This window comes from Gilliamella sp. wkB195 (assembly GCF_001690445.1).
Lineage (GTDB): Bacteria > Pseudomonadota > Gammaproteobacteria > Enterobacterales > Orbaceae > Gilliamella > Gilliamella apicola_E.
The window spans coordinates 1-88897 of the sequence record NZ_LZGP01000031.1; the positions used below are offsets into that span (position 1 = coordinate 1).

Consider the following 88897-nt stretch of genomic DNA (forward strand, 5'->3'; position numbering starts at 1 on the left):
GCTGTAGCATTAGCTAATAGCTCAGCGCCAAGTTTTGTTAGAATTGTATAGTATGTTTGACTCATGATTATATTCTCATTGTATCGATAAAATGAATGGACGCACCAAATTGTCGGCGTGATTTCGTTGTGACTGTCTCGCTAACATACGGATATATGCTGATTGTATTACCGTCGTAATTACATGCGCCAATTGTTGTATTGACGCTCGTTGCTAAATGCAGTGATAGCCCGGACAAATGTCGGGATACCGGTTTGACATCCTCGATTATTCGGACTAGCTCATTATAGGATTCGTCAGTGATCCCCTTGTCTAATACTCCAATTTCTATTGAGAATGTACCTGGGGTTTTATCATTTTGCCACCACTCAATTAGATCAATTAAATACCCAAATGAACTAACTGCTCGGCGGATGGCCTCTTTGGTCCCTTTGTGTTGGTGGATTTCGAACGCCTCCGCGACAACCTTACGTTTAATTTGTTCGTTCCAATTTTCATCCCAATAATCAACACTGTATTGCCACGCCAAATACGGTAGTAGCTCATAGGGGCATGTTTGAGGATTCCACAATGAGCGTAATAGAATTGGGAAATCGCAAACCATGGCTTGAGATAACCTTTTTTCTAGCTTTGTTGATGAGGGTGGTAGCAAGGTTTTATTTGTCATATCCAGCAACCTCAACCTGATGATCAGAGCAATAACTTGCCTGCTCGCGATTAATTAACACATCTTTGCTGGGTTCTATTAGTTCGACACGTTGAACACCCGGAACATGTAACGCGGATATGATTGCGCTGCGGCTGATGCGTCGCCCTATACGGTGCTTTTCTGATATATATTCCTGCAAATTATTGAGTGCCGCTTTTTTAATGGGTTCCGATTCGGGACCGGAGTATAAAAACAGTTTAGCGTTTATCTTATATTCGATTAATTCAACTGATTTTACTGTTACACGATCAGCGACAGGGCGTCGATAGTCGTCATTAACCACTTTTTCAACAATTTTAATTAGTTCGTCTGATGCCGCGCCGTTATTGTCGCGCGACAATATTGCCAGTGTTACACATGCTGGGGAAGGACTTTCGGCTGCAGCATCTAATACTCGACCGTCAGCGCTGCGAGCATAAAATTCATAAGCTGCTCGCGGTCCAGCGACGGATAACCCTTCAAATGCTGCCTGAATGCGCAATCTAAAGTCAGCATCAGATTCCTTGATCTCTTTTATTGCTGGCGTGACGCTGTCATCTGCATGTTGAATAATTAAACGGTATACGTGGAAGTTAGCGCCTAAATTATCTAAATCGCTGCCATTCGCGTGAGCAATCATTAGCGCATGAGACGCCTCATTAATACGTTGTCGAATAATTAATTCATAATAGGTGCTTTCTTGTAATAATTTAACGATCGGCTCACTCTCGTATTGTAATGTTTTTGCGACTTCTTCTTGCTCGTCAACAGCATAAAGGGATATAAATTTTTGTTTACGCTTTTCTAGCAACGCTTCAAAGTCTAGCGACTCGATAATATCCGGCGCTGGTAGTTTTGATAAATCAGTTAACGTGGCCATGTTGCGATCTCTATGTCACTAGTAAAAGTTTGGTTGGGTTTATCTGTGCGTGAGCCGGTAATTTGCATTGTCAATCTTTCTTTGTTGCTATTGAGTTCAACTGCATCGAGCTTAATTCGTGGCTCCCATTGATTCAGTGCCATAACTGTAGCTGAAATAACGCGCAGCCTTGTGGCGTCAGTATTTGGATTATCTAATAATAGAAACAAAAATGACCCGTAGTCCCGGCGTTCAACTCGTGATCCAATTGGCGTTGTTAAAATATCTTTGACTGACTGATTGATGTGATCCATATCAGTGATTGAGCGGCCGTTTTGGCAATTCATTCCAATATAACTCATTGTTGAGGTCCTCCAGTTAAATCGCCACCTGCTTTGACTCCATTATGTTTGTGTTTATCAAGAACAACTCCATTAGATGACAATTCGCCTTGTTTATGAATTACGTTTCCTGTTAATACACCAGTATTACCGCTAGCACTGCCACCTGTTGCGCTAAATGATTTAAATGTTACATGCTCGCTACATTCAACAAGCGGGGTGTCAAGGTGGATTTTTGTGCCGGCTTTAGCAGTGATTTGGTTGCTTGCCTCAATAACAGCGGTTTTAATACCCTTTATGATTAAACAGCTATTTTTGGGTTCGTATTCAAATGTCGCACCGTCCGGGAATTCGACAAAGTAACCATCTCCAGAGGCTGAAGGTGCAGGGTTGTCATTGCAATAAAGACTTGGTAAAACGCAACCAAGCTCAATATTGCCGTTGGGACTTAATATAAAGACCTGCTCACCAATAGAAGGGCGCCACCAGGTTCGGCTTTTACCTGCGCGGTGAGTAAACCACGGCAACCAATCAGTAATCAAATCACCAGTACGAACTTTTACCCGATCGCCTTTTGTTTGACAAACAACGCCTTGGCGGATCAGGTTCTCAATTTTTCGTAATATATCGACTAGGTCGGCAGGGTGATAATTTTGCATGGCATTATCATCAAGATTAAACGACAAACAATAAAGCGCGCCGAGTTGTAAATTGCGCTTTTACAATTTGCGGGCGAGGTAAGTAATTGTGATTTGTTCAATCATTTTACAATCCTTTTGATTGATACCCAACAGCTTGCGAGATGGATAATTAACAGTCCAACTATTGTTTTTATTTACTCTGCCTCGCAGTCCGTAATGATGAATTCGAGCGATACGGGATACTGAGTTGATAAATTTAACTGTTGCGCTATTGCTATTTGCTGATGTTCGTAAAAATTTTGTTGTTCGAAGTTTTGTGAACATTTTACGTTTGATTTTTCCCGCTTTTTTGCGAAATTTTTGCGGTTTCCTCGGTTCAAAATTTGTTCCGTCGGGTTGCTGTTGAGCAACAATCCTTTTACGCTGGTTTTCGCGTAGTTTTGTCGCTATTTCGCGAGCTAACTTTGCTCGATTAACATTATTTAATTGAGTGAGTATACCGTTAGCATAATCATGTAATTTGTTTAGTTCGTCGGCCATATTTCATTAACCCATTCTGGACGCATATCGATCGGCGGTTCGTCGTTAACGTGCTTGTATTCAAGCCCATTATCACCTTTCTTAACAATTACACGCTCGGTTAATTTTAATTCTATGCTGATATCTGCGGTCTTATTATTTAACGCTTCAACCTCAAATTTAATAGCCCCGTTTCTGAGTTCTGGATTTGCCATAAATTCTTGCTGGTTAATATACATCCAACTAATGATAGGAACCATTAAATAGTCAATGGGCTGATCGTAATCTGTAATAATTAAATTAACATTATATTCATACTCATAACTCAACGAGGTTGCCGCAGTGGCGGTTACGTTCCCATCATCGACAAAAACATGGAGCTTATCGGGGTTGGTTTTAATAAACAGATTATTATTTTCGAGTATCTTGCGTAACTGTTTTATCTTTTCCATGTTGCTCCTGTTGACATTGGTAAATCATTTCGACCTGAACCGCACATTGATGCCATGCTGTTAAGATGGCTTGATTATCGTCAATTAATGAGCGATTTTGCATTAAATTATTCATGGGAAGATAACAAGGCGTTACGGCTGGACATCCAGTTTTTATAATCTTCACTTCCTTTGATTTCTGGCCGCGTGTACAACCGTTTAATAACATCAGGCAAATCAGTATCAGACCACATGAGTAATTGTTGATTTTCATTGATAAGTTGCTCCAACTGTTGTTGATATTGACGATTTAACGCGTCAACCGCTTGTAGTTGATTTTTTTGTTCTATCAGTTTTTGTTCATTTGCGTGATATTGATCGCCAAGTTCGAGTAATTCATTGTTTTTATAATCAATGATTTCGATCAGCTCTTGCTTATCGTCTTCCAGCTGCCTATATTTAATGCGCAATTGTTGATTGTGTGAGTAACTAAACGAAAAACAGATAGCCATAAATAATAACAGCAACCACGGCAACAACTTATTTTGTAGTAGTTGCATAACTTTCGTAGGCCTCCTTTAGCTTAGTGTCGTAACTATTTTTCTTATATGCTGGGCCGTTATATAGTTTTGCAAAAACTTGGAAGTCCTTATCTTTCATTGCTTGTAATAATTTGCAATTGGTTTTATGAGAAATAAATCGATAAAAAGCATCTAGCTGCATTTCTTCGCTTTCTGTCATGTATTGCTCAAACTGCTGGGCAGATTCGTAACCTAGTAATTGCCAGTGAAATCCCATGATTTGGAATAATCCCCAGCTTGTGCTTTCAATTGCTGACTGTGGATCAATTTGTTTTGCCATATTTAAGCGGTAATTCTCGCGGGCGCCCCCTAAATAACCGCCAGCAACTTGATTAATTAAGTCTGGGTAGGTTTTAGCGAGATGCTCTACATTAAAACCATTTTTTTTAAGTTGGCGGTAAAAGATATGCCGCTCAAAGAGGATCACTGGCAAGCCATTTTTAAATCCCGATGACCTGGCTTCAATTTTTGTTACTGCCTGTAGCATTGCCAGATCAATGCCTAGTTTATCGGCTACATTTTGCAATTGTTCTTTCGTAATCATTATTTATTTAATCCTTTATCGTGTCGATATTTATTTGGTGAGCGGCAAAGTGTGCCGATATTCCCTTTGCTATTTATAAAACAGAGCAACAGCGTTAGATTCATGACAACTTGCGCACAATAAGCTCGGCTTAGCAACCCGAAGAAAGAAAACATAAACACCGCTGCACTTGACGTAATCATGAGCCAAGCCAGCCAACTATATTTAGCTTTGTATTGATAATGCTTACGATCAAAAGTGAATAACCTAACGGCGATTAATAAACATAGAACTGCGTTAAGGGTTGTAATCATGATTTCCCCCCCTTGAATTTGTCAAATAAATCAGATGGATCGTCAAACTTTTTAATCAACCACAGCAACAACTTGACACTAACAGCCGACGCTATTAATGCTCCTAACCCCAACGGCATTTTTTGTTGTATGTTGACTGGAAAAAGCGGCATTAATAAGAACAGGGTCATTTCGGCCAATAACATTCCCATAGCAAATGATATAAAAAATAGAATAATACGTCGAAGCACTGAAATGCATTCCTCGCTAATTACTAACAATATTGAACCGCAAAGCGCCCCGAGAATAATGCCGTTTTCAATATTGGGATAAATCACAGATATTGAAAACGCACTAATAACTGCTGTGAATGTTGTTGTAGTTGGTTCTGTCATTAAATTAGCCCCATTAGTCCCATAAATTAACTTGTTTTTTTTGTGGCTCAGGTACTGATTCTGGTACATTGACCAGCGTTCCCATTGGTAGCATTGCCGGCAATTCGCACAGCATCGGATTGTCTTGATAAATAATTTCTACAACCCCTTTTGTTTTGCCAAAAACTCGATACGCTAATGCGTCCACGGTTTCATTTTGCATTGCATAAACAATCATTAAATCAATTCCATTGTTGATCGTGATTTGCCCAATATGTCACGAATTGCATAACGTGCATTACGGTATAGGTTGCCAGCGCTTTCGATGTTTGATTCAATGTCACCTTTAGCTTTTGCGGTTGCATCAAAATTAATATATTGTTCATTCAATAATGCATTTGCCCACGAATAAACTGCGTGTTTGTATAAAATTAAATATTTTGATTCACCATTAACAAGCTCGTCATTTAAATCGTTAATTGTTGCAATACCTGCCAACTGTTTTGCTAGTCGCCAGCTATATAAATCGTCATTTACCGCAATAATTGCACTGGTAATTGCGGTTTTTAGTCTTTCGGTTGTGACTGTGCCATCTAATCGTTGAGTTTTTCGAACATCATTAACATTAATTGCTGGGAAAAACGAAATATTACTGATTTCGAGATTCTCAGTTTCGTTAGCGATTGCGATAGCTGTAAAGTCGTTCATAATTTACCTTTGTTGATCGGCGGTGGACAAAGGCGCTAACATGTAACATACATTTATTGCCTTTGTGCCGCCGAGGTGTGAGGGTTCACCCGGTTAAGAATCGGTCTTATTTAAGGCCTTTTCTAATTCTTTAATGGCTGTTTTTACGCCTGAAGATTCGTCAAGTTCAAGCGCTCGTTTTAAGTAGCCTAATGCTTGTTCTGGATGAGTTTCTTTTAACGCATAGCCAATAGCTTTATTTAATTTTGCTCTAACCTGATCAAACATATCTTTATCAACCATTAATTCAGCGAATTTAAGCAAAATATCAGTGTTAATTGTTTGCTTATTGCTAATTTGTGCAAGCGTTGTATTAGCTAATTCTTCAGCAATTAATGTGGCGGTTTGGCGTTGATATTCATCTGGTGTAACCCAATTGTGCTTTAATGCATGTTTAGCAAGCGGGTAGGCAAGTTCAAATTGTTTAGTGTCAATCATCCATACCATTAAATGCATGAAAACATCATCTTGCTGAGCATTTTCAGACTCAAGCACGCCGTTAATCCAATCCATATATTCGGGAATAAGTTGCTTTTTAAGGTCAATTTTTGCTTCCGTCGATTGGAATTTTTTTAAACGAATACGATCGTTATTTAGCTTGGCTAACATCATTTCGTAAGCATTGGTTGCTCGCGGGTTGTCTGTATTACGCTCCTTTTGAGCGTAATGTTTCTGCAAAAACTTTTGTGCTGGTGATATCATCTATCTTCCCCTTTATCTAATTTCAATATTCTCAACTAAACAGCCGGCATCATAACGTTCTACAACAAAGGCTTCATTGGCAGATTGGAAGTCTTCAATGCGATCGCGTTTAGGGTTGTCAATGATTTGACGACGAGCTGTTTCATTTTGAATATAGATGGCTAAATTACTAAAGGATGTAATTAGCATAGCTCCTTTAGGGAAGTGGGGCACTCGGTATGCTGGTAATTCACCAATTGATTTTTTAGCGAGTAAGATTTGACCCGCTACTTTTTCGGTGTTTTTATCTGCCTCGTTAGCAATTGGGAAGTACTTATCATGAAGCAACCCGCGACCACAAATAACAACAAGATCGGTATCTTCTGAATAAACCGGATCGATTAAGTTTTCAACGACATCATAGACTAATGCGTCAAGGTTTTTATAGTCACCGCCGTTGCTGGCAACAATAATTTTACCTGGCACTACTGTACCTTCGTTCATTACTCTTTCAGGTGCGTCTTCTCGGTAATGTTGTAACCAACCTTTATTTACATCTTGTAGTAAAGGGTATGTGGCTTTATTGGAAGTTGGTGCGCGATGGGTACCATTGAATCCAATCATAATGCGGTCTAATGCTTTTTGTTTAATTAGAGCGTCACGCAAAAGAGTTTGAAAGTTCTTTTTGTGACGCCATGCATCCAATTTCGCATAACGAATTGATGTATCGTAGTTGGTTTGTTCACAACGGTAACGGAATTGGTTTAGATCTAAGATATCTACAGCTTCACGTTCCTGTGCTGTGGTATCGGTTGTGCTAGCTGTTGTACCTGTTACACCAATGCCAACTTTTTCACCTTCTTGAGCGTCAACAAATTCAATGTTGATTTTACTTAAGAATTCAGATGATTGTTGGGTGCGTTTTTCTAATGTTTGGTTAACCTCTGGATTGACTGCAAAACTTTCACTGGCATCATCAATGCCATTAAGTTGTGCGATGCGGTGTTTAAATCCATTAAATAGCTTTCGGGTTTCATTTCTCATTATGGGTTTCCTAATTCGGTTAATCTAATTTGTTTGTTATCGTTAGTTTTAATCGTCTGCTTTTAACAGTCGGTTTCAATATCTACGGAGCCACCCGCCGAGGTTGGACGCTCTGGCGATTCAGGAAGCTCACTCAATAGATCAATAAGTCCAGTATTTTGTTTTTTAACTTTGGAAAGTTCGTTGGTTAATTCAACAATTTTGGTGTCAAGATTAGCAAATCGTTCAGATGTCGCTGCTGCGAACTGTTCAATAATCTCACCAAGTTGAACAAACTTAGTTGAGTCCTTTTCTGATTTACTTTTAAATAATCCCGTTAGACGGTCTAACATGGCGCTAAATGTGGCATCACTTTGTGGTTCCACACATTCAAAAGCGATTGCTGTTTCTTCGGCAACGGTGAAAAGGTTGTTAGGTGATTGTTTGCGGCTAGCTAACGGGTTAACGCTTGCTTTTGCACTAAATTCTAAAAATTCGGTACCGAGACTTGCAGGATCATCAGTAACAGCTAATCCAACAAGATAGGCCTCTCCAGTGTCTGCAAACTCTGGGTTTACTTCAATTGAGGAGTAAACTTTTTGCCTCAATTTGTTTAGCTGAATAAGATCATCTGTTGGTTCAATTTGCGCAAATAGTGCCAATTTGCCAGCTAATGGGCCGGTTTTAATTTCCTCTGATTTCAATGCTAGAACGTCACCATAACGCTTAAATTGACTATCAGGTGAATAACCCTTGATATGCTCAAGGTTAACACGAGCGCCGTAAACCTCTGGGCTATAATTTTTAACCATTTGCTCAATCCACGGACGTTGGATCTTGCGCCCGTCTGTTGTTGCACCTTCAACTGCAACCCTGAACCATTTTGACTTATATTTTTTTTTACCTTCGCTCATTTATTAAATCCTATAGTAGTAGATGATTTTTCTATCTATGTTGGATTGACATACAAATGAGAGCAAATTGCGCGCGTTGTAAATTTTGATTTCACAACTTGCGCAGAGATAAAAAAAACAAAATGGCGGGTAAATTGACGTTACTAAAGGGGGACCAATGGAAAACGTCAATCTAATAGACTATTTAATTAGCAATAACACCGATCCAAGAAAAGCGGCTAGATCACTATATTGGGCGGGGTATCGCATTGCCCGCATTTCTGAATTATTAAATGAAAAAGTAAACACAATTCACAGTTGGAAAAGACGCGATAAGTGGGATGATTCATCAGTATTAGAGAGAGTTAACGGTGTATTAGAAGCTCAACTTATACACCTGGTTATTAAACCAAATAAAGAGGGTCGAGACTTTAAGGAAATTGACTTACTAAGTCGTCAGTTAGAGCGCACGGCCAGAATTGAAAAATACCAAAACGGTGGTAACGAAACCGATCTAAATCCCAATATTGCCAACCGCAATGCCAGACCGAAGCAGAAACCAAAAACAAATTTATTAACCGATGAACAAATAGAAAAGTTGAATGACCTTTTTAACGACGGATTATATGAACATCAACGAATATGGTACCGCGCAGGACTAACAAACCGTATACGCAATATCAACAAATCCCGGCAGATTGGCGCTACCATGTATTTTTCGCATGAAGGCGCAATTGATGCGATTAATACTGGGCGCGATCAAATATATCTATCAGCATCGAAAGCGCAAGCATTCCAATCCCGGCAATATATTGTAGATTTTTTCCATGGTGTAGATATTGATCTAAAAGGTGAGGTGATTCATTTTCCGCATAATGACGCGCGTATACGATTTTTAGGCACTAACTCAAAAACAGCACAAAGTTATCATGGAAACGTTTATCTTGATGAATATTTTTGGATCAGTCGATTTTCAGAATTTAGAAAAGTCGCCTCAGCAATGGCAAGTCAAAAACGTTGGCGACAAACCTATTTATCAACGCCATCAAGTATCACACATGAAGCGTACAAGTTTTGGACGGGACAACTATTCAATAAAGGGCGCCGCAAAGAAGATCGAATCAACGTTGACATATCTCACAATGCATTAAAAAACGGCGCAATCTGTGCCGATGGACAATGGCGACAAATTGTTACTATTGAAGATGCCGAGCGTTTAGGATTTGATTTATTTGATATAAATCAACTTAAAATGGAATATAGCCCGGATGAATTCGCCAACTTGTTTTTATGTCAATTTATTGATGATTCCGCTTCAGTATTTCCACTTTCGAGCTTGCAACCTTGTATGGTTGATTCGTGGGATATATGGACAGATTACAAACCTTTTGCGCTGAGACCCCTTGGCGATCGCCCCGTATGGATTGGTTATGATCCGTCACATACTGGAGATAGTGCGGGGTGTGTAGTGGTTGCGCCGCCACTGGTTGAGGGTGGTAAATTCCGAGTAATTGAAAAGCACCAGTGGGCTGGGATGGACTTTGCGGCTCAAGCTGAAGCGATTCGCAAAATGACAGAACGCTATAACGTTACCTATATTGGTATAGATGCCACCGGGCTAGGTGAGGGCGTTTATCAGTTAGTTAGGCAATTTTTCCCAGCGGCGGTGGCATTCAAATATTCAATTGAAATTAAACAAAGATTAATTTTAAAAATGCAGGATGTGCTCAGGCGTCAGCGTTTAGAGTTTGATGCCGGGTGGACTGATCTGGCTCAATCATTCATGGCTATCAGAAAAACATTAACAGCCAGCCAACGATTTGTTACATATGTCGCCGACCGCAATGATGAAATCTCACACGCAGATATAGCGTGGGCGACTATGCACGCAATTTATAACGAACCGCTAGAAAGTTTAGGCGGTGCTAACAGTAATAGTGGTTTTATGGGAGTATTTTAATAATGACCGATTTAAAAAAAAATGATGACAATATAGCGTGTTTTAGTTTTGGAGAAAGTGAACCTCTTTCCAGCGCTAAAGATCTGCTGAGCTATTTACAATGTATTGAGTGTGGTAAGTGGTATGAACCCCATATTAATTTTAATACACTAGCGAATACATTTGGGGCATCATCTTCATATCATAGTAGCCCAATATTTGTAAAAAGAAATATATTAACAAGCACCTTTATACCTCATAAATATTTGACACGTTTTAATTTCGAAAGAATAGTTCATGATTTCCTTATTTTTGGCAATTGCTATCTTGAAAAACGATCTAATATGTTAAAACAAGCGACTGGGCTATTACCAACGTTAGCGAAATATACTCGGCGTGGGGTTGATACTGATAGATATTATTATATAAATTCTAGCAAATACGCGAACATCGAAAATCTATACGAAGAACACGAATTTAAAAAGAATTCCATCTTTCACCTGTTATTACCAAATGAAAACCAAGAAATCTACGGATCCCCGGAATATTTATCCGCAATCAATTCCATATGGCTGGATAATTCGGCCACGGTGTTTCGTCAACGTTATTATAAAAATGGTTCACATGCCGGGTTTATTTTGTATTTATCTAACCCATCACATAATGAAAAAGATATCGAAGAATTAAAAAAGGCGCTGCAAAACAGTAGAGGGCCAGGCAACTTTCGCAATTTATTAATGTATGCGCCGAACGGTAAACCAGACGGATTAAAGCTAATTCCTGTCGGAGAAGTTGCAGCCAAAGATAATTTTGCAGATATCAAATCAGTTAGCCAAGATGATATTTTGACAGCTCATAGAGTGCCGCCGTCATTGATGGGTATCACGCCAAAAAATACCGGTGGATTTGGTGACCCTGAAAAAGCGTCCAAGGTATTTGCTCGTAACGAGATAAAACCTCTCCAAGATCGATTTTTACAACTGAATGACTGGATGGGCGAAGAAATTATAAGATTTAATCCATACAAGCTCGAAGAATAAAAAAACACAACGCACAAGCCCGAAAGGGCTTTTATTTTTTAGGAATGACACTAAATCCTTTCTATAAAGCCCATAGCGACGCTATTAAAAAAATAATACCATTCTATAGCATTTATCTTGTTAACCGCTCTACTTATTTAATATTGAATATAATTGCCTATTTTATTGATGGGTGAGCGTATTATAGGTGAAATATCGCTATTGAGACCCCACCTCACCCGCGCACTAAAAGTGTGGCAAATTGTGCAAAGTTGCAAATGTTATAGAAAAAGCCCGGATATAAGGGCTTTGAGCTAGAATGTTCCTTTTTAGATCTTGCATTTTCGTGCAGTATTGGCGTGCAATGAAAAATTATGAATTTTTAAAAGAAACACTGTAAATATTATATAGTATTTTGGCTAACGCTTTACAAAGGCAATAATATTCAACAGCCTCTTTCATTGTAGCTAAAGGACTGTTTTTATCATGTGTTAACTCATTTCTGCGATCAATAAGTGTTTTAATTTTTACAATGTGATTTATGGAAAGATGACTCTCCCAAACTTTGAGCTTTTTTTTATTATAGGGACCATTGAAAGACACTAGAAATTGTTTATATAATTCAAATAATTCAATTATAGCTAATTTAGCAATTACAGGTTCAACCCTAGAATTGCGTTTATTTTTTTGTGGTGATAAAGGAACTTTATATCCTCCGTTCTCTTCTTGTTTTGGAGAGTCACCTAAAACTAAATAGCCAGCCATGGCAAATTCTTTACTAATTCTTAAGCAATATGGATGTTCGTGATTAATTTGTTCTATATTTGCTCCAGCAGAAAGATAAGGTCCTTCTTCAGTCCATGCAGCATTATCATTGCCTAAATTTTCCCAATTTAACATCTTTTCTGCTGAACGAGCATTATCATAGACAAAACAAGCCTCTAGAATAGCTTCACCTAAATCTTGAATAAGTTGTTCAATCATTGTTCGACTCTCTAAATAATAAAATAAAAATCATTTAACTGGTTCCAAAAATAGTGATGGAAATTCAATATTTTTTGCATTAATTTTGAGTTTTTTAGCTATATGATTAATTATCTTTTTCTCGTCAGGTAATCCGTCTTTATCAAGAAACTTTTTGGAACTTGAATAAAAATCTGCATTAGAATAATATTCTTTTGCAATTTTCAATTGCTCATCACTCAATTGTTGATCAGTTGATTTAATTTCCCATATTTTATCATCACATTGTGTACCTGAATTACCACAGCCATCACTATAATAATTGGCTCTTGCAAAGTAAAAACCCGTCCCCTTAGCCTCAGAAAATGGCATTAAAAATACTGACACAACTTTAGCGCCAGTCTTTGACGAAAAATCTGTAGCGGCTAACTTTGCTGTATCAACTCGCTGTTGTAGGTTTGCTGCATCTGGCGCAACAACAAAAATCTGGGCGCGTGGTCTGTTAGCAAATGATGTGTCTTTCTCTGAAATAATTTCATATGGTTTTGCTTCGTTTGCAAAACAAAAAGGAATAAAAAAGATCGATAAACTTAAAAGCAACTTTCTCATACACACTCCTGTAACGTTATCTTAATAGATTAATTAAACTGTAATTAATCAATTATAGAGCGGTGAGAAATTTATACAAGGCTATCTATTGATAACCCTGTATGTAAATTTTATTCCGATTTTTCAATTACTGCATGTAATAAATCCGCTATACAGCAAATCATAACCACAAAATCGGTAGGGGTTGAATGGGCATTTATGCAAGCTCTGGCAATCGCTTCGGCTTGTTCGATTTTAGCGTAAGTGTTTAGATGAATGATAATGTTTTCTGATGTGTCGACTGGTGTAATTTTGTTGCGGTTTTTCATAGTATTTACCTTTGTATAAAAAATTAAGTAAACACCCCCAACAAGGTCAATTATTGGTGGTGAACTGAACAAGGTTGACCTTACCGCCTACAAAGAAAACGGCGCTCTTTCGAGCCCTTACCCAGCCCACCGTAGAATGGATATGACTAAGCACGCATAAAAATACCGCTTAGAGCGGTTATGCTCTTTGTAAGTTTCAAGAGGTCAATCTTGACGTTAGATTTTGCTAACGTATTTTTAATATATATCGATTTTAGTTTTATTGTCAACATGTGCATTTAGTCCTAAATTAACGCCTAGAAATTTTAATTATTTCAATAGCTCGTTCGACATCTTCAATTTTTATATTTTGTTCATCCATTAGTTTTGAAATCTGCATTGCGAGACTTAATAAATAATTACGCGGTTTTGGTCTAACTCTGACTGGTGGATTCATTTTTTATCCTCAATTATTAAAAATTAAACTCTACATCCATAGGTATTCCTACCCATTTTTTACGTAAATCTATTATGACCAATTTATCTTTGACCCATTTTATTAGCAATTTGTCATTAAATTTCAGATCACGCCCGGCTAAAAGATGATTTAACTGGTAGGAATTGTAATTTATTTGATGTTTTTTTAGTTCATTAATGATTATTTTACGTTGATCGTACTCTGGTGATTTTTTGACCTCCGTACAGTTATTGACAGAACTCCGAGGGGCGCAGTCGCGCCTATTTTTAGGGACGATCGCCCATTTTATTAAACGGGTACATATAAAAGATGCTACGCCGACGATCGGGGAAAATACCCCTTTGACCTTTTTAACATCCTCCTCAAACTGGTTTTGTGTTTCTTCATAAGAAACTCTAACGCGCAAATCTTTACGCCGCACCGTGACGCCACCTTGCAATTGTGTGTATGCCGCCCAATCACCGGCATCGGCTGCAGCTAATACAGGATCGATTTCCTTACTTTCAACTTTTTGACTACCAAGTCGGCGCAGTTCGCGCCACACCGTCACGGGGGCGCCGCCGATTTGTTGAAATTGACGAATACCCCAGCGACTAGCCCAAGCTGTCACATTTTTGGCCATATCTTTTAAGTTTTGTCCTGTTTCGTCGTCGATCTCATCGTCGAGCTGATAACCGTCAATATTTTTCGAAATGTATTTAGCAATGTACCCGGTGGCACTTCCTTTTTCTTTTTCGATATCCTCGAATTTTATGCGATTGTCGCGAGCGCCGGGTTCGTCCCAATCTTCTGCTAATGCATACTTGTACATAATGTCATGAACTTGATCTTTATCTTCCGGACGCATAAATACCAAAATATGCCAGTGAGGCGTGCCGTCGTGGTGAGGTTCTGCAACGCGAAACCCAAAAATTTTTATACCCTCCCGATTTAATTTTGCCCGGATTTTTGCCCAAACGTTGCATAAATAGCGTTGAGTGTCACGTGGTGTGCCGGCATTCCAATTTTTAATAAAACCACCTTTGGCATGTACTGCGTGATATTTTGAAGGGGCGGTTAATGTGATAAATGCACCAGTATAGCCGAACTCGTCGGCTATATCTTCAAAACCTCGCATCCTGATCATGAGTTCGCAACGACGAATTGCTGGGTTAGCGTTTGATTTATCAACTTGAAAAACTAAATCGAATTGTTCGCCGGTGTCGGTATTTTCTATGCATTGGTTTTTCAGCCATTCGCGGTTTTTTCTTTTCTGTTCTTTCCATTCGCCAACGCAAGTGCGACTTGCGTACGGGCTGGCCGATTTTTGCACTTGTCCCGCTGCAATGGCTAAATGTTCACGCTGAAAAGCCCACAGCCTTTTTAATTTGTTTTGCCACCATTTATCGGCCGATAATTTAGCTAAGGCGATAACAATTTGCTGTGCCGTGATCTCGTCTTTTTTATAATCGGCAAAATAGGGCGCGGTAATTCTCAATGGCTTTAACTGCTCTAACGCAAACCTGTAGATAGTTAACTCATGGTCGTTATTACTCAACTTAAATTCGTCGGTTTCTAAAAATTTGATAATTAGATTTTGCATATACCCGGCGATTTTTGCGCCTAGTTCATCGACGTCGATTTTGTCGTAAGTTGGCAGTGTTGCCAGTTGTTTATAGAATGTTTGCGCTATAAGACTTTTGCCTGCATTTTCAATGGTGTATTGCTGCTGTACTTCGGTGCAACGAGTTAAACCACAGGTGCGTAAAAAAGTGTTGGCTGCTTTTGAGCCGTTTTCTTGATAGAGCGCTGCATATTTACGAGCAAAATAACTACCGATGAATTGCGGGGCGTCACTAAAAAAAGGGTGGAAGTAGTCGTATTCGTGCGGTATCTGCTCCCATAGCGGGCGTTCAATGATAGTTAGATCTTTGGGTGGTTTAGGTCCGATGTTTGAATATTGAGATTTTGGTTGAATTGGTTTTGTTGGTAGAAATTTACCTACGGTATCGTAAAAATCACGCATACCAGAAAGCAGGGCAGATCTGGCCCTGTTTGTTATTGGTGGTAGTGTTTGCGTGATTGATGTCATGTTATTTGCTTAATCCTATTATTTAACTGTTACTACCACGCCATTTTTTATTACAGCACGCAAACCAATACATTTAACCGGTATAGTTCCATCGCCAAGTTTCGTATAAAGCGGTAAAACTTCATCAATGATTTGTTGATTAATTTCGCTTAGATTAATCTTAAACATTCGCTCTAATACTCTGATAGTTGCGTGTTCGCTGACTATTAATTTATTATTGTTAGAAAGTTCATTTATTTTGGTTTGTATGTCTGTAATTTCGCTTTTTATTTTGTTATAACGCTGTTGGCAGTCTGATAATTCACTTCTAATTACATTTTGTTTTGCATGTAATTTTTTTAGCTGAGATTGATACCTTTTTAATGTGTTCCCATTCATGATTGCCTATCCCCTGTTATTGGCGGTAATGTTTGTGTGATTGGTGTCATGTTATTTACCTAAATCCAACTGACACGAAAACACTTCGCATGATTCAGAACATGACCCGGAATCGTAGCCTTTATTCCCCCTAATTGTTGCTAATATTTCTTCACGAGAATGGTTTTGATACATAGCCATGATTGCTATTAGCGAGTTATTTCCGCGGTACATGATTTTGTTTTCCTGTTGCCTACGTTCTACAACTCGGACATTGGGGTCATTGATTAGATTAATAAAATCCTCAGCCATTTTTGGTTCATCACGAGTAGCAAGCGCAATTTTGTTAATCCCTTTTTTGATGCAGAAAACACAGTTACCGAGATGTTCTGGTAGGTCTAAATCAAATGACTGATTCTTCCACCAGTTAATAACATCCGACTTATCAAAATCGGATATATCAGCTAGATAACTATAACCGTCCTTTGGCTTTAATCGCTTTGGTTCATCAGCACGTATGCCGAGCCATGTTTGATAATTACCTTTGCCGTAGTTATCTTTACAGTACCGCTCGAAAGGTTCAAGTTTCATTGAACGAGTGCAAAAAGCCCCGTGAACGTACGGCGTACCGTATTTGTAGCAAATATCTCGAAACGGTTGTAAGTCTTGCTTAAGTTCATCTAATGTTATTTCGCGATAAGAATTGGCTTGCCCTAGCTCTGGATTCACAACTACTCGCAAACACGTTAGTTTTATACCCCAGTATTTGACTATATTTTTAACAAATTCATAAGTTTTTGGGTGTTCTGCGCCTGTGTCCATAAAAATGAAATCAGTGTCTGGATACAGATTTTTCATTAGATTAACTAGATAGGCAGACGAACGACCGCCACTAAAACTAACTACGTGTTTCATGGGGTGTATTCCTGTGTGATTTTAGCGCTCGTAAAATGTGAGATATAACATCAACTGTCCAACCGTTCCCCAACATTTTATAACGCTGAGTATTGCTAACGCCGCCGGTATAATTGTCTGGTAATGTCTGGAGGCGTTCGCACTCAATGGGTGTCAATTTTCGGATATACCCGTCGATCAAAACGCCATGCCGATCCTGTGCCGTGAGGGTATAAAATTTCTCGCCAGTGCTAAATCGCTGACCGTTTTGTCTTTTTTCGACTCTATCAGGGGTTATACAACCAAATAGGTATTGTCCTGTTTTTGCTGCACCGCCACCTGCATCACCACATAAAGTAACGGATTTACCGTGTATGCTGTAGACCCTATTTGACTGACTGTCTGCACGGAAAAAACCTATTTTCCCTGCAATTGTTTCTTTATCCAAAATCTGCAATGATTTATCAAACGGCACTATAAATGGGTTTATACAATAAACTAGCTGCCCCTGGTTTTTATAAAAATACTCTCTATCAGTAGTTTTACCAATGCTTGACGTTATGCAATTGCTTTTATCTTTATCAACCGCCAATAATAAATGGTTATTGTGTTCAAAAGAGTTACTTGTTAAGGTTGGGCTTTTGTCCGTATGAATCCCCCCACGATTTTTACCTCGAGGATTTTGTTTTATCCCTACAACCGCATTCAACGGGATTGCTATTTTGCTTCCTTCACCTTTATTTGTTGTTAGTGTTGGGCTTTTATCGTTAGTAATGGGTGTAACATTACCATTCATTCCGCAGCCGCTGGGATTACAATTAAAGCTGGGCAATCTGTCATGATTTGTTATATCAATGGTTTCATGTATAACGTCTTTTAACAAAATTTTTTTATCTGCGGGTTGTTCTATATCCCAATTACACCAATATAATCGTTTACGGTTTTGCGCTGATACCAACGCACTATTTATCATGACCGGATCAACGCCTACAATTGACGTTATTACATGTTCGTAATCTTTTTTCATTCTGACGTTTTCAAGCAAAAATTTAACGCTATGATTGAGTGACTGAACATGCGCTAATATTTCAGCAAATCTAAAAAATAGCGCCGATCGTTTATCGTCAAATGCTAATTGTTTACCTGCAAAACTAAAACCTTGGCACGGTGACCCGGCTAATATCAAATCAATACTGGACCAATCGATATCCCAACTTTCCCAGTTGTTTATATCTCCAAGCCGGATAATGTCGGGGTAGTTTTTTTGGCTAACTTGGATTGCATATTTGTCAATTTCGCTAGCGTAATATTTTGTTACATTGATATTTGCACGTTCGAGTGCAACACGACCGCAACTCATGCCATCGAATAGTGATAGTACGTTCATGTCACCCCCTTTAAATCATATTCGGCGTTAATACGGCAATAATTTCGCGCGCCGGGCTGCGATTTCCGTTGGCTGCAACTGAGCGCGGGGCGTCGATTTCGTAAATTTCAAAATCATCAAAAATGCTTTTTACTGTTGTGTTATTAGCGTTTGAAACGATCGCGGTTGCGCCTCGCTTAACGGCATGAACAAGCAAATCATGCAATAACTTTGTGACCGGGTAATTAAACTTATGCGGAGTGTAGCCAGTAAAAATATCGTTTTTAGAGCCTGAAATGTACGGCGGATCGCAATAAATAACGTCATCGGCTCCAGCCATTTCGACTGCTGCTCTATAATCCGCAGCCATTAATGTAACTGGAACTGAGATCAACTTATTGCTAAATGCGATTAGTTCTGCCTTGGGAAAGTAAATCTTTTTATATTTGCCGCAGGGAACATTAAATTCACCTTTTTGGTTATAACGACAAACCCCATTGAAGCAGTGGCGGTTTAAATAGATAAACTCAGCGGCGCGTTTTAATGTGAATGGTTGTGTTATGTTACAATTAAATCGGCAACGAATTTCATAAAAATCAATATCGCTATCAAATAATAATTGGGCTGTATTTAATAATCCCGCTAAATCATCACGTAGCCATTGATAAACATTAATTAAATCACGGTTTTTATCAGCTAACACATAACCATTATAATTAGTGTTAATAAATACATTGCCCGCGCCCAAAAACGGTTCAATTAGCCGCCCGCCTGCCGGCAGGTGGGGCAATAGCTGGGGAATAATCCGAGATTTCCCCCCGACCCATTTTAAAAATGATTTTTGGATTTTTTCTTTTTTTTCTACACACATATAAATATTTCACTCTATTGCTGGTTACAAAAACGCCGTCTGAATTGTTCCAAGGCCTGCTCAGTTAGACAGAATTGCTCATCTCGATTGAGCGTTTGAACTAAATCAAATCCAATAACCACGCGTCCAGTGATTGAACTCGGATAATCATACGACACCTCAGCGACCATTGCGGCGTCGCCGTGGGCTAATATAAAACTGTTTTTTTCTCGTATTTCATGCAGAACGGAATCATTAACAATAACTGCCGAAACACAACCGCGACTAATTAGCTCAAATTGAGACTCCGAAACAGTCACGATTTTGTACGAGCTATTTTTAAATTGGCTAAACATTGAGTTATCTCCAAAAAATTTATATGTGAGGGCTGTATGATTCAGCCCCACATTAAAGATAAGAAAGGCTGGCGGTTGCCTCGTTTGATTAATAGATGAATTTATTTTGTTTGTTCCTCTTGGAGTTCAAATTCAATGATAACTTTGCGGTCGTCAACGTCGGAAACACATAAATTAACAATAGAACAAATGATCACCGCGTCACCACAGGAAATGGCAAAAGTTTGGGTGCCGTTCAGTGCTTTTAAATACCCCGCGTCAACAGATATTGATCTGACCTCATGATCGGCAATTAACTCAAACTGCAACGCCGGCACATCTATTGCTTTTAATGAATTACCTTTAAAATTATTAAACATGTTTTTATCCTCTTTTTTGTTGCGACATAAATTAAATAATTGAGGTTGAGCGCCAAATGGGCTTAGCGTTGGCCATATCTCGTAGACTTCGTCGTTCATATGATTACTACCTCCTGTGTTCCTGTAATTGCTGGCAGTCAACACATCGCTGGCAGCCTTTTATTAATTTTCGGCGTTTTTCGGGAATTGGCTCGTCACACTCACAGCAATAATGAGCCGATTCACCGGTGTAACCGTTTTTTTTGTTCAGAGCGACAGAGGTCGCCATGTCAATTTGCGCTTGAGCGAGGTCTGCTAGATCCGCCATTAGACATCCCCTCGATGTTGGGAACGAATCACCTCCGCTTCTTGCTCTAACAGTTCGGCTGATTCGGTTGGCGTTAGGTAATTTGTGCGTATGTGAGCAGCTAAACGCTCTAATTTTGCAGTGAATACGTCACATAAACCCTGTTTGGTTTCATTTTTTGCTTGATTTATTGCGTGCAATAATGCATCGCCTTTTAATGTTGTCATTTCCATTTATGCCACCTGTTTAACTTCTTTTTTAAAATCCTGTTGTTCACATAATGCGAATGCATCAATGATTGATTGCAACCGGCGCAAGCCTTTTTTTAGATCGTCGATTTCTTTATCTGTCAGATCGTCATAGCGCATTTCAAATGTATGTAAAAACTGACTATCTACGTTGTAAATTGTTGTAGTGCGCTGTTTAATGCCCGATGCCTCTAATAGCAATCGTTTTTGCCCCGGCATCAAATTATTAAACGCTGATCTGGCTAGACTCCGTTTACCGCTTAAAATTTGGTGAAACTCTCGCAAAAGACTGCGATGATTAGCTACTTGCTGGTTTTCCATGATTTTCACCATTTATTAACTTAACCGCTTTGCCGTTGGGCTTTTCGATCCACCCTTCAGGGTTATGGTTATTAATTTGAATAAAAATAAAAGCCTGCTTGTTAGCGGCTTTAGGGCTTAAGTAGATTGCTTTGCTCATTGCTCCGCCTCCTCGATGTTGACAACTAAATTACCTTTGTAACCAGCTGCACCTTCCAATGTGAGTGCGACCATGTTAATTAAAGGGGTTTCACGACTGGACGAACCTGCGTTACTACGTTTTTTTCGGATTGGGAATTCTCCATTTTGGATTTTGTATTTAACGGTTGCTAAAGGCATTTTTGCCAAATCAGCAAATTGTTGAGCCGTGACAAATGGTGCTGGGATAGCTATTGCAATTTGTATTGTCATGGTGCATCATTCCTCATTTAATGTTTATTAGTAGTTATTAAATTATTTTAATAACGTTTTGCGTTTTTTAAATAGTAATTCACAACGTATTGCGTTGTCAATAAGAAAATAACAACTAAATACGTTTTTTTATTTTGTGAGAAAGATAATGATTAAGTTTGATAATTGTAAAAACGTGATACAGCGAATACTTGCAGCCTATAAACTAAAAACTGTTAAATCATTAGCAGATAAGTGGAACATAACAGCCAGTGTTATTGGGAGCAGAGTCCAGAGACAGACTTTCCCCGCTGATTATGTAGTCAAATGCATGTTGGATACAGGTGCAGATCTAAACTGGCTTTGTACTGGAGAGGGCGAGTCAGGTATTGACGGAATCAATACAGAAAAAAAATCAATTGACGTTTCGATCGAGGCGTTAGAAAAATTGGAACGTATTGCAGCGTTAAAAAGCAGCGGTGCTATTACTGATGATGAATATGTGTTGTTAAAAAATAGTATTTTTAATAAATAATAGAAACAGCAGAGACTTAATTAATGAGTGTTCGCAAACAAAGCAACGGAAAATGGCTGTTTGAAAAATATTTAGAGGGCGGTAGGCGTATTCGTAAAACGTTCGCTACCAAGGGCGAGGCGGTGGCGTATGAAAGCTATATTGAGGAACAAGCAGCCACCAAACCTTGGATTGCTGAAAAGCAAGATAGGCGCAGGCTTAAAGATCTGATCGAGCTGTGGCATAATGCGCACGGCAAAACACTCAGCGACGGCGAAAATGTATATACGACGTTACTATTTATTGCTGACAGTATAAATAATCCAATAGCTGCAAATTTTACCGCCAAAGACTTTACAGAATACAGATCTAAACGGCTCAGCGGTGAAATTTATAGAACCGAGCGGGTTCAAGTTGTTTCAAAAAGAACGCTAAACTTAGAGTTAACCTATGTTAATGGAATGTTTAACGAACTGATCAGATTTGGGGAATGGACGTTAAAAAACCCAGTTGAGCGCATCCGACAATTTAGAATTGACGAGCAGGAAATGGCGTATCTAACATCCGATCAAATCAAAAAATTGTTAGCGTCAGCAAAAAAAAGCAAAGCTAAAGACTTGTTAATCATTATAAAATTATGTTTGGCAACTGGTGCCCGCTGGAGTGAAGCCGAATCATTACAAGATAAACAAGTAAAGAACCAGTCAATTACATATTTAAAAACAAAGGGCAAAAAGAATCGAACAATACCGATTGATAAAGCATTGTTTGATGAAATCGACATAAAAAAAGGATTTTTGTTCACTCCCTGTTATTCTGCTTTTCGCTCAGCAATTAAGCGCGCAGAAATAGAATTGCCTAAGGGCCAACTATCGCACGTCTTGCGTCACACGTTTGCCAGCCATTTTATGATGAACGGGGGTAATATTTTAGTATTACAAAAAATACTCGGGCACACAGATATAAAAATGACAATGCGCTATGCGCATTTTGCCCCCGAGCATTTTGAAGACGCAATCAAATTAAACCCCTTCAATAATATTTAAATGGCGGTAAAATGGCGGTCGAGTTAATTAATATAGCGTTTTATTAGTGTTTATTAGTTTTATAACTCATTGATAAATTTATAACTTATTGTTTTTTATGGTGTGTGCAGGGAACTCTTAATCAATTGGTCGCGGGTTCGATCCCCTCACAACCCACCATTCACCAGATTCATCCAATACTATTATCCCACATCTTGGAAAATAATTATTGATTTATTAAGGCGTTACATATACTATTTCTCTTCTATGAAGTTGAATCATAGATTTGTTATGATTCTTAATAGCACGTTATAATTATTTAAGTATAGAAATTCCAAATGTTTTCACTAACTACAGGCCAAGTAATTCTAATTCTGTTAATAGTTGCACCGTTTTATTTTTGGTATATCTATTTACCAATTCTTCTCATAGGTATTCTTTTGCTTTGTTTCAATAGAAAGAAGCGAGAAAATGAGACAAATAGGTTTTATTATAAAGTTGGTAAATTTTTAATTGGATTTATCATTGTTAGCTTAATTATTTCATTATTAAGCATTTTGTATTTACTTAATAGCTGAATATTTTTTGAGATGATGCTGATAAGATAAGAGTATTGAATGCTAATTGAAGTGCGGTATTTAATCGAACTTGAACAATTTTTTCAATGTTTGAGATTGAATCGACTACCGAAATCTTTTAATAGGGTATTTTTTATTTTATCAAAAATAGTGAGCAATTGTCGTGCTGATTAACATATTTAATCGTTTAGCGTAATTTATAAAAAGTTCTGAATCAAATGTATAAATCAATGAAAATTGATAATGACTTTAAGGGACTCATCACTCGAAAAGTAATATACTAAAAAGTAATCCGTTTTCTTTTAACTTTTTACTTTATTATTGAGGAGTGGTATATTACATCAAGGTGTTGAGTGGATAATAAACGTTATATGTTTAATAAGTATTTTTTTAATAGCTCTTTTCTGATCCCTCATACCCCTGCATTTATTCTATTTTTTCCTGAATTGTGTGTTTACTGAGTTTGTATAGATCACACTAAGATTTATGGCGAGTCTTCATTTTTTATTTCAACTAACTTATGAGTCATAATATGAATTCATATCTATTACTTTTTATTGCAATTATTTGTGAAGTGATTGCAACTTCTTCATTAAAACTTTCTAACGGTTTTACGCATTTAATGTATTCAATAATTACTATTATTGGTTATAGCGCGTCATTTTATGTTCTTTCATTGGCCTTAAAAACTATTCCTGTCGGTATTGCTTATGCGATTTGGTCGGGGATCGGGATTATTATTATCAGTTTGATAGCTTGGATTTTTATGAAGCAATCTTTAGATCTAGCAGCATTAATTGGTATGGGCTTTATTATATTTGGTGTGGTTATTATTAACCTATTTTCAAATGTTAGCGGGCATTAATATAAACATATTGCGTTGATAATAACTTAAATACTATTTGAACGTTATCTGACTGTAGTTCGCGTTTGAACATAAAAAAACCGGAGTTGTACTCCGGTTTGCGTTTTTAAAATATTTCTAAGCTAATTATAATAGCATGTTTCTCAACTTAGATTTCATTAGCGTGTTGTTTTAAGTAGCTAGCAACGCCATTTGGATTTGCTTGCATTCCTTGCTTTCCTTTTGTCCATTGTGCAGGACAAACTTCGCCATGTTCTTCATGGAATTGGAAAGCATCAACAATACGCAGCATTTCATCAATATTACGACCGATTGGTAAATCATTAATTGTTTCATGACGAACAACGCCTGATTTATCGATAAAAAATGATGCACGAAGAGCAACACCTGCTTCAGGATGTTCAACACCATAAGATTGCATAATGCTATGTTTTATATCGGCAACGATAGGGAATTTCACTTCTCCGATACCACCTTTATCTTGTGGTGTATTACGCCATGCATTATGAACATATTCTGAGTCCATTGAGACACCAATTACTTCAACACCACGTTTTTTGAACTCTTCTAAACGGTGATCAAATGCAATAATTTCTGATGGGCATACAAAAGTGAAATCCATAGGCCAGAAAAATACTACGGCATATTTACCTTTAATATGCTCAGCTAAATTAAAATTATTTACAATTTCGCCAGTACCTAGTACTGCTGCTGAAGTAAAATCTGGTGCTTTACGAGTGACTAATGTCATAAAATTTTTTCCTTGTGTAGCTAATGTATATACTGAATATGCGTTTTATTATATCAATCTTAGCCAATACGCCAAGTTGTTATCAGCAATTGATTTCATAAGTTTAACCTATGGTAAATAAATTATTATTCGGTTTTAGTTATCGTTTTATTGGGTTTTCCCTTATTTTTAATGTCTCGGTGACGTTGTTTTAACTTTTTCTTTTTAGTCTCTTCTTGCTTTTTAGCCGCATTTTTTTGTTTAGCTTTTTGCGAAGGTTTCTTTTTTGTTACTGGTTTAGGTGCTTTGGTTTTTGGGCGTAGTTCATCAATTGTTCTTAATTTGATAGGCTCACGAATATAACGTTCAATTTTTTGTAATAACTCATTATCGTGTGCCTCAATCAACATAATTGCTGTACCTTTTTTCCCTGCTCTAGCGGTTCGACCAATTCGATGTAGATAAACATCAGCCGTTTTAGGTGCATCAAAATTTATAACATGGGTAATATCGTTAATATCTATCCCTCTAGCAGCAACATCAGTTGCGACCAGTACGTTGACCGTGTTGTTATTCATCCGTTTGATGGCTTCGTTACGTTTGGCTTGAACCATTTCTCCTTCTAAATAACAACTATGAATTCCCGCTTGATGCAGCAGTGAAACCAATTCATGTACACGTTCACGTTTACGAACAAAGACGATAGTTTTTTTAACTTCTTTCTGCTTTAATAAGTGAGTTAACAATGCGACTTTATGTGTTAAATCATCAGCACGATAATAAAATTGTAAAATCTTCTTTCGTTCTTTTCGGGAAGGATCAGCATTGATTTCAACAGGTTCGTTAAGAATTCGATTAGCAAAACTATGTAAACCTTCACCTTCTAACGTTGCTGAAAATAATAATGTTTGTTTACGCCAGCGCGTTTCAGCTGAAATGGTTTCAACGTCTTGAGCAAACCCCATATCTAACATGCGATCGGCTTCATCCAAAATTAGCATTTCAACTGCACGACAATCAAAGTTTTCTTCTTTAATGTATTGTAATAGACGTCCGGTTGTTGCAATGACTATATCCTGATTTTTGCTGAAAACTTCGGCATGATTCATATAAGCAACTCCACCTGTAATCGTGGCTATACTCAAGTGTGTTGACTTTGTTAGTAGTTTTGCCTGTTCAGCTATTTGCATAGCTAATTCTCGAGTGGGGGTTAAGATTAATATTCTTGGAGGTCCAGGTTTTCGACGCGGAAAATCAAGCAGATGTTGTACTGCTGGAATTAAAAATGCCAATGTTTTACCTGTTCCTGTCGGAGCTGATCCTAGAACATCTTTACCGTCTAGGGCTACAGGGACAGTTTGTGCTTGTATTGCTGTGGGTTCGTTAATGTTTTGCGCTTGCAGATTTTCAATTAAAATTTCATCTAACTGTAAATCAGAGAAAGTTTGCGTTGTCATAGTGCTCTTCTAATCTATCATTTTGCCCCACATTATAACGGCAATCGCTATAACTACAATCTTTATCAGCAACCAATCATATTATATGAAAGTAAAAATTGTTTTAATTGCAGACGCTTTATTTGATAGGCAACTACTGGCGTATGAGCTTATCATAAGCTGGGGATTATGATAGAATTATGATTTTTAGAAATTATAAAATACTATTCACTCTTTATCAAAATTGATGGTCGAATTATAAATATGACAGAATCTTTTTCGAACGATAAATATAACCAGCAGTTACAAAATAAAATAATCAATTTAAAAACGATATTATCTGATTTTCAATTACCCGAGTTAGTGACTTATTCTTCACCTATTAGTCATTATCGAATGCGTGCTGAATTTAGAATTTGGCATAATGGTGATGAGCTTTATCATATAATGTATGATAAGAAGAAAAGAGTCAGAATAGATAGTTTTCCTATTGCCTCAAAACTGATTAACAAGGCAATGCAGTCGATTTTACCTTTAATTCAATATAACGATAATTTGCGTCATAAGCTTTTTCAAATTGATTATTTCTCTACACTTAGTGGGCAGTTATTAATAACACTTTTGTATCATAAAAAATTAGGTGACGAATGGATAATTGCTGCTGAGCGTTTAAAACAACAATTAGCTGAACTAGGAATTAATGCTAATCTGGTTGGTCGAGCAAGTAATCAAAAAATTGCCATTGATGCTGATTATGTTGATGAGGTTTTACCAATATTTGATAAGACTTTTAAGTATCGACAAGTTGAAAACAGTTTTACTCAACCTAATGCGGCTATCAATATAAAAATGTTGGAATGGGTTATTTCGGTAACTAAAGAGTCTAAAGGTGATCTTCTAGAGTTTTATTGTGGTAACGGTAATTTCTCGATTGCATTGGCTCAAAATTTTAATAAAGTCTTAGCAACTGAGATTGCAAAAGCTTCAGTCTATTCAGCACAGTATAATATCAAAATCAATAATATTGATAATTTAATTATTGTGAGATTATCTGCTGAGGAGTTTACTTCTGCCATTAGGAAAGAGAGGGATTTTAATCGATTAAATGGTATTAATTTAGATGATTATCATTGTCAAACTGTGTTGGTAGATCCTCCTCGAGCGGGATTAGACGATAAAACAATTAATATCATTCAAAGTTATGATCGAATTGTCTATATTTCATGTAATCCTTATACTTTAAAAGATAATTTGCAACGACTTACTCAAACGCATTATATAGAACATTTTGCTATGTTTGACCAATTTCCTTATACTGATCATATTGAAACAGGTATTGTATTACGTAAAAAGGAATATCAATAATATTCAAAAACGGTTAATCTGGGTTAAATAAGATAAATTTTATGCCAAATTAACTGTTTTATTCCAATTATTTCATATTAAGTGGTTTAAAAAGCAAAAAAAAACCCTAGATAAACTAGGGCTGCATTAAATTGCAAGGAATGGATGAAAGGAAATAAAACAATGAAACAATACTGTCTAGCCTCATGAATCATTGTGGTGCTACTATAGCAAACCTAAACAGACGTTTTAATGACTGCAAAATTACAAAATAGTCACTGAAATGTCATGATGTCATTTGACTTCCTAATATATCCTATAACTGCATTATGCAATTTCGATAACCTGATAAAACATTAAGGAATATTCAATATGAAATTGTTAGTTGTTGAAGATGAACAAAAAACCGGTGAATATCTTCGTCAAGGTTTAGTTGAATCAGGATTTATTGTAGATCTTACTGATAACGGACTCGATGGTTATCATCGAGCAATGACTGAAGATTATGATCTGATTATTCTTGATGTAATGCTACCTGATATTGTGGGTTGGAAAATTGTACAGTCTTTGCGTGAAGCAGGTAAAGATACTCAAATTATTTTACTTACTGCAATGGGAAGTGTTGAAGATAAAGTGAAAGGACTCAATTTAGGTGCAGACGACTATTTAGTTAAACCTTTTTCTTTCGCTGAATTGTTAGCAAGAATTAAATCCTTATTAAGACGAAACGTTCCACAAGTAAATAATTATCAATTAAGCATTGCTGATTTAATTATGGACTTACCTAAACGAACAGTAACCCGAGGTGATAAAAGAATTGATTTAACGAATAAAGAATTTTTATTACTAGAATATTTTTTACGTTATCCCGGAGAAGTTTTACCAAGATCCCTTATTGCTTCACAAGTATGGGATATGAATTTTGACAGCGATACCAATGTAATTGATGTAGCAATTAGGCGATTGAGGAACAAAATCGATGCCGATTTTGAACCTAAATTAATTCATACAGTCCGTGGAATGGGATATAAATTAGATGTCTTGGATGAAGCAGAGTAACTTCATATCGTTTCGTATACCACTTATCGTATGCCTGCTAACCTGCGGGCTACTTTATTGTTTCAGTTATCTTATTGAACATACGTTTGAAAAAATTTCAATTCAGCAAAATGTTTCGGAATTGAATTCAGTTATCACCTCTATTGAACGTGAACTTACCTATTATTCACCCGATGAAAATCGAGATGAATTCTTTCAAAATCTACTACTCATCTTGACCGGTCATCATCATCTATTTGTTTATATCATTGATGATTCAGGAAAAATTGTGTATCGCACTCGTGGTCCTAATTTATCTATTGCTTTATCACAAGAAGATTTTGAACGATTGATTACCGAAAATAGTACCGCGATTTGGAATATCGATAAATCATCTTATCGTATCGGTGCTTCCAGAGTTCTACTGGATGAAGGGCGTCAATATACGACAATAGTTGCAGTAGCGCGCAATTTACAGCTTGAATTTATAAATCGATTGAGAAATGGATTAGGTTTACTAATTGCTATTTCTTGTGTGTTAGCATTGATTGGATCGTTAATTTCCATTTATTACACACAAAAACCAATTAATCGTTTAATTAAAAAAATTGAACGAATTAATATGAAAAGCTTAAATTATCGTATTTCAACAGCTTCGGTTCCTGTAAAATATGTGAGTTTGGTTAAGGCGTTTAATAATATGCTTCATCGAATGGAAGATGTCTTTGAACGACAACGCAATTTTACCGCAGATATTGCCCATGAAATGCGAACACCAATCACAAATCTAACGACACAAACGCAAATTGTTTTAAATAATGCGCGCTCTACAGAAGAGTACCGAGAAATTTTATATTCTAATTTAGAAGAGTATGAAAAAATGTCTCAGATGATCTCGGATATGCTTTTTTTAGCACAAGCCGATAATCATCAGCTAGTACCTAATCTTATCGATATAGATTTACATTCGATGATTAGTTTAATGTGTGAATATTTTGAACCTTTGACTGATGAGAAAAATATTACTTTTGAACTTGAAGGTAATTGTTCTCATATTCAAGGCGATAAAATGATGTTAGGGCGGGCGATAAGTAATATCATCTCCAATGCGATTCGTTATACCCCTGAAAATCAAACAATTAAGATTAAATTGGGTCAACTTACACAAAAACGAATTCAAATTATCATCTCTAACCCTGGTAAAAAGATTGAAAGTCGTCATTTACCTCATCTTTTTGACCGCTTTTATCGAGTTGATGAATCGCGTCATCGAAATAACAAAGATAGCTCAGGTACCGGAATTGGTTTGGCTATTGTAAAATCGATTATCGATACACATAAGGGTCATATTTATGTTGAATCAGATGATCTGTCTACACGTTTTATAATCAATCTTCCGACCGTTATTTAACATCATAATCACTTATTAAGAGATTAGCTGCAGCGTATGCGGCTTTTTCTCTTAGATCTTGCGGTACTAGTTGATTATCGACTACTTCATTAAGTACCATCATTACCACACCTAACGCATCTTCAATATAACCTAAATCATTACTGCCAATTTGAGCATATCTTTCACGAATTAGCTCATGATATTTGTTCATATTATTATCTTCCTATTTATTGAAACTCAAATACAATTTAAATAAACGCAGTTAACATTTGATAAACTTCATTGGATGTGATTGATTGCATCGTTTTATCTTTTGAAATGATGCTGTGTTGGTTTTTGCCATATCCTCCAATTAGGTTTGGATCGGTTTTTCCAAATAAAGTTATATTAGGACGATCTAGTGCCGCTGTTAAATGGCTTAATCCTGTATCTACTGACACTACAGCTTTTGAACCCGCAATAACCGTTGCGATTTCGTTAAGAGAAAGCTTTGGTAATACTTCAACGTGATTAAATCCTTGTGCTAAGCGTAAAGCCCGTTCTTGCTCATGAGGAGCTCCCCATGGTAGTTTAATCCTTAGTCCTGTTGGTTGAATTAATTTAATTAATTCTCGCCATGCTTCTTCTGTCCAGTGCTTTTCGTCGCGAGTAGTAGCATGAAGGAATACTAAATATTTCTGGTTATCATCAGGTAATGCAGTTAAGAAATGACGAGCAATAGCATAATCACCGATTGAATCAGGTTGCAAGTAATTAAGACTTTTAGCAAACAGCATCCGAACACGCTCTATGGCATGCATCTGTTTAGGGACATGATGTTTAACATCATAAAACCAACTAGCGATGGGTTCTTTGATGCTTTGTCGATCTAAGCCATGCTTAATACCTCGCGCTTTACGAGTAATTAAAAATGCGCTTTTTATTAAACCTTGAGCATCAATGATGCAATCATACTGTTGTCGTCTTAAATGTTCTATAAATTGGTGGCGTTCTTGACGAACCGTTTTAGCAAACCAGTTTTTTCGCCAACGCCTTATTGCAACTGGGATAACTTCATCTACAGCAAAATGCCAACTTGGAATCTGTGAAAAGTTTTCTTCAACTACCCAATCAAATGTAATATTTGGTAGATTGTTGGCGGCATCTGTTAAAGCCGGTAAAGTATGCAACACATCACCCATTGATGAAGTTTTAACAACCAATACACGCATAATTAATTACTCTTTTCACAGCGAACGATAAGTTTCATCAATGTTTCAAAAACATGATCGGGTTTTATATCAATTAGACTTTGATGATAACCTTGCTCACTATCACCTTTACGAACTCGGTGGTAGCCAGTAATGAGTCTAATGACTTCTGCTTTATTTGATAATGGGGGAGTAAAATCAGGGCTACTTGGTCCATAAAGTGCAACTAAAGGCTTATCAAGTGCAGCTGCAACATGCATTAAGCCTGAATCATTAGTGACAATTGCTTTACATGCCGCAATCAAGTTGATCGCTTGTTCTAATTTTGTTTGGCCAGCAAGATTAATACACTGATCACCATGCGCCATTTTGGCAATAATCTGTTCTCCAACAGCTTTATCTTTTTCTGAACCAAAGATAATAATTTTAGCATGTTGTTTTACTATCAAATCAGCCAATGCAGCATAGTGATAATCAGGCCAACGTTTAGCAGGGCCAAATTCAGCGCCAGGACAAAATCCAATTAAAGGAACATCTGTAGGAATATTAAAGTTTGATAATGCTTGCTCAACCTCATCCTTTTCAACACTCAGTTTTGGCCATAAAATTGGTTGAGGAATATCTTTTGCTGAATGGATATCTTGTTTAGGGTAGGCAAGGGCGACATAACGTTCGACCATTAATGGAAACGCTTTTTTATCAAGTATACGCATATCATTTAATAAACCATAACGCATCTCACCCTTCCAGCCAGTGCGTTTAGGAATTTTAGCAAAGAAAGGAATCAGTGCTGATTTAAATGAGTTAGGTAAAATGATTGCTTGGTCGTATTGACGTAATTCTTTTCCTAGTTGGTAACGTTTAGTTAATGCAAACTCCCCATGATTAATTGGCATAGCAATTGATTGATTGACTTCAGGCATTTTATTCAATAAAGCACGGCACCAAGCTGGTGCCATTACATCAATTTCAATAGTTGGCTCTAGATGCTTTAAAGTGCGATATAAACTTTGGGACATCATCATGTCACCAACCCAAGATGGACCAATAATCAGGGTTTTCATTGTTGTTCCTCTTATTGCTCGTTTAACCATTTCATATATTCAGTTGTACCTTGTGCAACTGTTTTAAACTCAATTGGACATCCTGTTTTTCTAAATTTAGTCAAATCAGCTTGAGTAAAGCTTTGGTAACGTCCTTTCAGGTGTTCTGGGAAAGGAATATAATCAATTTCACCTTTTTGATGATAATTTAAAACTGCATCAGCTACTGATTGGAAAGATTCAGCTCGTCCAGTTCCACAATTAAAGATGCCAGAAACATTATTTTTCCAGAACCATAAGTTTACCTCAACGACATCTCCAACATAAATAAAATCACGTCTAAAATTATCACTTCCAGTAAATAATTTAGGTTTTTCCCCTTTATTGATTTGTTCATTTAAATGGAATGCGACGCTAGCCATGCTACCTTTATGGTTTTCCCGTGGACCATAAACATTAAAATAACGAAATCCACAAATTTGTGAATTTGCTTGTGGTAATATTTCACGGACATATTGGTCGAATAAGAATTTTGAATAACCATAAACATTTAATGGTTTTTCATAGGAACGCTCTTCAATAAAATTATCGCTCCGACCACCATAAGTGGCAGCTGAGGATGCATATAAAAAAGGAATATCAAAATCTAAACAATAATGGAGCAAATCCTTAGAATAATTATAATTATTTTCCATCATAAATTTGCCATCCCATTCTGTTGTGGATGAACAAGCACCTTGATGGAAAATAACTTCAATATCAAGATTTTCGCCAGATATTATTTCTGCTATAAATTCATCTTTATCCATATAATCAGCAATATCTAAATCGGCTAAATTTGAAAATTTAGTACCATCAGTTAAATCATCTACCACTAAAATATCTTTGTGCCCTAGATCATTTAATCCTTTAACGATATTACTTCCAATAAACCCAGCACCGCCAGTAACAACAATCATAATCACAACCTTTAACTAGTAAAAATAATATAATAACGATTTATTGGCAAATTTTCGAGTATTCATTTCTACATCTTAGTTTTGTTGCTAATGAATTTATGATAAAAAATGACACGATTTAATGGTATATATCAGTTATGTGAATCATACCTATGAATTTTTCATTAACATCAAGTACCGGTAAAACTGTTATTGGTCTTGGCTTGTGTTGTTCCATTATATTTAAAGCATCTGAAACTGTTTGGTTTTGTTCAACTGTTACAGGAGTTGATATCATCAACTGAGTAACATTGATATTTAATAAATCTGGATAAGTCTTTAGCTGTCTTCGAATATCGCCATCAGTGATTATACCAAGTAATGCATTTTCCTTATTTACTATTGCAACTGCACCTATTCCAGAATTAGTCATCACAAAAAAGGCATCAGAAATAGATTTTTCAGCAGTAATCGATATCTGTCTATTATGTTTTTCTACCAATTGCTTAACAGTCATTAAACGAATTTGCCCTAAACTTCCGCCTGGGTGATAAAAAGCAAAATCATTTTTGGTAAATTTTTTAGCGTTCATAACTGAAATTGCTAAAGCATCACTTAATGCTAATTGGACAGTAGTACTTGTAGTTGGCGCTAAATTTAATGGGCATGCTTCATTAGTTATATGCGCATCTAAATTATATGTTGCAAATCGGGCTAACGTCGATGAAGGATTACCACAAATTGAAATTAGTGGAATGTTAATTTTTTGTATGGTGGATAAGATATTAAGAATCTCGGCGGTTTCTCCGCTATTTGATATCGCAATAATGGTGTCAAATTTAGTAAGGCTACCTAAGTCACCATGGATTGCTTCAGCTGGATGTAAATAAAATGATGGTGTTCCAGTACTCATAAATGTAGCTGAAAGCTTACGAGCAATATATCCTGGCTTTCCCATTCCAGTTACGATAACTCTTCCTGACGTATTCAAAATTAACTCGACAGCATTAAAGAAACTTTCGTTGATGGTATCAACAATATCCTCTATTGCAGCTGCTTCTTGTTTTAAAACTTGTTTCGCCATTTTTAAAGTTTCACTTTTAAGTGTCAAAAGGTTCGCAGATTTTGTGGTCATATCTCAATTATCCTTATTTATAAATTGATTTAATTGAATTAATTCTGTCAACAACGAATTAAACATGTTTAGAAATTGTACTAATAAAATGAAAAATAATTTTGATGATTCACAAAATACTTACGATGAAAAAGTGAAAGTTTGATTGGGATCACAATTGTTAAACTTGGTTGTGAAAGTGTTAAAAGATTAACATTTTGTGAATTATTTTATTACTACAATGCCCTCAAATTAATTGAGAAATTAACTATGAAACAAGAATTACCGAGATACAAAAGAATTTTAGAGTACTTAGATGAATATGATGTTGCCAATATCAATTCATTATCTAAGCTTTTTTCCGTTTCGCATATGAGTATTAGGCGTGATTTAAAGCTTTTGCAAGAAAAAGGCCTAATAAAAGTATCTTATGGTGGTGAAATAAAGAGAAGTTTTTTAAATGGTACCCCTCTATATAACATCAAGCAAAATCGATTTTCAGAAGGAAAAAAGAAGGTAGGTAAAATTGCAACAGGATTATTGCAACCAGGAATGGTGATCTTTATTGATGCAGGCACAACAATGCGAGAATTTGCATTGAACATCAATGTTCCTATTACAGTTATTACTCCAGATTTACACGTTGCTCTTGAATTATCTTCTCATCCAGAAGTGAATACCATTATTTGTCCTGGTGAAATACAAGCGTCTAGTGCAGCCATTTATAACTCACAATCAATGAAGTATCTATCTGAACAGGTTATCGATTTGGCATTTATTGGCGCTGATGGTTTTAATCTTGAAGATGGCGCATTAACGACATCTCAAATTAAAGCTGACTGTAAATGGATGGCCTTAACCCGATCTATTCAATCTGTTTTGCTTGTTGACAGCAGTAAATTAGGACTTAGATGTCGATTTAAAATCTGTGATTTGAGTCGCTTTAATTACCTTATAACTGAAAAGCAATTTCCGAGTAATTTTGAAAAGCAATTATTAAAACAGGATATTAAATATATGTTTGAAGTCGTGTAACAAACTACCTAATGGTAGATGTATAAAAAGTTCATTAACTGAACTTAATTTTTGAGAGGAAGCAAAAACATGAAAGTAGCCGTTGTAGCTGATGATTTAACAGGTGCTAATGCCACATGTGCTTTATTAAGCAAAAAAGGGTTTAACGCGATCACTTGTTTGGAAAAATTTAATGAAGATCTTAGCAAATTTGATGTTATTTCGTTTGCAACAGATTCTCGTTCAATACCTTATAAAGAGGCATATTCGCGTGTTGTTGATTGCATAAATCAATTTAGTAAATATCAACCTTTAATTAGTAAACGAATTGATTCAACATTACGAGGAAATCTAGGAGCAGAAGTTGATGCCGTTATTGATAATGATCCTAATTTAATGGCTTTAGTTGTTCCAGTTTACCCATCGAGTGATCGTATCTGTGTAGGTGGTTCTTTATTAGTTAATGGCGTTCCATTGCAAAATACAGCGATGCGTAACGATCCTAAAAATCCGATGACTGAGTCTTCAATTATTGAATTATTTCGATGCCAATCCCGTTATCCAGTTTCTCATATTGCACTAAAGGATGTTTTAGAAGGCAAAGATAGAATTGAGCAACGGTTAAAACAAATATATCAACAGGGAGGACGAATTGTCATATTTGACGCAACAACAGATACGGATATAAGCGTTATCGCTCAAGCAGCTAATAATATTAATTTGCCTGTTTTTTGTGTAGATCCTGGACCATTTACTGCGCAATTTGCAGATCTTCGTTATTCGTCTGAAAAAAAAATGGCAAACAAAGTCTTTGTTGCAATAGGAAGTGTTTCGGATCTTACTCAAAGACAAATTAAAAAATTGAGATATGACCGGAAAGTTTGGTTAGAAACAGTTTTAGTCGATGAATTAATTGAGATTGCAAAAGACACTAAGAAAGCTAAACCTATCGTCGATAAATTGTTAGAAAAAGTCGAACAATTTGATGTTATTGGTATTGATACAGTTGAAATGCCTGAGCATGTCTGTGATTTAAGTAAACTCGCTACTAAACATAATATGAATAAGAGCGAAATTAGCAACACGTTAAATCAAGCCATTGCTGAAATTACTGCACAGGTATTACTCCATCCTGAATCTATCATACGTGGCATTTATACCAGTGGAGGTGATGTAACCGTAAATGTTGTTAATCGCTTAGGCAGTAGTGGGTTCTTGCTAAAAGATGAAGTAGAGCCATTAACGGTTTACGGGCATTTGGTTGGAGGACAATGCGATGGTTATTCGATTGTAACTAAAGGTGGTTTTGTTGGTAATGATAATACTTTAGTTCATTGTATCGATTATCTGAGTACAAAAATTTCATCACATGAAAGTTTAAAGCATTAATAACCCTGAGTTAATTTAGTTAATAAATAAAAATAGAGTTTAATAAATTCTGAAAAAAGTTAAAGGAGTAAGACATGAACCATCGTAGCTTAATTGGCGTGCCTATGGGCGATCCAGCAGGAATCGGTCCTGAAATTGTTGTTAAAAGTATCGCTGCACCAGAAACGTATAAATATGGATGTGTAGTGGTAGCTGGTGATAAAAAAGTATTAGAAGATGCCTGTAAATTCTCCAAAGTAAATTTACATATCAATCAAATAACTGATCTTTCACAAATACAAGATGAACCTAATGTTTTGAATCTTATTCAATGTGGCCAATTAAATTATGACACTTTCAAAATTGGCCAAATTGAAGGCCAATGTGGGCAAGCTGCATTTAATTATATTAAAGTTATAACCGAGCTTGCTATGCAAAAGAAACTTGATGCTATAGCAACTACACCAATCAATAAAGAGTCGTTAAAAGCAGGAAATGTTAATTATATCGGTCATACCGAGATATTAGCAGACCTTACTGGCAGTAAAGATCCTTTAACCATGTTTCAAGTTAGAGATTTACGAGTCTTTTTCCTAACACGCCATTTGGCTCTTATCAAAGCCATCGAATCATTAACACCAGAAAGAGTATGTGATTATGCTATCCGTTGTAATGAAGCATTAATCAAATTAGGTATTGATAAACCTAAAATGACCGTTGCAGGAATAAATCCTCACTGTGGTGAGCATGGTCTTTTTGGTCATGAAGATGATGATGTCCTATTACCTGGTATTGAGTTGGCTAAACAACAAGGGATTGATATTAATGGTCCGAAACCGGCAGATAGTGTTTTCCATTTTGCCATGGGTGGGGGATATGATGCAGTGTTATCTCCGTACCATGATCAAGGTCATATTGCAACGAAAATGGTTGATTTTCATCGTACTATTTCAATTACCAATGGTATGCCTATTCTCCGTACTTCAGTTGATCATGGCACAGCAAATGACATTGCCGGTAAAGGAATAGCCAATCCAGTTAGTTTGATTGAAGCAATTCGTTTAGCTGCGCTTTACGCACCAAATTTCAAACGTTAGTAAGTATTTATACTTATAACTATTTATTTTTCGATAGTGATTATCATTGTCGAAGGAGGGTTTGCATATGTCTAAAAAAGAAAATAATAAAAAATCACTTTATCCTTATGTCTTATTAAATGGCATTATTCTAGTGGTTGTAGGATTAATTGTTTTTTATTTAGGAAGTTTACATAGTATTGAAAAAAGTAGCTGGCGAATGGTAGCTGGTTTGCTTGTTGCAATAACTTTATTACTTTTTATGATTTTAAAAACAAGAATTCAAGCATTTCCTGCATTAATTATATCTGCTGTAATTACTGGATCATTAGGGGGAATGCCTGGTGAGTTTATGATAGCAACAATTAGTAAAGGCTTTGGTAACACACTTGGTAACATCGGAATTGTAATTGGTTTTGGTGTTATGATGGGGTCTGTTTTGCAGATGAGTGGTGCTGCACAAAAAATGGCTCAAGTTTTTATTAATTTATTAGGGAAAGGAAGAGAAGAATTAGCCCTAGTTATTATAGGATTATTAGTTAGTTTAGCTGTTTTTTGTGATTCAGCATTTATTGTCCTATTACCTCTTGTAAAGGCAATTTCTCGTAGTACAGGTAAGTCTGTTGTGGGACTTGGTTCAACATTAGCAATGGGATTAGTTATTAGTCATAGTATGATCCCGCCAGCAGTTGGGCCATTTGGTGTTGTTTCTCAGTTTGGTATTGGACTAGGTGAATATATGCTATGGGCAATGGTTGTAGCTATACCTATTACTATTGCTGGATTTATTTATACTCGTCATGTGGGTCGTAGCATTTATCAAATTCCAACTGAAGATGGTGAAAACTTCACACGGGAACGCTTAACTGTTACATCACAAAATATACAAGATGACCAACAATTACCAAGCGCATTAGCATCTTTTGCACCAATAGTTACTCCAATTATTCTGATATTAACTGCGACATTAGTTAATGAAATGAAATGGGATAACTCTATTGCTATTATGTTAAAAACTATCGGGCACCCAATTGTTGCTGTTGGAATTGGGCTATTAATCGCAATTATGGCCTTAACCAATTCATTCCCAAGAAAAGATGTTGTACATCAAATGGAAAATTCAATTCGATCAGCAGGTATTATATTGCTTGTCATTGGTGGCGGTGGCGCATTAGGAATGGTGTTGCGTGATTCAGGGACAGGGCAAATAATCGCAGAGTATATTGTTCAAATTGGAGTCCCAGGTATTTTGTTACCGTTGACAATCTCGACTTTGATTCGGTTAATACAAGGATCAGGTGTGGTTGCAATGATTACAGCAGCAAGTATTACTGCCCCAATGATTGGGACACTAGGTGTAAATCCAATTATGGCAGGGTTAGGGTGCTCTATTGGATCATTTATGTTCTCTCACTTCAATGATGCATACTTTTGGGTGGTTAATCGTTCATTAGGGGTTACAGAAGTTAAAGAACAAATTAAAGTTTGGAGTATGACAACTACCGTTCTTTGGGCTGCAGGAACGGTTACATTATTAGTTGTTAATGCAATTTTCTTCTAAAATAAAAAAGGATAGCGTAAAGGAATATGCTATCCTTAATATCTTCTATAAATTTCAATTTAATAATTTTGCAGTAACTAAAATATATCTAGCTAAGTTAATATAAGGTTCGCTTTGGCAGTATTGTTTTTCAATTTCTAATAACTGATCAAAATGAGTTTCTGCTTTTGACTTATTAGTTAAATAGTCATGAAAGACTCGGATTCCTGTTTTATTCGTAATCTCAAAACTTTGTTTAATTAGCCATTGATACACTTGATTTGGATCACGAGGATAATCAGGCGATAAGGTTTTCTTTTTGCGTTTAGCAAGTCCTGATTGAGTATATCCAAAGTTACCTAATGTCACCGTTTTAAATAATAGTCCATGATAGTTATAAAACATTAAAGATAAATAACCCTCTTTTTTTAGATGTCTTTTTAAGGATTGGATTATCTGTACAGGATCAGCTACCCATTCTAATACAGCATGGCAAATCACAAGATCAAAAGGTTGATCGATAAACTTATCAAGATTTTGAATTGAACAATGAATAAAGTTTAAGGTTAAATTTTCTTGCTGCGCTTGATGGCTAGCTAAATCAAGCATTTGTTTGGAAATATCACAAACAGTTATATTGTGTCCTAATTTGGCAAGTCTACACGCTATTTGTCCTTGACCACCACCAGCGTCAAGGATGTTGATAGGTTTAGGATATTTGGCCAATATGGTTTCAAGTTCTTGCCAAACAATAGCTTCTCGGATTTTGCCTTTAGTTGTACCATAAATATTTTTAGCAAATTTATGGCTAATATCATCAAAATTACGATCGTTAACAGTCATATTTATTATTTAATTTAGTTACTTCTAAATTAATTTGAGCAATTTTTTCTGACATTTGTTGATAACATTGTTCCATCAAAGTTCTTGCATCTTCTTTACATAAATTTTTTGTTTCAATAGGTGATAGCATTTCGACAATCATATGACCATTATTGAGGCGATTTAGGTTAATGTTATTCGTATCCGACACACAAATTGGCACAATAGGGACTCCAGCTGCAATAGCTGCTTTAAATGCGCCTGTTTTAAAGGGCAACAAACCTCGCCCTCGACTACGGGTTCCTTCAGGAAACATCCAAATTGATATACCACGTTTTTTTATTTCTTTAACGACCAAATTAATCGTATCACGAGCTTTTGATTTATTGTTACGGTCAATCAAAATATTTCCTGTAAGGTAATAAAGTTGACCAAAGAATGGAATCAAAGCAAGACTTTTTTTGCCTACCGTAACTGTTTTAGGCTGTACAATATCAGCAGCGACAACCATATCATAATTATTTTGGTGATTAGCAATAAATACACAGCTACCTAAATTTTCAATTTCGGGGTATTTACGAGTATCGACTTTTACTCCTAATATTGGTTTAAAGAAAAAGCTGAAAAGATGGGCAAATCGAGCCACATTTTTGGGGTTGCGAGGATTGAATAAGCAAAAAATAACGCCTAGTACACAAGTTAAAATACCAATAAATAACACGATGATTAAGCGAAAAAGAAAAACCATAATTTACCTCATAAGTTAACTTGGCGTATTATATACGTAATCTATAAGAATATACAGTTTGTTAAATATCGCTTTGAAGGATGTTTATGCACGAATCAACAATCATTTGGGATGAAAATCAAACCCCAATTTCTCGTTATTTTGATGATATCTATTTTAATACCAACGGCGCAATCGATGAAACTCGTTATGTGTTCATTGAAGGAAATAGTTTATATGAGCGTTTTTTGCTACATCAGCGCGAAAGCTTCACTATAGCAGAAACAGGTTTTGGTACAGGTCTAAGTTTTTTAATTGCTTGGCAAATGTTCAAACAATTTAGAGAGAATAAACCTAATAGTCCTCTTAAAAGATTGGATTTTTTTAGTGTTGAAAAATATCCTTTATCTGAAAAAGAAATGTCAAAAGTTCATAGTAAAATAATCAACAGTAATGATTCTTTGAGTTTACTAGCCAAACAATTAAGAGATTCTTTAAACGAGTCTCAAAGTATTGTTTTAGATGATACTCATTTAGTTATTTGCTATGACGATATCACTCACTATCCAAAGTTTTTAAAACAACAAAATTGTTTGATTGATGTTTGGTTTTTTGATGGTTTTTCACCTGCAAAGAATCCTGAAATGTGGTCGGAATCGCTTTTTAAAAAGTGCTATGACTTAACGAATGAAGGAGGTTCTTTTGCTACTTTTACTGCGGCAGGATTTGTTCGACGTAATTTAATCAATGCAGGTTTTAATGTCAAAAAACATAAGGGATTTGGGGTTAAGCGAGAAATGCTTATTGGTAGTAAATCTTAATTTAGTTTGCCAATTTTGGCAAACTAAATTAGATGTTTGAAATTAATTAAATTCAAATTGATAAATAAGATCTAAAGTTTGTGCTAGACCAGAAGCAGCTTCCACGTATAAATTTGGTAAAAGTCTATATCGTAAGGTAAACGTTGCTAATGAGTCAAAAATACCTACACCATATTTTAATTGTAGATTAGGTAAAATATAGCCACTTACTACCACTTTTGAATTATTACCTGCTCCTTGAGTATCTAAAGTTAGATTTTTAATTCCAAAAGCATTACCTATATCACCGATGAATTTTCCTGTTTTTGCTGTCCCAACACCAACTAAAAATGCCGTCATCATATCGTTGTCACTCTGATCGGAGCTATCAAGACCTTGACCTCGAATTAAATAAGAAAGTGCTTCTTGTTGTGACATAGCTGGATCAGAAAATATTTCGATCTTAGGATCTTCTGTAGATCCTTTAACTCGAATCCCTGCTGTAATATTTCTATTATCCATTGAGTCAGGATTTCTTATTGCTTCTATGTCTAAGATAGCTTGATCGGTTGGTCCTGAAAAAGTGACAACGCCTTTGTGGATAATTAAATCCTGTCCATAGGCATGGAATCGACCATTAGGAATAAGAATTTCACCATGTAAATCCAACCCTTTATTAGTCTGTGTTGCGATCAATTTCCCTTTTAATGATGCTTTTAATCCAAATGCATCGACCGTGACGTTATCACCAATATTGATTTCGATATGACTATTAATTTTCATACCAAAGTTTTGTGGTTGAATTTGTTTATAGTTCCTATCCAACATTACTTCATCAGGAGAAACATCAATACTTGAAGGCGGAAGTGAATCAACCGTAATTTTACCTTTTGGAATTGAAACTTTACCAAGTACCGTTAGTTCATCTTGCGTTGCCTCGATCTTAATGTCTGGAATGACAGACATAACAATCATTGGCGGTACAGTAACCTCCATAGCGGCACCATTTACAGTTATATTAGCTTGCCATTTTTCGAAGTTATTCCAACTAGCTTGGCCATTAATATTGATATTTCCAGATTTAGTTACTAATACACCTTTTAATGTTGATGATTTACCATTAAATTTAATATCAACCATAGCGGATTTTACATCAATTGGTAATTGATAAGTCTTAATATCACTATGTCTTAAGTTGATGCCACCATTTAAGATTGGGTCCATTAATGAGCCAGAGAATTTGATATTACCATTGATAGCGCCTTTGGCATATTCATCTTTACTCAATAACGGATTCACAATCGCTAATGCCAAATTGTCAATATTCAATTGGCCACTTAACTCTTTTTTAGCGGTAGGATCTTTAATTAATAAATCACCAGTGATTTTTCCTAATTTATTTAAACTAAAACGCCAATCTAGCTTAGCTTGTTGCTCATTAAATTCTGCATTGATATTGAATAAATCAAATGGAATCGGCAAAGCTTGATTAGTGATCATTTGTTTAACATAAACTTTATTACTAGTTATATTTGCTTTGATACTTGGAATTTTGCTTGAGTCATCAAATTTAATATTTGCCTTTCCATTTATGAAACCATCAATTTTAGTTTCACCATCATTTGGAATAGGTAACTTAGCCAGATCAATATCTTTTAATGTAATTGATGTTTCATTATTTGGCGCAATAGAAAATGATTTATCTAAACAGATACTTGAAATATTATCACGCCAACAATGAGCGCCAATAGTTGGAATTTCTTTAGTGATATCATAAGAAAGACTGATCGGCTTGGTTAATTGCCAACGGCTCTTATCACCTAATGTTATTAAACTACGTGGTATATTTCCAGTCCATATAGTATGTTCTTTATCAAGTTCACCTGTTAAAGAAGTTGTCATGGAAAGAGGGCTACCATCAAGATTGATGGTTAAAGTGTGATGAGCTTCATTACCTGAAAGTTCTATGTTAGCTTTTTTGATACTTTCATTTGCAATATCGATATTTTGACCAACTAGATTCAATTGACCACTAAATTGATTGGTATATTGAACTTTGCCAGTTAGGTTTGCCTTGGCTATCGAAATAGTTTCATAACTTAATGCATTAATATTTAAGTTCGTGTTAATAACAGGAGAAGCACTATTTCCTGTCATTTTAACATTTCCTACAACAGCACCATTAAGATTATTAACCAGTAATGATAAAGCACTTAAATTAAGTTGCGCATTCAGATTTCCCTTATCTGTAGAACCATTGATGTTAATTTGGTTTTTACCCCAAACCATTTCAAGGTTATTGGCTGATATAGCGTGGTTAGAATCGGCAAACAAATTACCATTTGCTAAAAAGTTTGCTTGTTTTATATTACCTTTTAACTGCATATCCGGTATATTTAATTGCCATGAATCCTTATCAAATGCCCCTGTGGTTTTTAATTGTCCGACTAACCGAATAGGGTAGGCAGGTAATTCTTTAGTAAGATCAACATTATCTAATTTTATATTAGTATCCCATTTTAAAGCTTTTTGCCAATCTAAATGACCTGTAATATTAATGCTACCTTGAGGTAATTTAATATTAGCATGATCAAAGGATGCTGATTGATTTGTGCCATTACCAATAACGTCGAAACTGGTATCAGGTAAACCTTCACCTTTAATATCGCCTTTGGCTAGCATATTATATTTTTCGGTATTTCCATCTAATGCGATATCAAAATTATCTAACTGATATTGTGGCTTACCTTCAATTGGCCATTGGATATGTTTACCATTGATTTTAGCCATTAATGGTAAATATTTCTCAATAAAGTTAATTTGCCCATCAATAGTAATTTGATTCAATCCGTTAATATTGGTGTAAGTGGACAATTGACCTAATAATTTTCCTGAAAACTGTCCATTAAGATGATTACTTTCAGTATCCACTTTCACTAAAGCAAAAATAGGCCAATCATCGCCTAAGGTAATCTGCCCTGATACAAAAGCATGCCCATTGGCATATGGTGTTATAGCATCAGTTTCAACTTGTTTTACAATAATATGATTATTAATCATATCCGTTTTAATACTAACCTGGTTGAAATGGTAATCTTGACCACCAATATGTAGCAACCAATTGTTACCGGTTAAACTAGTAACATCAAAATCTAATGGAATATTAACTTGTGGTAGTGACGTAATTAGAGGTTGATTAAATATTTGGTTAATTTTTTGATTTAATGGTAAATCATCATTTGAAGTAGTAATTGATTTATTATCATCAGTATCGGCAAAGATAGCTGATAAATCCATAGCAACTGATGGATAAACATAAATTTTTTCATTCACCCATCTAGCTTTACCTGTAAAGTCTGACATGCCAAATTGCATATCATTGACTTTTACATTGACATTAGTGATATGGGTCTGCTTAAGATCAATTGGTAGTGGTGTACTAATTGTTTCTCGTTTTTCGGGAATAGGTTCATCTGGTGAACGATTGATTTTGTCAGTATCAATAATAACGCTTACACCATCAGCATCAAACTGTTTGACACAAATTTTGGTTTGAATCAAACATGAACCATTCAATTTGAATTTTGCATCTTTTACTTTAACATCAATGCCCGGAAGTTCTAATGACAGCCCTTGAAGGTGTAAATTATGAAAAGTGCCATCTACTTGTTCAATTTTTAATTCGGGTAAAAATTTATTAAGTACGTAAGTTGTTAGTTTTACACCTAAACTGGTATAGATCATCAAAATAATAAAAGTGATGAGAAAAACAAAAATGGATAACACGACAATACTGCGTTTTTTCCACTTTCGGATTCGCTTTATTTTTTCAGCTTTTTTTACTCTATTTGGATTTTTTGCCATTTTATAATTCGCTTCCCAAACCAATATATAGATGTATTGAGCCTTTATCTTTTTTGTTTAGAGGTGTTGCTAAATCGAACTTAATTGGACCTACCGGTGAAGCCCAGCGAACACCTAAGCCTGTACCTGTATAAAACTTAGCTTTATCGACTTTATCTATCGCTTCACCCGTGTCAATAAATGCCGCTCCCCACCAAGAACCAGTAACATTGTATTGATATTCAGCAGAACCGGTTATCAGTTTTGACGCGCCTTTTAATTTACCTTTTTTATCTTTAGGTGATATGGATTGGTAACTATACCCGCGGATGCTTCGGTCACCACCAGCAAAAAATCTGAAAGAGGGCGGAACCCGCTCAAAGTTACTGGCTTGGATAATGCCGAAATTGCCTCTAGCAATGAATCGATGTGATTGATTTATTGAACGAATCCAAGTTTGTTGCGTTTGAAAACGCACTAAATTGATATCAGATCCTAACGCATCAGCACCGCTTTCAATTGAAAAACGTTGAGAATCGCCCCACATAGGCAATAATTTACCATCATTACGAACACGCGAAATACTAACTGATGGATAATATAAGTTGGTTTTGTAACTGTCATCACCTTGGGTGAAGTTGTCCCGCAACATATTTAAACCTAATGCTGTTTGCCAACCATCAAAGTTATCCCAATTACGAAGCACGCCAAATGTATAAGATCGAGAATAGGTATCGTTATTATCGATTTTTTTATAACCACCTTGAATAGTATAATATTGTTCAATCGGATTTTTTTTCAGTGGAATTTTATAGCTCATCGTAATAACCTGTTCAGGCGATGAGAGGGATAAGCTACTTTGAAAACTCTGTCCTCGGCTATTGATCCAAGGTTTATTCCAACCAATTTTACCATGCACACCATTATCGGTTGAAAAACCCAAACCTAAGTCCATTGCATTTCTTTTTCTAGGTGTTGTTGCAACTTCAATGGGTAATGCTTTATCTGCTGTAAGATGAGGAAAATCTGGTGTAACCACTACAGAATTAAACCAGTTAGTTGAACTAAGACGGCGATTTAATAAAGATAAATCTTCAGCAGAGTATTCATCACCTTCTTTAAACGGTACAATATTTTGGAGATAATCCTGACGGATTTTTGCATTAGGAAAATTGACTTTGCTAAATTTGTAACGCTTACCTGTATTAAAGTCTATATTCCAAAAAGCTTGATGATCAAATTGAGCTATCGCCAATTGATGAGTAGGCATATCTGCGTCAAAGTACCCTTTTTTTAACGATATGCTTTGTAATCCTTTCTTGAAATTCTCATAAGTGCCATGGTTTAACACATCACCAATTTTAGGTAATTGTGTCGCCATTAATTCTTGAAAATCTTTATCTTGTTTCCCTTCACCATTCAGATTGATATTTAATTGTTTTATTCTGACAGGCTGTCCAGGAGTTATTTTTACTGCTAATACTTTAGGATCGGTTTCATCATATTCAAAAGTAGGGGAATAATAACCTAAAGCACGTAATGCTTTTTGCGTTTCACTCTCAAAATAACGTTTGAAATTTGGCGTATTATTAATCTTATCTGGCGTAATTAAAGAAAGGCGTGCGTCGACATTTTCTTCAAGCTCTCCAGACAATCCTTTAATGGATAACTTCATATCTGCATAAGTTGATGCTGTCGTAACCATTAAAAGTAAGCATAATGAGCGAGAAAATCGTAACACATACACCTCGATAATGTTTAAGATTCAAGTAATTTCACATGTCCAATATAAGGTAAGTGGCGGTAATGTTGTGCATAATCGATACCATAACCAACCACAAACTCATCAGGGATGGAAAATCCAATATATTTAACAGGTACTGCTACTTCACGCCGAGATGGTTTGTCTAGTAATGTACAAATTTCAATACTACGCGGATGACGCAACTTAAGTATTGCCATCACTTTACTAAGCGTATTACCTGTATCAATAATATCTTCGACAATTAACACATCTTTATCACGAATATCTTCATCTAAATCTTTTAATATTTTAACATCTCTATTACTTACCACCGCATTGCCATAACTCGAAGCCGTCATAAAATCAACTTCATGCCCGACAGTAATAGCACGGCTTAAATCAGCCATAAAAATAAACGAACCTCTTAACAAACCAACTAATATAAGCTCGTTTTGACTTTGAGCATAATCTTGGCTAATTTGTTGTCCTAATTTACTTACTCGTGTTTGGATATCTTCAGCCGATATCATCGTTTCTAATGTGTGCTTTTTCATCAATAATGCTCAGTGTACTTTAAAAAAATCAGAACAGATTTTAACAATTTTCATAGGTAAAAAGAATAACTAAACTAATTTTTTATCAAATAATTAAGAAATGATTAAAAGAATTTTCTTTTAAATATTAAATTAATCTTCAATTGTTTTGAGGATTGATTGTTTATTTTGCTTTTTTTGTTGGCGGCGCTTCTGAAAAAAAGCGCTTAACATAGAACTACACTCATCAGCCAATACGCCACCAATGATTTGAGCATAATGATTAATTCCTGTTCGGGAAAGAATATCAATGTAAGAACCTGCCGCACCAGTTTTAAAATCACTTGCTCCATAGACCACACGCTTGATGCGACTATGAATGATTGCCCCCGCACACATAATACAAGGTTCAAGGGTGACATATAAAGTTGTATTTACTAATCGGTAATTCTTTTTATACTGACCGGCTTGTTCTATTGCCATAATTTCCGCATGAGCAGTTGGATTATGATTAATTATTGATTGGTTATAACCTTCACCAATGATTTGGTTATGTTCATCAACAATAACCGCTCCAACAGGAATTTCGCCTAGTGATTCTGCGTGTTTTGCTAATTCTAATGCTCGTCGCATCCAAATTTCATCTAACATACTCAATATTATAGATTGTTTAAATTAAGCACATCGCGCATATCATAAAGTCCTTCAGGTTGCTCAGCAAGCCATAATGCAGCACGGACTGCACCATTGGCGAACGTCATTCGGCTTGAGGCTTTATGGCTAATTTCGACTCTTTCGCCAATATCGGCAAAAATAGCCGTATGCTCACCAACAATATCACCAGCACGAATAGTTGCAAATCCAATAGCACCTTTTGGTCTTTCTCCTGTATGTCCTTCACGGCAATAAACTGCGCGGTCGTTTAAATCGCAGCCTAAAGTATCAGCAATTGCTTCGCCCATAGCTAGTGCGGTGCCAGAAGGTGCGTCAACTTTATGACGATGATGTGCTTCTATAATTTCGATATCAGTATAACTACCCATAATTTTAGTCGCTTTTTCAAGTAACTTGAGCACTAAATTCACGCCAACGCTAAAATTTGCAGCAAATACTATAGCAATTTGCTTAGCGGCTGTTGCAATAGCTTTTTTGCCTGCTTCATCAAATCCTGTTGTACCGATAATCATCATTTTCTTATTGTCTGTACAAAAAGCTAAATGAGCCAGTGTGCCTTCAGGACGAGTAAAATCGATTAATACATCGAATTGGTCTTTTGCCTGTTGTAGATTATCAGTCACTTTAATTCCACAGGCCCCAATTCCGGCAAGTTCACCAGCATCGCTACCGACCAATGATGATCCTTCTCGTTCAAATGCTGCACCTAATGTAACCCCTTCTATTTGTGACACAGATTGAATAAGCTGTCGCCCCATTTTTCCACCAGCGCCAGCAATAGCGATACGAATCATACTTGTAGCCATATAACTTTCCTTAACTTTTTTATCAGATATTTATAACAAGTTATTATAGCGGAAAACTTTCAAGTTATATACTTAAACAAAATGATATACATTTCATGCTTTATTGAGACTAAGTCGAAACTAAATAGCAATAACTGATGTCATTTGACGGCGATTTTAACTATATTTTTAAGAGGAATAATCTGAAGGTTAGGCATTTTTGCTTATTGTTGATAACTTACACTTTATTCAAAAAAGCGTTGTTTTACATTATAGATAATACTTCCTCGGTCTATCCATTTTTATTGCGGAATATTGAGTGATCAAATAAAGCAATTGATTTGCTATTGAACTTGATAACATGGACGCGAATGCGCCCATATAAACTTATAGCACTTTTAATAATTCTACATCGAAAATTAATGCACTATAAGGAGGAATTGAAGAGCCAGCCCCTTGCGAACCATAGGCTAACTCTTGAGGAATATATAAACGCCATTTTGAGCCTTCTGGCATTAATTGTAATGCTTCAACCCAACCGCGAATCACACCATTGACAGGGAATTCAGCTGGCTGTCCTCTTTCAACTGAGCTATCGAATACCGTACCATCAATTAACTGTCCAGTATAATGGACTCGAACACGGTCTGTTGCTTTAGGGAATGCACCATCACCTTGTTTAATAATTTCGTATTGTAAACCAGATTCAGTCGATTTGATGCCATCTTTTTTTAGATTCTCAGCTAAAAAGTCTTTACCTACTTGGGCAATTTTTTCAGCTTGTTTAGCTTTTTCTTTAGCTGCTTCTTCATGAACATGACGAAGGGCATCATGCAATTCTTGTAAAGGTAAAGCCGGTTGATTACCGCTTAGAACATCTTCCATAGCAAGTTTCAATGCATTTAACTCTAAATTATGTAAGCCAGATTCTTTTAGCTGTTGGCCAATTTGAAGTCCAATTGCATAACTTGCTTTTTGCTCAATTGTATCTAATTTCATTTTTTACCTGTCATTTGTTGAGAATAGTTTTTTATTATAGAGCATTAACATTCGAGATAAAAAGTAAAATATTAACAGTTGTTAATTATCATCAATATAAGCAAACATTTTATATCCTATTACCTAAAGTTTTTTTTATTTTATCTAGCGCTTAGTCAAAATATCAGCGATAATAAGCGACATTATATATTTGAATGGATTAATTTAGATGTCGTTTTTCAAACTTATTCCGCTTGCAATTGTGACTAGTATATCGATAACTGGTTGTTCACTTGTTGACCGTTTAGTTTATAGACCTGATATCAATCAAGGTAATTATATCTCTCCAGAAGCGATTGAATTATTACAAGTTGGTCAATCCAAAGATCAGGTCGTATTTATTATGGGCTCGCCAATGTTAACTTCAGCTTTTGGTGGTAATGTTTGGTACTATGTTTTCCGTCAACAACCTCAACATGGAAAATTAAGCCAAATTAATTATGCTATTTACTTTAATGAAATGGGTATAGTTACTGATATTAAAACTTCGTCTTTAGAAGGTTCTTTATCTTTAGAAGAGATGAACCAACAGGGTATTTCAGACCCAATTAATATAAAATCTGATGATGATCAACCGAATAGTTCACGTCCGCCACAAGCCCCTGAAGAGTAATGATCGGAATAAAATTTTCAAAAAAACCTCGTCATTCTGCGAGGTTTTTATTTATTTAATTCGATAAATTATTACTGTGTAAATTATTAGTGATTAGCTATAGAAGCAATGATTGAAAAGATGATTAAAAGGTAGATAAAGAAAAGAATAACTGCACATATAATTCCAATTAATACATATTTCCAATACCCATGTAAATTTCTGATAGCTTCAGTAAAGTCTTCTCCTCTACCGAGGGCTGCTGCTAGACTAAATGCACTACCGGATTGAAAAAGTTTAACTCCGTTGATTATTACTGGAATACCAACAATAGCTGTAATTATACCTAAACAGCTAATTGCACCTATAACAATATTTACTACGCCAAAGATTTGTTGCATAGTCCCAATAAATCTCAATTGGCTTTTTAACAATTCTGTTGATTTAATTAAAATAGTATCTGTATTATCTGTTAACATTTCCATTCCTATCACTACCAATTATTATATTTAAAAAAATGCAAGTAAGAATAACACGTTCTTTACCTATGTCGAAGTAAATTTGTTTAAGAATTGTACATGGTTAACTTTTATATTAATCACATCATTCTAAGGTAAACCCCTGAAATAACGATAAGACTAGCTCTAACGTGCATTTGAGTAAGACAATTAAATGAAAAAAATAGTACCACTGGGAATGATATTAAAAAAGACTTCACACATCTTAAAATTAGCTGCTCAATGCCTGATTAAGGCTAAAGTGTATTACAATGAAGGTTTAAAGAATGTAGATGAAGTTGTTCCAAGTATAATAATATTTTAATATAACCAACAAAGACAGTTTTAAACACCGGTATATCAATGAAATCAACCTTAAATAAATTTTCTATAGCTCCAATGCTGGATTGGACTGACAAACATTGTCGATATTTTCATCGAATATTAACTAAACAAACATTACTTTATACCGAAATGGTAACCACTGGCGCAATTTTATATGGTAAAGGAGACTATCTCGCTTTTAATGAACAGGAACAGCCAGTAAGTTTACAATTAGGTGGAAGTGATCCTATAGCACTGGCTAAATGCGCCAAGTTGGCAGAGGAACGAGGATATAATGAAATTAACCTTAATGTAGGTTGCCCATCAGATCGCGTTCAAAATGGTATGTTTGGTGCTTGTTTAATGGGAAAAGCTGATTTAGTCGCAAATTGTATTGATGCTATGCAAAAAGAGGTAAATATACCTGTCACGGTAAAAACACGCATAGGTATTGATAACCAAGATAGTTATTCATTTTTATGTGAATTTATTGAAAAAGTGATGCCATATACCGATACATTTATTGTTCATGCTCGCAAAGCATGGCTTTCGGGGCTAAGCCCAAAAGAGAATCGAGAAGTACCACCACTTGATTATGAGCGAGTTTACCAGCTAAAGCGTGACTATCCGCAGTTAACTATTGCCATAAATGGTGGGATTAAAACCATTGAAGAAATCAAACATCATCTAAACTATGTTGATGGTGTCATGGTTGGGCGAGAAGCTTACCAAAATCCACTGCTATTAACTCAGATTGATCAGCAAATTTTTGGAGATGATACGCCAATTATCGATCCTATTGTCGCAATACAAACTCTTTATCCATATATTGAAACACAACTTAGTCAAGGCGGACAACTTAATCACATTATGCGACACACCTTAGGAATATTTAATGGTAGAAAAGGTGCAAAACAGTGGCGACGTTACCTTAGCGAAAATGCGCATAAACCAGGAGCGGGAATTGAAGTTGTTGAACACGCATTAACTTTCATTCAATAAAGAATTTTGTCTAGCTTAATTGGTCATGCGTCTGATTGCGCATGATTGATAAATCAGTATATACTAACGAACAATTTTACTTAGGGCTTTTCTTCTGTGCGTTTAAATCCAAGTCAACAACAAGCTGTGGAATATGTTTCGGGGCCATGCCTTGTATTGGCTGGTGCGGGTTCGGGCAAAACTCGGGTAATCATTAATAAAATAGCTTATCTAATTCGAGTCAAAGAGTATTTACCTCGTCATATCGTTGCCGTGACTTTTACTAATAAAGCCGCACGAGAAATGAAAGAACGTATTGCTCAATCGCTAAGTAAGCAAGAGGCAAGAGGTCTGAAAATTTCAACTTTTCATACTTTAGGCTTAGATATTGTTCGACGAGAACATAAACACCTTGGTATAAAATCTAATTTTTCATTATTTGACGACCACGACCAAATTGCTCTACTCAAAGAACTAACACAACAATGGTTCGATGGAGACAAAGATCTCATCAACCAATTACGCTCTACCATCTCAAATTGGAAGAATGATATCGTTGATTCGACAGTAGCAATGGCTAGAGCACAAACCAACAAAGAAAAATTATTTGCTCACTGCTATCAGCTTTACGAAAAACAACTTAAGTCTTGCAGTATATTAGATTTCGATGATCTAATCTTACTACCTACATTGTTACTAAAAACAAATGAAGAAGTTAGAGAAAAATGGCAAAACCGTATCCGCTACCTGCTTATTGATGAATATCAAGATACTAATACCAGCCAATATGAATTTATCAAGTTATTAGTAGGTAGCCGCCCTAAATTTACGGTTGTTGGTGATGATGATCAGTCAATTTACTCATGGCGAGGGGCTCGTCCTAAAAATTTAATTCTACTAAAACAAGACTTTCCTAAGTTAGAAGTGATTAAATTAGAACAAAATTACCGATCATCAGGAAGAATTCTAAAAGTTGCTAACATCTTAATTGAAAATAATCCGCATATCTTTGAAAAAAAATTATTTTCAGAACTCAGTTATGGTGAACATTTAAAAGTGATCTCCGCCGACAATGAAGAACACGAAGCGGAAAAAGTTGTTAATGACTTAATTGGTCATCGTTTTGCTAATAATAGCCAATACGGTGAATATGCTATTTTATATCGCGGAAATCACCAGTCTCGCTTAATTGAAAAAATGCTAATGCAGTATCGAATACCTTACCGAATTTCTGGTGGGACATCTTTCTTCGCTCGCATTGAAATTAAAGACTTAATGGCATACCTTCGCCTATTAACCAACCCTGATGATGATAATGCTTTTATCCGCATTATTAATACACCAAAACGAGAAATAGGGCCGGCAACTATCCAAAAACTGGGTGAATGGGCAAATCAACGTGGTGTAAGCTTATATCATGCAAGTCATGATATGGGGCTAACCGAATTATTATCAGGCAAAAGGATGGAAACCCTACATGCTTTTATCCATTGGTTTGATTCTCTAATAGAAAAATCACATTCTGAACCAATGGCCGCGATTCATGAATTATTACATGGGATTCACTACGAAAGTTGGATCTATGAAACGTCTACCTCACCAACAGCCGGGCAGATGCGAATGCGTAATGTTGAACAGCTAGTTAGCTGGCTGAATGAAATGTTACAGGGTGATGAAATAGACGAAGCATTAACGCTAGAACAAGCAGTAGCAAGATTTACGTTACGTGATATGTTAGAACGAAATGAAACAGAAGAAGAGCTAGATCAAGTACAGTTAATGACATTACACGCTTCAAAAGGCCTCGAATTTCCTTATGTTTATTTAGTTGGTATGTCTGAAGGGGTATTACCTCATCAAACAAGTATTGATGAAGACAATATCGAAGAAGAGAGACGACTTGCTTATGTAGGCATAACTCGAGCCCAAAAAGAGCTAACCTTTTCATTCAGCCGACAGAGAAAACAATTTGGTGAAACAGTTTATGTTGAACCCAGTCGCTTTTTACTCGAACTTCCACAAGACGATTTAGCTTGGCAAGATCAGCGTAATGAACTATCACCAGAAAAGAAAATGCAACAAGGCCAAAGCCGGTTAGCGATGCTAAAAGCGCAAATAGCTAGCGCAAAATAAATTATCTATATATCAAAAACAATTAACTACGGCTCAAATTATTAAACAAATTTATCGATATAACTGAAAAAAAGTTGAGGAACGGGGTTTTTGAGATCGAATAAATGAAAATTTTTTTATTTTTTCTGATTATTAGTATTGAATTTATTGCCGATAACGTCAAAATTGACGATATTTTGTCTATATAGATTGATAATCAATTAAAAAGCATTGACGGATCAAAATAGCTTTATATAATACTCAGCGTTTAATCACTAAATCCAATCGATGTCTCCTTAGCTCAGCTGGATAGAGCAACGGCCTTCTAAGCCGTAGGTCACAGGTTCGAATCCTGTAGGGGACGCCATTAAAGCTATATATAATCAAAGAGTTTTAAGTTTAATCCTTAATATCTTTACATACTCTATCACACTATTTAAAGTGTTTATGTCATAACAATTTTAATAATTAATAATTGCATTAATTAAATTAAATCAATATCATAAAATGAATGTTATAAACGGTATTGATAATTCTATAATATTCGTTTATCCATATTATCATTTTCAAAATTATTAGAATTTATAAGCGAGTATTAATTGAGTATTAAAAAAATTCGAAACATTATCTTAAGTATTATTGTTTCAGTTGTTTGCTATTTTTTTGTTAACCAGTTTGATCTATTTAATAAAAGGTCTATTAGTGGCCAACTCTTTAAGATTTCTCAGTCACTGAATGAACGCACTCCAATTCGCCTAGATCAATTTACTATGTTGACCACATCTTATGCTGAAAACAATACATTAACTTATAGATATATTGTTGAAAAAATTAATTTTAATGAGATAGATAAAAGTGAATTTGATAAATTCCGTGATTTTCTGTTTTCTCAAATAAAAAATGATGGTTGTACTAATGATCAAATAAAACAATTATTAAAAAAAGGCGCAATTTTTCAATATTTATACTCCACCGAGGAGAATAAATATTTGTTTATGATTACCTTAAAAGAAAGTGATTGTTCAGGCGTAAAGCCTATTGATACAACAAAATAAAAAAGAATCTAATATGAAAGTCTGTCATCTATAAAATCGTCGTTCTGAATTTGCCTGGTTATTAATTTTGGTTCGATTTTTTTACGCTTTTTATTAACCCTATTTAATATTTAAATATTGCAAATTTAATTCCTTAACGACAGAATTATTAGCATAATATTTAGGAGCTTTAACTTTTTTATATGGGATAATTAATCTTTATTAAATTTCTTAATATGATTGATTATTATATTCAAAGCGAGCTTGCGAATAACAGATGTCAACAATAAATTGGTTATAAATATCATCATCAATACTTTTACTTTCCAGTTTGATTTTGAGTAGTTCGATGATTTGCCAATCATTTTCATTACTGAAGTTTTTAATTAGTTCTTCGGCTCGACTTTCAATCCATTCTTCCTTGGCATCTTGCATTTCAATATTGTCTAACATATTGCAGTAAGCGCTTTCGTAACCATTTTCAACCAATTTATGTAACTGCATAACTCACCTCGTAGCAATTTGTAGCATCCAGTAGAACAAGCCAAATAATCCACCTAAAATCACAAAGTATGTGCAAAAGAGGGCAAACTTTATTTCGCTGTCTGTTAACTCATAATCCTTATGAAATCTATCTTTGATTTTCATATTCACAAAATCTTTATCAGTCATAATCACCTCGACAAAAGACCTCGCTTGGAGGGCAAATAGGATTTAGCATTGCGCCGTCTTTCCGAGCTGTCAGTATTCATAAACTCGCTAGTAAAATTTTGTGAATAACGTATTTGGTTGTATAGTGTGTTTTATTTATACACGAGAAACAGATATGAATATATTTAAGAGATTAGTTAAAGGCGAATTAAGCCTAGCAGTAACTTTTTGGGTGTTCGGTGTTTTATTTAGTGTGATTTTAATTGTAATTTACATTGCAACTACTTTTATACTCGACACATATCATGTTTCAACATTGTTCAGAATTAGCGTAATCTCATTTATTTATTCAATTAATTTTTTAAATTCGATTATGGTTCTCATTGGTATATTTAATCTATTAAAAAATAGTGGAGTTACGTATTGGAGAGTGATAGCTTTTGTTGTCTGGTTATGCGCTACTGTATATTCAGTGTATGATGATAGTAGCGACATATTACATTTAGTTACGCAGTAGTCTGAAACCCTTTATACCGGTATTTATTAAAATTTAAATGCACACTAAAGCGCTATTAATCTAAGCAGGCAATTACAATAAGTTCCCTAATTATTAGGTCACCACTTGAGGAGAAGTGACCACCATTAATTCTTTTCAAACTAGATATCTCTCACTGAAAGGCATTTAGTTTGATTGTATACCGCCTGTATTGAGTTACCGCCACAGTCCCGACGCATAGTTTAAAGTCGCGCCGTTCGACTATCAAATCAAAACCGCTGTACTTTCATATGCCCCAGCTAGCTACTTGAATCTCGTTAACTAGTTAAATAACTCGTAGTCTTGTTTAACTTTGTTGTTAAGTTGATTGGTTTTGATGTGATAATGATAACCTAGGTTATTAATTATGTCAATAATAAAAGTTATCAACTTTAAAATAAAGTTATCAAAGGTTGTTGGGTGAGGGGATCTTGATAGGTTAATGCTAGTCTTAGGTATGAAAAAACCGCCGAAGCGGTTATTGTTATATCTTTATTATCAATCCAATATAGACGATTGCCACCAAACACGGCCTAAAATAGTTATTTCATCTTGAGGCACTATTTCATCATCATAGCCAATGTTATAACTTTTGATTTTTATTTGATTGCCAGGCACTTTTTCTAAAATTTTTATTCTTAATAATCCATCGTGATTGATTGCATAGATTTTGCCATCTCTAACATATGTATCAGCTTGATCGATTGCTACTGTAGAACCATCTCTAAATACAGGTTCCATACTGTCTCCATAGACAGTTAGACATACAGTGCATTCTTTATCAATGCCATATTTCCGCATAGTGGATTTGGATAAGCGTAATTTATATCCGTTATAATCCTCAATATCATCAGTGAAACCATCACCAGCTGCTAGCCGTACATCCTTATAAAATGGCACTTCAATCTCATCATCATCTAGCGGTGTTTTACTATCCCAATCTTCGATAGATCCTAATACTGTCGCATTAGATTTATTTTTGTTTACTTTGGCTTTACCAACACCTTTTGTTAGCCATATAGGATCAACGTTTAATGCGTTAGCGATTTCTAATATTTTTCGTGATGTACTGGATTTTCCTGAAAGCAATTTTTGAATAGCTGGTTGGCTAATTTTTACTTTCTCGGCTAGTTGATGCTGAGACAGCCCAGATTCCTTTAATGCTAAATTTAGTCTATCTGTAAATGTAGTCATAGTTTCTTCTCGGTTTATTGATTTGTTAATTATATAACTCAAGTTATCACCCATCAAATAACAATAGTTATTGATTTGTTCAATAACTTTGGTTATTATTGATAATAAATATTATCGATAGGCTTAAAAGATAATAATTGAGACTGCTGCAAAAGCTATCCATATTTTAGGAAGTTAAAGGAGATAAAAAATCACTATCAAATTACACAAAAGGGAGGTATGGACACATTAAAAACTAAAGTCAATGCGTTCGAAACCTTACAACATTTGCAAGTGATAAAACAATCAATTCAGCACAAACATAAAATTTATCAGATTGTTAGATTAAAGGCATGTATCCACGATTTAATAAATTACCAAATAGTGACTGAAATTATTTATAAAAATGATAGCAATTTTGCTGAATATTTTTGAGGTAAAACAATGAATATAGTTGAAATATTGAAATTAAAAGGAAGACCCAATGCCTATTATCCAAAAATGGCTAAGCCGTTAGGTGGTGTTAATGCAGCTGTTTTATTTTCTCAATTATTTTATTGGCAAGATAAAGCTATATCTGATTTAGGGGTGTATAAAACGCGTGATGAACTTGAGGAAGAAACTGGTTTATCTCACAATGAACAAAGAACTGCTATAAAAAAATTACAAGATAAGGGCGTTTTGATAATTACTGAAAAGCGATTAGATCATAAAACTTTTTACAAAATTGACAATAAAAAGGTCAATGAAATTTTAGCTAATTTCGCCAAATCTATTAATCATTTACCGCGAAATGAAGAAAGTAATCACCCCGAAGTAGACATCGTAGATTCCGGGGAGACTACAAAGTCGAGTTCGTTATTTCAAGAGATTACAACAAAGACTATTACAGAGAATACTACAAATATTATTGCGGATAAACCTCAACCCCAAAAACGAGACTTCCCTAATGATTTTAAACCCAACGATCATCATCGAAACATAGCACTAAATGAAAATGTCAATTTGGATACTGAATTTATTAAGTTTAAAGATTATTGCTTGGCTAATGGGAAAAAATATATTGATTGGAACGCTGCATTTAATAATTGGCTACGTAATGCGGGGAACTATAAAAAATCGAATCACTCTCAATCAAGATTTATGACTCTTGCAGAACGTAATCGAGCTGTCTTAGAGAGTATGAGGAGTTGATTATGGCAAAAATCTCAGATGGTTTTTTAGCAATTATTGGTGGACTTCTTGAACTCTACGGACAGCAAGCGAGTACAACCAAAATCAATATTTATTGGTCAACACTTAGTCAATACCCAATTGATTCATTGCGCAGAGCAGCCAATGTCTGGGTGCGTAAAAGTGAATTTATGCCGAAGCCTGCTGATTTAATTAATTTAATGGGTGGTCCTAATAACCATTTATCACCCGATGAGGCATGGGCAATCGCAATACTTGCTAGTGATGAAACTAATACTTTGGTTTGGACTAAGGAAATAGCAAAGGCATGGGCACAAGCTGAACTTGTTTATCGTAATGGCGACAAAATTGGAGCAAGAAGAACTTTTATCGAAGCTTATGGACGTTTAGTTAACTCATCAATGATGAATGGTAAAAATGTAGAGGTATTTGTATCACTTGGTAGCGATAAAACAAAACGTGCTGATGCAATTAATCGTGCTGTTTTCATTGGTTTATTAACACCAGAAAAAGCTAATTGCTATTTGCCAAAACCAGAAAACACGATCGCAATGCTTGAGTTTAAAGATGATCAAGTTTCAGCAAAGAGTATGGAGCATATCGCTAACATTAAAGAGATGTTAAAAAAAAGCAGAACTTGTATTAAAACTGATTAGCCTTTGTTAATGGCGACTTTATTAGATGTTTAACAAAATAGTAAAAGACTGTGTATTAGGATTAACAGCAAATGTAGCAAAAAATAAATATAAATCTATAAAGCAAGTCAATAAACGAAACATTCGGAACAATGTAAGCAAATCGAAGGGATTAATACTGAAATGAATTACAAAACAACGGCAAAAGTGAATGAAGATTGGCAAAGTAGGGAGAGAGTAATGAGAGAAACTAAAGATATTTTAACTGCATGGAAAAATACGCGTATATTGAAAAGAATTGGAACTGAATATCCTTCAAAATCCGCTGTTTTTTTGGGAGCGCCAACAGATGTTGATTATCGCCAATATTTAACAGAAGATGAAGCTGAAATTGTTGATAATGCGGTACTGATTTTAAAAAATGACAATTATTCTCAATGGATTGTATTGACCGCATATTATCTGCGAGGTGTTTCGTGTAACTCGCAGGCAAAAGCAATTGGGAAGCGTCCACACGATATCATTAATTTATTGAATCAAGCCGAGATGTTTATAAGAGGAAATATTTATCAATATTTTAAAAAAGTTTCATAACCGCTTGACTTTGCGCAAATACGCATATATAATAAGGTAAAAATGCGGTTTAGAACGCATATAGTTAAACCCAACTAATTAGTTGGGTTTTTTTATATCTACATTATTCTGTTTTTTTCTAGAAAAATAGTAATCAACACGCTAGCTACTAGCTTAATTCCTTTTTTGCCAACATCATTTAATGAAATACTAACTGTGATTTTATTTCTGTTGTAGTTATTTCAATTTATTTTCGTTTACTATATTTTTTATATCAATATTTTGACTATTTGCTCATCACTGAATCGATAGCAACGCTAGACTCAGCCATAACTCACATCCAGCTAGTATGCTGCCACTCATAACTAATAAGAAGATTTAAATATGCCGATAAAAGACCCTAACAACGTCAATTGGACTGTCGTTGTGTATTTATTTTTTGTTACTTTGCTTGGTTCTCTATCAAGTTATTGCTATCAGTTCCTAAATGGAAATAAATTTAATATTGGGGTGCTATTTGCGCAAATATTTATATCGATATTTGCTGGAACGCTTGTTGTATTAGCCGCAAGTTATTTTAATTGGGACTTTGAGTTAGCAGGAGGTATAGCGGGCTTAGCTGGATGGTCAGGTGCAGCGTTAATCAAGGCATTAGAAGAACAATTAATAAGAAAAGCCAAAGGAGATGATTAATGAAATTAACTGAACATTTCACGTTAGAAGAATTTACACGTTCATTAACTGCTAGTCGTTTAAAAATTGATAATTCAGTCCCCCAAAATTTAATGCCAAATGTGCAGTTAACAGCCATAAAGCTAGAACTTGTTAGAAAAGCATTAGATAAACCAATTATTATCACATCTGGATATCGCTGTCCTGCATTAAATGCAAGAGTAGGCGGAGTCTCAACAAGCTCTCATACTAAGGGCTTAGCGGTTGATTTTCGTTCATCATATGGTACCCCTAAAGAAATATGCCAAAGATTGATTGATGCTGGTGTTCAATTCGACAAACTTATCCAAGAGCATAATCAATGGGTACACATAGGATTTAGTCCTGGCAATAACCGGCAAATAGTATTAACAGCCGTTAAGCAAGGTGGTAAAACTATTTATAGGAGCGGTTTGCTATGAATAATGAAAAGATATTGAGCATATCATTAATCATTATCACTTTTGCTATTTATTTTTGTTATAACAATTTTGAAGAAAAAAAACGATTAAAAGACGCTAATGCTGAGCTAACTAATCAAATAAATCAGTTAGAGCAAACCATATCTAGAAACAACCAAATCATCGCAGATAACGAATTATCAAAACGTGAACTAGAAAATCAATCACTAGAACGGCAGGAGCAAATTAATGAGCAACTCAAAGATAATGATTGTGCTAAGCAGTTTGTGCCTATGCCTGTTTCTGCAAGCTTGTACAACCGAGCGAAAGGCATACGTGAATCGACCGATACCAGCCAATCTTTTAAGTGACTGCTTACCAAATTTACCACCTAATCTCATGACTTTTGGTGATAGTCTTCGATATAACGAGCATTTATTAAATGTCATTGAGAAGTGTAATGCAGATAAAAGGGCTATCAAACAAATTACTGATCAATAAATAGCGTATTAATTGAGTATTACGGCGATAAAATTAAGACTTACTCAGCTAATTTATGTAACTATCTTCTATTAGCTCAAAAAAGTAAGTATATACATGGACCTAACTTCAAAAATGCCCATTGGATCAAATTAACAAATAATTAAAGAAACGATGTGGAGATGTTAGCTGATAAGTTATTGTTGAATTATCGGTGGCTCAAGTTTGTTGTCTCATAAGGCTAAATAGTAATGTGGTAAAGGCTGGTGCGATTTTGCCAATGGTACTTCAAGTGCAAACTTTATGATTGAAGAATTAAATAAACAATCACCATATAGCAAATAAAAGCATTTTAAAAACACCTTAAATTATGTAGGTTAAACAATGAAATTATCTCATGTCGTCCATACATTACGCCATTTTTGCCTAAGTTTTGAAGGGCGAGTTAGTTGGATTGCTAAATTCTCATCTATTAAAGATACGACATTTTCAGAACTACCAGCAGCTTACGTTGTTCCACTAGATGATAAAGCGCAGAACAATAAGTCAAAAACAGATTATTGGCAAAATGTAATAGAGGGTTTTGGAGTTATTGTTGTATTAAAGTTGATAGGAGAGCAAGGGAAACAAGAAGTATATGATCTTGTTGAGAATATCAAAGTTGATCTTTGGCAAGTTTTACTTGGTCTTGAACTAACTCCATCTCATTATCCAATTCAATATGATGGTGGGAAATTACTCGATTTAGATAAAGATAGAATTTGTTATCAATTTAATTTCAGTTCGGTGCGTGAAATTGGATTTGAAGATACTCGGCAATATTTTGATTTAAAAGTTGCTGATAATCCAATCCCCGTTCCTGATTGGCAATTTGATCCAAATAATCCCGGTATTACCAAACCTCCATTATATAACCCGTTAAATATCGGCAATTTTGATACCATTTCGGGTACAGCTAATCAACAAGACTCAGGAGTAACAATAAGTTTTTTAAATAACAATATCTATGAGGATAATAATGATAATTAAACCAGTCAATAATAAACAGGTATATGACCCCAATAATGGGGATTATTTACCAGTAGACGGTCGTAATGTTGAGTATAACCAGTACTGGGCTAGACGATTGACAAATAATGATGTTGAAGAAGTTACAAGCATCAAAGTGAAACAAGAAAAAAAGGTAGCTAAAAATGACAATTAGTTTTAACAATTTTCCTAGCAATATAAAGGTTCCTTTATTTTATGCGGAAGTAGATTCATCTGCGGCAAATACTATTCAAGATAACGGTGCTTCACTAATTATTGCTTATCCGTTAGCTGATAGTAGCATTGAACGTAATAAGTTAATTATTATGCCATCTGCAGATCAGGCTAAAAAACTTGCGGGGCGAGGCAGTCAATTATCAAGAATGGTAGAATCCTATCGTAATATTGATAATTTTGGCGAGCTTTTTGTTATCGCGGTAGATGAACCTACAGCTGGCTCGAATGCGACTGGTACTATTCAAATATCAGGTACTGCAGAAGAAACAGGAACATTAAGTCTCTATATCGGTAATAGTAAAATTCAATCACAAGTAACCGTCTCTGATAGTGCAGAAACCATAGCAAATGGATTGCATAATGCGATTAATACTCATCTTGATTTACCTGTCACCGCTGTCTTAAATAATAGCACAATTACGCTAACAGCCAAAAATAAAGGGTTGAGTGGCAATGATATTCCTCTATGTTTTAACTATTATGGTACAGTCGGAGGAGAAGATACTCCTGATGGTTTAAATATTGTTATCAATCAAATGAGCGGAGGAACAGGTACCCCTAATTTAACCCCCGTTATTGCAGCTATGGGTGACAAATTACTTGATTTTATAGCATTCCCATTTAATGACTTATCGTCTTTAGCTACATTTAATCATGAGATGGATGACACCACAGGACGTTGGAGCTATGCGCGCCAATTGTATGGACATGCTTATACCGCTAAAAAAGGTAATTTGACAGAATTAGTCGAATTTGGTGATAAATTGAATTATCAACATATTACCGTTGCAGGCTATGAATCAAAGGTTCAAACAGGACTTGATGAATTAATTGCAATGCGCACTGCTCGTAATGCTATTTTTATTCGTAATGATCCTGCACGTCCAACTCAATCTGGAATGTTAAATGGTGCATTACCAGCTTCTGATAGTAATCAGTTTACACTAACTGAGCAACAATCATTGCTAAGTCACGGTATTGCTACGGCATATGTTTCAAGTGGTAATTTATTAATTCAACGAGATATCACTACATATCAACGTAACAGTTATGGTATTGCTGATAATAGCTATCTCGATAGTGAAACATTGCATACGCTTGCATATGTGTTACGTAAATTACGCAGTGTGATTACATCGAAATATCCACGACATAAACTAGCAAACGATGGTACTCGATTTGGTGCTGGGCAGGCAATTATTACACCGGCGGTTGCTAAAGCTGAAATTAACGCAACTTATCGTCAACTAGAATTAATGGGATTAGTTGAAAATTTTGATGTGTTTAAGAAGAACTTAATTGTTGAGCGAAATATCAATGATCCTAACCGATTGGATGTATTATTTCCACCCGATCTCGTTAATCAATTACGTGTTTTTGCTGTGTTAGCACAGTTTAGATTGCAATATCCAGAGGAGAAAAAATAATGACACAACGACGTATTTCAGGAACAACTTACATCAAAGTTGATTCTTTTCAATTGTCATTAACCGGCGGCATAGAAGTCCCAATGAATACTAACGTTAAAGAAAGTATTTTAGGGTTAGATAATAGTGTTCATTATAAAGAAACATTTCGTGCTCCCTACATTAAAGGAACATTTAAAGTGCCAGGTGATTTTCCTATAGACATGTTAGTTTCAAGTGATTCAATGACAGTTACAGCAGAACTAGCCAACGGAAAAGTTTATGTACTGTCAAACGCATGGATTGAAGGTGAAGTAAATCACAACGCAGAAGAAGGTACAGCAGAATTGGAATTTCATGGTCAAGAAGGATTTTATCAATAATGAAAGAAATCAAATTATCACAGCCTATTATGGCTCATGGCAACGAATTACATGTACTTGAGCTTAACGAACCAACTGTTAAGGATATTAAAAAATTAGGCTTTCCATTTGATAGTAATATGATTGGGGATCCTAAAAAAATTGCTGAGTATATCGTTACACTAGGTAACGTTACACCCAGCTCCGTCGAACAACTTACACCTTACGATTTTTTAATGATTACCGGTGAAATCATGATGTTCTTTGGCCCAAAGGCGAAGGAAGTGACTACCGTGGAGGGAGAAGTGACACCGGAATAATCACAATCGAATATCTTGTAAACCTTTGTTTTGATATAGCCAAGTACTGGCAATTGTCACCATTTCACATCTTAGAAGAACGTTCACTATCGGAAGTATTTGAATTAGTCGAACAAGCAAACCGCATAGAAAGCAGTAGGAAATCATAATGGCAGACTTTGACTCAAAAAAATTAGTGATAGGTGTTGATAAACTGTCACCAAATTTAAATAAAATGAATAATAAATTCAAAGAATTTCGCGAAAACTTAAGTAAATCAGATTTTGGGAAACTTAATTTAAAGAATGCTGTTACTGATCTTCCTTTTTCTTCGATGTTTGTCAAAGGAATGAAGGATGCTATGGCATTTGAAGAAAAAATGGAAAATATTAGAGAAGTTATTAACTTTGATACGCCAGAACAATTTAAAGAAATGGGGCAAGATATTCGCGAAATGTCATTACGTTTACCAATTGCGTCTAAAGATATTGCTTCTATTGTTGCACAGGGAAGTCGTGCAAATATTCCAAGGGATGAATTAATACAGTTTGCTCAAGATGCCATAAAAATGGGGATCGCGTTTGAGACATCTGCTGAGGAAGCTGGTAGTACAATGGCTACATGGCGAACGTCTTTAAAATTGACACAAAAAGAGGTAGTTAGCTTATCAGATAAAATCAATCTATTAAGCAATACACAAAATGTAAACGCAAAAGATATTTCTGAAGTTGTTTCACGAATTGGTACTCTTGCAGCACAATCTGGTGTTGGTGCTGATAAATTAGCGGCATTAAGTTCAACCATTATTGCAACAGGTACAAATACAGAACAGGCAGCAACTGGCCTTAAAAACTTTATGCTGACGTTAACATCAGGTAAGGCAGCTACAGCAGAACAACAAAAAGTATTACAACGATTGGGATTCACATCAACACGAATAGCCAAAGGCATGCAAAAAGATGCCGAAGGAACGATTATGAAGGTGCTTGAATCTTTGGGAAATATGTCAGCAGATAAACGCGCAACAGCGCTAACTATGTTATTCGGTAAGGAAAGTGTTGAATCTATATCTCCATTACTTAGCAATATGGACTTGTTAAAAACTAACTTTAACCGAGTTGGTGATGCAGCGCAATATGCTGGTTCGATGCAAAAAAAATATGATTCGAGTTCAAATACAACGGCTAATAAATTACAGCTTTTTAACAATGCGTTAACTAATATTAGTTTATCGATAAATGATGCCTTATTACCTGCATTTACAGAGCTTTTAAATGAATTACAGCCGCTAGTGGTTGAATTTGGTCATTTTATTCAAGAAAATCCTGAACTGGTAAAAATGGTTGCAATGGCAGTTATTGGGTTAATTGGTCTTCGTATTGCATGTGCGGGTGTAAATATTATTGTTGGCGCAGTTTCTAACACGCTTACAATAGCAACTGGTATAACAAAGGGATACATCTGGTTCACAAAGGCATTAGCTATAGCTAAACTGAAATTAAAAAAAGCATTTGATTTTGCAAGAATAGGATTAATAGGATTTAACACTGCTTTGAAAGCTAATCCAATTGGATTTGCTATGAGCGCTATAGCATTAGGAGCTGGTTTAATTATTGAATATTGGGATGAAATAGTTCAATTCTTTAAATGGCTCTGGGGAATTATTGAACCTCACGTTATGCCATTTATTAATAATTTTATTGAAAGATTCAAAGATGGAGCCGCATTGATTGTAAATGGATGGAGAATTGTTAGTCAATTCTTTAGCAATTTATGGTCAACAATTGAACCTTATGTTATGAAGATTATTAATTTCTTTGTTGAAGGTTTAAAAGCTGGGGCTTCTTTCATTGTTAATGCATGGAGTACTGTCAGTAAGTTCTTTAGTGGGCTATGGGAATTTATCAAACCTTTTGTGATGCCTATTATTGACGTCTTTATAGCGGGATTCAAAGCAGGTGGTGAAATAATTGTAAAGGCATGGGAAGCTGTCAGTAAATTTTTCAGTGGTTTATGGGAAACTATAAAGCCATGTCTGATGCCTATTTTTGATGTATTCATAACCCCATTTGAAGCAGCAGGTGATTTGATTCCTAAAATGTGGGATAGTGTCAAAAACTTCTTCAAAGAGTTATGGAATAACGTTAAGTCTGGCATTGAACCGTTACTGAATGTGTGGAAATTTCTTTTCGGTGATGATAAAAAAAATATAAAGGTTAATATTGATACATCGAGCTTACCTCAAGAAGTAACAAAGCTGATGGATAATTATCCTTATTATCAAATACCTCAAATGCCAATTAATAAATTTTCAAATACAGTTGGTAATGGCGAACTTGTTGTGAAGTTTGAAAATGCACCTGAAGGTACAATAGTAAAAGAAACTAAACAGGCATCAGGTTTTAATATGAAAACAGATGTTGGCTGGAATCCGTATGCGAATTTAGGGAGAGGTTGATGATAAATCTAAGTTGGTTGAATGATTTGCTTCCAGCAAGTTTTCGTGGTGTACGGTTTCAAGTTAGTAGCACATCATCTGAATTTGGACGGCGTAATCAAACCCATGAATATCCATATAGAGATGTACCGTATACTGAAGATATGGGGCGATCAGCACGTAAAAATAAAATAGAAGCTTTTTTAATTGGGGATGACTATCAAGAACAAACTGAAAAATTAGTTAATGCTATTGAGCAGGAAGGTTCAGGAATGTTAATTCACCCATTTCTTGGTGAACTTAATGTTAATATAGAAGGGCAAATAACAGTAAATAATTCCGTTGAAAACGGTCGAATGAGTGTAATTTCATTTTCATTTGTTGAAGCTGGTGAGTTAATATTCCCCGATTCTTCATTAGCGACTGATGACATAGTAGGAGAAAATGCAGATAATGTAGATCAAGCACTATTAGATGCGTTTGAAGATTTTGACTTAATCGATGCGCCTGATTTTGTACAGCAGAGTATTCTTGATAACACCATATCAATTTTAAATGACATAGCCGATGCTTATAATGCAATAACACCGTATGTTAATGATGTAGTTAAAATCTTAAATGGTGATTTATCGCCTATCCTCGGAACGGGGGGCCCATCAATCGTTAATTCAATTAAAAAGGTGTGGCATAGTGCGACAAAATTTTCCAATTCTATAAACGGGTTAATAGCAAGAGTAAAGGTGTTTAATGGTATATCATTTATAAAGAGCATTTTCCCTGGGGCAATTTGGTCAACTGATAGCAAATCTACCCAAAAAAGAAAGAAAAATCAAAACTTGATTAATACTGCTATTCGAGTTACCGCACTTACAGAAGTATCACGAATAATTGCATCGTTACCGAAACAAGTTGAAGATAAAAGAAAACACGCTTTTGCTCCTGTGGCGTTAGAATCAACTAAAGGTAAAAAAGAAAATTATTTTGATCAAGATCATACGTTACCAACTAGTCATTTAACTACTAATATAACAAGCATACATGTATCAAAACCATCAACAGTTGAAAAACATAATACCATCTCATTTGATGATTTATTGGATATCAAGGTGTCCATCAATAAGTCATTTGATAAAGAATTATCGCGAACGGAGTATGATGGATTATACATTGCGTTAGCAAAATTAAAGGCCGCAGTAAATCAAGATATCAATGCTCGCCTAATCAAAATAGAAAAAACAATTGTCTATATCCCTAATGAGGTGTTGCCTGATTTAGTTTTAGCTCACTATCTCTATAACAATGCTTCACGTTGTGAGGATATCTCGATTCGCAACAGTATTTTTCATCCTGGATTCGTTCCAGTTAAAGAACTAAGAGTACCCAAACCATGAATAACGTTTTATTAAAGGTTAATGGCAAATATTTCGGAGGATGGACTGAAATTAGTATCTCGGCAGGTATTGAACGACTGGCAAGAGATTTTAATGTCACTATCACCCGTCAATGGCCTTCATCAGGAGAAAATTTAGAAACTAAAATAGCTGTTAAAAACGGTGATCTTGTTGAGGTATTTATTGATGATGATGTTGTTTTAACTGGTTATATTGAATCGTTGCCGATTCGATATGATGCAGGATCGTTATCTATGGGCATCGTTGGTAGGAGTAAAACTGCTGATTGCGTTGATTGTAGTGCAGTACCTAAACAATATAGTAATAGTTCAACATTACAAGTGATACAAGATTTAGTTGAGCCATTCAAACTAAATGTATTTAACCAAAGTACTGATGCAGGTTCTCTAAGCATTCAGGCAGATCAGGGCGATACTGTTTTCGATGTTATTAGCAAAATAATGGGTATGAAACAGATTATCGTATTTGATGATGAACAAGGACAACTAGTTATTGGTGATATTGGTTCAGATGAGGCAAAAACTGCATTGGTTCTTGGTGCTAATATTCTCTCAGGAGATGCTGAAAAAAGTATTAAAGATCGCTATTCAGATTATTTTGTTTCTGGACAGAGCATTGGTGATGATAAAAACTTTGGAAAAGCAACGCTTTCTTCAGTCAGCTCTTCATCTAAGGATGAAGAAATTATTCGTTATCGCCCTCTAATTATTAAACAGTCAGGGGATTCAAATAATGGTACGTGCCAAGAACGCTGTGAAATGGAAAAAACGTTAAGAGCGAGTAAAACCCGAGAAGCGACTTATACCATTCAAGGCTGGCGACAAGGTGATGGGTCATTGTGGAAACCTAATCAAATAGTAGTTGTTGATGATCCTCTATTGGGATTTGATAGTGAAAAACTGGTTATTGCCGAAGTTAAATATAGTTTAAGTAGCCGAGGAACACTATGTGAATTGAAGGTAGGTCCAGTCGAGGCATATTTACCTGAGAAAAAGAAAAAAAATAGTTAAAGCAAATACTTGTGAGGTGTTTTAATGCGACAAGTTTTAAATAAAATAATGAATTTGGTTTCACGTGGTTATATAACATCTAGTAACAGTGCAAGTAAATGCCAAACATTGCAAATAAAAATGTCTGGTGGAGAGCAGAAAAGCGATATAGAACAAATAGAGTCTTATGGTTTTACTTCAAGGCCATTAGATGGAGCTGAAGCTGTTGCATTATTTTTAGACGGTGATAAGTCTCATGGTGTAATATTAGTAGCAGGGGATCGTCGTTATCGAATTAAGTCGCTTAAGCAGGGTGAAGTAGCCATTTATACAGATGAAGGTGATTACATTATTTTTAATCGCAATAATGAAATTAATGTAAAAACTAAAAAATTTATTGTGAATGCTGATGATGCAATAGAACTAAATACCAAAAACTTAGTTGTTAAAGCATCAGTTGGGACAAATTTTGCTACACCGTTATTAAAATCTACAGGTGAAATTGAAGACCAAACCAGCACTATTTCAGATATTAGAACCATTTATAATGAGCACACGCATAATGAAACAAACTCCATTACGCATGTTCCTAATCAACGATTAGAATAATTAACACTTCACTATATAAACCGTCTAATGACGGTTTTTTTATGAGTAAAAAAAATGATATTGACAATAAATGGCAAAAATACCAATCCAACTGATATTCAAAATAAGCTATATCGTGCACTAATAATTTCCTTATTCACTTGGCGCAGAAAAAATACCAGTGATGATTCAGATCATCCATATGGCTGGTGGGGTGACTCATATCCTAGTATTGCTAACGACAAAATCGGATCACGCCTTTATTTATTAGCCCGTTCAAAATTAAATAACCAAACAGCTAACTTTGCAAAAATTTATATAAAAGAAGCTGTGCAATGGATGATTGATGATGGGCTGGCATCACGTATCGATGTTTCTGTTAAGCGAATCGATTTAACTGTTTTAGTTGCTACTATTAATATCTTTAAAAAAGATGGAAGTAATGAAGAATATAGGTTTGATAACCTTTGGAGCAAAATCAATGGCTAGTGAATTTTCAAGACCGACTTTACCAGATTTAATCACAACTACTCGCAATGATTTGTATGCACGTTTAGCTGTTGATGATGAATTAATATCGTTACGACGGAATGATCCTGAGGTTTATGGGCGTGTTATCGCTGGGGCGACTCACATATTATTGGGTTATATAGAAAACATGGCCAAAAATATTTTACCGGATCAAGCTGATGAAAATTGGCTAATTCGGCACGGTAATATGAAGCGTTGCTATAGAAAACAACCTACATCTGCGGTTGGCTATATTAGGTTTGATGAAGTATCGGACGGCATTATTATCAGAAAAGATCAAAAGGTTAGACGCCAAGTTGATCAGTGCCTGTATACAGTTACACAGACAACAACATCTGCAAATAATATCTTAAGAGTGCCTGTAATTTGTGATGAACTTGGAAAAAAAGGGAACTGTGATGATGGCACAAGCATGTCACTGATTTCACCGGTTACAGGGCTATCATCAACATGTTACGCTGATTCTATTGAAAGCGGTTCAGATGTTGAAGATATAGAAACATTCAGAAAACGAGTTATAGATAGGTGGTATTACACCCCTCAAAGTGGAGCAGATCAGGATTATGTACAATGGGCTAAAGAAGTATCAGGAGTTACAAGGGCTTGGTGTTATCGTCATTGGGCCGGCACTGGTAGCGTAGGTTTGATGGTTGCAAATAGCGATCCTGTTAATCCTATTTTAGACAATACCACAATTCAAAATATCAAAAAGCACATTGAACCTCTAGCACCTGTTGCTGGCTCTAGGTTAATCGTTTTTTCACCTCTCCCTAAGCCCATTGATTTTAAAATTATAGTAACCCCAGACAACCCAGAAATTCGTTATCAAATAGAAGCAGAGTTAAAAGAATTTCTTCTACGCGAAGGAAGACCACAATCAACACTATTTAGATCTCGTATAAGTGAAGTAATCAGTGCTTCATTTGGTGAATATTCGCATGAATTAATGTATCCAAATAAAAATATTTTTATAGAAAAAAATGAAGTTGCAGTATTGGGGAATATTGAATGGATATAGAAAAACAATATCAAAGTATGGTTAGTAATTTATTACCATACGGCCCAGCATGGGATAAAGAAGAGCCAATACTTTTATCATTAGCATTAACATTATCAAAAACACATCATCGAGTTGATGACCTAATGCGAGAAATTGATCCGCGAACTACAACAGAACTTATTGACAGATATGAGCAAGTTTGTGGTTTACCTGATAGTTGTTATTCAGAGTTATTTCAAACGTTAACAACTCGTCGAAATCGTTTAGATTCTAAATTAAATCTGACTGGAGCAATCAATAAAGATTTTTATCTAAATATATTAGCTATCAACGGTTATCCAGATGCAACTATCACTAACTATAACAATGATGTTTTTACATGTGAATCATCATGCGAAGATTATTTGTATGATGAAGAATGGCGTTTTTACTGGATTATTAACATTCCCCACAATTATAAAATAACAGAAATGACATGTGAGGATCATTGTGATTCATATTTAAGGGAATGGAGTGACAAACAGATCGAATGCATAATTGACAAATTATGCCCATCACATACCTATGTAATTTTTAAATACGGAGTAATCAATGCATAGAATTGACACACCAACAGCCCAAAAAGATAAATTTGGGCAAGGAAAAAATGGGTTTACTAGGGGAAATCCACAAACTGGTACACCAGCAACACAACTTGATTATTTGTATTGTGATTCGATTCAAGAGGAAATTGCTAATGCCATTGAATCAGCAGGTTTCGTGCTTGATAAAACAAAACATGATCAACTTGCCACAGCTATTAAAGAGTTTGTCAGTAAAGGTAGTGTAAAGCTTAACTCATCAACTAACAGCGAATCAGAAACCGAAGCGGCTACACCTCTAGCTGTCAAAAAAGCTAATGATAATGCAGCGAAAGCAAATACAAATGCTAACAATGCACATAACATAATTGGCGAGATTTCTGATAAATTTGAGTTGTGCCCAGCTGAATCTAGAGTACGTTCTCACGATAAACGATTTTTTTTATTTGTACGAGATGACGGGGTTGTCGGGATGTATAACCACGTTAGCGATAGAGCGGCGTGGGCATTTAATTTTGATGGATCACTATGTGAGGGTTCTGTTCCTGTTGAGCGAATTACAAATCTAGATTGGTTCGTTCGCAATAGAAGCGTCCCTGTAGGCGTCCCCATGCCATGGCCACAGGCAACCCCGCCCGCAGGCTGGTTTGAATGTAATGGCTCACAATTTAATACTAATTTGTATCCACATTTAGCTGCCGCGTATCCGTGGGGCAGTTTACCAGACCTGCGCGGTGAATTTATTAGGGGATGGGATAATGGGCGACGTGCAGACCCAGACCGAGTCATATTGAGCTGGCAGGTTGATGCTATACGAAATATTTACGGAACATTTGCCGCAACCGACGATAATAACGGCGATCAGGCGGCAACGGGCGCATTTTATGTTAGAGGTCGATCAGGGAGTGGCTCTGGCGGTAACTCTACAGAATGGATGATAGGAATGGATGCATCTCGTGTTGTTCCTGTTTCTCACGATAATCACCCGCGTAACGTTGCATTCATGTATATAGTTAAAGCAGAATAAAGGAGATAAAAAATGAAATATCAATTACAACCAGAAATAGCTATTTTAGATGAAAATGGACTAACAACATCATCTGGGTGGGCAATTGTTTACAATACTAACGCTATAACCAACGAATATCTGGGGGCAACATATCAGTTTTTACCGGTTGGTGTTGGATTGCCTGCTCAGTCTTATTTAGACGCACCAAAAGAAGTAGACAATGATCATGCAATTGTACGTCAAAATAATAAATGGGCATATCCAGCAGATCATCGAGGTAAGAAAATCTACTCAATAGGAACTGGCACAGAATCAACAGTAACCAGCATCGGTGATATTTCTGACGGTTTTACACTATTAAAACCAAATTCTGAATTTGATAGCTGGAACGGCAAAAAATGGGTTTTAGATAAAGACAAGCAACATCAATACGAGATAGCGATTGCTCAATCACAGCAATCGCAATTACTAACCGGAGCAAATAGTGCCATAAGTAATTTGCAGGATGCTGTTGATGCTAATATAGCTACAGAACAACAAAGAGAAATGTTAAAAAAATGGAAAAAATATCGTTTTGAATTAAATCAGATAGATGTTAATACCGCACCTGATATCTACTGGCCTGAAAAACCGAATAACTAAATGCCATCAATCAGCAATTTTACATACTCAACCGCATTTTTATACGATCTAAAAATTCCGACTTTATTTAATCTGTCATTCTGATAAAAACACCTTCAGTCATTATAAATGTCGAGAGATGGGAAAATCAGGTACGAATCATTTTCGCAATCGTAAATTGAATCGTTATCTGGATCGGTTAGTATGTAAATTGCTTTTGTGTCGTGTATTGTGATCATGTTATGAAAGTTTAGTTAGTTTTATTCATCATAAACTAATACTTTTTGGTGTGTGAATTGAAGTGAAGAATAGGGACTTGGATCGCAAAAAGTGTTAAAATAATCGAAACCTATAAAACCTATCTTTAAATATTATGTTAAGAAATCCCTATGGTATTTTAAACGGTATATTATTTTGAATTTTAGTGTAAAAATTTGGCTTCAATACTATTGGTTATTTTGAAATAGTAATGCAACTGTCTGAATATTATTTATCAATTAATGTGAATGATGATACCAGTAAACTTATTGTTCATAATCTTTCCCAATTAGAAACTACCCCATATTTTATCCCAGATTGGGCAAATAACTTCACCAATAAACCAGTTATGCAATGTTGGGGTGTTAAAATGAAAAAGGATATTCTGATTTAATTTGTCTGGGCTTGATGAATTAATACCCAGTATCGTTTTGTCTTCTTTAGCTTCTGAAATAAAAGTCGGATTAGTCAATTATGGTAAATAACTCGAAAAGGATAAAAATAGAAAAAATAATAATTAATGGAGTTAATTAAATGATGTATTTAAATGGAGTAGTTTTTTTTTTATTGTCACTATTTATGTTTTGGTGGGTTTATTTATTAGTTTTCGTAATTGGTCTAATAATTTTATGCTTCGCTAAAACCAAAATTATGCGAAGATTAGGTATTTTATTGATAATCACACCAATAGGTTGTTATATTTTTGCCTATTTATTATACGTTTTTTTATCATTAATGTGGATTTGACCTATTTTAATTACCTTTTTTCCAGAATAATAAAAAAGCGGAAGTCTATTTCCGCCTTTTTTATTAACAATAAAATATAATTAAAATTCGCTATTTACCTTTTGTATTTCTTTTCTCTTTTTTCGGTTTTTTATTTGATGATAACTGCAAAGCCTGTACACTTTGCACTAAGTCAGCCAATTGCGTAACAATTTGGTTTCCGGTATCACTTTCATCACCACCTAGTGTTTTATTGCGTATAAAATCAGCTTTGATTTGTTGCCAACGTTTAGTTTGTGTATCAGTTAATACGCCACGAATTTCAGCGAGTTTAAGGAGATTTTCTTCAGCACCATTAGTTAATAGTTGAGCTTCACCCAAATAGTGATCGTTGATGATTTGATTTAGTTCATCATCATTCATAACAGAAGAAACCTTCTCAGCAAGTTTATTCATATTTCGATAACTACCTTGAAGTTTGAAAGGTGGTTCTGTACGGTATTTATCTGATTGAGCTGCACTAACGATGTATTGTTGGTTAACTTTGAACACCACTTCTCTAATTTTCAATAGGTTACTAAGTACTGCAACAATTTCACTGATTTCTGCTTGGCTGTAAGCATAACTTAATTCATTGCTGTTAAGTGGCTTGCCTTGTGCATGGTCAATGAGTTGATAAAGATCATTTAAATCACGTAACGCAAGTGGTGCTAGAATTGGATTTGAAGTTAAGCAGTTTTCGATATAACTTGAAGCAAAAACTTCATCCATACCACCAAGAACTTCACCTAAATTATAAATATCTGCACGATTAGCCAACATATCTGGTATTTTGAATACTTCTCCTGATTCAGTATATGGGTTACCTGACATAATAACGCAGAATTTTTTACCTCGGAGATCATAGGTCTTAGTTTTTTCTTTCCAAACACCTTCTATTCGGCGTGAACCATCACAAAGGGAGATGAATTTTTGTAAGAATTCCGGATTGGTGTGCTGTATATCATCAATATAAAGCATGACGTTATTTCCCATTTCAAGCGCTAGATTAAGTTTTACTAACTCTTGTTTGGCTGTTGCATTCGGTGCTTGATTTGGATCGAAAGATAACACACTATGACCTAAAGCCGGACCGTTAATCTTCATAAAGATTAATCCAAGACGATTAGCAACATATTCCATTAACGTCGTTTTACCATAACCTGGTGGAGATATAAGCAGTAATAACCCCATTAAATCGGTACGTCTAGTTTCACCAACCGTTCCCATTTGTTTAGCTAAGTTATCACCAATGATAGGTAAGTAAACTTGATTAATGAGTTTGTTTCGCACAAACGAACTTAATGGTTTAGCCTTAAATTCCTCCAGATGTAGAAGATCACGTTGTTCATCGAGTACTTCCTGACGAAGACTTTGATAATGCTGAAACTCCGGAATAATAATTCTGGACTGTTTACGCATGCGACTAAAGAAATCATCAAGATTAATATTCAACACTCCCTGAATTATACTTGGATGATCGCCAAGTAAATCGTTGACGGAAATATCAAGCTCAAGCTCGCTAATTCTCAGCGTAATGCTACTTTCTTTATCTAACATACACAATACTAAAGCTTCAGCAATATAGTCTGATAGTTTTTGATATTGGGGGAGGGTACAAAGACCTTTAAACCAACTTTCGATTAGAATCCAGCGATCGGCAAGTCGTTTTTGAAGATTGCTTTGTGATTGGTTAAAATCACCCCACATATGAGATTCCTCGAGGCGGGCTTTTAAACCTTCAAATAGATAGTGGCCATATTTACTTAACGTAAATTCTTGTGGTGTTTCGGCTAATATATAGCTTAAATATTCAGTTGCTTGTTTTACATGATACTGTTCATGTTGAATAGGGTACTTTTCTAAAAATTGGGTTAATTCAAAAGACATCTCTGTTTGAAGATTTCTTATACCTTCATCATGACCAAATAACGCCTGTATATCTTTACAAGTTTTGGCTCGCTCTGGCCATAATTTGGCAATATCACTCTTTTGATTATGATGCCAAAAAAGAATAGCTAAGCTTCGGGCTAAAGGGTTATAGCGTAATAGACCGGCAGCTTCACCTAGCGGAATCAGTTTAGCTAATATTTTTAATGCATCGTGATCGTGAATCCCTTTTTCATAGCCCTCACGATATCGCATTGACGCATAATCTCTTACTGTTTTAGCTAATACCTCAGGTTGGTTTAATTGATTTTTTAAATCTTCATAACTTAAATCATGCTCTTTTTTAAGCGCTGAATTAATTATTGAATATGCTAAATATTCACCACGGTAAACACTAGGCGATTCGGATTCTAATGAAATTGACCAGAAAGGTTTATAACTTTCTAATTTAGGGTGATTGATTCTTTCCTGATAATCAGTACCCGTTAATTGCAAATAAAGATGCTCTTCTTTTGGTACAATGGTTAAATCAAGTTCTTGGGTGTTGACACTAAACTTATGTCTTGGCCCCAGTTTGATTACATTTCCGCCAGATTCAAATATTTCTGATTTATCTCGTAAGGCTCGTATTGATTGATCTCTGGCACTTTGGAAACGAGATTCAATATCATCTGCTTTGACATTATCAAAAAGTGCTCTTAATTTTTCGACTATTTCACGAATTTTTAAAGCTAAAGCGTCGGCAACAAAAAAAGCATTTAACTCATTTTGATCAGAAAATTTAGCCGTTCTTCTTGGTATACTATCTAAAATTCGATTGGCAGCCGTAAGTAACGCTTCTGTTCGTCTTGTTCTATCTTCAAGTAGTGATTGTTTATGGGTTTCAAATGATTCTAATATCTCTTCTCGTTTAGCCAGAATATCATTAAGGAACTCTTCACTTTCACTGAATTGATTTTCAAGCTCTTCAAGTTGTACTAGAAGACGAGATAGCTCATCATCACATTTTTCAGGTGTTGTTGCAATACTCAAGGCATTGGCAATACTTTGCCCAAATAATTTAAATTGAGCACCAAATTGAGCGACCATTTCAACATTAGCTAAATTTTTTCGTTTTTGTTGGATTTTAGCTTTTGTTTGGTTAAGTTTTGCATAGACTTCAGCTATTGATTCTATGATTTTAGTTTGTAATGTGACATCATCAAATTTTAGGGTTGCTATCAATTGTGAAAGCATATCTAAATCAGTTGACATAGTTTCTGTTATTTCAACAGATTCAAGTGATTTTGCAACAGTATCTGCTTTGGTAATTTGCTGTTCAATATCGTCAATTTTTACATTGAATGGCTCTAATGCTTTATCACTTCCTAAAAACTCAGCAGTAGCTAATGAAACCTCAGCTTGTCTAGCTTTTAGTTTATTTTCCATTTCATCGATTTGGTCTAAATCAATGTATCGGTAAGTTCTTAATGTGACTAAACTGCCAAGTTGTAATTTTATTGCATTTAATGCATCAACAAATTCTTGTGTTTCTTGCCAGCTATCAGGGTAAAGCTTGGTTAATAAATCTTGTTGATTAGAAATTGCCTCACGCATAGCGCTTTCGGATTGACGTCGAATGCTTTCGACTTTTTCATACTCATCTATAACTAATTCACTCGTTTGTGAAATATTACGAAGAATAGGGGAGAATGATAGGTGTTTCTCGTCATTGAGCCAAAAGTAATTATCAAAGAGCCGTTTTGTATCTTCACTTAGTTTGCTATAGAGTTGTGAAGAGACTGCCTGGTTATCGATTTCGCGCGAGATAAAATACAGATCTGAAATTCCGCGAACAAGTTCAGCATTACCTATTTTTCCGAGGAAGCTATTATTTGTCGGTTGTTGTGCTGCATATTCATCACTATAAAAAGGAGTTTGCCAAATTTGCATTGGATGAACTCTAGTTGGCTCATCACTTTCTCCTTCAAAAACGACCATTCGACCATTTTCAAAAACGGCGTAGCCATGACCTAAAATTGGGTTATCTAGTTTGCGTTCAATCATATTATAATTGAACAGTGCTAGTCGCCCATTGCTTGGGTCATAGAAAATATATAAAACATCTTCACCATTTGGTGAACGGCGAATTCGTCTGAAACGCATACCTGACATTGATTGGTCAAAAGTTTTATAATCTCCATTTTGTAAGTAGTATCCCCCAGGAAATATAATTCCATGATCTTCTGGAAGTTGAATACATGATTGACCAATAAAATCTATACGATGGACTTGCTGGATTAGCGAGTTATAAACTAAATAGCGCCATTTGTCTTCGCGGTAAGGGAGAATTTTCAATAGGATTAATGAACCAACTTTTGCATATTCTATTTTAGCATCATTAATTGATTGATTTTTATCAACAACCTCTTCTCGATAAATTCCTAAACCATCATTAGTATTATTTTCACACTTTATTGTTAAGTCACCACCAATGGTTTCAACAAATACTGTATCAAGAACATTGATATGAGGAAATCGCCCATTAACAATATCTTCACGTGTTGTTTCGATCCATTCAAAATCGTAGGCAGGTGGTAGTGCGATATCTCGCTCACCTCGATTATCTATATACTCGATTGTTTTTTTATCGCTAGATATAGACCATCGAAATACACGAATATCACTAATTCGTTCTCCAATTTGAAAACTAGCAAGAAGTTTTCCATCACGTTCAACAAGCTGAAGTAACTGGGCATTTTTATAATAAGTATAAAGCTCATTAAAGTCTTGTATAAATCGATCTATATTTAAGAATGTATTTGAGAGATCAATCGGATCAGCTTCATAATTGTTATCACGTTCCACTAATTGATAAAGTGAAAATACATCTTCTATCTTGGTTTCTTTTTTTAATCCTAAATAGACGTTATAACCAAACAACAACCAATCACCAAAGCGAACAATATCTCGTGCTACACAGTTATTTTCCGTTCTAATACGAATACGGCTAATAATGGACATGTCACTTTTACCAAACTCAGATAGCCTTTCCTGATTTAGAGCTTCTGTCTTTTGATTAAGTTCTTGTCCTAAAGAGGTTAAACGTTTACGAAGAATTTCATAAGCTCCGCCTTCCGCGACTGCTTTATCAATTGATGTTTGTTGCTGATCTTGGGTTTCTGACATGTTTTACTCGTTGAAGATAATACTGAAATACCTAATGTTTTAGGTAGGAAATGAATCCTACCTAAAACTGATTACATTATAGATAAATGACTATTCTGATAGTAACCTATTCATTCTCATTATTGGATGACAAAAATTGTTTTGCTAACGCTTTTAAATCAGTGTTTTGCAAAGTCTCTTTTATGTTTATGTTTTTGTCTCCCGATAAGCGAGATAGTACTGATTGTAATGCAGATTGTAGTACAGGGCTCTGATTAACAGTTCCTTCTATTGCTTTACCTACACTAATTGCTTTAGAGAAGCTATTAAAGAAGTTATCATTACCACCTACAATTTCAATATTGGCTTTACTGAATGCCGCAGCAAGCACGTCAGCTTGTTCTCTAGCAATTTCTTTGTTAGCAGCAATAGCAGCCATGGCTTGTTCGAAACCTTTTTCAAGCGCTAAACGGAATTCCTCATGATTTTTCGATTGTTCATTCATCGTACCCATTGCTTGGAACTTATCTACTAAACCATTTGCCTCAGCAGTTAATTTTTCGCGAATTACTAACGCTTCTGCCAGACCTTGTTCTTTTGTTGCTGATGCTTTTGCAAATCCAATACGTTCATCACCACGAGCTTGAGCAGAAAGTTTTTCCTCAAGTACTTTAGCTTCAGTTAAACCTTGTTTTTCTACTGCAATTGCTTTGGCTTCAATAACTTTAGCTTCTGCTAAGCCTTTTTCTTGATTACCTTTCGCTTCAGCTAATAATGTCTCAGCTGTAATATTTGCTTTGACTAAACCTTCTTTTTCTTCTGCTTCTGCTCTTGCTTTACGTACTTTAGCTTCGGCAAGGCCTATTGCCGCTTCTTCGGCTTCTATACCCTGAGCTAATTGTTTTTTAGCTTCAGCTTGTTTAGCTGCAGCTTCTAATTCAGCTTGAGCCATCGTGCTGATTTCAATTGCGCGATGTTTAGATGATTGTTCATCTGCCTCAGCTTGTTTTACTTGTTTAACTAGCTCTTGTTCAGCTCTAGCTTCAGCTTCAATAATTGTTGTTTGTTTTTCACGATCTGCTCTTGAAACTTCACGAACTTCTTTAATGTTTTCCTCTTCAACTGCAACTGTTTTTTCAACTGCTACACGTTCACGAATAACATTAGCAATCTGTTTCTTTTCCTCTTCTACAACTTTGTCTTTTTCTATTCGTTGTAGTTCAACTTCACGTTCACGAGCAACAATTTCAAGTGAACGAGCTCGGATTACACGTTCTTCTTCAATCGCAATAGCTCTTAGGCGGTTATTCTGTGCAACTTCTACTTCACGTAAACGATTCTCTTCTCTTACTTCAATTTCTTGTTGGGTTTGAATTCTAGCTTGTTCAGCTTTCAAACGTTCTTCTTCTTGAACTTTTAATGTTTCAGCGGCTTCTCTAGCTCGAATAGTTTCAATTTCACGTTTTTGTCTAGCCTCAGCGTCAGCTTGTTGACGTTCTAATTCAAGTTTAGCTTCGATAGTTTCAGTATCTTTTTTCTTAAGAGCTAACTCTAAATCGCGTTCTCGCTTATTGGTTTCATCTTTATGTACAGCAGTTATAGCTGTAATTTTATTAATACCTTCAGCATCAAAAATATTATCTGGGTCGAGTGATTTAATTGGAGTTTGTTCTAAATAATCGATAGCAACATCTTCAAGGGCATAACCGTTAAGGTCTTTACCTATTACATCAATGATACGTTCACGGAAATTCATTCGATCTTCAAATAGCTTTGCAAGTTCAAATTGTTTACCTACGGTTTTTAATGCTTCTGAAAATTTAGCACTAAATAATGTGCTTACCGCTTGTTGGTCTGATGCACGATCTACACCGATTGATTTGGCAACTTTAAGAACATCTTCTGTTGTTTCATTAACGCGTAAATAGAAGGCTACGCAGATGTCAGCCCTAAGGTTGTCTTGGCAAATTAAACCATCTTTACCTCTTCGTTCTACGTCAAAAGTGATCAAGGAAATTTTCATGAACTCTTTTTTGTAGATGATTGGATATACCAATGCACCAGTAAAATGAACTTTAGGTTTTGACGTCATGTCATTAACAATAAGCGCCGTACCTTGAGGAACCTTTATGTAAAATGCCTTAAATAATAGGAAGAATCCGACAATTACAAGAAATATACTTCCAACTATTACCAAAAAAAACATTATAGTATCACTGCTTAAAGACATATTTTTCTATTCTCCAAATTAACTTCTATTAGCCATTAAAATCTTTTAGGCTAATTATTTCATAACAATTTGTTGTTTCATCATACTGAAGGATTACGGCTTTATCACCGCGCTTGAATTGATAAGATTCATCACATCTTACCTCTAAAATAAGGCCCGCTCCTCCATCTTCACAGGTAGCTTGTCCTTTAGTTCTGGTTACGGTACTTGAGCGTATTTCGATAACTTGCCCTAACAATGATTTATGATTGTGGTTAATTATCAACTTTCTAAATAAAGGACGAAGTGGTTTAATAAAAAAAGCAGTTAAATAGACTGATAAAATAAATGAGATAATTAAAAGAGCTATCCCTGCTAAATAATAAAGAAATACAAAATCATACAAAGGTAGGATTAATAGACGAAAGGCAAAATAACAAATTGACCATCCAATTAAAGAGATCAATGTGATGATGAGAGTCATTGGTACTTCATTGAAGCCAAATTTCATTAATAAACCACCTAATCCAGTAGATGGAACATCACTATAAACATCATTGACACTGATATCAAAATCTAAACAGTCAACGCTTAATAGTCCTAATGCTGCAACAAACCAATATAAGATACAGATTGTTAACAATGCACTAAAGATAATTACGGGAAAAGAAAAAAATATTCCCCAAAACAGTTCCATTATATTCCCTTCATCTATCCAAACTAGTTTTAACTAATTAATTATTTTATAATTGTTTTTGCTATTCTAACTTAAAAATATTAAAACGCGAAAACTTTAATTCGATTGTTTTTCTTTTAATCTAGCTAAAATTGAAGCTGCATTATTATTGCCAGCTTTAATACCGGCCGCTTCTAATTTACTATCAAGCGAATCAGGATTTTCAGTTGCTGCTAATTCTTTTTTTGCTTCAAAAGTGGCAGCAGCTTTTTCTTGACGTTTTTTGATTCTATCTAATGAATCGAGTGCAGTATGCAATTTAGCTGTTGAACTACCGTAACGCTGTGCTACTGCAGATTGTGCTTTTTGGACACTTTCAGTAGCTTTAACTATATCAACTTGTTGTTTTAAATTACGAATATTGATTTCAGATTGTGAAATAGTTTGTCGTAAATTTTTAACACTTTCAGCAAAATAGTTAGCTTGCTTTTTGTTATTTTCATATTGATTTTCGAGTACCGAAAGTTTTTCCGCTACTTCCAAAGCTAACTCTTCATTGTTATTTTCAAGTGCTTTAATAGCATATGCTTCATATTCAGTTATTTGAGCTTTTGTTGATTCAACTTGTTTCTCTGCTAATTTTTGTTCTGCTAGAATATTAGCTAATGATTCTTTAGCTTGTCTTAATTCTTCATCAGCATCTCTAATTTCTTGGTCTAATATACGTAACGCTTGAGAATCAATTATTGATTCGCCAACTTCATTTATTCCACCACGTAATGCTGTTACTAATTTTTTGAAGATAACCATATTTAACTCCTTCTATAACTATTCGCTTTAACTATTCAATATTAAAGAAATGCTCATAAGCTTCAGTCGCTTTGATCACATTGTCTGATAACATTTCGAGTTCATAAATAATATCGTTTAAGGTTGAGGATGAACTAAGTGCACCATACATAATGTAATTGATTTCTCCATCTCCTGTTTTTTCAATTGCTATAGTTGATAAAGCAAATAGTTTTCTAGCAGACAGAATTTCTTCATTAAATGATGAAGGATTTTTGATTAGTGAAACTGGCCAAAGTAGTGCTTCTACAATAATTTGCTGATTTGAAACGCTTAAAAAAAGTGGTAAATCACCATAGTCATGCATAATGATATGTAAACAAGCATCGACACCATCAATTATTTCAATACTTGCAGAACCTTGTTTGATTAAATCAGTTTGATTTAATTCTTGGAAAAGGTCATTAATTTTCCAGATTTCTTTATTTTTCATTTCATTGTTTTCCTTCACATAGTACAAAAAAGATTTATTTTCTACAGCTGGTTGACGAAATTTTTTTTCGATTTCAAGTAACTCAGCAGTATTTTCAGGCAAAATCCAAACTTCTTTTTTTATCAACCCCTGTTCTCTTAAACGTTGTCGGTATTGTTGTTGATAAAATGCTGAGCTTTTAGCTTCTTTGGTTTTTTTCATAAATTTTGGTTATTCTTTAATTTTTTATACAACTTATATTAGCATAATTTTATCACATGTAAATATTACATGTGATATTTTTTTATCAATTTATTGATGCTAATTTACTTTAATTTTAATAAAAAACTAAACACCTTTAGGGAGCTTTTATAGAAGGCTATAGAATAAATAACCCGCATGATGCGGGTTATTTATTTGAAAAAATGATATATCATTCTAGAAATCAACATCTAAACCTAATTGGAATGTTCTGCCTGGAGCAGTAAACATGTTTAGATATTTATGATCTGATGTGCTGTATAATTTATTATTACTTAGATAATCCCAATATTTTTGATCGGTAAGATTATAAACTCCACCATTCAATTTAACATTCTTAGTAATATTAATATAACCAGTTAAATCAATAATGCCATGACCGGCGATTCTAAAATAGTCATCTTTAGAATTAGGAAGTGGTCTACCATCATTACCATAAGATTCTCTAGATGTCGCTTCGGCTTTTTTACCTTTTTGGAATGTTGCTGTAACAGCCACACCATAAAATTTATTCGGATCATCCCACGCTAAACCGACAACACTTTTCATTGGTGCTATTGAATCCATTTCAATATATTTATCACCTAAATAGCTTGATTTTGATTTGCCTTGGTTATAACCAATTGCAAATTTAGCGCTTAAGCCATTAGCAGATTCTACCCATTTGCCGATATTGAATTCACTGCTCAATTCAGCACCATAGATGTATGCCTTATCACGATTTTCTGCTTGATAAACAATTCGGTTACCTGTTCCGACAAAGTTCTTTCTATAACGTGTATAAGCGATGAAATTTTTATATTTATTATAAAAAGCTGAAGATGTTAAAGTTACACCTGAAACAGGATGTCCTTTCAAACCTAATTCAAAATTGTCACTGGTTTCAGTGTTAAGATTTGAATCACCAACAAGTACATACATATTGCTATGCGCTAAATAAGATCCATATAATTGGTTCTGATTTGGCATTTGTGCGGAACGTTTGAATTGTAAATAAGCAGTGAAGTCAGGATTAATATCATACATAAATGACATAGAAGGTAAAACTTGGAAATCACTATTGCTACTATATTGTTTACCTAACTGGCTACCATTGATGTTTGTTACAGCCATATTTTCTAAATTACGAGGTTTAGTATTTTGGTAAATAACTCTAACACCAGGTACTAGATAGAAATTATTACTATCTTTAATATTAAAACTAATTCTGTCTTCGAGGAATCCCCCTAATTGATAACTTCGACTATCTGCTTGGGGTTTAGTGTAATCTCCGTCTGGAAATATTCTACCATTTTGAGATTGGGCTGAAGTAAAGAATGGTGATTCATCTTCACTCCATTTACCATTTAAACCAGCGCTAATTTTCTGATTTTCATAGTTTTTAACTAAAGTAGTAATAAAATTATAAGTTTTTGTATTGTAATTTGTTTGAGTATTAAAATTACCTTTAGTTGTATGTCTAATATCGGTACTATCATAGACATTGGTTCGTTGATAATTTAATTGAGTAGTTAAACTATCAATCCAGCTTATAGCAGTTGGTTTCCATTGATCTTTAATCGCAAGATTAAAGCGATTGTTTTTGCTTCTTTGATGATCAAGTGACTCAACTTTTTTACCGTATTTATCCCAAGTATCATAATGAGAATTTTTGGTTTTATTATTGTAATCAACTGTTGTATTAATTAAATGTTCTTCTGTCATTTGCCAGCCAAAACCAGCTAAAATCGAGTTAGAGTGCCAGTTTTCTGGATAACTACTTATTGAGTCTCCATTATTACGTGTTTGCTGGCCATCGCGTCGACTTAAAACCAAAATACCATTTAGATAATCATCACCACCAGCCATAGTTAAGCCCTGGTGGAAACTTCTATCTGAACTATCATAGTTATTTTGATAACCAAAGTAGGTCGTTTTACCCGGATAGAGGTAATAACTTGCCGATTTAGTTTGGAATGAAACTGAGCCACCTAGGGCATTATTTGCATTACTAACCGATGTCGCTCCTGATTGAATATCAACTTTATTGTACATATAGGTATCAATATAATCTCGGCCAATACCGTAAGATCCAAACCCCGCTCGTCCAACAGAGTTAACCCGACCTTGAGCTATTGGTAAAGGCATACCATCAATATCGATTGACACGCGGTTAGCATCTAAACCACGAATATTGTATCCAGTAAACCCACCACGGTCCCAACTACTTTTACCACTACCTGAACCTGAAATACTTCCTGGGGCAGAAATTAGAGGTTGATAACGCATTATAGTACCAAAATTAGTACCTCCATCACGGCGAATATCTTGCTCAGAAATTTCAGTATTCATTCCCGGATTTTTTGTTGCTTCATGAGCTGTTACAGTAATAGTATCAATGTCTTTTTCATCATTATGTTTATCAGTAGCGAAAGTAGGTAGTGCTAATGTTAAACCTATTGCTAATGAACTTGTCTTTTTTAAATATTTAAAATTCACATTTTTATCCTTTCAAACTTAATATGTTTAATGGCGCATTTATTGCTTCAATTAATAAAAATATTATTAAAATAGTTTATTCAGGGTAAAAGCTTTGGAAAAGCAATTTTGCTGCTTCATCAACTCTTGGCCCGATTCCAAATAAGTAACTATCATCTATAACCGTAATACGATTATTTTTAAATGCACTTGTTTCAGTAATACCTGGAATAGTATTGACTTTGTCTAAACCACCTAATTGATCAATAGAATATTTATTTAAGATGATAACTTCTGGATTGATAGCTATAATTGATTCTGCAGTATAACTTTTGAAGCTATTATGCGTTGCCAAATTTTCACCACCAGCGATAGTGATTAATGCATCAATTGTAGTATTTTTTCCTGCTACAGAATTGGAACCACCCATACTCATTAGGGATAAAACTTTTGTTTTTTGTGGGTGAGTTGCGATTTTGGCTTGAATGTCGGCAAGATTGGCTTTAATTTTATTGATTAATTTTTTGCCTTCGTCTTGTTTATTTAATTTAGATGCAATTTTATTGATATTTTCGTATAACAGTTCAATTGTACCAGGTACACGCCTTAATGCTAATACATCTACTTTTGACTCAGACACTTTTTCGATAACATTATCAGGTTCTACATCATTTAATGTTATAAACAAGGTTGGTCTAAGCGATAAAACACCTTCAATATTTAATAATTTCCAATAACCGATTTGTGGCAATTGTTTAACTTTCTCAGGATAACTGCTTGTTTTATCAACACCTACGACATCATCTCCAGCACCTAGTGCGAATACAATTTCAGTAAGAGATCCTCCTGCAATAACAATTCTTTCATTTGCTGAACTATAATTGAGAAGACTGTTGATACTAAATAATAGTAAAAATAGGCTAATCCTTTTTATAAAATTTTTCTTCATGATTTAATTTACCTACCATGGTTTTCAATTTTGGAAGAATAATATAGTGAAAATGATAACCATTATCAACATAAAATATTGGGGGATTTAA

General features: G+C 35.2%; 98 protein-coding genes and 1 tRNA gene. 41 read left to right on the plus strand and 58 right to left on the minus strand.

Translation table 11 applies throughout. The annotated features are described in order from the left end of the window. Nucleotides 1–67 precede the first annotated feature (67 nt). From A9G08_RS07970 to A9G08_RS08040, 16 genes are all read right to left on the minus strand, one after another. Entirely contained in the window at nucleotides 68–667 is a 600-nt protein-coding gene (locus A9G08_RS07970; RefSeq protein ID WP_065561970.1) for a phage tail protein I, read from the minus strand. Further along, nucleotides 657–1568 carry a baseplate J/gp47 family protein gene (locus A9G08_RS07975; RefSeq protein WP_065563179.1) on the minus strand — a complete coding sequence of 304 codons (912 nt, stop codon included), beginning with the start codon at nucleotides 1566–1568 and terminating at the stop codon, nucleotides 657–659. The genes A9G08_RS07970 and A9G08_RS07975 overlap by 11 nt, the downstream gene beginning before the upstream one ends. Next, nucleotides 1556–1909, minus strand: a complete 354-nt coding sequence (locus A9G08_RS07980) for a GPW/gp25 family protein (RefSeq protein WP_065563180.1) — start codon at nucleotides 1907–1909, stop codon at nucleotides 1556–1558. Before A9G08_RS07980 ends, A9G08_RS07975 begins: the two co-directional genes overlap by 13 nt. Next, on the minus strand, nucleotides 1906–2547 hold the full coding sequence (locus A9G08_RS07985) for a phage baseplate assembly protein V (RefSeq protein WP_065563181.1): 642 nt from the start codon (nucleotides 2545–2547) through the stop codon (nucleotides 1906–1908). Before A9G08_RS07985 ends, A9G08_RS07980 begins: the two co-directional genes overlap by 4 nt. A 60-nt stretch (nucleotides 2548–2607) precedes the next feature. After that, complete coding sequence (locus tag A9G08_RS07990) at nucleotides 2608–3069, minus strand: phage virion morphogenesis protein (RefSeq protein WP_065563182.1); 462 nt, start codon at nucleotides 3067–3069, stop codon at nucleotides 2608–2610. After that, the gene (locus A9G08_RS07995; protein WP_065563183.1) at nucleotides 3054–3500 is read right to left on the minus strand and encodes a phage tail protein; all 447 of its coding nucleotides are present in this window, start codon (nucleotides 3498–3500) and stop codon (nucleotides 3054–3056) included. Before A9G08_RS07995 ends, A9G08_RS07990 begins: the two co-directional genes overlap by 16 nt. Next, nucleotides 3460–3708: an Rz1-like lysis system protein LysC gene (gene lysC, locus A9G08_RS11780; protein ID WP_218058450.1), complete on the minus strand. Its 249-nt coding sequence runs from the start codon at nucleotides 3706–3708 to the stop codon at nucleotides 3460–3462. Before lysC (A9G08_RS11780) ends, A9G08_RS07995 begins: the two co-directional genes overlap by 41 nt. After that, nucleotides 3608–4039 (minus strand): hypothetical protein, encoded by a 432-nt coding sequence (locus tag A9G08_RS08000; RefSeq protein WP_065563184.1) that lies wholly within the window; start codon nucleotides 4037–4039, stop codon nucleotides 3608–3610. The genes lysC (A9G08_RS11780) and A9G08_RS08000 overlap by 101 nt, the downstream gene beginning before the upstream one ends. Beyond that, on the minus strand, nucleotides 4020–4604 hold the full coding sequence (locus tag A9G08_RS08005) for an N-acetylmuramidase family protein (protein WP_065563185.1): 585 nt from the start codon (nucleotides 4602–4604) through the stop codon (nucleotides 4020–4022). Before A9G08_RS08005 ends, A9G08_RS08000 begins: the two co-directional genes overlap by 20 nt. After that, nucleotides 4604–4897 carry a phage holin family protein gene (locus A9G08_RS08010; protein ID WP_065563186.1) on the minus strand — a complete coding sequence of 98 codons (294 nt, stop codon included), beginning with the start codon at nucleotides 4895–4897 and terminating at the stop codon, nucleotides 4604–4606. Before A9G08_RS08010 ends, A9G08_RS08005 begins: the two co-directional genes overlap by 1 nt. Then, on the minus strand, nucleotides 4894–5271 hold the full coding sequence (locus tag A9G08_RS08015; RefSeq protein ID WP_065563187.1) for a putative holin: 378 nt from the start codon (nucleotides 5269–5271) through the stop codon (nucleotides 4894–4896). The genes A9G08_RS08010 and A9G08_RS08015 overlap by 4 nt, the downstream gene beginning before the upstream one ends. Nucleotides 5272–5284: 13 nt before the next feature. Further along, a complete protein-coding gene (locus tag A9G08_RS08020; protein WP_065563188.1) occupies nucleotides 5285–5488 on the minus strand; it encodes a tail protein X in 204 nt (67 codons plus the stop codon). Next, the gene (locus A9G08_RS08025) at nucleotides 5488–5958 is read right to left on the minus strand and encodes a head completion/stabilization protein (RefSeq protein ID WP_065563189.1); all 471 of its coding nucleotides are present in this window, start codon (nucleotides 5956–5958) and stop codon (nucleotides 5488–5490) included. The genes A9G08_RS08020 and A9G08_RS08025 overlap by 1 nt, the downstream gene beginning before the upstream one ends. Before the next feature lie 93 nt (nucleotides 5959–6051). Next, nucleotides 6052–6699, minus strand: a complete 648-nt coding sequence (gene gpM, locus A9G08_RS08030) for a phage terminase small subunit (protein WP_065563190.1) — start codon at nucleotides 6697–6699, stop codon at nucleotides 6052–6054. A 12-nt stretch (nucleotides 6700–6711) separates the two neighbouring features. Further along, nucleotides 6712–7722, minus strand: coding sequence for a phage major capsid protein, P2 family (locus tag A9G08_RS08035; protein WP_065563191.1), 1011 nt, complete (start codon nucleotides 7720–7722; stop codon nucleotides 6712–6714). Nucleotides 7723–7784: 62 nt separating this feature from the next. Next, nucleotides 7785–8615, minus strand: a complete 831-nt coding sequence (locus A9G08_RS08040) for a GPO family capsid scaffolding protein (RefSeq protein ID WP_065563192.1) — start codon at nucleotides 8613–8615, stop codon at nucleotides 7785–7787. Nucleotides 8616–8772: 157 nt separating this feature from the next. Between A9G08_RS08040 and A9G08_RS08045 the strand changes: the two genes are divergently transcribed. Further along, complete coding sequence (locus tag A9G08_RS08045) at nucleotides 8773–10554, plus strand: terminase large subunit domain-containing protein (protein ID WP_065563193.1); 1782 nt, start codon at nucleotides 8773–8775, stop codon at nucleotides 10552–10554. A gap of 2 nt (nucleotides 10555–10556) precedes the next feature. Beyond that, nucleotides 10557–11573 carry a phage portal protein gene (locus A9G08_RS08050; protein ID WP_065563194.1) on the plus strand — a complete coding sequence of 339 codons (1017 nt, stop codon included), beginning with the start codon at nucleotides 10557–10559 and terminating at the stop codon, nucleotides 11571–11573. 351 nt (nucleotides 11574–11924) lie between these two features. Here A9G08_RS08050 and A9G08_RS08055 read toward each other — a convergent pair whose 3' ends face one another. The 16 genes from A9G08_RS08055 to A9G08_RS08120 all read right to left on the minus strand — a co-directional run bounded on the left by A9G08_RS08055 (nucleotide 11925) and on the right by A9G08_RS08120 (nucleotide 21387). Beyond that, nucleotides 11925–12536, minus strand: coding sequence for a hypothetical protein (locus A9G08_RS08055; protein WP_065563195.1), 612 nt, complete (start codon nucleotides 12534–12536; stop codon nucleotides 11925–11927). Nucleotides 12537–12566: 30 nt separating this feature from the next. After that, entirely contained in the window at nucleotides 12567–13124 is a 558-nt protein-coding gene (locus A9G08_RS08060) for a DUF4875 domain-containing protein (protein WP_065563196.1), read from the minus strand. Nucleotides 13125–13234: 110 nt separating this feature from the next. Continuing rightward, entirely contained in the window at nucleotides 13235–13432 is a 198-nt protein-coding gene (locus A9G08_RS08065) for a hypothetical protein (protein WP_065563197.1), read from the minus strand. 289 nt (nucleotides 13433–13721) lie between these two features. Further along, nucleotides 13722–13868 carry a hypothetical protein gene (locus tag A9G08_RS11710; protein WP_176701534.1) on the minus strand — a complete coding sequence of 49 codons (147 nt, stop codon included), beginning with the start codon at nucleotides 13866–13868 and terminating at the stop codon, nucleotides 13722–13724. Between the two features lie 16 nt (nucleotides 13869–13884). Further along, nucleotides 13885–15960 (minus strand): replication endonuclease, encoded by a 2076-nt coding sequence (locus A9G08_RS08070; protein WP_065563198.1) that lies wholly within the window; start codon nucleotides 15958–15960, stop codon nucleotides 13885–13887. 18 nt (nucleotides 15961–15978) lie between these two features. Beyond that, nucleotides 15979–16338, minus strand: a complete 360-nt coding sequence (locus A9G08_RS08075) for a hypothetical protein (protein ID WP_065563199.1) — start codon at nucleotides 16336–16338, stop codon at nucleotides 15979–15981. A gap of 51 nt (nucleotides 16339–16389) precedes the next feature. After that, nucleotides 16390–17232 (minus strand): phosphoadenosine phosphosulfate reductase domain-containing protein, encoded by an 843-nt coding sequence (locus tag A9G08_RS08080; protein ID WP_065563200.1) that lies wholly within the window; start codon nucleotides 17230–17232, stop codon nucleotides 16390–16392. Continuing rightward, the gene (dcm, locus tag A9G08_RS11530; protein ID WP_081299538.1) at nucleotides 17216–18598 is read right to left on the minus strand and encodes a DNA (cytosine-5-)-methyltransferase; all 1383 of its coding nucleotides are present in this window, start codon (nucleotides 18596–18598) and stop codon (nucleotides 17216–17218) included. The genes A9G08_RS08080 and dcm overlap by 17 nt, the downstream gene beginning before the upstream one ends. A gap of 10 nt (nucleotides 18599–18608) precedes the next feature. After that, on the minus strand, nucleotides 18609–19448 hold the full coding sequence (locus A9G08_RS08090) for a DNA adenine methylase (protein WP_081299539.1): 840 nt from the start codon (nucleotides 19446–19448) through the stop codon (nucleotides 18609–18611). Between the two features lie 14 nt (nucleotides 19449–19462). After that, entirely contained in the window at nucleotides 19463–19783 is a 321-nt protein-coding gene (locus tag A9G08_RS08095; protein WP_065563201.1) for a hypothetical protein, read from the minus strand. 101 nt (nucleotides 19784–19884) lie between these two features. Further along, nucleotides 19885–20241: a hypothetical protein gene (locus A9G08_RS08100; protein WP_065563202.1), complete on the minus strand. Its 357-nt coding sequence runs from the start codon at nucleotides 20239–20241 to the stop codon at nucleotides 19885–19887. 7 nt (nucleotides 20242–20248) lie between these two features. After that, a complete protein-coding gene (locus tag A9G08_RS11835; protein WP_065563203.1) occupies nucleotides 20249–20449 on the minus strand; it encodes a TraR/DksA C4-type zinc finger protein in 201 nt (66 codons plus the stop codon). After that, nucleotides 20449–20661, minus strand: coding sequence for a DUF2732 family protein (locus A9G08_RS08110; protein WP_065563204.1), 213 nt, complete (start codon nucleotides 20659–20661; stop codon nucleotides 20449–20451). The genes A9G08_RS11835 and A9G08_RS08110 overlap by 1 nt, the downstream gene beginning before the upstream one ends. Then, nucleotides 20662–20997: a hypothetical protein gene (locus tag A9G08_RS08115; RefSeq protein ID WP_065563205.1), complete on the minus strand. Its 336-nt coding sequence runs from the start codon at nucleotides 20995–20997 to the stop codon at nucleotides 20662–20664. Next, a complete protein-coding gene (locus A9G08_RS11715; protein WP_176701535.1) occupies nucleotides 20975–21136 on the minus strand; it encodes a hypothetical protein in 162 nt (53 codons plus the stop codon). The genes A9G08_RS08115 and A9G08_RS11715 overlap by 23 nt, the downstream gene beginning before the upstream one ends. After that, entirely contained in the window at nucleotides 21133–21387 is a 255-nt protein-coding gene (locus A9G08_RS08120) for a hypothetical protein (RefSeq protein WP_065563206.1), read from the minus strand. Before A9G08_RS08120 ends, A9G08_RS11715 begins: the two co-directional genes overlap by 4 nt. 175 nt (nucleotides 21388–21562) lie before the next feature. Here A9G08_RS08120 and A9G08_RS08125 point away from each other — a divergent pair, with 175 nt between their 5' ends. The 3 genes from A9G08_RS08125 to A9G08_RS08135 all read left to right on the plus strand — a co-directional run bounded on the left by A9G08_RS08125 (nucleotide 21563) and on the right by A9G08_RS08135 (nucleotide 24348). Beyond that, a complete protein-coding gene (locus tag A9G08_RS08125; RefSeq protein WP_176701536.1) occupies nucleotides 21563–21901 on the plus strand; it encodes a helix-turn-helix domain-containing protein in 339 nt (112 codons plus the stop codon). 23 nt (nucleotides 21902–21924) lie between these two features. Further along, nucleotides 21925–22926, plus strand: coding sequence for a phage integrase (locus A9G08_RS08130; protein ID WP_065563208.1), 1002 nt, complete (start codon nucleotides 21925–21927; stop codon nucleotides 22924–22926). Between the two features lie 1089 nt (nucleotides 22927–24015). After that, nucleotides 24016–24348 (plus strand): DMT family transporter, encoded by a 333-nt coding sequence (locus A9G08_RS08135; protein WP_065563209.1) that lies wholly within the window; start codon nucleotides 24016–24018, stop codon nucleotides 24346–24348. A gap of 148 nt (nucleotides 24349–24496) precedes the next feature. On the opposite strand, the gene A9G08_RS08140 is transcribed toward A9G08_RS08135, so the two are convergent. Further along, on the minus strand, nucleotides 24497–25099 hold the full coding sequence (locus A9G08_RS08140; RefSeq protein WP_065563210.1) for a peroxiredoxin C: 603 nt from the start codon (nucleotides 25097–25099) through the stop codon (nucleotides 24497–24499). Between the two features lie 125 nt (nucleotides 25100–25224). Continuing rightward, nucleotides 25225–26535, minus strand: a complete 1311-nt coding sequence (srmB, locus tag A9G08_RS08145) for an ATP-dependent RNA helicase SrmB (protein ID WP_065563211.1) — start codon at nucleotides 26533–26535, stop codon at nucleotides 25225–25227. Nucleotides 26536–26778: 243 nt separating this feature from the next. On the opposite strand from srmB, the gene trmA reads away from it, so the two are divergent. The 3 genes from trmA (at nucleotide 26779) to A9G08_RS08160 (ending at nucleotide 30307) form a co-directional block, all read left to right on the plus strand. Beyond that, nucleotides 26779–27879, plus strand: coding sequence for a tRNA (uridine(54)-C5)-methyltransferase TrmA (trmA, locus tag A9G08_RS08150; RefSeq protein WP_065563212.1), 1101 nt, complete (start codon nucleotides 26779–26781; stop codon nucleotides 27877–27879). Between the two features lie 351 nt (nucleotides 27880–28230). Continuing rightward, nucleotides 28231–28917 (plus strand): heavy metal response regulator transcription factor, encoded by a 687-nt coding sequence (locus tag A9G08_RS08155; protein WP_065563213.1) that lies wholly within the window; start codon nucleotides 28231–28233, stop codon nucleotides 28915–28917. Continuing rightward, nucleotides 28895–30307 carry a heavy metal sensor histidine kinase gene (locus A9G08_RS08160; protein ID WP_081299540.1) on the plus strand — a complete coding sequence of 471 codons (1413 nt, stop codon included), beginning with the start codon at nucleotides 28895–28897 and terminating at the stop codon, nucleotides 30305–30307. Before A9G08_RS08155 ends, A9G08_RS08160 begins: the two co-directional genes overlap by 23 nt. Here the strand turns inward: A9G08_RS08160 and A9G08_RS08165 are convergent. The 5 genes from A9G08_RS08165 to A9G08_RS08185 form a co-directional block, all read right to left on the minus strand. Beyond that, a complete protein-coding gene (locus tag A9G08_RS08165; protein ID WP_065563215.1) occupies nucleotides 30300–30500 on the minus strand; it encodes a YaeP family protein in 201 nt (66 codons plus the stop codon). The genes A9G08_RS08160 and A9G08_RS08165 overlap by 8 nt on opposite strands. Before the next feature lie 37 nt (nucleotides 30501–30537). After that, a complete protein-coding gene (gene rfaC, locus A9G08_RS08170; RefSeq protein ID WP_065563216.1) occupies nucleotides 30538–31500 on the minus strand; it encodes a lipopolysaccharide heptosyltransferase RfaC in 963 nt (320 codons plus the stop codon). A 2-nt stretch (nucleotides 31501–31502) separates the two neighbouring features. Then, a complete protein-coding gene (rfaF, locus tag A9G08_RS08175; RefSeq protein ID WP_065563217.1) occupies nucleotides 31503–32543 on the minus strand; it encodes an ADP-heptose--LPS heptosyltransferase RfaF in 1041 nt (346 codons plus the stop codon). Nucleotides 32544–32554: 11 nt separating this feature from the next. Continuing rightward, a complete protein-coding gene (gene rfaD / locus A9G08_RS08180) occupies nucleotides 32555–33481 on the minus strand; it encodes an ADP-glyceromanno-heptose 6-epimerase (RefSeq protein WP_065563218.1) in 927 nt (308 codons plus the stop codon). Nucleotides 33482–33599: 118 nt separating this feature from the next. After that, entirely contained in the window at nucleotides 33600–34595 is a 996-nt protein-coding gene (locus A9G08_RS08185) for a KpsF/GutQ family sugar-phosphate isomerase (RefSeq protein WP_065563219.1), read from the minus strand. 249 nt (nucleotides 34596–34844) lie between these two features. Between A9G08_RS08185 and A9G08_RS08190 the strand changes: the two genes are divergently transcribed. The 4 genes from A9G08_RS08190 to A9G08_RS08205 all read left to right on the plus strand — a co-directional run bounded on the left by A9G08_RS08190 (nucleotide 34845) and on the right by A9G08_RS08205 (nucleotide 39593). After that, nucleotides 34845–35609, plus strand: a complete 765-nt coding sequence (locus A9G08_RS08190) for a DeoR/GlpR family DNA-binding transcription regulator (RefSeq protein ID WP_141673957.1) — start codon at nucleotides 34845–34847, stop codon at nucleotides 35607–35609. Nucleotides 35610–35678: 69 nt separating this feature from the next. Further along, nucleotides 35679–36977: a four-carbon acid sugar kinase family protein gene (locus A9G08_RS08195; protein WP_065563221.1), complete on the plus strand. Its 1299-nt coding sequence runs from the start codon at nucleotides 35679–35681 to the stop codon at nucleotides 36975–36977. Nucleotides 36978–37051: 74 nt separating this feature from the next. Beyond that, nucleotides 37052–38053 carry a 4-hydroxythreonine-4-phosphate dehydrogenase PdxA gene (pdxA, locus tag A9G08_RS08200; RefSeq protein ID WP_065563222.1) on the plus strand — a complete coding sequence of 334 codons (1002 nt, stop codon included), beginning with the start codon at nucleotides 37052–37054 and terminating at the stop codon, nucleotides 38051–38053. Nucleotides 38054–38252: 199 nt separating this feature from the next. After that, nucleotides 38253–39593, plus strand: coding sequence for a GntP family permease (locus tag A9G08_RS08205; RefSeq protein WP_065563268.1), 1341 nt, complete (start codon nucleotides 38253–38255; stop codon nucleotides 39591–39593). A gap of 54 nt (nucleotides 39594–39647) precedes the next feature. Here A9G08_RS08205 and cmoM read toward each other — a convergent pair whose 3' ends face one another. After that, nucleotides 39648–40415 (minus strand): tRNA uridine 5-oxyacetic acid(34) methyltransferase CmoM, encoded by a 768-nt coding sequence (gene cmoM, locus A9G08_RS08210; protein WP_065563223.1) that lies wholly within the window; start codon nucleotides 40413–40415, stop codon nucleotides 39648–39650. Then, a complete protein-coding gene (locus A9G08_RS08215) occupies nucleotides 40405–41142 on the minus strand; it encodes a 1-acylglycerol-3-phosphate O-acyltransferase (protein ID WP_065563224.1) in 738 nt (245 codons plus the stop codon). Before A9G08_RS08215 ends, cmoM begins: the two co-directional genes overlap by 11 nt. A gap of 86 nt (nucleotides 41143–41228) precedes the next feature. Between A9G08_RS08215 and mnmD the strand changes: the two genes are divergently transcribed. Next, nucleotides 41229–41942, plus strand: coding sequence for a tRNA (5-methylaminomethyl-2-thiouridine)(34)-methyltransferase MnmD (gene mnmD, locus A9G08_RS08220; protein WP_065563225.1), 714 nt, complete (start codon nucleotides 41229–41231; stop codon nucleotides 41940–41942). A gap of 42 nt (nucleotides 41943–41984) precedes the next feature. Here the strand turns inward: mnmD and tamB are convergent, their stop codons facing one another. The 6 genes from tamB to A9G08_RS08250 form a co-directional block, all read right to left on the minus strand. After that, nucleotides 41985–45785, minus strand: coding sequence for an autotransporter assembly complex protein TamB (gene tamB / locus A9G08_RS08225; RefSeq protein ID WP_065563226.1), 3801 nt, complete (start codon nucleotides 45783–45785; stop codon nucleotides 41985–41987). A 1-nt stretch (nucleotide 45786) separates the two neighbouring features. Further along, nucleotides 45787–47505 carry an autotransporter assembly complex protein TamA gene (tamA, locus tag A9G08_RS08230; RefSeq protein WP_304363928.1) on the minus strand — a complete coding sequence of 573 codons (1719 nt, stop codon included), beginning with the start codon at nucleotides 47503–47505 and terminating at the stop codon, nucleotides 45787–45789. Nucleotides 47506–47522: 17 nt separating this feature from the next. After that, the gene (gene hpt, locus A9G08_RS08235) at nucleotides 47523–48062 is read right to left on the minus strand and encodes a hypoxanthine phosphoribosyltransferase (protein ID WP_065563227.1); all 540 of its coding nucleotides are present in this window, start codon (nucleotides 48060–48062) and stop codon (nucleotides 47523–47525) included. A gap of 132 nt (nucleotides 48063–48194) precedes the next feature. After that, nucleotides 48195–48692 carry a tRNA adenosine(34) deaminase TadA gene (gene tadA, locus A9G08_RS08240; RefSeq protein ID WP_065563228.1) on the minus strand — a complete coding sequence of 166 codons (498 nt, stop codon included), beginning with the start codon at nucleotides 48690–48692 and terminating at the stop codon, nucleotides 48195–48197. Between the two features lie 8 nt (nucleotides 48693–48700). After that, nucleotides 48701–49522: a 4-hydroxy-tetrahydrodipicolinate reductase gene (gene dapB / locus A9G08_RS08245; RefSeq protein WP_065563229.1), complete on the minus strand. Its 822-nt coding sequence runs from the start codon at nucleotides 49520–49522 to the stop codon at nucleotides 48701–48703. Nucleotides 49523–49888: 366 nt separating this feature from the next. Then, complete coding sequence (locus tag A9G08_RS08250) at nucleotides 49889–50500, minus strand: FKBP-type peptidyl-prolyl cis-trans isomerase (RefSeq protein WP_065563230.1); 612 nt, start codon at nucleotides 50498–50500, stop codon at nucleotides 49889–49891. Nucleotides 50501–50708: 208 nt separating this feature from the next. Here A9G08_RS08250 and bamE point away from each other — a divergent pair, with 208 nt between their 5' ends. After that, the gene (gene bamE, locus A9G08_RS08255) at nucleotides 50709–51152 is read left to right on the plus strand and encodes an outer membrane protein assembly factor BamE (RefSeq protein WP_065563231.1); all 444 of its coding nucleotides are present in this window, start codon (nucleotides 50709–50711) and stop codon (nucleotides 51150–51152) included. Nucleotides 51153–51238: 86 nt separating this feature from the next. On the opposite strand, the gene A9G08_RS08260 is transcribed toward bamE, so the two are convergent. Beyond that, entirely contained in the window at nucleotides 51239–51610 is a 372-nt protein-coding gene (locus A9G08_RS08260) for a DUF5362 family protein (protein WP_065563232.1), read from the minus strand. A 381-nt stretch (nucleotides 51611–51991) separates the two neighbouring features. On the opposite strand from A9G08_RS08260, the gene dusA reads away from it, so the two are divergent. The 4 genes from dusA to A9G08_RS08280 all read left to right on the plus strand — a co-directional run bounded on the left by dusA (nucleotide 51992) and on the right by A9G08_RS08280 (nucleotide 56100). Next, the gene (gene dusA, locus A9G08_RS08265; RefSeq protein ID WP_065563233.1) at nucleotides 51992–52954 is read left to right on the plus strand and encodes a tRNA dihydrouridine(20/20a) synthase DusA; all 963 of its coding nucleotides are present in this window, start codon (nucleotides 51992–51994) and stop codon (nucleotides 52952–52954) included. Between the two features lie 96 nt (nucleotides 52955–53050). Then, entirely contained in the window at nucleotides 53051–55066 is a 2016-nt protein-coding gene (rep, locus tag A9G08_RS08270) for a DNA helicase Rep (RefSeq protein ID WP_065563234.1), read from the plus strand. 269 nt (nucleotides 55067–55335) lie between these two features. Then, nucleotides 55336–55412: transfer RNA gene (locus tag A9G08_RS08275), tRNA-Arg, on the plus strand. Nucleotides 55413–55644: 232 nt separating this feature from the next. Next, nucleotides 55645–56100 carry a hypothetical protein gene (locus A9G08_RS08280; protein WP_065563235.1) on the plus strand — a complete coding sequence of 152 codons (456 nt, stop codon included), beginning with the start codon at nucleotides 55645–55647 and terminating at the stop codon, nucleotides 56098–56100. Between the two features lie 210 nt (nucleotides 56101–56310). On the opposite strand, the gene A9G08_RS08285 is transcribed toward A9G08_RS08280, so the two are convergent. The 3 genes from A9G08_RS08285 to A9G08_RS08295 form a co-directional block, all read right to left on the minus strand. After that, nucleotides 56311–56583 (minus strand): hypothetical protein, encoded by a 273-nt coding sequence (locus A9G08_RS08285; RefSeq protein WP_065563236.1) that lies wholly within the window; start codon nucleotides 56581–56583, stop codon nucleotides 56311–56313. A 3-nt stretch (nucleotides 56584–56586) separates the two neighbouring features. Then, on the minus strand, nucleotides 56587–56751 hold the full coding sequence (locus A9G08_RS11720; RefSeq protein WP_176701537.1) for a hypothetical protein: 165 nt from the start codon (nucleotides 56749–56751) through the stop codon (nucleotides 56587–56589). A gap of 1012 nt (nucleotides 56752–57763) precedes the next feature. Next, complete coding sequence (locus A9G08_RS08295) at nucleotides 57764–58459, minus strand: XRE family transcriptional regulator (RefSeq protein ID WP_065563270.1); 696 nt, start codon at nucleotides 58457–58459, stop codon at nucleotides 57764–57766. 219 nt (nucleotides 58460–58678) lie between these two features. On the opposite strand from A9G08_RS08295, the gene A9G08_RS08300 reads away from it, so the two are divergent. The 23 genes from A9G08_RS08300 to A9G08_RS08405 all read left to right on the plus strand — a co-directional run bounded on the left by A9G08_RS08300 (nucleotide 58679) and on the right by A9G08_RS08405 (nucleotide 75585). Further along, a complete protein-coding gene (locus tag A9G08_RS08300; RefSeq protein ID WP_065563238.1) occupies nucleotides 58679–58873 on the plus strand; it encodes a hypothetical protein in 195 nt (64 codons plus the stop codon). A 9-nt stretch (nucleotides 58874–58882) separates the two neighbouring features. Next, complete coding sequence (locus A9G08_RS08305) at nucleotides 58883–59632, plus strand: hypothetical protein (RefSeq protein WP_065563239.1); 750 nt, start codon at nucleotides 58883–58885, stop codon at nucleotides 59630–59632. 2 nt (nucleotides 59633–59634) lie between these two features. Further along, entirely contained in the window at nucleotides 59635–60288 is a 654-nt protein-coding gene (locus A9G08_RS08310; protein WP_065563240.1) for a hypothetical protein, read from the plus strand. A 162-nt stretch (nucleotides 60289–60450) separates the two neighbouring features. Next, nucleotides 60451–60861 (plus strand): antiterminator Q family protein, encoded by a 411-nt coding sequence (locus tag A9G08_RS08315; protein WP_065563241.1) that lies wholly within the window; start codon nucleotides 60451–60453, stop codon nucleotides 60859–60861. A gap of 363 nt (nucleotides 60862–61224) precedes the next feature. Continuing rightward, a complete protein-coding gene (locus tag A9G08_RS08320; protein ID WP_065563242.1) occupies nucleotides 61225–61533 on the plus strand; it encodes a phage holin family protein in 309 nt (102 codons plus the stop codon). Further along, on the plus strand, nucleotides 61533–61973 hold the full coding sequence (locus A9G08_RS08325) for a D-Ala-D-Ala carboxypeptidase family metallohydrolase (RefSeq protein ID WP_065563243.1): 441 nt from the start codon (nucleotides 61533–61535) through the stop codon (nucleotides 61971–61973). Before A9G08_RS08320 ends, A9G08_RS08325 begins: the two co-directional genes overlap by 1 nt. Continuing rightward, a complete protein-coding gene (locus A9G08_RS08330) occupies nucleotides 61970–62323 on the plus strand; it encodes a hypothetical protein (RefSeq protein WP_065563244.1) in 354 nt (117 codons plus the stop codon). The genes A9G08_RS08325 and A9G08_RS08330 overlap by 4 nt, the downstream gene beginning before the upstream one ends. Continuing rightward, nucleotides 62220–62453 (plus strand): Rz1-like lysis system protein LysC, encoded by a 234-nt coding sequence (lysC, locus tag A9G08_RS11890; protein WP_442902916.1) that lies wholly within the window; start codon nucleotides 62220–62222, stop codon nucleotides 62451–62453. The genes A9G08_RS08330 and lysC (A9G08_RS11890) overlap by 104 nt, the downstream gene beginning before the upstream one ends. A gap of 363 nt (nucleotides 62454–62816) precedes the next feature. Continuing rightward, nucleotides 62817–63461 carry a phage tail terminator protein gene (locus tag A9G08_RS08335; RefSeq protein WP_065563245.1) on the plus strand — a complete coding sequence of 215 codons (645 nt, stop codon included), beginning with the start codon at nucleotides 62817–62819 and terminating at the stop codon, nucleotides 63459–63461. After that, nucleotides 63451–63636: a DUF2635 domain-containing protein gene (locus tag A9G08_RS08340; RefSeq protein ID WP_065563246.1), complete on the plus strand. Its 186-nt coding sequence runs from the start codon at nucleotides 63451–63453 to the stop codon at nucleotides 63634–63636. The genes A9G08_RS08335 and A9G08_RS08340 overlap by 11 nt, the downstream gene beginning before the upstream one ends. Next, nucleotides 63626–65125: a phage tail sheath subtilisin-like domain-containing protein gene (locus A9G08_RS08345; RefSeq protein ID WP_065563247.1), complete on the plus strand. Its 1500-nt coding sequence runs from the start codon at nucleotides 63626–63628 to the stop codon at nucleotides 65123–65125. Before A9G08_RS08340 ends, A9G08_RS08345 begins: the two co-directional genes overlap by 11 nt. Further along, nucleotides 65125–65487, plus strand: coding sequence for a phage tail tube protein (locus A9G08_RS08350; RefSeq protein WP_065563248.1), 363 nt, complete (start codon nucleotides 65125–65127; stop codon nucleotides 65485–65487). The genes A9G08_RS08345 and A9G08_RS08350 overlap by 1 nt, the downstream gene beginning before the upstream one ends. Further along, on the plus strand, nucleotides 65487–65786 hold the full coding sequence (locus A9G08_RS08355) for a phage tail assembly protein (protein ID WP_065563249.1): 300 nt from the start codon (nucleotides 65487–65489) through the stop codon (nucleotides 65784–65786). The genes A9G08_RS08350 and A9G08_RS08355 overlap by 1 nt, the downstream gene beginning before the upstream one ends. Before the next feature lie 148 nt (nucleotides 65787–65934). After that, nucleotides 65935–68223, plus strand: a complete 2289-nt coding sequence (locus tag A9G08_RS08360; protein WP_065563250.1) for a phage tail tape measure protein — start codon at nucleotides 65935–65937, stop codon at nucleotides 68221–68223. After that, complete coding sequence (locus tag A9G08_RS08365; protein ID WP_065563251.1) at nucleotides 68223–69593, plus strand: DNA circularization protein; 1371 nt, start codon at nucleotides 68223–68225, stop codon at nucleotides 69591–69593. Before A9G08_RS08360 ends, A9G08_RS08365 begins: the two co-directional genes overlap by 1 nt. Beyond that, nucleotides 69590–70624 (plus strand): phage baseplate assembly protein, encoded by a 1035-nt coding sequence (locus A9G08_RS08370; protein ID WP_065563252.1) that lies wholly within the window; start codon nucleotides 69590–69592, stop codon nucleotides 70622–70624. Before A9G08_RS08365 ends, A9G08_RS08370 begins: the two co-directional genes overlap by 4 nt. Before the next feature lie 24 nt (nucleotides 70625–70648). Further along, nucleotides 70649–71212, plus strand: coding sequence for a phage baseplate assembly protein V (locus A9G08_RS08375; protein WP_065563253.1), 564 nt, complete (start codon nucleotides 70649–70651; stop codon nucleotides 71210–71212). 54 nt (nucleotides 71213–71266) lie between these two features. After that, complete coding sequence (locus A9G08_RS08380) at nucleotides 71267–71680, plus strand: phage GP46 family protein (protein ID WP_065563254.1); 414 nt, start codon at nucleotides 71267–71269, stop codon at nucleotides 71678–71680. Next, complete coding sequence (locus tag A9G08_RS08385) at nucleotides 71673–72740, plus strand: baseplate J/gp47 family protein (protein WP_065563255.1); 1068 nt, start codon at nucleotides 71673–71675, stop codon at nucleotides 72738–72740. Before A9G08_RS08380 ends, A9G08_RS08385 begins: the two co-directional genes overlap by 8 nt. Then, a complete protein-coding gene (locus tag A9G08_RS08390) occupies nucleotides 72731–73321 on the plus strand; it encodes a YmfQ family protein (RefSeq protein ID WP_065563256.1) in 591 nt (196 codons plus the stop codon). Before A9G08_RS08385 ends, A9G08_RS08390 begins: the two co-directional genes overlap by 10 nt. Next, entirely contained in the window at nucleotides 73314–74330 is a 1017-nt protein-coding gene (locus A9G08_RS11785) for a phage tail protein (RefSeq protein WP_081299543.1), read from the plus strand. Before A9G08_RS08390 ends, A9G08_RS11785 begins: the two co-directional genes overlap by 8 nt. Before the next feature lie 12 nt (nucleotides 74331–74342). Continuing rightward, entirely contained in the window at nucleotides 74343–74954 is a 612-nt protein-coding gene (locus A9G08_RS08400; RefSeq protein WP_065563257.1) for a tail fiber assembly protein, read from the plus strand. A 448-nt stretch (nucleotides 74955–75402) separates the two neighbouring features. Beyond that, on the plus strand, nucleotides 75403–75585 hold the full coding sequence (locus A9G08_RS08405) for a hypothetical protein (protein ID WP_065563258.1): 183 nt from the start codon (nucleotides 75403–75405) through the stop codon (nucleotides 75583–75585). A 443-nt stretch (nucleotides 75586–76028) separates the two neighbouring features. Here the strand turns inward: A9G08_RS08405 and A9G08_RS08415 are convergent, their stop codons facing one another. From A9G08_RS08415 to A9G08_RS08445, 7 genes are all read right to left on the minus strand, one after another. After that, a complete protein-coding gene (locus tag A9G08_RS08415) occupies nucleotides 76029–81014 on the minus strand; it encodes a DNA repair ATPase (protein WP_065563260.1) in 4986 nt (1661 codons plus the stop codon). 106 nt (nucleotides 81015–81120) lie between these two features. After that, complete coding sequence (locus tag A9G08_RS08420) at nucleotides 81121–83199, minus strand: hypothetical protein (protein ID WP_218058451.1); 2079 nt, start codon at nucleotides 83197–83199, stop codon at nucleotides 81121–81123. 52 nt (nucleotides 83200–83251) lie between these two features. Further along, the gene (locus A9G08_RS08425; RefSeq protein WP_065563262.1) at nucleotides 83252–83899 is read right to left on the minus strand and encodes a hypothetical protein; all 648 of its coding nucleotides are present in this window, start codon (nucleotides 83897–83899) and stop codon (nucleotides 83252–83254) included. A gap of 96 nt (nucleotides 83900–83995) precedes the next feature. Further along, nucleotides 83996–84688, minus strand: a complete 693-nt coding sequence (locus tag A9G08_RS08430; RefSeq protein ID WP_065563263.1) for a PspA/IM30 family protein — start codon at nucleotides 84686–84688, stop codon at nucleotides 83996–83998. 31 nt (nucleotides 84689–84719) lie between these two features. After that, complete coding sequence (locus A9G08_RS08435) at nucleotides 84720–85361, minus strand: YjfI family protein (protein ID WP_065563264.1); 642 nt, start codon at nucleotides 85359–85361, stop codon at nucleotides 84720–84722. A 216-nt stretch (nucleotides 85362–85577) separates the two neighbouring features. After that, on the minus strand, nucleotides 85578–87878 hold the full coding sequence (locus tag A9G08_RS08440) for a TonB-dependent receptor domain-containing protein (protein ID WP_065563265.1): 2301 nt from the start codon (nucleotides 87876–87878) through the stop codon (nucleotides 85578–85580). Between the two features lie 76 nt (nucleotides 87879–87954). Beyond that, nucleotides 87955–88806 carry a heme/hemin ABC transporter substrate-binding protein gene (locus A9G08_RS08445; RefSeq protein WP_065563266.1) on the minus strand — a complete coding sequence of 284 codons (852 nt, stop codon included), beginning with the start codon at nucleotides 88804–88806 and terminating at the stop codon, nucleotides 87955–87957. Nucleotides 88807–88897: the final 91 nt, after the last annotated feature.

What these genes read in the sequence shown, in the direction of transcription:
- A9G08_RS07970 (WP_065561970.1), bottom strand. Translation starts at nt 667, where the DNA reads ATGACAAATAAAACCTTGCTACCACCCTCATCAACAAAGCTAGAAAAA.
- A9G08_RS07975 (WP_065563179.1), bottom strand. Translation starts at nt 1,568, where the DNA reads ATGGCCACGTTAACTGATTTATCAAAACTACCAGCGCCGGATATTATC.
- A9G08_RS07980 (WP_065563180.1), bottom strand. Translation starts at nt 1,909, where the DNA reads ATGAGTTATATTGGAATGAATTGCCAAAACGGCCGCTCAATCACTGAT.
- A9G08_RS07985 (WP_065563181.1), bottom strand. Translation starts at nt 2,547, where the DNA reads ATGCAAAATTATCACCCTGCCGACCTAGTCGATATATTACGAAAAATT.
- A9G08_RS07990 (WP_065563182.1), bottom strand. Translation starts at nt 3,069, where the DNA reads ATGGCCGACGAACTAAACAAATTACATGATTATGCTAACGGTATACTC.
- A9G08_RS07995 (WP_065563183.1), bottom strand. Translation starts at nt 3,500, where the DNA reads ATGGAAAAGATAAAACAGTTACGCAAGATACTCGAAAATAATAATCTG.
- lysC (WP_218058450.1), bottom strand. Translation starts at nt 3,708, where the DNA reads ATGTTATTAAACGGTTGTACACGCGGCCAGAAATCAAAGGAAGTGAAG.
- A9G08_RS08000 (WP_065563184.1), bottom strand. Translation starts at nt 4,039, where the DNA reads ATGCAACTACTACAAAATAAGTTGTTGCCGTGGTTGCTGTTATTATTT.
- A9G08_RS08005 (WP_065563185.1), bottom strand. Translation starts at nt 4,604, where the DNA reads ATGATTACGAAAGAACAATTGCAAAATGTAGCCGATAAACTAGGCATT.
- A9G08_RS08010 (WP_065563186.1), bottom strand. Translation starts at nt 4,897, where the DNA reads ATGATTACAACCCTTAACGCAGTTCTATGTTTATTAATCGCCGTTAGG.
- A9G08_RS08015 (WP_065563187.1), bottom strand. Translation starts at nt 5,271, where the DNA reads ATGACAGAACCAACTACAACAACATTCACAGCAGTTATTAGTGCGTTT.
- A9G08_RS08020 (WP_065563188.1), bottom strand. Translation starts at nt 5,488, where the DNA reads ATGATTGTTTATGCAATGCAAAATGAAACCGTGGACGCATTAGCGTAT.
- A9G08_RS08025 (WP_065563189.1), bottom strand. Translation starts at nt 5,958, where the DNA reads ATGAACGACTTTACAGCTATCGCAATCGCTAACGAAACTGAGAATCTC.
- gpM (WP_065563190.1), bottom strand. Translation starts at nt 6,699, where the DNA reads ATGATATCACCAGCACAAAAGTTTTTGCAGAAACATTACGCTCAAAAG.
- A9G08_RS08035 (WP_065563191.1), bottom strand. Translation starts at nt 7,722, where the DNA reads ATGAGAAATGAAACCCGAAAGCTATTTAATGGATTTAAACACCGCATC.
- A9G08_RS08040 (WP_065563192.1), bottom strand. Translation starts at nt 8,615, where the DNA reads ATGAGCGAAGGTAAAAAAAAATATAAGTCAAAATGGTTCAGGGTTGCA.
- A9G08_RS08045 (WP_065563193.1), top strand. Translation starts at nt 8,773, where the DNA reads ATGGAAAACGTCAATCTAATAGACTATTTAATTAGCAATAACACCGAT.
- A9G08_RS08050 (WP_065563194.1), top strand. Translation starts at nt 10,557, where the DNA reads ATGACCGATTTAAAAAAAAATGATGACAATATAGCGTGTTTTAGTTTT.
- A9G08_RS08055 (WP_065563195.1), bottom strand. Translation starts at nt 12,536, where the DNA reads ATGATTGAACAACTTATTCAAGATTTAGGTGAAGCTATTCTAGAGGCT.
- A9G08_RS08060 (WP_065563196.1), bottom strand. Translation starts at nt 13,124, where the DNA reads ATGAGAAAGTTGCTTTTAAGTTTATCGATCTTTTTTATTCCTTTTTGT.
- A9G08_RS08065 (WP_065563197.1), bottom strand. Translation starts at nt 13,432, where the DNA reads ATGAAAAACCGCAACAAAATTACACCAGTCGACACATCAGAAAACATT.
- A9G08_RS11710 (WP_176701534.1), bottom strand. Translation starts at nt 13,868, where the DNA reads ATGAATCCACCAGTCAGAGTTAGACCAAAACCGCGTAATTATTTATTA.
- A9G08_RS08070 (WP_065563198.1), bottom strand. Translation starts at nt 15,960, where the DNA reads ATGACATCAATCACGCAAACACTACCACCAATAACAAACAGGGCCAGA.
- A9G08_RS08075 (WP_065563199.1), bottom strand. Translation starts at nt 16,338, where the DNA reads ATGAATGGGAACACATTAAAAAGGTATCAATCTCAGCTAAAAAAATTA.
- A9G08_RS08080 (WP_065563200.1), bottom strand. Translation starts at nt 17,232, where the DNA reads ATGAAACACGTAGTTAGTTTTAGTGGCGGTCGTTCGTCTGCCTATCTA.
- dcm (WP_081299538.1), bottom strand. Translation starts at nt 18,598, where the DNA reads ATGAACGTACTATCACTATTCGATGGCATGAGTTGCGGTCGTGTTGCA.
- A9G08_RS08090 (WP_081299539.1), bottom strand. Translation starts at nt 19,448, where the DNA reads ATGTGTGTAGAAAAAAAAGAAAAAATCCAAAAATCATTTTTAAAATGG.
- A9G08_RS08095 (WP_065563201.1), bottom strand. Translation starts at nt 19,783, where the DNA reads ATGTTTAGCCAATTTAAAAATAGCTCGTACAAAATCGTGACTGTTTCG.
- A9G08_RS08100 (WP_065563202.1), bottom strand. Translation starts at nt 20,241, where the DNA reads ATGAACGACGAAGTCTACGAGATATGGCCAACGCTAAGCCCATTTGGC.
- A9G08_RS11835 (WP_065563203.1), bottom strand. Translation starts at nt 20,449, where the DNA reads ATGGCGGATCTAGCAGACCTCGCTCAAGCGCAAATTGACATGGCGACC.
- A9G08_RS08110 (WP_065563204.1), bottom strand. Translation starts at nt 20,661, where the DNA reads ATGGAAATGACAACATTAAAAGGCGATGCATTATTGCACGCAATAAAT.
- A9G08_RS08115 (WP_065563205.1), bottom strand. Translation starts at nt 20,997, where the DNA reads ATGGAAAACCAGCAAGTAGCTAATCATCGCAGTCTTTTGCGAGAGTTT.
- A9G08_RS11715 (WP_176701535.1), bottom strand. Translation starts at nt 21,136, where the DNA reads ATGAGCAAAGCAATCTACTTAAGCCCTAAAGCCGCTAACAAGCAGGCT.
- A9G08_RS08120 (WP_065563206.1), bottom strand. Translation starts at nt 21,387, where the DNA reads ATGACAATACAAATTGCAATAGCTATCCCAGCACCATTTGTCACGGCT.
- A9G08_RS08130 (WP_065563208.1), top strand. Translation starts at nt 21,925, where the DNA reads ATGAGTGTTCGCAAACAAAGCAACGGAAAATGGCTGTTTGAAAAATAT.
- A9G08_RS08135 (WP_065563209.1), top strand. Translation starts at nt 24,016, where the DNA reads ATGAATTCATATCTATTACTTTTTATTGCAATTATTTGTGAAGTGATT.
- A9G08_RS08140 (WP_065563210.1), bottom strand. Translation starts at nt 25,099, where the DNA reads ATGACATTAGTCACTCGTAAAGCACCAGATTTTACTTCAGCAGCAGTA.
- srmB (WP_065563211.1), bottom strand. Translation starts at nt 26,535, where the DNA reads ATGACAACGCAAACTTTCTCTGATTTACAGTTAGATGAAATTTTAATT.
- trmA (WP_065563212.1), top strand. Translation starts at nt 26,779, where the DNA reads ATGACAGAATCTTTTTCGAACGATAAATATAACCAGCAGTTACAAAAT.
- A9G08_RS08155 (WP_065563213.1), top strand. Translation starts at nt 28,231, where the DNA reads ATGAAATTGTTAGTTGTTGAAGATGAACAAAAAACCGGTGAATATCTT.
- A9G08_RS08160 (WP_081299540.1), top strand. Translation starts at nt 28,895, where the DNA reads ATGTCTTGGATGAAGCAGAGTAACTTCATATCGTTTCGTATACCACTT.
- A9G08_RS08165 (WP_065563215.1), bottom strand. Translation starts at nt 30,500, where the DNA reads ATGAACAAATATCATGAGCTAATTCGTGAAAGATATGCTCAAATTGGC.
- rfaC (WP_065563216.1), bottom strand. Translation starts at nt 31,500, where the DNA reads ATGCGTGTATTGGTTGTTAAAACTTCATCAATGGGTGATGTGTTGCAT.
- rfaF (WP_065563217.1), bottom strand. Translation starts at nt 32,543, where the DNA reads ATGAAAACCCTGATTATTGGTCCATCTTGGGTTGGTGACATGATGATG.
- rfaD (WP_065563218.1), bottom strand. Translation starts at nt 33,481, where the DNA reads ATGATTGTTGTTACTGGCGGTGCTGGGTTTATTGGAAGTAATATCGTT.
- A9G08_RS08185 (WP_065563219.1), bottom strand. Translation starts at nt 34,595, where the DNA reads ATGACCACAAAATCTGCGAACCTTTTGACACTTAAAAGTGAAACTTTA.
- A9G08_RS08190 (WP_141673957.1), top strand. Translation starts at nt 34,845, where the DNA reads ATGAAACAAGAATTACCGAGATACAAAAGAATTTTAGAGTACTTAGAT.
- A9G08_RS08195 (WP_065563221.1), top strand. Translation starts at nt 35,679, where the DNA reads ATGAAAGTAGCCGTTGTAGCTGATGATTTAACAGGTGCTAATGCCACA.
- pdxA (WP_065563222.1), top strand. Translation starts at nt 37,052, where the DNA reads ATGAACCATCGTAGCTTAATTGGCGTGCCTATGGGCGATCCAGCAGGA.
- A9G08_RS08205 (WP_065563268.1), top strand. Translation starts at nt 38,253, where the DNA reads ATGGTAGCTGGTTTGCTTGTTGCAATAACTTTATTACTTTTTATGATT.
- cmoM (WP_065563223.1), bottom strand. Translation starts at nt 40,415, where the DNA reads ATGACTGTTAACGATCGTAATTTTGATGATATTAGCCATAAATTTGCT.
- A9G08_RS08215 (WP_065563224.1), bottom strand. Translation starts at nt 41,142, where the DNA reads ATGGTTTTTCTTTTTCGCTTAATCATCGTGTTATTTATTGGTATTTTA.
- mnmD (WP_065563225.1), top strand. Translation starts at nt 41,229, where the DNA reads ATGCACGAATCAACAATCATTTGGGATGAAAATCAAACCCCAATTTCT.
- tamB (WP_065563226.1), bottom strand. Translation starts at nt 45,785, where the DNA reads ATGGCAAAAAATCCAAATAGAGTAAAAAAAGCTGAAAAAATAAAGCGA.
- hpt (WP_065563227.1), bottom strand. Translation starts at nt 48,062, where the DNA reads ATGAAAAAGCACACATTAGAAACGATGATATCGGCTGAAGATATCCAA.
- tadA (WP_065563228.1), bottom strand. Translation starts at nt 48,692, where the DNA reads ATGTTAGATGAAATTTGGATGCGACGAGCATTAGAATTAGCAAAACAC.
- dapB (WP_065563229.1), bottom strand. Translation starts at nt 49,522, where the DNA reads ATGGCTACAAGTATGATTCGTATCGCTATTGCTGGCGCTGGTGGAAAA.
- A9G08_RS08250 (WP_065563230.1), bottom strand. Translation starts at nt 50,500, where the DNA reads ATGAAATTAGATACAATTGAGCAAAAAGCAAGTTATGCAATTGGACTT.
- bamE (WP_065563231.1), top strand. Translation starts at nt 50,709, where the DNA reads ATGTCGTTTTTCAAACTTATTCCGCTTGCAATTGTGACTAGTATATCG.
- A9G08_RS08260 (WP_065563232.1), bottom strand. Translation starts at nt 51,610, where the DNA reads ATGTTAACAGATAATACAGATACTATTTTAATTAAATCAACAGAATTG.
- dusA (WP_065563233.1), top strand. Translation starts at nt 51,992, where the DNA reads ATGAAATCAACCTTAAATAAATTTTCTATAGCTCCAATGCTGGATTGG.
- A9G08_RS08285 (WP_065563236.1), bottom strand. Translation starts at nt 56,583, where the DNA reads ATGCAGTTACATAAATTGGTTGAAAATGGTTACGAAAGCGCTTACTGC.
- A9G08_RS11720 (WP_176701537.1), bottom strand. Translation starts at nt 56,751, where the DNA reads ATGACTGATAAAGATTTTGTGAATATGAAAATCAAAGATAGATTTCAT.
- A9G08_RS08295 (WP_065563270.1), bottom strand. Translation starts at nt 58,459, where the DNA reads ATGACTACATTTACAGATAGACTAAATTTAGCATTAAAGGAATCTGGG.
- A9G08_RS08300 (WP_065563238.1), top strand. Translation starts at nt 58,679, where the DNA reads ATGGACACATTAAAAACTAAAGTCAATGCGTTCGAAACCTTACAACAT.
- A9G08_RS08305 (WP_065563239.1), top strand. Translation starts at nt 58,883, where the DNA reads ATGAATATAGTTGAAATATTGAAATTAAAAGGAAGACCCAATGCCTAT.
- A9G08_RS08310 (WP_065563240.1), top strand. Translation starts at nt 59,635, where the DNA reads ATGGCAAAAATCTCAGATGGTTTTTTAGCAATTATTGGTGGACTTCTT.
- A9G08_RS08315 (WP_065563241.1), top strand. Translation starts at nt 60,451, where the DNA reads ATGAATTACAAAACAACGGCAAAAGTGAATGAAGATTGGCAAAGTAGG.
- A9G08_RS08320 (WP_065563242.1), top strand. Translation starts at nt 61,225, where the DNA reads ATGCCGATAAAAGACCCTAACAACGTCAATTGGACTGTCGTTGTGTAT.
- A9G08_RS08325 (WP_065563243.1), top strand. Translation starts at nt 61,533, where the DNA reads ATGAAATTAACTGAACATTTCACGTTAGAAGAATTTACACGTTCATTA.
- A9G08_RS08330 (WP_065563244.1), top strand. Translation starts at nt 61,970, where the DNA reads ATGAATAATGAAAAGATATTGAGCATATCATTAATCATTATCACTTTT.
- lysC (WP_442902916.1), top strand. Translation starts at nt 62,220, where the DNA reads ATGATTGTGCTAAGCAGTTTGTGCCTATGCCTGTTTCTGCAAGCTTGT.
- A9G08_RS08335 (WP_065563245.1), top strand. Translation starts at nt 62,817, where the DNA reads ATGAAATTATCTCATGTCGTCCATACATTACGCCATTTTTGCCTAAGT.
- A9G08_RS08340 (WP_065563246.1), top strand. Translation starts at nt 63,451, where the DNA reads ATGATAATTAAACCAGTCAATAATAAACAGGTATATGACCCCAATAAT.
- A9G08_RS08345 (WP_065563247.1), top strand. Translation starts at nt 63,626, where the DNA reads ATGACAATTAGTTTTAACAATTTTCCTAGCAATATAAAGGTTCCTTTA.
- A9G08_RS08350 (WP_065563248.1), top strand. Translation starts at nt 65,125, where the DNA reads ATGACACAACGACGTATTTCAGGAACAACTTACATCAAAGTTGATTCT.
- A9G08_RS08355 (WP_065563249.1), top strand. Translation starts at nt 65,487, where the DNA reads ATGAAAGAAATCAAATTATCACAGCCTATTATGGCTCATGGCAACGAA.
- A9G08_RS08360 (WP_065563250.1), top strand. Translation starts at nt 65,935, where the DNA reads ATGGCAGACTTTGACTCAAAAAAATTAGTGATAGGTGTTGATAAACTG.
- A9G08_RS08365 (WP_065563251.1), top strand. Translation starts at nt 68,223, where the DNA reads ATGATAAATCTAAGTTGGTTGAATGATTTGCTTCCAGCAAGTTTTCGT.
- A9G08_RS08370 (WP_065563252.1), top strand. Translation starts at nt 69,590, where the DNA reads ATGAATAACGTTTTATTAAAGGTTAATGGCAAATATTTCGGAGGATGG.
- A9G08_RS08375 (WP_065563253.1), top strand. Translation starts at nt 70,649, where the DNA reads ATGCGACAAGTTTTAAATAAAATAATGAATTTGGTTTCACGTGGTTAT.
- A9G08_RS08380 (WP_065563254.1), top strand. Translation starts at nt 71,267, where the DNA reads ATGATATTGACAATAAATGGCAAAAATACCAATCCAACTGATATTCAA.
- A9G08_RS08385 (WP_065563255.1), top strand. Translation starts at nt 71,673, where the DNA reads ATGGCTAGTGAATTTTCAAGACCGACTTTACCAGATTTAATCACAACT.
- A9G08_RS08390 (WP_065563256.1), top strand. Translation starts at nt 72,731, where the DNA reads ATGGATATAGAAAAACAATATCAAAGTATGGTTAGTAATTTATTACCA.
- A9G08_RS11785 (WP_081299543.1), top strand. Translation starts at nt 73,314, where the DNA reads ATGCATAGAATTGACACACCAACAGCCCAAAAAGATAAATTTGGGCAA.
- A9G08_RS08400 (WP_065563257.1), top strand. Translation starts at nt 74,343, where the DNA reads ATGAAATATCAATTACAACCAGAAATAGCTATTTTAGATGAAAATGGA.
- A9G08_RS08405 (WP_065563258.1), top strand. Translation starts at nt 75,403, where the DNA reads ATGCAACTGTCTGAATATTATTTATCAATTAATGTGAATGATGATACC.
- A9G08_RS08415 (WP_065563260.1), bottom strand. Translation starts at nt 81,014, where the DNA reads ATGTCAGAAACCCAAGATCAGCAACAAACATCAATTGATAAAGCAGTC.
- A9G08_RS08420 (WP_218058451.1), bottom strand. Translation starts at nt 83,199, where the DNA reads ATGTTTTTTTTGGTAATAGTTGGAAGTATATTTCTTGTAATTGTCGGA.
- A9G08_RS08425 (WP_065563262.1), bottom strand. Translation starts at nt 83,899, where the DNA reads ATGGAACTGTTTTGGGGAATATTTTTTTCTTTTCCCGTAATTATCTTT.
- A9G08_RS08430 (WP_065563263.1), bottom strand. Translation starts at nt 84,688, where the DNA reads ATGGTTATCTTCAAAAAATTAGTAACAGCATTACGTGGTGGAATAAAT.
- A9G08_RS08435 (WP_065563264.1), bottom strand. Translation starts at nt 85,361, where the DNA reads ATGAAAAAAACCAAAGAAGCTAAAAGCTCAGCATTTTATCAACAACAA.
- A9G08_RS08445 (WP_065563266.1), bottom strand. Translation starts at nt 88,806, where the DNA reads ATGAAGAAAAATTTTATAAAAAGGATTAGCCTATTTTTACTATTATTT.